The sequence below is a fragment of the Micromonospora sp. C28ISP2-4 genome (assembly GCF_030519385.1).
GTDB classification, from domain to species: domain Bacteria; phylum Actinomycetota; class Actinomycetes; order Mycobacteriales; family Micromonosporaceae; genus Micromonospora; species Micromonospora tulbaghiae.
Genome location: NZ_JAUMKG010000001.1, coordinates 114,642 through 228,889, shown reverse-complemented (window position 1 = coordinate 228,889; position 114,248 = coordinate 114,642). Strand labels below are relative to the sequence as shown.

The window sequence follows — 114,248 nt, the reverse complement described above, 5'->3', positions numbered from 1 at the left end:
GAGCGCGCGCCGGACGTGGTGAACCTGCCGCTGGACGCCGCCGCCGCGCGGTTCTTCCCGCGCCGGGACGCCACCGCCGACGAGACCCGGGTGCTGTCCCACGGCGGGCCACTGGCGCCGGCCGGGATCGCCGGGCCGTACGCGGTCTTCGACCCGGCGGGCGGGCTGATCGCTATCGTCAGCGAGCGGGACGGTCGGGCCCGCGCGGAGATCGTGCTCGCCCCGGCCTGAACGGCGCGCGGGCGGACAGGGGGAGGAACGGCATGCAGCGGTGGCGGGGGTACGAGGCGGCGCCCGGCGGCTGGGGACGCTCGGTGGTCACCATCGGCGTCTTCGACGGCGTGCACCGGGGGCACCAGGCCACCATCGGGCACGCCGTGGCGCGGGCCCGGGAGCTGGGCGTCAAGTCGGTGGTGGTGACGTTCGACCCCCACCCGGCCGAGGTGGTACGCCCCGGCTCGCACCCGGCGGTGCTCACCGAGCCGGCCCGCAAGGCCGAACTGATCGAGGCGCTCGGCGTGGACGTGCTCTGTGTCGTGCCGTTCACAGTCGAGTTCTCCCGGCTGCCACCCGAGGCGTTCGTGCACGACGTGCTGGTCGCGCACCTGCACGCCGCGCTGGTGGTGGTCGGCGACAACTTCCGCTTCGGGCACCGGGCCGCGGGTGACGTGCCGCTGCTGGAGCGGCTGGGCCGTACCTTCGGCTTCGCCGTCGAAGGAGCCCCGCTGGTCGCCGAGGCGGGGACCGTCTTCTCCTCCACGTACATCAGGTCCTGCGTCGACGCGGGCGACGTGGGCGCGGCGGCCGCGGCGCTCGGCCGCCCGCACCGGGTCGAGGGCGTGGTGGTCCGCGGCGACCAGCGCGGACGTGAGCTGGGTTACCCCACCGCCAACCTGCTGACCCACAGGTACGCGGCGGTGCCGGCCGACGGGGTCTACGCGGCCCGCCTGGTGCGCCGCGACGGTGAGCCGCTGGCGGCGGCGGTGTCGATCGGCACCAACCCGACGTTCTCCGGCCGGGAGCGGCGGGTGGAGGCGTACGCGCTGGACTTCACCGGCGACCTGTACGGCGAGCGGCTGGCCCTGGACTTCGTGGCGCACCTGCGTGAGCAGCGGACATACGACGCGATTGAACCGCTGGTGGCCCAGATCGCCGAGGACGTGGAGCGCACCCGCCGGGCAGTGCTCTGACCCGCGCGTGGCCACCTTGACCGGCCGTCCGGCCCGGGGGCTGGTAGGCTGACGAAGACGTCGGCTGACCGACGGGGGCCTCGCGTGCCTGCACGACGCCGCGGGTGCGAGGAACCGGTCCGTTGCACCGGTCACCACGACCGCTCCGGACCTCATCGAATGACCCACGAAACAGGGAGAACATGGCGCTCGACCAGGAAGCCAAGGCCAAGATCCGCCAGGAGTACGCGACCGCCGAGGGCGACACCGGCTCGCCCGAGGTGCAGGTCGCGGTCCTGACCAAGCGGATCGCTGAGCTCACCGAGCACCTGAAGGTGCACAAGCACGACCACCACAGCCGCCGTGGGCTGCTGCTGCTGGTCGGCCGGCGCCGCCGGCTGCTGAACTACGTCCAGAAGAAGGACATCAACCGCTACCGGTCGCTCATCGAGCGGCTCGGCCTGCGCCGATGACCTGACGGGGGAGTGGCCGCCTGGCTGCTCCCCCGTTGCAGTACCACCGAAGAACCCGGCCGCGCGACACCCGAAGAGGGAGCCGGTCAGCACCGGTCTCCGGTAGTGGCCCCCGGGAACCCCGGCACGACGCCGGCCACCCCGGGCGCTTCGATCGAAGACCGGCCGCCTGAGCAGTTCCCGTGTCGTCGGCCGACGACGCGAAGGAGCACCACAGCACATGACCGAGACCAACCTCGGCACCGAATCCCGCACCGCGGTGATCGACAACGGGGCCTTCGGCACCCGTGAGATCACCTTCTCCACCGGCCGCCTGGCCCGCCAGGCCGCCGGCTCCGTCGTCGCCCAGCTCGGCGAGACGGTCGTCCTCTCCGCCACCACCGCCGGAAAGCAGCCGCGCGAGTCGTTCGACTTCTTCCCGCTGACCGTGGACGTCGAGGAGCGGATGTACGCCGCGGGCCGCATCCCCGGCTCGTTCTTCCGCCGTGAGGGCCGGCCCAGCGAGGACGCCATCCTCACCTGCCGGCTGATCGACCGGCCGCTGCGCCCGTCGTTCGTGAAGGGCCTGCGCAACGAGGTCCAGGTCGTCGAGACCGTCCTGGCGCTCGACCCGCAGCACCCGTACGACGTGGTGGCGATCAACGCCGCCTCGATGTCGACCAAGCTCTCCGGCCTGCCGTTCTCCGGCCCGATCGGCGCCACCCGGGTCGCGCACGTCGACGGCCAGTGGGTCGCCTTCCCGACCCTGGAGGAGCTGGAGCGGGCCACCTTCGACATGGTCGTGGCCGGCCGCACCCTGGCCGACGGCGAGGTCGCGATCATGATGGTCGAGGCCGAGGCCACCCCGAACGCGGTGACCCTGATCTCGGGCGGCGCGACCGCGCCGACCGAGGAGATCGTGGCCAGCGGCCTGGAGGCCGCCAAGCCGGCCATCCGCGAGCTGTGCCGGGCGCAGAGCGAGCTGGCCGAGGTGGCCGCCAAGCCGGTCGCCGAGTTCCCGATCTTCCTGGATTACCAGGACGACGCGTACGACGCGGTGGCCGAGGTGGCCCGCGCCGACGTCGCCGAGGCGCTGAAGATCGCCGGCAAGGCCGACCGCGAGGAGGCCCTGGACCGCATCAAGGCCAAGGTCGCCGAGGAGCTGACCGGCCGGTTCGAGGGCCGCGAGAAGGAGCTCTCCGCCGCGTTCCGTTCGCTGACCAAGTCCGAGGTCCGCAACCGGGTGCTGCGCGAGCAGGTCCGCATCGACGGCCGCGGCCCGCGTGACATCCGTCCGCTGACCGCCGAGGTCGGCGTGCTGCCGCGGGTGCACGGCTCGGCGCTGTTCGAGCGCGGCGAGACCCAGATCCTGGGCGTCACCACGCTGAACATGCTGCGCATGGAGCAGATGGTGGACACGCTGTCCCCGGAGAACCGCAAGCGCTACATGCACAACTACAACTTCCCGCCGTACTCGACCGGTGAGACCGGCCGGGTCGGCTCGCCGAAGCGGCGCGAGATCGGCCACGGCGCGCTCGCCGAGCGGGCGCTGATCCCGGTGCTGCCCTCGCGTGAGGAGTTCCCGTACGCCATCCGGCAGGTCTCCGAGGCGCTCGGCTCCAACGGCTCCACCTCGATGGGTTCGGTCTGCGCCTCGACGCTGGGTCTGCTCTCGGCCGGTGTGCCGCTGAAGGCGCCGGTCGCCGGCATCGCCATGGGCCTCATCTCCGACGAGGTCGACGGCAAGACCCAGTACGTGACGCTGACCGACATCCTCGGCGCCGAGGACGCGTTCGGCGACATGGACTTCAAGGTCGCCGGCACCCGTGACTTCGTCACCGCGCTCCAGCTCGACACCAAGCTGGACGGCATCCCGTCGGACGTGCTGGCCGCCGCGCTCCAGCAGGCGCACGAGGCCCGGCAGACCATCCTCGACGTGATGCAGCGGGCCATCGAGGCGCCGGCCGAGATGTCGGACTACGCGCCGCGGGTGACCACCGTCAAGATCCCGGTCGACAAGATCGGCATGGTGATCGGCCCGAAGGGCCAGACCATCAACGCGATCCAGGACGAGACCGGCGCCGAGATCTCCATCGAGGACGATGGCACGATCTACGTCGGCGCGACCAACGGGCCGGCGGCCCAGGCCGCTGTGGACCGGATCAACGGGATCGCCAACCCGACGCTGCCCAAGGTCGGGGAGCGGTTCCTCGGCACCGTGGTGAAGACCGCCGCGTTCGGCGCCTTCATCTCGCTGCTGCCGGGCCGTGACGGCCTGCTGCACATCTCCAAGGTGGGCGACGGCAAGCGGGTCGAGAAGGTCGAGGACTTCCTCAACGTCGGCGACAAGGTCGAGGTCGAGATCGCCGACATCGACGCCCGCGGCAAGATCTACCTGGACAAGATCCGCCCGGAGGGCGCCGAGGCGCCGGCCGAGGGCGGGGCCGGCGGCGGCGACCGTCCGTCGGGCCGGGACCGCGGCGGCGACCGCGGCCCGCGTGACCGGGGTGACCGCGAGCGCCGTTCCGAGGGTGGCGAGCGCCGTTCCGAGGGCGGCGAGCGCCGTTCCGAGGGCGGCGAGCGCCGTTCCGAGGGCGGCGAGGGCGGCGGCGAGTCCCGTCCGCGCCGCCGGACCCGGCACAGCTGATCCACCGACCGGCCCGGGTGACGTCCGCGTCGCCCGGGCCGGCCCACGGCTCCAGATCGCCTGCGCGAACTGGAGCCGTCGTACGTCCCGCCGTTCCTCGTCATCCGGAGAGCAGGTTCTCGTGAGTTCGTCAGTCGCCTCGACGGGACGGGGGGTGGCGTCGACCGGCTCGGCGGCCCGCGCGGTCACCCGGACGCTCAGCGACGACCCGCTCGGCGGCACCGTCCGCCGTACCGTGCTGCCCAGCGGGCTGCGGGTGCTCACCGAGGCGATCCCGGCGATGCGCAGCGTGTCGTTCGGCATCTGGGTGGCGGTCGGGTCGCGCGACGAGACCGGCTCGCAGGCCGGCGCCGCGCACTTCCTGGAGCACCTGCTGTTCAAGGGCACCAACAAGCGCAGCGCGCTGGAGATCTCGGCGCAGATCGAGGCCGTGGGCGGCGAGACCAACGCCTTCACCACGAAGGAATACACCTGCTACTACGCGCGGGTGCTGGACGAGGACCTGCCGCTGGCCATCGACGTCATGTGCGACCTGGTCGCCGACTCGGTGCTGGCCCCCGCCGACGTCGAGACCGAACGCGGTGTCATCCTCGAAGAGATCGCCATGCACGACGACGAGCCCGGCGACGAGGTGCACGACCTGTTCGCCCGCGCCGTCTACGGCGACCACCCGCTGGGCCGGCTCATCTCCGGCACTGAGGAGACGGTCACGCCGATGACCCGGCGGCAGATCCAGGGCTTCTACCGCCGCCGCTACACGGCGCCGCAGATCGTGATCGCCGCCGCCGGGAACCTCGACCACGCCGCCGTGGTCAAGCTGGTCCGGCAGGCGCTGCGCGGCACCCCGCTGGACACCGACCCGGCGTCGCCGGCCCCGCACCGCCGGGCCACCCCGACGGTACGCACCAAACCGGCCACCACGCTCGTCGAGCCGAAGGAGACCGAGCAGGCGCACGTCATCCTCGGCTGCCCGGCGATCGACCGCACCGACGACCGGCGGTTCGCCCTCGGCGTGCTGAACAACGTGCTCGGCGGCGGCATGTCCAGCCGGCTGTTCCAGGAGATCCGGGAGCAGCGCGGCCTGGCGTACTCGGTCTACTCCTACGCCAGCCAGTACGCCGACAGCGGCGTCTTCGCCGTCTACGCCGGCTGCGCGCCGGGCAAGGTGGACGAGGTGCTGGCCCTGACCCGCGCGGAGCTGGCGCGGGTCGCCGCCGAGGGGATCACCGAGGCCGAGCTGGCCCGGGGCAAGGGGATGAGCAAGGGCTCGTTCGTGCTCGGGCTGGAGGACACCGGCTCGCGGATGAGCCGGCTCGCCAAGGGCGAGCTGCTCTACGGCAACCTGATGCCGGTGGACGACCTGCTGTCCCGGGTGGACGCGGTGACGCTGGCGGATGTGAACGCGCTCGCCGCCGAGCTGCTCGGCCGGCCCATGTCGCTGGCCGTGGTCGGCCCGTTCGACTCCGGCAGCTTCGAAGTCACAGGCTGAGCGGTTCCGAGCGTTGAGCGCCGTACCGGTCCGCCGGACCGCGCGCCCGGCGCTGGGATAGGTTGTGGCCCGTGACTGAGCAGCAGAACGCGGCGTCCCGGGTCGGTGTGCTGGGCGCCCGGGGCCGGATGGGCATGGAGGTCTGCAAGGCGGTCGACTCCGCCGCCGACCTGGAGCTGGTCGCGGCCGTCGACCAGGGCGACGACCTGGACGCGGTGGCGCAGGCGGGCGCCGGGGTGGTCGTCGACTTCACCACCCCCGACGCGGTCATGGACAACCTGCGCTGGTGCGTCGAGAACGGCGTACACGCGGTGGTCGGCACCACCGGTTTCACCGAGCAGCGGCTCGCCGAGGTGCGGGGCTGGCTCGCCGACCGGCCCGGCGTGGGCGTGGTGATCGCCCCCAACTTCGGCATCGGCGCGGTGCTGATGATGCAGTTCGCGGCGCGCGCCGCCCGGTACTTCGAGTCGGTGGAGATCGTCGAGCAGCACCACCCGCGCAAGCTGGACGCGCCGAGCGGCACCGCCACCCACACCGCCCGGCTGATCGCCGCCGCCCGCGCCGACGCCGGCCTGGGGCCCGCGCCGGACGCCACCCGCGACGAGGTGCCCGGCGCCCGCGGCGCCGACATCGACGGGGTACGCGTGCACGCGGTGCGCGCCACCGGCCTGGTCGCCCACCAGGAGGTGCTGTTCGGCACCACCGGTGAGACGCTCACCATCCGGCACGACTCGTACGACCGGGTGTCGTTCATGCCCGGCGTGCTGCTCGCGGTCCGGGAGGTGGGTCGCCGGCCCGGTCTCACCGTCGGCCTGGACGCCCTGCTCGACTGACCGCCGTGCCGCCGGCCCGCCGCCGGAAACCTTTTTGCCTGGTCGGCGGCGGGACCTAGGCTGCCTTCATGATCGATTCCGGGCACTCCGACCGCACCGGCCGCCGCGTGACGCTGCGGCCGGTGGACGACAACTGGCGGGCCGTGGCGGACGTCGCGCCGCGCGACGACCAGCGTGCCTTCGTGGCCGCGCTGGCCGCCCGCTACCTGCTTCTCACCGAGCGCTCGGACGTCTGGAACTCCCTCGCGGTCTACGCCGACGAGACGGTCGTCGGACACGTCATGTGGGGCGTGGACGACGACGGGTCGCGCTGGATCGGCGGCATGGTGATCGACGCCGCCGAGCAGGGCCGGGGTCTGGGCCGCGCCACCGTGCGGACGCTCACCGACTGGCTCGCCGAGGCGGCCGCGCCGATCCGCCTCAGCTACCACCCCGACAACAAGCCCGCCGCCGCCCTCTACACGTCCCTGAACTTCCACCCCACGGGCGCGATGGAGGACGACGAACTGGTAGCCGAACTGCGCCCCCCAGCCTGACCGCCCACCCCGGGGCCCCGCCGGTTGATCATGAAGTTGGCGGGGTTTTCGATCTCCCTGGCTGCCGCCAACTTCATGATCGACCGCGTCAGGGCGAGGGCGAGGGCGGGGGCGGGGGAGGGCAGCGGGGTGGGGTGGCGGTCCTGCCCCGTGCCGGGACCGCCGGCCCACCCCCACGAGAGGGTGGACCGGCGGCCGGGCGGGAACTCATCGGTCGGCTGAAGGGTTTTCCTCTGCGGTCTCCGGGACCGCCACGTGGAGGCGGATCTGGGGGACCAGCATGTCGTCCACGTCCAGCGCGCGGGCCGCGCCGTCCGGCTCCCAGCCGGTCGAGCCGAGGAACTTCCGGGTCGCCGCGTCGGCGTCGAACGCCCACGCCACCGCCCGGGTCAGACCGTCGGCGCGCCAGTGGTCGACAGCCGCGGCGAGCAGCCGGCTGCCGTGCCCGCGCCGCCCCCACCGGGGCTCGACCAGCAGGTCCGTCACCGCGGCGACGCCCGGGCCGAGCGCCTCGGCCGGCTCGTCGGGAGCGAGCGCGTCGGCATCGGCCGGACCGGAGGCGACGAACCCCACCAGATAGGATTGCGCCGCCTGTTCGACGGCGACCAGCACCCGGTGCGCGCCCGAGGGCGGCTCCTGCACCGCCGCGTCCCACCGCCGCGCGAGGTACGCCTCGTCGAGGTTGTCGAGCACGTGCCGTGGCAGGATCCGGCGGTACGCGACCCGCCAGGTCGCGAGCTGGATGCGTGCGATCTCGCCGGCGTCCTCGGGACGCGCGGGCCGGACGTAGCCTGCAGCCATGGCACGTGAGCCTACGCAGGGCGAGGAGGGTGACGGTGGCGCAGGGTGCCGCGCGGACGATCACGCAGGTCGTCGCCGTGGTGGCGCTCGCCGCGGCGGTCACCGTGTTCCTCTCCGTGGCGGCGGTGCGGCACGGCTTCTTCGACCTGCAGGTCTACTACGGCGCGCTGACGTACTGGGCGCGTGACGGCGGGGAGATCTACGACTTCCTGCGCCCCGGCACGCAGTACGGCTTCACCTACCCGCCGTTCGCCGCGCTGGTGATGCTGCCGATGGCGTACCTGCCGTGGAGCGCAGCGATCGTGGTGAGCGTGACCGCGACGGTGCTGGCGAGCGCCGTGGTGATCTGGCGGCTGCTGGATCCGGTGGCGCGCCGGTCCGGCTGGACCCGCTGGTTCGCGCTCGCGGTCGCGCTCTGCCTGGCCGCCGCGTACGAGCCGATGCGTGAGACGGTCAACTTCGGCCAGGTCAACATGCTGCTGCTGTTCCTGGTGGCGGTGGACCTGCTGTGGCTGCTGCCGGCGCGCAGCCGCTGGGCGGGCGTGGGCATCGGCCTGGCCACCGCGATCAAGCTGACGCCCGGCATCTTCATCGTCTACCTGCTGGTCACCGGCCGCTGGCGGGCCGCCCTGACCACAGTCGGCACCGCCGCCGTCGCCACGCTCGTGGCCGCCGGTCTCTTCCCCGACGCCTCCCGGGAGTTCTGGACCGAGGCGCTGTGGAACACCGACCGGGTCGGTGAGCTGGCGTTCGTCTCCAACCAGTCGCTGCGCGGGGTGGTGGCCCGGCTCGACCCGCAGCACCCGAGCACGATCGCCTGGCTGGTGCTCGTACTCCTGACGCTCGTGGTGTGGGCGTGGCGTTCCCGGGCGGCGGTGGCCGCCGGCGACGAGGCCACCGGCCTGGCCCTCACCGGTGCGGTGATGTGCCTGGTCAGCCCCGTGACCTGGGTGCACCACCTGGTCTGGCTGCTGCCCGGGCTGATCCTGCTCGTCGACAACGGCATGGCGGCGCCCGCCCGTAGCCGGCGACGCCGTCTGCTGCTGGCCGCCGCGCTTATCGGGTACGCGCTGCTGTGCAGCCGGATCGTCTGGTCCTGGGAGAAGGACTTCACCGGCGTGGACGGGTTCCTCGGCAGCAACACGTACGTGTGGATCAGCCTCGCGTTGCTGCTCGGGCTGCCGATCCGCCGCTGGGCCACGCCGGCCGGCGGCGAGCGGCCCGGCGGCGACGTCCCGGCCGGGTCAGCCTCCGGCGGTGTACCGCAGCTCGCGGAGCAGGATCGGGGCGCGGCCACCATGCAGCGGCACCGGGTAGGTGGACTCCTCCCCGTCCGGTAGGTGCCCGGCCCGCTCGTAGAAGCGGCGGGCCCGCGCGTTGTCGGCGAGCACCCAGAGCCGGTAGGTGGCCCAGCCCCGTTCGGCCAGGCCCTCGCGGGCCGCCGCGAGCAGCGTCCGGGCGGCCCCCGAGCCCCAGTGCGTCGGCTCCAGGTAGATCGCCACCAACTCGCCGTGCGCCGGGTCGAGGTCGCCGCGGTCCTGGTTGTTCCGGTACGGCCCGAACGTGGTGAACCCGACGATCGTGCCGCCGTCCTCGGCGACGAGCGTGGTGAACGGGTGCTCCGGGTCGGCGGTGCCGAGGTCGCGGCGGCGCTGCGCCCAGGCGCGGGGGTTCAGCCGGCTCAGCACCTCCGCGGGCATGATCCCGGCGTAGCCGGCCTGCCAGCCGTGGACGTGCACCCGGGCGACCGCCTCGGCGTCGTCAGGTTCCTCCCGGCGAATGGTGAGCACCTGTCCGTTCTATGCCCCGGCGGGCGATCGGTCCAGCCGCCGCTCCCGGTGTCGTACCGCTGGATTACTGTCGCCGACGATGGCCGTACCGGAATCGCTCTCCCTCGCCCAGGCCCGCCGGATCGCCCTGGCCGCCCAGGGCTTCGCCGACCCGGCGCCCACCGGCGTGCCCACCCGGCGGCACCTGCGCCGGGTGCTCGACCGGGTCGGGCTGATCCAGATGGACTCGGTGAACGTGCTCCAGCGGGCGCACTACCTGCCGCTCTACAGCCGGCTCGGGCCGTACCCGACCGCGCTGCTGGACACCGCCGCCTACCGCCGCCCGCGTGAGCTGTTCGAATACTGGGCGCACGAGGCGTCGCTGGTGCCGGTGGGGCTGCACCCCGCGTTGCGCTGGCGGATGGCCAAGGCCCGGGACGAGTCCTGGGGCGGGATGCGCCGGATCGCCGAGGAACAGCCCGAACTGGTCGCCTGGGTCCGTGACGAGGTGGCCGCCCGAGGCCCGCTGACCGCAGCCGAGATCGAGCACGACGCACCACGGGAGACCGGCAACTGGGGCTGGAACTGGTCGGCCGTGAAGCGGGCCCTGGAGTTCCTGTTCTGGGCCGGCGAGGTCACCGCCGCCGACCGCACCAACTCGTTCGCCCGCCGCTACGACCTGCCCGAGCGGGTGCTCCCGGCCGCCGTGCTGGACGCCCCCACCCCGAGCGACGCCGAGGCGCACCGGTCGCTCGTGTCGATCGCCGCCCGCTGCCTCGGCGTGGCCGCCGAACCGGAGCTGCGCGACTACTTCCGGCTGCCGGTCGCCGGGGCGCGGCGGGCGGTGGCCGAGCTGGTCGAGGCGGGCGAGCTGACCCCGGTCACGGTCCAGGGCTGGCGGCACCCCGCCTACCTGCACGCGGACGCCCGGCTGCCCCGCTGGGTACGCGGGAACACGCTGGTCAGCCCGTTCGACCCGCTGGTCTGGGAACGGGCGCGCACCGAGCGGCTGTTCGGCTTCGCCTACCGGATCGAGATCTACGTGCCGGCGCCCCAGCGGGTGTACGGCTACTACGTGCTGCCGTTCCGCCAGGGCGAGCGCTTCACCGCCCGGGTCGACCTGAAGGCCGACCGGAAGGCCGGGGTGCTGCTGGTGCCCGCCGCCTGGGTCGAGCCGGGCGCCGACCCGGGGGAGACCGCCGTGGCGCTCGCCGCCGAGCTGTACCGGCTGGCCGGCTGGCTCGGCCTGGACGCGGTCGCCCCGCCCGCGGCCGGCGACCTGGCGGGGTCGCTGGCCGCCGCGCTGGTGGGTGTGGCCGGTGTACGGTGAGCGCGTGACGAGCGTTGACCGGCCTGCCACCGCGCCCGACCCGCACCCCGAGCCGGACCCGCACGGGCACGCGCAGCCGGAGTCCGGGCCGCAGGGCGAGGCGCACGCTTACGCGTACGCCGGGCAGCCCTCGCACGCCGAGGCGCACGCGCACGCCGGTCCGCATGCACCCGCCGGAGCGCCCGGAGCGCCGTGGCCGGGGGGTCACCCGGCGGCGTACCAGCCGGTCGAGGCCGACCGGTTCACCCGGATGGTGATGCGCCTGCACGCCCGCGCCCCGCGCTGGGCGGTGCCGCTGGCCGCGCTCGGCTGCGTCGGCATCGGCATCGCGTACGCGCTGATCAGCGACCCGACCCGCAGCGACCCGGACGCCGCGCCGACCTGCCTGCTCAAGCTGACGACCGGGCTGGACTGTCCGGGCTGCGGCGGCACCCGCGCGCTCTGGTACGTGCTGCACGGCGACCTGCCCGCCGCCGCCCGGCACCACTTCCTGTTCGTCTTCGCGCTACCGTTCCTGACCTGGCTCTTCGTTGCCTGGGCCGGCAACCGGGCGTTCGGCTGGAAGCTGCCCGAGATCCAGTTCAGCCCCAAGGTCATCGGCATGTTCCTGGCCGCCTGGGGGGTCTTCTCGGTGGTCCGCAACCTGCCCTGGGCCCCCTTCACCTCGCTCTACGTCTGACCGGGGCCGGGGCCCTCCGCGAGATCTCGGACACCTGGGCGGAGCGCCCGCCGGTCGGCCGCGTGCCCGATTTCCACGGCGACGGCGGGGCCACTACAGTCGCAGGAATGCCGGAGATGGTTCAGCCCCAGGTCAAGTTGATCGCGTGGACCCAGTTCCAGGCGCCCGAAGAGGTGCCCTGGTCCACCGACGCCGACGGCGGGCAGGCGCTCGCCGAGTTCGCCGGCCGGGCCTGCTACCAGAGCTGGAAGAAGCCGAACCCGGCCACCGCCACCAACGCCGGTTACCTGGCGCACATCCTGGAGGTCGGCCACCTGAGCGTGCTGGAGCACGGCTCGGTGAGCTTCTACTTCAGCGGCGTCTCCCGCTCGTTCACGCACGAGCTGATCCGGCACCGGCACTTCTCCTACTCGCAGCTCTCCCAGCGCTACGTGCCCGAGCGGGACGCGGCGATGGTCGAGCCGTCGGTGATCGCCGACGACCCGGAGCTGCACAAGAAGTTCGTCGAGGCCACCGACGCGGCGGTGCGGGCGTACACCGAGTTGCTGGAGGGGCTGGAGTCCCGCTTCACCGACGAGCCCAACCCGACGCTGCGCCGCAAGCAGGCCCGCCAGGCGGCCCGGGCGGTGCTGCCGAACGCCACCGAGACGCGGATCGTGGTGACCGGTAACTACCGGGCCTGGCGGCACTTCGTGAAGATGCGCGCCACCGAGCACGCCGACGTGGAGATCCGCGAGCTGGCCGTGGAGTGCCTGCGGCAGCTCAAGGGTGTCGCGCCGAACGTCTTCGCCGACTTCGAGATCTCCACCCTGCCCGACGGCACCGAGGTGGCGGCGTCGCCGCACGCGGAGTGACTCGTCGCCCTTCGCCGCCGGGCCACCGGCGGCCGTCCGCTAGGTTGTGAGCATGACGCACGACCACTCCGCCGCCCCGAGCCGGGGCGCGTCGCGCCCGTTCGGGCGAGTGATGACGGCCATGGTGACCCCGTTCACGCCGGACGGCGGCCTGGACCTCGACGGCGCCGCCCGGCTCGCCGAATATCTCGTCGACCAGCAGGGCAACGACGCGCTGGTGCTCAACGGCACCACCGGCGAGTCCCCGACCACCACGGAGGCGGAGAAGGAGTCGCTGATCCGTGCCGTGGTCGAGGCGGTCGGCGACCGGGCCCGGATCGTCGCCGGTGTGGGCACCAACGACACCCGGCACACGGTCGAGCTGGCGGCGCAGGCCGAGAAGGCCGGCGCGCACGGCCTCCTGGTGGTCACGCCGTACTACAACAAGCCGCCGCAGGCCGGGCTGCTGCGTCACTTCACCACCGTCGCGGACGCCACCGGCCTGCCGGTCATGCTCTACGACATCCCGCACCGCGCGGGCGTGGCGATCGCCACCGAGACGCTGGTGAAGCTGGCCGAGCACGGCCGGATCGTCGCGGTGAAGGACGCCAAGGGCGACCTGTTCGCCACCGCTGAGGTGCTCAGCCGCACCGACCTGGCCTACTACAGCGGCGAGGACGCGCTCACCCTGCCGATGCTGTCGGTCGGCGCGGTCGGCGTGGTCGGCACCTCCACCCACTTCACCGGCGCGCTGACCAAGCAGATGATCGAGGCGTTCGAGGCGGGCGACAACGCCCGGGCGCTCGCCCTGCACCGGCAGTTGCTGCCGCTCTACACCGGCATCTTCCGCACCCAGGGCACGATCCTGGTCAAGGCCGGCCTGGGGGCGCAGGGCCGCCCGGCCGGTCCGGTGCGGCCGCCGCTCGTCGACGCCACCGGTGACGAACTGGCCCAGCTGCGCGCCGACTGCGCCGCGGCGGGCCTGCCCCTGCCCGAATGAATCAACGACACGACGGACGCCGCGCGACGGCGTCGCAGAATGAGGTGACGCGTGACCGAGGCGCACATCGAGGGTGAGCTGCCCCCGCCGCTGCCCGAGGGCGGCCTGCGGATCATCCCGCTCGGCGGACTCGGCGCCATCGGCCGGAACATGACCGTCTTCGAGTACGACGGCAAGCTGCTCATCGTCGACTGCGGGGTGCTGTTCCCCGACGTCGAGCAGCCGGGCGTGGACCTGATCCTGCCCGACTTCGCCCCGATCCTGGACCGGCTGGCCGACGTGCAGGCGATCGTGCTCACGCACGGCCACGAGGACCACATCGGCGCGGTGCCGTACCTGCTCGCGCACAAGCCGGACATTCCGCTCGTCGGTTCCCAGTTCACGCTCGCGCTCGTCGAGGCGAAACTGGCCGAGCGGCGGATCCAGCCGTACACGCTGACCGTGCGGGAGGGCGGCCGGGAACGGCTGGGCCCGTTCGAGTGCGAGTTCTTCGCGGTGAACCACTCGATCCCGGACGCGCTGGCGGTGGCCATCCGTACCCCGGCCGGCCTGGTGCTGCACACCGGCGACTTCAAGATGGATCAGCTTCCGCTCGACGGTCGGATCACCGACCTGGCCGGGTTCGCCCGGCTCGGCGCCGAGGGCGTCGACCTGCTGCTGTCCGACTCGACGAACGCGGAGATCCCCGGCTTCGTCACGCCGGAGAAGGAGATCGGCCCGGTCCTCGACTCGATCTTCGCGAAGGCAAAGGGGCGGATCATCGTCGCCTCGTTCGCCTCGCACGTACACCGGGTGCAGCAGGTCTTCGACTCGGCCGTCGAGCACGGCCGCAAGGTGGCGCTGATCGGCCGGTCCATGGTCCGCAACATGGGCATCGCCCGCGACCTGGGCCTGCTCAACATCCCGCCCGGCCTGGTGGTCGGGATCGAGGAGGCCACCAACCTGCCGCCCGAGCAGATCGTGCTGATGTCCACCGGTTCGCAGGGCGAGCCGATGAGCGCGCTGGGCCGGATGGCCAGCGGCGACCACCGGCACATCACCATCGCGCCGGGCGACACGGTGGTGCTGGCGTCCTCGCTGGTACCGGGCAACGAGACCTCGGTCTACCGGGTGATCAACCGGCTGGCCCGGGCCGGCGCCGTGGTGGTGCACAAGGACGTGGCGAAGGTGCACGTCTCCGGCCACGCCCCGGCCGGCGAGCTGCTCTACCTGCTCAACGTCGTACGCCCGAGCAACCTGATGCCGGTGCACGGCGAGTGGCGGCACCTGCGGGCGCACGCCCGGCTCGGCATCGAGTCCGGCGTCGCGCCGGACCGGGTCGTGATCTGCGAGGACGGCGACGTGGTCGACCTGGTCGAGGGTCGCGCCAGCCTGGTCGGGCGGGTCAAGAGCCGGTACGTCTACGTCGACGGTCTCGCCGTCGGCGACGTCAGCGAGTCGCTGCTGACCGAGCGCCGGATCCTCGGCGACGGCGGTTTCATCGCCGCGACAGTCGTCGTCGACTCGGTCACCGGCAAGGTGGTCGCCGGGCCGACCGTCTCGGCGAAGGGCTTCTCCGAGGACCCGGAGGCGTTCAACCCGGTGGTCCCGCTGGTCACCGAGGCGCTGAACCGGGCCGCCGCGGACGGCATCACCGACCCGCACCAGCTCCAGCAGATCGTCCGCCGCACGGTCGGCCGCTGGGTCAACGACGCGTACCGTCGCCGGCCCATGATCGTCCCGACAGTCGTCGAGGTCTGACCCCGACCGCCGCCGCGCGCCGGTCCACCCTCAGGGGTGGGCCGGCGCCGTCGCTTTCCGGGTACGCCCCGACACGGCGCGTCAAAACGTGGTGACAGTACTCATCCGATCGGCGTCCGTCTCCGTACCTCCCGACGGCCGGCGTGCCCCTGCGCCGGTCGGGAGGAGCGTGGCGGATGGACCGCAGACGGATGACAGCCATCGGCGTACTGGTGGCGGCGGCCGGGTTGACGGCGGCGGTGACCGTACCGTCGTTCGCCGGTGAGGAACCCCGGCGGGCCGCACCGGCGGCCGACGGCGTCGCCCCGGAGGTCCTGGAGGCGATGGGCCGCGACCTCGCGCTGACCCGCGACCAGGCGGTGAAGCGGCTGCGGACCGAGCGGTGGGCGGCGGGCACCGTCACCCGGCTGCGCGGCGAACTCGGCGCCGGTTACGGCGGCAGCTGGCTCAGCGCGGACGGCGCCACGCTCACCGTGGCGGTGGCCGACGCGGCCGGCGAGGCGCGGGTACGGGCGGCGGGCGCGGTCCCGAAGCGGGTCGCCCGGGGCGTCGCCGAGCTGGACGCGGTGAAGAACCGGCTGGACGCGGCGGGTGCCGACGCCAGTCCGGACGTCGCCGGCTGGTACGTCGACGTGGCGGACAACGCGGTGGTCGTGATCGCCCGGCCGGGCGCGGAGGCCGACGGCCGCCGGTTCGCCGCCGCCGCGGGGTCGAAGTCCGCGATGGTCCGGGTGCGGACCGCCGACGAGGCCCCGCGTCCGCTGTTCGACGTGCGGGGCGGCGACGCGTACCTGATCAACAACGCCGGCCGCTGCTCGGTCGGCTTCTCCGTGGTCGGCGGGTTCGTCACAGCCGGGCACTGCGGCCGGCCGGGGGACCGCACCACCGGCGCCAACCGGGTCGCCCAGGGCACGTTCGCGGCCTCCTCGTTCCCCGGCGACGACTGGGCGTTCGTGCGGGTCAACGCGGACTGGACGCCGCAGGGCGTGGTGACCGACTTCGCCGACGGCGGCACGGTGGCGGTGAACGGCTCCACCGAGGCGCCGGTCGGCGCGTCGATCTGCCGGTCCGGCTCCACCACCGGCACCCGCTGCGGCCTGATCCAGGCGAAGAACGCCACAGTCAACTACCCGCAGGGCACTGTCACCGGGCTGACCCGCACGAACGTCTGCGCCGAGCCGGGTGACTCCGGTGGCGCGTGGCTCTCCGGCGACCAGGCGCAGGGCGTCACCTCGGGCGGCTCCGGCGACTGCACCCGGGGCGGCACCACGTTCTTCCAGCCCGTCAACGAGATCCTCCAGCGCAACAACCTGACGCTGGTGACCGCCGGCGACCAGCCCGCGCCCACGCAGCCTCCGGCCGGCGGCGGCGAGACCACGCCGCCGGTGACCGCCGAGCCCACCCCGCCCGCAGACGACACCGACTGCTCCGGGCAGGTCAGCCGGACCGGCCGGATCGCCGCCGGACGGACCCAGGTCCAGCCGGACGGGCGCTTCTTCCGGGTGCCCGACGGCACCCAGGAGGCGTGCCTGTCCGCGCCGGACGGCGCCTGGGTGGTGCTGGAGCTGCAACGCTTCACCGGCGGCGCGTTCCGCACCGTGGCCCGCGCGGCCAGCGCCGACGGCACGGCCCGGCTGACCGCCGAGACCCCGGCGGGCGCCTACCGGTACCGCGTCGTCGGGTTGTCCGGCTCCGGCGAGTACACGCTGGCGTTCTCCGCCCGCTGACCGCCGCACCCGGACCGCGGCCCCCGACCACCACCGCCCGGTGGCCGGGGGCCGCGCCATGTCCGCGCCACGGCAGGTCGGTGCGGCGCTCAGGGCAGCGCGGCGACCGCTTCGGCGTACGCGGCACCGGTGCGGACCGCGGCGGCCACCAGCACCGCGAGCTGCGCCGGGGCCACCCCGCAGGACAGGTCGGTGGACACGCCCGCGGCCAGCACCAGCGTCCCGTCGCCGGGTTCGTGCACATAGGCGGCGGGCAGCAGCCGGTCGTGGTTCCAGGCGTTGCAGAACGCGTACGCCTCGGCGCGCCGGCCGGCCGGCAGCCGCCGCTGCGCCACCACCCGGGCGTGCAGCACGTCGCCCCGGCGCCCGAGCAGGCGGAACTGGATCGTGGCCTCGCCCCACCGCCCGGCGAGTGTGCCGTCCGGCTCACGCGTGTACGGCTCGCCCCGGGCGTCGAGCGCGGCGGCGAGCAGCGCCCTGTCCAGCGGTGCCGGTTCCTCCGGCCCGGGCAGCAGGGGTTCGGCCGGATCGGCTTCCGGCTCCGCGTCGAACTCGGTCTCGGCAGCGAGCGACACCGGCGCGGCGAGCGGCCGTTCGGCCAGCCAGGAGGCGATCCGGCCGGACTGGTGCCCGGTGCCGTTGCGGGCGTCGAAGCTGCCGGCGAGCGCCGTCGCCAGCGCCTGCAACTGCGTACCGAGCGTCGCCACGTCCACCTCGGCGGCGGGCCGGGAACCGTGCCCGGGGCGGTGGATGCGCCGCCCGCCCAGCCCGGCCTCGGTGGCCAGGCCGCACAGCAGCGCGCCCGCCGCGGCGAACTCCATCGCGGAGAGGTCGTCGGCCGGGCGGTCCAGCTCGGGCAGTTGCTCGGTCAGGATCTCCAGCCCGCGATGCAGGTAGCCGCCCAGCGCGCAGAAGCGCAGGTGCGCGGCGAGCAGCGGGAACGCGGTCCGCTCGCCGCGGTGCCGGCGGTACGCGCGTACGTGCGCCCGGGCCGCCCGCGTCACCGCGCCGGTACGCAGCCACGGCAGCAGCCCCACCGCGAGCGCCCGCTCGGGCTGGTCGGTGCAGGCGGTCGCCCCGGCCTCGGCCGCCTGCCGCTCGCCGCGCCGGGTCGGTGCCGCCTGCGGCTCGACCCAGCCGGTCAGCGCCGGCGCCAGCGCCGCCAGGGCCGCTTCCGGCTCGCCCCAGCCGGCCAGCAGGTCGGCCCGCCGTGCCGGGGCGCACCCCGGGCAGCCGGCCACCGGGTCCGTCGCGTCCGCGGCCGACCAGCGCTCGTACGCGCGCCGGGCGGCCGGCTCGTCGCCGAGGTGGTCGGCGAGGCGGCAGCGCAGCTCCGCCACCGGCGCGGCGTCCTCGCCCAGCTCCGCGGCGAGCGCGTCCAACAGGGACCGGGCCTGGTCCAGACCCACCCGTGGCGTGCCGAACGACGCCTCCACCGCCTGCCGCTGGTGCCGGCGCAACCGGGTCAGCTCGTCGGGGCGGGCGTCCAGCAGGCCGGGGTGCCGGGCCAGCGTGCCCCGCATCCGCCGGACCGGTTCCACCGCGCGCCACCGCTCACCCCGGTGCAGGTACGCCTCGACCAGCGCGAACCGTGCCGACAGGGCGGTACGCGGATCGCCGGTGGCGTCCGCCCGGGACGCGATCCGCTCCAGCTCGGCGCAGCGCTCCGCGCCGTCGGGCCGGTCCCGGGCGTCGGCCAGCGCGGCGGCCAGCCCCCTGTCGCGTGCTGTGGTCACGGGAGCGTCCCGCCGGCCAGCTCGTCGACGGCGGCGGCGAGCTGGCACCCGGTGGTCACCCCACAGTCGACGAGCCGGTCGAGCTGGTGCGGAGTCACCCCGCGTTCCAGGTCGGTGGTGACCTCGCCGCACACCTGGGCCGAGCCGTCGTCGGCGACGTGCACGTACGCCTTCGGCCAGAGCCGGTCGTGGTTCCACGTGTTGCAGAAGGCGTGCAGCTCGGGCACGCGCTCGATGCCGAAGTGGTGCGCGACGACTGTGCGTACCTGGAGCAGCTCACCGGCCGCGCCCCGGCGATGGAACCAGATCAGGTTCCGTTCCCAGCGGCCCACCAGCGCGCCGTCGGGTTCCTCGGCCACCGCGTACCCCCGGTGGCCGAGCACGGCGGCGATCAGCTCGCCGGTCAGCGGGCGCAGTTCCTGCGGGTGTCCGGCCAGCGGGCCGTCCGGACCGTCCTCGATCTCCGGCGACGCCATCGGGCATCCCTTCTGAGGCGAATAACACAAACGACGGTCCGACCCGTGCTGCGACGCGCGGACACGACCCGGAAAAGCGGCGATCCACCGGGTGCCGCCGTTACCGTGACTCTATGGCGGGCCGTACCTCTCAGGCGAGCCGGCGGCGCGGCGCGTCGCCGCGTGGCACCACGAACAACCGCGCCCGGCAACCGGCGAAGAAGGCGGCGGCGCGGAAACCGGCGCGGCGGCGCCCGGCCCCCGGGCCGAGCCCGGCCGCGTTCGTCGGCCGGGCCGTTGGTGCCGTCTGGATGGGACTGGCCCACTCGGTGGGCTGGGCGTTCCGGGCGGCCGGGCGGCAGGCCGCGTCCACCCGGGAACTGGATCCGGAGCACCGCCGCGACGGCGGCGGGCTGCTCCTGTTCGGCCTGGCCATCCTCAGCGCGGTGGGCATCTGGGGCGGCGGCGCCGGGCCGGTGGGCCGGCACCTGGCCGACACCGTGCGCCTGTTCATCGGCGCCATCTCGATAATCCTTCCGGTGCTGTTCATGGTCGGCGCGTGGCGGCTGATGCGGAGCCCGGCCGACCCGGAGCACCGCGGTCGCGGCCTGGTCGGCTGGGGCTCGATGATGCTGGCCACCGCCGCGATGCTGCACATCGGGCAGAACCCGGTCGACGAGGTCCAGCGTGACTTCGCCGGCGGCCTGATCGGCGCGGGCGTGGGCGACCTGCTGAAGTCGGCGGTGACCGCGTGGGTGGCCATGCCGCTGCTGCTCCTGCTGCTGGTGTTCGGCCTGCTGGTGGTCACCGCGACGCCGATCAACAAGATCCCGGAGCGGCTCGGCCTGCGCGCCGACCCGGCCGGGCCGGACGTCGACGAGGAGTTCGCCGAGGACGAGGCCCCGGCGAAACCGGCCCGCAGGCGCCCGGCGAAGCGGATGCCACCGCCGCTGGAGCCGCTGGACCCGGACGACGAGCTGGCCGGCGTCGACCTCCAGGAAACCCTGGTGCTGCCGCGCAAGCCGCCGAAGGTGCCGGCGAACCGCAAGCCGGTCGAGCCGCCGGAGCACTCGCCGCTGCCCACCCGCGCCGAGCAACTCGCGCTCACCGGGCTGGCCGGCGACTACACGCTGCCGCCGGCGAACCTGCTCGGCAGCGGCGCCAAGCCGAAGAGCCGGAGCAAGGCCAACGACGAGGTGATCGCCGCGCTCACCGGCGTCTTCGAGCAGTTCGACGTGGACGCCGCCGTCACCGGCTTCACCCGCGGCCCGACAGTCACCCGGTACGAGGTGGAGCTGGGCCCGGGCGTCAAGGTCGAGCGGATCACCCAGCTCTCCCGCAACATCGCGTACGCGGTGAAGTCGCCGGACGTCCGCATCCTCAGCCCGATCCCGGGCAAGAGCGCGGTCGGTGTGGAGATCCCGAACACCGACCCGGAGAACGTGTCGCTCGGCGACGTGCTGCGCTCCCGCGAGGCGACGAGCGACCACCACCCGATGGTGGTGGCGCTCGGCAAGGACATCGAGGGCGGCTACGTGGTGGCCAACCTCGCGAAGATGCCGCACATCCTGATCGCGGGCGCCACCGGCGCGGGCAAGTCGTCCTGCCTCAACTCACTGCTGGTCTCCATCCTGACCCGGGCCACGCCGGACGAGGTGCGGCTGCTGCTGATCGACCCGAAGCGGGTCGAGATGACCGGCTACGAGGGCATCCCGCACCTGGTCACGCCGATCGTGACCAACCCGAAGAAGGCGGCCGACTCGCTGGAGTGGGTCGTCCGCGAGATGGACATGCGCTACGACGACCTCGCCGCCAACGGGGTCCGGCACATCGACGACTTCAACCGCAAGGTGCGCAACGGCGAGATCAAGGCGCCGCCGGGCAGTGAGCGGGAGATGCGGCCGTACCCGTACCTGCTGGTGATCGTGGACGAGCTGGCCGACCTGATGATGGTCGCGCCGCGCGACGTGGAGGACTCCATCGTCCGGATCACCCAGCTCGCCCGCGCCGCCGGCATCCACCTGGTCCTCGCCACCCAGCGGCCCTCGGTCGACGTGGTCACCGGCCTGATCAAGGCGAACGTGCCGTCCCGGCTCGCGTTCGCCACCTCCTCGCTCGCCGACTCCCGGGTCATTCTGGACCAGCCCGGCGCGGAGAAGCTGCTCGGCCGCGGCGACGGCCTGTTCCTGCCGATGGGCGCGTCGAAGCCGCAGCGCATCCAGGGCGCCTGGGTCACCGAGCGCGAGATCTCCGACGTGGTCAAGTTCTGCAAGGACCAGCGCGAGCCGGAGTTCCGCCCGGACGTGCTCGCCCCGGCGCAGGACAGCAAGAAGAAGATCGACGAGGACATCGGTGACGACCTGGACCTGCTCGTGCAGGCGGTCGAGCTGGTGGTCACCTCGCAGTTCGGGTCGACCTCGATGCTCCAGCGCAAGCTGCGGGTCGGCTTCGCCAAGGCGGGCCGGCTGATGGACCTGATGGAGACCCGGGGCGTGGTCGGCCCGTCCGAGGGCTCCAAGGCCCGCGACGTGCTGGTCAAGCCGGACGAGTTGGAGGAGGTCCTGGCCGGCCTGCGCGGCGGCGAGGACTGACGGCCCCGCAACTGACGACGGCGGCCCCCACCATCAGGTGGGTGGCCGCCGTCGGCGGTTCCGGGTCAGTTGATCAGCGCGGCGACGAGCACGGCACCGATCACCGCGCCGACCACGCTCGCGGCGGCGGCGTACCAGCCCAGCGGCTTGTCGCCGAGGACGGCGCCGACGATGCCGAGGATCAGGCCGAGGACGCCGAAGATCAGCGGGGACAGGAAGATCGCGAGGGCCGCGAAGACGAACGCGATGATCGTGCAGATCCGGGCGGCGTTGCTGCGCGGACGGGCGCTGGCGTGGATGTCGGCCATGGGGTCCTCCGTGATGATCGCTCTGTCGGTCAACGGGAGACCGGGTACCCCGGACGACGCATCGTCCAAACCGGATCCCTGCTCTTCAGGCGAACAGCTTCAGCCCGATCACGCCGGCCACCACCAGCAGCAGGCAGGCCACCCGCGGCAGGTTGACCGGTTCGCCGAGCGCGAGCATCCCGACCAGCGCGGTACCCACAGCGCCGATACCGACCCACACCGCGTAGCCGGTGCCGACCGGGATGTCGCGCAGCGCGTACGCCAGGCCGGCCATGCTGCCGACGAGCGTGACGGCGAAGACGAGGGAGGGGAGTGGACGGGTGAAGCCGGCGCTGCGGTCCAGCGCGATCGCCCACGCGGTCTCCAGGAGTCCGGAGATCACCAGCACGATCCAGGCCATGGGTATCACCTCTGACGGGCGGGCCCGGCGCGGGAGCGGGCCGGGCGACGGTCGGGTCACGCGGGGCGTCTTGGCCTGACCGGGTACGCCCACCACTCGTCCGGGACGGCCACGGGCCGTCGTGGCCGACGGTAGCACCGGGCGGGCCGGGCCGGCGGCGTGGTGAGAAAGGCCACCATGGGTGGAGTTGACGTCAACTTCAAGTTGCAGGATGGATGACATGACCCTGCTCTTCTCCGACGACGACGTCGCGGCCGCCGTGGACGCCCCGCTCACCGTCGCGGCCATGCGGGACGCGCTGCTGGCCGCGTACGCCGGGCGGCTCATCGCCCCGCCCCGGGCGTCAGCGCCGCTGGACGGGGGCCGGATGGTGCTCACCGCCGGGCACCTCACCGGGCAGTGGTACGGCTTCCGCTCGTACGACACGTTCGGCCACCCGGAGAGCGGTCAGCTCGTCGTGCTGCACGACGCGACCACCGGCGCGGTACGCGCCATCGCCGTCGGCGAGGAACTCGGCTCCCGGCGTACCGGAGGACTCGGTGGCGTGGCGGTGGACGCCCTGGCCCGCGCGGACGCCGCCACCCTCGGCGTGGTGGGGTCCGGCCGGCAGGCGTGGACCCAGGTCTGGGCCGCCGCGGCGGTCCGGCCGCTGCGCGAGGTGACCGTGTACAGCCGCTCGGCGGCCCGGCGGGAGGCGTTCGCCACACGCGTCCGCGCCGAGTTGGGCGTGGCGGCCCGCGCCGTCGGCTCGGCCGCCGCCGCGGTACGCGACCGGGACGTCGTGGTGCTCGCCACCACCAGCACCGTCCCGGTGCTCGACGCCGCCGACCTGGCCCCCGGCACCCACGTCAACACGGTCGGCTTCAAGCAGGTCGACCGGCACGAGTTCGGCACCGACCTGCTCGACGCCGCCGACCTGCTGGTCACCGACTCGCCCGGGCAGGCCACCGCGTATGTCCCGCCGATGCTCGCCGCCGTCGAGCCGTACGCCGGGCGGCTGCGCGACCTGGGCGCGGTGCTGGCCGGCGCGGTTCCCGGCCGGACCACCGCGGACCAGATCTCGGTCTTCTGCTCCACCGGCCTGGCCGGCACGGAGGTGTTCCTCCTCGACCGGCTGGCCCGGGTGTCCGTTCCCGCGCGCTGAACCGGCCGGACGGGTGCGCGGCGGTCCGGAACCGGCCCGGTACCCTCGGATGGTGTCTGCCTCCTCCTCCACCCCGCGATCCGACGGGCGCCGCGTCGCCCTGCTGACCCTCGGCTGCGCCCGTAACGAGGTCGACTCGGAGGAGCTGGCCGCCCGGCTGCACGCCGACGGATGGCAGGTCACCACCGACGGCGAGGGTGCCGACGTGGTGGTGGTGAACACCTGCGGGTTCGTCGAGAAGGCCAAGCAGGACTCGATCCAGACGCTGCTGGCCGCCGCCGACACCGGCGCCAAGGTCGTCGCCGCCGGGTGCATGGCCGAGCGGTACGGCCGTGAGCTGGCCGACAGTCTTCCCGAGGCGCAGGCGGTGCTGAGCTTCGACGACTACCCGGACATCGCCTCCCGCCTCGACTCGGTGCTGGCCGGCGAGGCGATCGGCGCGCACACCCCCCGTGACCGGCGGGAGCTGCTGCCGCTGACCCCGGTGAAGCGCCGCGACGCGGCGGTGTCGCTACCGGGGCACGGCATCCCGGCCCGGGTCGCCCCGGAGACCGACGAGCACACCCCGGCCCACCTGCGACAGGTGCTGCGGCACCGGCTCGACACCGGCCCGGTGGCCTCGCTGAAGCTCGCCAGCGGCTGCGACCGGCGGTGCGCGTTCTGCGCCATCCCGGCGTTCCGCGGCGCGTTCGTCTCGCGTACCCCGGACGAGCTGCTCGCCGAGGCCGAGTGGCTGGCCAAGACCGGCGTCCGGGAGCTGGTGCTGGTCAGCGAGAACTCCACCTCGTACGGCAAGGACCTGGGCGACCCCCGCGCGCTGGAGAAGCTGCTGCCGCAGCTCGCCGCGATCGACGGAATCGTGCGGGTACGCGCCAGCTACCTCCAGCCCGCCGAGACCCGGCCCGGCCTGGTCGAGGTGATCGCCACCACGCCGGGCGTGGCCGCGTACTTCGACCTGTCGTTCCAGCACTCCAGCGAGCCGGTGCTGCGCCGGATGCGGCGTTTCGGCTCCACCGACCGGTTCCTGGAGCTGCTGGCGTCGGCCCGGGAGCTGGCGCCGGACGCGGGCGCGCGCAGCAACTTCATCGTCGGCTTCCCCGGCGAGACGAAGCAGGACGTCGCCGAGCTGGTCCGGTTCCTCACCGAGGCGCGGCTGGACGCGATCGGCATGTTCGACTACAGCGACGAGGACGGCACCGAGGCCGCCGGCCTGACCGGCAAGGTCTCCGCCGCCACGATCAAGCGGCGGTACGACAAGCTCAGCGCGCTGGCCGACGAACTCTGCTCGCAGCGCGCCGAGGAGCGCCTCGGCGCGACTGTGGAGGTGCTCGTGGACTCGACCGCCGACGGCGTGGTGGAGGGGCGGGCCGCCCACCAGGCGCCCGAGGTCGACGGCTCGACCACGCTCGTCGCGCCCGTCGGCGGCGGCGTGGATCTGGCCGCGCTACGCCCCGGTGACCTGGTCCGGGCCACTGTGACGGCGACCGAGGGCGTGGACCTGGTCGCCGTACCGGATGAGATGATCTCGGCGGCGCCCGGCGCGGTACGGTGACGGCGGGCCCTGATGGAGCGGGGAAGCCACGTGGGGCGATGCGGGACATGACGGGAGCGGAGTCGACGGCGGCTGCCCCCGTACCGCTGCTCAACGCGGCGAACCTGCTCACCGGCGCGCGCCTGGTGCTGGTGCCGGTCTTCGTGGCCACCGTGATCGCCTCCGGCATGAGCCACGCGGGCTGGCGTACGGCCGCCTGCGTGATCTTCGTGGTGGCCTCCGCGACCGACCTGGTCGACGGCTGGATCGCCCGCCGGTACGAACTGGTCACCTCGCTGGGCAAGGTCGCCGACCCGATCGCCGACAAGGCGCTCACCGGCGCCGCCCTGGTGCTGCTCTCCGTCTACGACCGGCTGCCCTGGTGGGTGACTGTGGTCATCCTGGCCCGCGAGCTGGGCATCACAGTGCTGCGCTTCTGGGTGATCCGGCACGGGGTGATCGCGGCCAGCCGGGGCGGCAAGGTCAAGACGGCGCTGCAGGTCCTGGCCATCACCTGGTACCTCTGGCCGATGCCGGAGGCGTTCGCCGCCGTCGGGCCGTGGATCATGGGGGCGGCCGTGCTGGTCACCGTGGTCACCGGGTTCGACTACATCGCCCAGGCGTTGCGGCTGCGCCGCCCGGCCCGTTGAGCCGGTCGGCGGGTTCGTCGATCCGGGCTACGGGTCCGTTGATCCGGGCCGCGGGTCCGTTGATCCGGGCGGCGGACGAGTAAGCCGGCGTGGGGCGGGAAAAGGGGGCGGGCATGGACACCGACGCGAGAGACCACCGGCCCGCCGGCAGCCCGGCGGCCGCCGTGGTGCACCGGCTGCACGAGTGCGGCGAGACGCTGGCCACCGTCGAGTCGCTGACCGGCGGCCTGCTCGCCGCCGCGATCGTGGAGATCGCCGGGGTCAGCTCGATCTACCGGGGCGGCATGGTGGTCTACGCCACCGAACTCAAGGCGACGCTCGCCGGCGTACCGGAGGACCTGCTGGCCGACCGCGGCCCGGTCGACCCGGACGTGGCGGCCGCGCTGGCCGAGGGCGGACGGCAGCGGTGCGGCGCCGACTGGGGCCTGGCCACCACCGGTGTGGCCGGGCCGGAGCCGCAGGACGACAAGCCGGTCGGCCTGGTCTACGTGGCGGTCGCCGGCCCGGACGGCACGCAGGTGCGCCGGCTCGACCTCGACGGCGGTCGCGACCACATCCGCTCGGCCGCGGTGATCGAGGCGCTGCGCCTGCTCGCCGACCGCATCCAGCTCCCCGAGGGCGCCGACGCCGCCGAGGCGGCCGGGGCCGGTAGCCGGTGAGCCGGCGCGGCGCCGACACGAGCGGCGACGGGACCGCCGGACCGGCCGATCCGCCCGGATTGGGGAGGCGGGGAGGGATGTCGTCGTGGCGACCAACGGGTACGGTTGCGGGAAGGCTCCGGCGGTCGCCGTCGGCGCCGGAGCGGTCCGCCGCGTCCGGCCCGACGCGAACGGCCGGGGATGGTGGTCCCGTTCAGGGGGAGGTGCGATGGTCCTGCTACGCCGGGTGATCGGTGACGCGCTGCGGGCACGCAGGCAGGGGCAGCACCGCACCCTCCGCGAGGTCTCCTCCGCCGCGAACGTCAGCCTCGGCTACCTCTCCGAGATCGAACGCGGCCAGAAGGAACCGTCCAGCGAGCTGCTGGCCGCAATCTGCGACGCGCTCGGCGCCCGCCTGTCCGAGCTGCTGCGCGAGGTGAGCGACACAGTCGCCCTGGCCGAGCAGATGCCCGGCGTGCTGGTGCCGGTGGCCGACGACCCGGCCCCGGTGGCGCCGGCCGCCGTGCGCAAGGCCACCAACCGCGGTGTCCGGCAGGTCACCTCCGACGGCGGGGTCGCCGTCCAGGTCCGGCAGGACTCGCCGCTCAAGGCCACGCTGCGCAGCACCCGCGTACGCCCCGCCGAGCGGGATGTGGTCTGCGCCGCCTGACCCCGACCGCCGCGTCGTGGGCAGTGCTGGCGTTCGCGTCGTACTGTTGATCAGGAGCGTACGGGTGCCGGAGTGGCGTCCGGCTGGGACGATGTAGGCGCGACGCTACTGAGGGGACGAGGCGGAGATGGCGAACCCGTTCGTCAAGGGTTGGAAGTACCTGATGGCGCTCTTCGGCGCGAAGATCGACGAGCACGCCGATCCGAAGGTGCAGATCCAGCAGGCCGTCGAGGAGGCGCAGCGCCAGCACCAGGCGCTGGTGCAGCAGGCGGCAGCGGTGATCGGCAACCAGCGTCAGCTGGAGATGAAGCTGTCCCGGCAGATGACCGAGGTGGAACAGCTCCAGGGCAACGCGCGGCAGGCCCTGGCGGTGGCCGACCAGGCCCGGGGCCGGGGTGACGAGGCCGAGGCCGGGCGCTACGAGCAGACGGCCCAGATGCTGGCGACCCAACTGGTCTCCGCGGAGCAGGCGCTGGAAGACCTCAAGACGCTGCACGACCAGGCGCTCGGCGCGGCCGCACAGGCCCGCAAGGCGGTCGAGAACAACTCGATGATCCTCCAGCAGAAGCTGGCCGAGCGCACCAAGCTGCTCAGCCAGCTGGAGCAGGCCAAGATGCAGGAGAGCGTGGCCCGCTCGCTGGAGTCGATGTCGTCGCTCACCGCGCCCGCCAACACCCCCTCGCTGGACGAGGTGCGCGACCGGATCGAACGGCGCTACGCCACCGCGATGGGCCGGGCCGAACTGGCCGGCAACTCGGTCGAGGGCCGGATGCTGGAGATTCAGAAGGCCACGCTCGACTCGGCCGGATCGGCGAGACTGGAGCAGATCCGGTCGAGCATGGCCGGCGAGCAGCTCGGCAGCCGCTCCGAGACCCCCGCCGTGGGGCAGCCGGCCGACCCGGCCGCCGCCGCCCGGCTCGACGAGATCCGAGCCAGCATGAGCCGGGAACGCGGCACCGGGGAGACCACTACCGGCTGACGGAGGGGCGGACACGATGGCGGACGAACGGGCCCGGCACTTCCGGCGGCTGCGCAGGCTGCGCAACTCGGCGCGGCGGTGGAGCGTGCTGGCCGGAGGGCTCGGCGGCGCCGCCGCGGTGCTGACCCCGTACGCCGGACTCGGTCTGGCGGACGCGGCCTGGGCCGGCGCCGCGGGCAGCGCGATCGCGGTGGCCGCCTGGCGCTGGGTCGATCACCGCGCGCTGGCCGCCGTCCCGCCGCCGCCCGCCCTGGACCCGGCCGAGGCCGCCGCCCGCTCCCGCGCCCGCCTGGTCGCCGCCGTCGAGCGGCTGCCCGTCGGGCCGGGCGTCGTGGCCGAGGTACGCCGGGTCCGCTCCCGCCTCGCGCTGCGCGGCACCGCCGCGGCCGAGCCGTGGGCCCGGCTGGACCGGGCCGCGCTCACCCTGGCCGGGCTGGCCGGGCGGCTCACCGGGCTGGCCGAGCCGGCGGTCCGGGAGGCGGCCGAGGCCGACCGGTCCCTGCGCGAGCTGGCGACCCGGGTGGCGGGCGTGGAACGCGCGGCGAAGCTGACCCCGCAGAGCCCGCTGAACGAGGTGCACGCCACGCTGGTGGCCCAGTTGGAGGACGGGGTGGCCGCGTACGAGCGGCTGGTGGTGGCCGCCGCCGGCTACGTGGCCGAGGACGCGCGGCCGAACACCGAACACCAGGCCGCCACACGGCTGACCGAGGCCACCGACCTGCTGCACGGCGTAGCCTCCGCCCTGGCCGAACTCCGCACCCCGCTGCGCGCCCCCTGAGAGTCCCCGCTGACTCGCCCGCCCGCCTGCGTTCCCCGGTTGATCAAGGAGTTCGTGTCCTCCCCAGGCCCGATTCCGGACACAAACCCCTTGATCGCCGACCTGAACGGGGAAGCCGGCCGAGGACGACCGACCCTGAGGGGGCGGGGGAGGGTTAGGTGGGGGTGGTTGTTGGGGCGGGAGGGGTCCAGGGGGAGGTGCCTACGACGTTTGTGGCTCTCACCCGGTAGTGGTACGTCACGCCTCGGGCCAGGCCCGTGTTCGTGAAGCCGCGGCCGGTCACGTGGAACGTCGCCGGTTCCCGGGTGAAGGCGACGTCGGTGGCGCGCTGCACGATGAACCCGGCGCCCGGCCCGGCCGGAGTCGGCGCCGACCAGCTCACCGTCACGGTCGCGGTGTCCGGCCCGGACACGCTCGCGGTGACGCTCACCCCGGTCGGCGCGACCGGCCGGGCGGGGGTGGTCACGGTGGCCACAGTCGACCAGGGGGAGGCGGCGCCCAGGTACGTCGTGCGTACCCGGTAGTAGTACGTGGTGTCCGGCGCGACCGCCGGGTCCACGTGGGACTCGCCCACCGCGATGGCAGTGGTGCCCGGGCCGCTGGTGAACGTCGGGTTGGTGGCCCGCTGCACGTCCACTCCGGTGGCGAAGGAGTGGTTGGCCCAGCGCAGCGCCACCCGCAGCGGCGCGGTCGGCGGCAGCACCGCGGTCAGCCGGGCCGGCCCGGCCAGGTGCACCGCGGCCGGTACGGCGTTGGACCAGGACGAGCAGCTCACCGCATTCTCGGCCCGGATCCGGTAGTGGTAGGTGACGCCGGGGGTGACTGTCGCGTCGGTGTAGCGGGTGGCGGTGGCGGCCACCGTGATCTCGGTCAGCCCGGCGGTGAAGGTGCTGTCGGTGGCGCGCTGCAGCCGGTGGCTGGTCGGTACGGGCCGGCTGCCGTTGCCGGTCCAGGTCAGCGCGATGGCGGGTAGCGCGGTGGCGCTGCCGGGCGCCGGGGCGGCGGTGAGCCCGGTCGGCGCCTTGGGTGCCACGCGCAGGACCAGCGGGCGGCTCATCCCCTGGTCGCGCAGTCCGGCCGAGCGGGTCTGCCAGCGGTACTCCCAGCCCAGGTTGACCAGCTGGTTGACCACGACAGCGGGGCGGCCGTCGACCGGGCTGACCGGGCCGGTGTCCAGCCGTGCGCCGGCCGGGCGGGTCGGGTCGAGCAGCCGTACGCTGTCGCCGATCTTGAACGGCAGGGCGGGTGGGACGGGACGCAGCGCCACCACGACGTCCTCCCGGGGGTTGACCCGGACGGTGTCCTTCCAGCCCAGCTCGCCCGGGTCCGGCGGGCGGACCGTGCCGTCCCAGCCGACCCGGTTGACCAGCTGCACGTCGCAGCCCTCGATGTGGACCGGGTGGGTACGCGGGGCGTCGCCGACGATCCGCCAGAGCTGCGTGCCGTCGCCGGGCGCGCCGACCGCCACGGCGGGGTCGGTGGCGTGCAGCACCTCGGTGGCCGGGTCGGCCGGTCCCAGCGGCAGGGTGGCCGGGGCGAGTGGCCCGGCGACCGGGTGGCCGACGCCGAGCCGTCCTACCGCGCGGCCGTGCCGGGCCTCGAACACCTGCCCGACCGACTTCACCGCCAGCGGCAACGTGACCGGGGCGGTCGCGCCGGCCGGGGTGAACGTGACCGAGGTGGCCCGCGCGGGAACGAGCGTCGGGCGTGGGGTGGAGGTGCCGATCGCGGCGTCGTACGCGGGTTGCGGCACGATCGGCGGCGGCTGGCTGCGGGCGTACGCCCCCGGCAGCCGCTCGGCGAGCCGACGTGTGTCGTACGGCTCGGCCGGGGTGCCGGTGACCCGGATCTGGAGCAGCGTGCGGGTGTTCGGGCCGTACCCGGGGCGGGTCGGCGGCAGGCCCCCGGCGGCGGTACGGTCCGGCGCGCCGGTGTGGTGGTCGTAGCGGCTGTCGAACCGGGGCAGCGGCGCGGGGCAGTCGTTGTAGAGGATGAGTGTGCTGCCCGGCGGCACCGTGGAGAAGTCCACCACCACGTCGGCCCGTTCGCCGGGGGCGAGCAGCAGCGCGTGCCCGTCCACGTTGAGCACCGTCGGGTCCTGCCTGTCGTACCGGTAGTCGACCGGCCGGTTGGGCAGCACCACGGGGGCGGGGAGCAGGCCGCCCTCGTTGCCGATCTGGATCATCTCGGGTCCGGCGGCGGCCGGGTCGGGCACGCCGCCGTCGCGCCCGTCCGCCGGCCAGTACGCGGGCCGGCCCGGCGCGCGTACCGCCTCGACCATGGGCACCTCACCGGCGTCCGGGTCGGCCGGCCCGCCGTCCTCCGCCCACATCGGCCCGTCCGAGGCGGCCCGGTAGAGCTGGAGGTTGAGCGCCCGGTCGGTGCAGGCGTTGAGGATCCGGAACCGGTACGCCCGCGGCGCCACCTCCAGGTACGGGTAGGCCACGCCGTTCACCAGCGGTGTGTCGCCGTACGCGTCGGGCACCGCCGACGGGTGCGGCACGCCCGGTACGAGCGGCGGCTCGTCCGGGTCGGTGTCGGGGTCGTGGTGCGGGTTCGGCACCGGGGCGACCCACGGGCTGGCGCCGCCGTCCGGGTCGTGGGTCCACGGCCCGTAGTCCCAGCGGCCGGTCGGGTTGGTGCCGGTGAGCCGGTACGGGTTCTGCCTCGGCTGGTAGACGTGCGGGTGCCAGAGGCTGCCCTTGGCGCCCCAGCGGTCGCGGTCCCAGGTGGGGTCCTGGGCGGCGAGCTGCGCGTCGTCCGGGACGAACGTCTTGTCCTCGATCACCAGCGGGAACTGGTCGGCGGGCAGCACGCCGTCGTCGACGAGTCGTTCCTCGGCCGGGTCGGTGAGCAGGTAGAGCGCGATCTGGCCGGAGTAGACGGTGAGCCGGGACAGGCCGAGCGTGTTGTCGTGCAGCCACATGAGCCGCCCGCTCTGCTCGTTCGGGAAGTACAGCGTGGTGGCGCCCGCGCCGGGCGGCGGCATGTCCGGTACCGGCGTCAGACCCACACCGGCCGGGTACGGCGTGATCTCACCGGCCGGGGTCACCCACTGCCACGGGTTGCCGGCGCTGATCCACCCGGTCTGCGCGCCGGACAGGTGCGGCACGGCGCGGTTCTGCGGGTACGGCGCGGGACCGTCGAGCGGCCCGGCCCCGGCGCCGTCGACGGTCTCGTCCACGGGTAGGAACAGCTCGCCGGCGCGTCCGGTGGGGAGCTGGTTGATGAACTTGATCCGCACCGGGCGGCCCCGGCGGGCCACGATCATCGGGCCGAGGTGCCAGGGGCGGCCGGGCGGGCTGACCGTGTTGTGCCCGGAGGCGTCGGTGCCCAGGTTGAGCTGGCGGTAGCCGCGCAGCCGGGTGGCCGGCAGGTCGCGGTGCAGGCGTTGCGCGTACTCCTGGAGGCCGATCTCGTAGTAGTCGCAGCCCGGCCAGGTGATGGTGTCGGGAACGGCGACGGGCAGGCGGGCGCCGAGCCCGGCAGTGGCCGGCTGCCCTGGTAGCGGCAGCGGGTCGACGAACTTGCGGATGCCGGTGCCGGGGACCGGGCGGCCGTCCGGGTCGAGCGTGGGCAGCGGACTGGCGGCGGTGTTCGGCACCGGGCCGAACAGGCGCGGGACGGCGGCCGGGTCCAGGCTGGCCGGCGCCGGGCCGCCGCCGGGTTCCTCGTCGCCGTTGCGAGCGGCCGGAACGGCGGGCGCGACGGAACCGGCCGGCGCGGTTTCCTCGGCGGTGACGGCGACGACGGCGGCGCGGTCCGGGCGTCCGGGCCGGCTGCGGCGGAACAGCACCATGGCTCTCCCCGGGGTCGGGGCGCGCCGGCCGACACCCCGGCGTGGCGGGCGTACGCGCTGCTGACGATCCGTGAGCGGTCCACCGCAGCATGCGACGTCGCAGGGGTGAGGCGGAAGTACCCAATCGTCCCTATCTCGGCCGATCTTGGGCGTTTCGTGGAAGTTCCACGCCGGGCTGGCAGACCGGGCACCAGTAGGTGACCCGTTCGCCCAGTTCCTCCTTGCGGATGGCGGTCCCGCAGCGGCGGCACGGCTGAGCCCGGCGGCCGTACACGTAGCTGGTGCCGCCCCGGTGCAGCACCCCGGTGGTACTCTGCGTCCAGCGGCCCCGGTTGGCCGCCAGCAGCCGCTGGGCCAGCGCGACAGTGCCGGGCAGGTCCGCCACCGCGCCGACCGGCGTCCACGGCGACACGCCGCGCAGGAACAGCACCTCGCACTTGTAGAGGTTGCCGACCCCGGCCAGGTTGCGCTGGTCGAGCAGCGCCTCGCCGATGGTGCGGTCCGGGTCGGCGGCGAGCCGGCGGACCGCCTCCTCCGCGTCCCAGTCCGGGCCGAGCAGGTCCGGGCCGAGGTGGCCGACGAGTGACTCCTCGTCGGCGGTCGGCACCAGCGACAGCTCGTGCAGGTGGTAGCCGACGGCGACCGCGGCGGGGGAGCGCAGCACCACCCGGATCAGGTGTGCCGGCCGGGCGGTCCAGCGTTCGCCCGGGGCGTACGCCCGCCAGGCGCCGTCCATCCGCAGGTGCGAGTGCAGCGTCCAGGGCTTGTCGTCGGTGCCGGTCAGACGCAACAGCAGATGCTTGCCGCGGCTGACCGACTCGCGCACGGTCCAGCCGGTCAGGTCGGTGGCGGCGAGTTGTGGCACGCGGAAGTCGGACCCGGTGAGCCGGGCCCCGGCCAGAGCGCGTTGCAGGACGCGCGCGGTGTTCCAGACGGTGTCGCCTTCGGGCACCCCGCCATTGTCCCCCACCGAATGGAATTCGCATGTGTCGCCATTTGTACTGAGGTTCCACTTGATCTGCGGAAACGCAACGATCAGGGGGTTCTGAGGAGAATGCTGATGGCACATCTACGACGTCGTACCGTCGTCGCCCTGACCGTCCTGCTCACAGTGGCCGCCGGACTGCCCGGTACGCCCGCGTCGGCCGCGCCCCCGCCCACCACCCAACCGTCCCGCGCCACCGCGCCCGGGCCCGAACGCTGGTCCGTCGAACTCGCCGTGGCCGGCGGCGACGACGTCAACGTCGCCTGGCGGTCCGGCCGCCTGCGGCTGGCCGACCCACGGCCCACCGCCCGCACCCGCCCGGCCGCCGTCGCCGGACCGGTCGCCGAGGGCATCCTGCTCTCCGCGCCGCGCGCTCTCGACCGACCCGCGACCCGGGTACGCGCACAGCTCACCGCCCGCACCGGCGGCGGGGGTACGGCGGTGGCCCAGGTGCGCGGCTGGCGTGCCCGCGGCTGGACCGAGTGGCGCGACGCCACCGAGGCGGTCTTCGACGCACCGGTCAGCCGGGTCCAGGCACGCGTCGTGCTGACCGCAAGCGACAGCGCGTCGGTGGCCACTGTCACCGGCCTGGCCCTCGCCGCGGACCGGGTCGCCACCACGGCGGTCCAGCCGGCCGCCGCGCTCAAGTACCGGGTGTACGCGACCCGCATCGGCCTGGTCGGCGGCACCACCGCCAACGGGCACACAGTGCGGACGCGGGACCACTTCGCGGCGCTGCCCACCCGGCGCGGCCTGTCCCCGCGCGGCACCGGCGACTACACCGTCAAGGTGTGCACCACGAGCGGCAGCCGGTGCGAGTACGCCCCGGTCTGGGACGTCGGCCCGTGGAACACCCGGGACGACTGGTGGAACCCGGCATCGGTCCGGGAGAACTGGAAGGACCTGCCGCGCGGGAGGCCGGAGGCGCAGGCTGCCTACCAGGACAACTACAACGGCGGGCGGGACCAGTTCGGCCGTACCGTGCGTAACCCGGCCGGGCTGGACCTGGCCGACGGGACGTTCTGGGACGGGCTGCGGCTCACCGACAACGCGTGGGTGGACGTGACGCTGCTGTGGACCGCCGGCGGGGCGCGGGCCGTGGTCGGCTCCGGACCGCTGAACCTGCGCGCCGGGGCGAGCACCTCGTACGCGAGCCGGGGCCTCGCTGCCACGTACGCCCACGTGCCGGTGCAGTGCTACGTGACCGGACAGCGGATCGCCGGCACGTACCGCACGACGACGAGGTGGTACCGCCTGGTCGGCGGCAACTACGTCAGCCACGCGTACCTGTCCTCGATCTACGGCGGCACAGCCCCCCGCTGCTGACCCGCCCTCCCTCCTCCCTCCCTCCCTCCCCCCACCTCTCTTCCGCGATCTTGCAGTTTCGGCCCTCTCGCCGGGGCATTTGTCCCTTGTGCCGGGGCACCAACTGCAAGATCGCGGGGGAGGGCGGGGCGGGGTGGGTCAGGGGTGGGTGATTTTGATGAGTGCGCCTGGGGTGGCGTTCAGGGTGTCGGCGGCTCGGCCGGTGTTCACCGCCACGGCCACCAGGCCGGCGGAGTCGACGTAGACCACCAGGGTGCCGGGTTCGGCGTCGCCGAACGTGCGGCCGTGCACCGCCTCGTGGCCGTTCACCAGTACCCGGGACGGCAGGCCGTCGAGCAGCGCGCCCGGCGCGGCGAGCTGGACGTTGCCGAAGTGGTCCACGGTCAGCACCTCGGCGCTGAGGCAGCCGGGCTCTGCGCGTACCACCGGTTCCGGCAGCCGGACCAGCGCGCCCGGGTCCACGGCCGGTCCCGCCTCGGCCGGCGGCGCGCCGAGCGCCAGCCGGGCGGCCACCGGCGCGAACACGTCCCGCCCGTGGAACGTGCGGGACACGGCCGGGCCGAGCCAGTCCGGATTGGTCAGCTCCACCGCGGCGGTCACCCCGCCGAGCGCCTCCGCGGCCGGGATCAGCAGCCCGTTGTCCGGCCCCACGAGCAGCCCGCCGGGCGCGGCGAGCGCGATCCCGCGCCGCGCGGTGCCGACACCCGGGTCGACCACCGCCACGTGCACGCCCCACGGCAGGTACGGCACCGTCTGCGCGAGTACCGCCGCGCCCCGGCGTACGTCGGCGGGTGGGATCAGGTGCGTCACGTCGATCACCCGGACGGCCGGGGCGAGCCGGGCCAGCACCCCGTGGCAGGCCGCCACGAACCCGTCGGCCAGCCCGTAGTCGGTGGTCAGCGAGACACAGCTCGGACCGCCGGTCGGCCGCGTCCCGTCCGGTGTCGTGTGCCCCTGGCCCGCGGCGGCGGGACGGCGTTCGTCCGGGCCGCTCACCGGTGGTCCGCCGGGGTCAGGTGCCGGGCCAGGCGCAGTTCGTCGTGCAGCGGGATCCCGTCCGCGCCGACGTGCGGGATCGTCGGCTTGACCGCCCGCGCCCGGTCCACGGCGCCCGAGTCCACAGCGACGATCCGCAGCCCCCGGCGCTGGTAGAAGCGCAGCGCACCCAGGTTGTCGTTGGTGGTGACCAGCCAGATCCGGTCCGCCCCGGCAGCGGCGGCCACCTCCTCGGCGGCGGCCAGCAGGACGCTGCCCGCGCCGTTGCCGGGTGCCGACGCGGCCAGGCTCACCACTTCCAGCCCGTCGGCGTCGACCCGGTACACCAGCGCCCCGGCGAACACGCCTCCGCCGTCGACGGCGACCAGCGCGGGCAGGTCACGCAGGTCGTAGCGGGTGTCGTGGACCACCACGATCGGCCCGCCCCACTCCCGCTCGTGCAACGCCGTCAGCGCGGCGCGGTCCTCGTCGCGCGCCTGGCGTACCCGGATCGAGGCCACCTGCACACCCTACGTTCCCGCACCCGGGACCCCGGGTGGTCAGCCGCGCAGGCGCAGGCCACGCGGGGTGGCGCGGAAACCGGCGGCGGTCAGCGCGTCGCGCAGCGGGGACGCGTTCACGGCCTCGCCGTCGGCGCGTTCCACCGAGATGGCGCCGAGCGCACCGGAGTGCACCGCGTCGGCGAGCGCCTTACCGGCCGCGCCGAGCGTGTCGGTGTCGTCGGTGAACGACAGGATCGTCCGGCCGCCCCGCTCGACGTAGAGCACCAGGTCACCGCCGACGAGCACGACCAGCGCGCCCGCCTTGCGCCCGGCCCGGTGGCCGGTGGCCGGCGCCGCGCCGTCGCCGGAGTCGACCACGCGTTCCGGCCACGGCAGCGCCGCGCCGTACGGGTTCGCCGGATCGGTGGCCGCGAGCACGACAGTCGGCCCGCCCCGGCCCTGGGTGTCGTCGGCGAGCGCCCGGATCCGGTCCACCGCGCCGGGCACCGCGAACTGCGCCGCGCCGAGCCCCTCGACGAAGTAGCCGCGCCGCGCCGCCCCGCGTTCCTCCATCGCGGACAGCACCGGATAGACACCGGCGAAGCCGCCGGTGACCTGCTCGGCGACGACCGCGCCACGGGTCACCACGCCGTGCCGTTCCAGCAGCAGATCGGCCAGGGCGGCGGCCCGGCGGGTGGGGTCGGTGTCGCGTTCGGGCAGCCGCGACCAGCGACCGGCCATGGTGGGCGGGCCGCCCCGGCTGGGCAGCGCCACCCGGCCCGGCCGGCGGTAGCGGGTGCGCGGCGCCGACGGCCGGGACCGGTGCGCCCCACCCGCGCCGAGGGCGGCCCGCAGCGGTGCGAGCGTGTCGTTGGTGAGGTGACCGGCCCAGACCAGATCCCACACCGCGCCGGACAGGGCGGCGTCGTCGGTGGCGCCGACCCGGTCGGACAGCGAGCGGAAGAACAGCGCCTGCCCGTCGGCGAGTGCGTCGAGCACCGACTCGTGCAGCGGGGTCAGCGTCAGCGCCTCGTCCGGCGGTGGGAGCAGCAGCGGCGCGACGTCGGCGTACGCGAGCGTCACCCACCCGTCGCCGCCGGAGATCGCGCCCGCGCCGGCCCACACCACCTCGCCACCGGCGCACAGCTCGTCGAGCTGGGCGGGGGAGTAGTCGGCGACCCGGGCGGGCAGCACCAGGCGTTCCAGCGCGGACGCCGGCACACTCACGCCCTGCAACTGCTCGACGGCGGCGGCGACCGCCTCGACGCCCCTTGCCGACGAGCCGACCTGCTGCCAGCGGGGCAGGAACGCGGCGAGCGCGCGCGGCGGCACCGGTTCGATCTCGCGGCGCAGGGCCGCCAGGGAGCGGCGGCGCAGCAGGCGGAGCACCTCCGCGTCGCACCACTGGGTGCCCACGCTGTCCGGGGCGAACTCGCCGGACACCACCCGGCCGTTCCCGGCGAGCCGGCGCAGCGCCTGCTCCACCACGAAGACGCCGAGCCCGAACCGGGCCGCGCAGGTGGCCGCCGCGAACGGGCCGTGCGTGCGGGCGTAGCGGGCGACCAGGTCGGCGAGCGGATCGGCCACCGGCGCGAGGTAGGCCTCGGCGACCCCGACGGGCAGCGCCACCCCGAGCGCGTCGCGCAGCCGGGCGGCGTCCTCGACGACCACCCAGCGGTCCTCGCCGGCGATGCGGACCCGCAGCACCCGCCGCGCCGCCGCCAGCTCGTCGGTCCAGGACTCCGGCACGCCCCGCTCGGCCAGCTCGGCGCTGCTCAGGTCACCGACCACGCGCAGCAGTTCGACCACGTCCTCCGGGTCGCGTGGCCGCCGCTGGTCGGTGAGCCAGCGCAGTTGGCGTGCGGTCTCGGCGAGCACCTCCGGGTCGAGCAGTTCCCGCAGGTCGACCCGGCCGAGCAGCTCACCGAGCAGCCCGGAGTCGAGCGCCAGCGCGGCGGCCCGCCGCTCGGCCAGGGGGGCGTCGCCCTCGTAGAGGAACGCGCCGACGTACCCGAACAGCAGCGACCTCGCGAACGGCGACGGGCGCCCGGACTCCACCTCGACCAGGCGTACCTTGCGGGCGGCCAGGTCGCGCATCAGCTCGCCGAGGGCGGGCTGGTCGAAGACGTCCTGGAGGCACTCGCGGGCGGCCTCCAGCGTGACCGGGAAGTCGGCGTACTCGCGGGCCACGTCGAGAAGCTGCGCGGCGCGTTGGCGCTGCTGCCACAGCGGCTGCCGCCGCCGCGGATCACGGCGCGGCAGCAGCAGAGACCGCGCCGCGCACTCGCGGAACCGGGACGCGAACAGGGCCGACGTGCCCACCGACTCCTCGACGAGCTGGGCGATCTCGTCCGGCTCGAAGACGACCACGTCGGCGCCGGGCGGGGTTTCGGCGGTGTCCGGCAGGCGCACCACGATGCCGTCGTCGGAGGGCATGACTTGGGCGTCCACACCGTACCGCTCGGCCAGCCGGCGACCGATCGCCAGCGCCCACGGCCCGTTGACCCGGGCGCCGAGCACCGAGTGCACGGCGAGCCGCCAGTCGCCCAGCTCGTCGCGGAACCGTTCGACCACCACCGTCCGGTCGTCCGGCAGCGACCGGGTGGCCGCCTTCTGCTCGCGCAGGTAGTTCATCAGGTTGCCGGCGGCCCAGTCGTCGAGCCCGCCGGCCCGCAGCGCCGCGACCGCGTCGGCGTCGGACTGCCGCAGCAGCGCCCGGACCCGGGCGCCGATCGCCCGGCCCAGCTCGACCGGGCGGCCCAGCTGGTCGCCCTTCCAGAACGGCATCCGGGCGGCCTGCCCGGGCGCGGGGGAGACGAGCACCCGGTCGGGGGTGATCTCCTCGATGCGCCAGGACGACGAGCCGAGCAGGAACACGTCACCGACCCGCGACTCGTAGACCATCTCCTCGTCCAGCTCACCGACCCGCGCGGCCCGCTCGGCGCCGGCCAGGAACACGCCGAACAGGCCCCGGTCGGGGATGGTGCCGCCGCTGGTCACGGCGAGCCGCTGGGCGCCGGGCCGGCCGGTCAGCACGTCGGTGGCGCGGTCCCAGACCAGCCGGGGACGCAGCTCGGCGAACGCGGTCGACGGGTAGCGCCCGGAGAGCATGTCGAGCACCGCGTGCAGCGCCGAGTCGGGCAGCTCCGCGAACGGCGCCGCCCGGCGGACCAGCACCGCCAGGTCGCCGAGCCGCCACGGCTCCAGCGCCACCATCGCGACGATCTGCTGAGCCAGCACGTCGAGCGGGTTGCGCGGATAGTGCAGCTCCTCGATCGCCCCGGCGCCCATCCGCTCGGCCACCACGGTGCAGGAGAGCAGGTCGCCCCGGTGCTTCGGGAAGACGACGCCGCGCGAGACCGCGCCGACCTGGTGCCCGGCCCGCCCGACCCGTTGCAGCCCGGCCGCCACGCTCGGCGGCGCCTCGATCTGCACCACCAGGTCGACGGCGCCCATGTCGATGCCCAGCTCCAGGCTGGACGTGGCGACCACGGCGGGCAGCCGGCCGGACTTGAGCGCCTCCTCGATCTGCTTGCGCTCCTCCCGCGAGACGCTGCCGTGGTGCGCCCGCGCGATCACCGCCGGCGCCCCGGCCGCCGCGCCGGACTGCGCCATCACCTCGGCCGGCTGCCGCGGCGGTCCGACCGGGCCGCCGAACGCTGCCGCCCCCCGCCGTACCCGGCCCCCGTCGCCCGGCTCGCCGCCGGACACCGCGCCGGGCCCGCCGCCGTCGTCGAGCCCGGCCCCGTCGCCGGCCGGCGGGCCGTCGGCGCCGGGCAGCAGATCGGATACGCGCACCGGCTCCCCGCCCCGGGCCACGCGGCTGCCCTCCGGGGCGGACGCCGCCTCCAGCTCCTCGGCGGCCAGCTCGTTGAGGCGGGCGCAGAGGCGTTCGGCGCTGCGCCGGGAGTTGGTGAACACGATCGTGGACCGGTGCGCGCGGATCAGCGCGAACACGCGTTCCTCGACCGCCGGCCAGATCGACGGGCGGCGGGGTGAGAGGCCGCCCAGGTCGTCCTCCGGCGGCTCCTGCTCGTCGAGGCGGGTCATGTCCTCCACCGGGACCTGGACGCTGACCTCGATGGTCTTGTTCGCCGGCGGCTGCACCACGTCGACCGGGCGTGCGCCGCCCAGGAAGCGGGCGCACACGTCGATCGGCCGGACGGTGGCGGACAACCCGATCCGTTGGGCGGGACGCTCCAGCAGCGCGTCGAGCCGTTCCAGGGACAGCGCCAGGTGGGCGCCGCGCTTGGTGCCGGCGACCGCGTGCACCTCGTCGACGATCACCGTGTCGACGCCGCGCAGCGAGTCGCGGGCGGCGGAGGTGAGCAGAAGGAACAGCGACTCGGGCGTGGTGATGAGGATGTCCGGCGGGGTGCGGGCGAAGGCCCGGCGCTCGTCGGCCGGGGTGTCGCCGGTCCGCATGCCGACGGTGATGTCGGGCGGGACCAGGCCGAGCCGGGAGGCGGCCTGGCGGATGCCGGTGAGCGGGGCGCGCAGGTTGCGTTCCACGTCGACGGCGAGCGCCTTGAGCGGGCTGACGTAGAGCACCCGGCAGCGGCGCCGGGGATCGGCCGGCGGCGGCTCCTTGGCGAGCCGGTCGAGCGACCAGAGGAACGCCGCGAGCGTCTTGCCGGAGCCGGTCGGCGCGACGACGAGGGCGTTGCGTGCGGCTGCCACCGAGCGCCAGGCGCCCTCCTGGGCCGGAGTGGGCGCGGCGAACGCCGCGGTGAACCACTCCCGGGTCGCCGCGCCGAACTCCGCCAGCACACCGCCCGAGCGGGTCACCTCGCCCGACCGGGTCACCTCGCCCGACCGGGTCACCTCGCCCGACCGGGTCACCTCGCCCGATGGGGTCACCTCGTCCGCCACGGTCCCATCCTGCCGCGCCGGTGTGACATCCGGCCCGCCGCCGGAGCCGTTCCGTACCGCCTGCGGCAGTCCTCGAATGGAATGGGCGATTATTCCGTTAAGTCTTACTTAACTGCTTGCTTGTGGGCTGCAACATAAAGTAACTTCACTCGCGATGCGGCGTGGGGTGGAGGCGTGGATGACCGTCGAGGACCGAGGTCTGGGTTCCGGAACCGACGTGCTCATCCGCAAGGTCGACAGTCGCCTGGCCGCGCTCCGCGCCGCGCTGCACGGCCCCGATCTCGAACTGGCCGAGGAACTGGCCGCGCGGCTGCGCGAGATGATCCTGGCGACCGCCCGCTCCAGCGCCGCCGACCGAGCCCGCGTCCGGGCCGCCGTGCACTACTTCGTCCAGCGCCGGGAGAGCCGCGACGCCCGGCTGCCGCTGCGCTCCCTGGTCGCCGCCCAGCGCGCCGTCGACCGCGCCGCCCGCCAGCTGGCCACCCCCAACCCCACCCCCTGACCCCCCGCCGCACCCCGCCCTTCCGCCCTCCCGCCGCCCCGGTGATCAAGGAGTTCGTGTCCGGGAGCGCGCCCGATCCCGCCGCAAACTCCTTGATCACCGCCCGAGAGGCCGGGACGGCCGGGACGGCCGGGAAGGCCGGGAAGGCCGGGAAGGCCGGGAAGGCCGGGAAGGCCGGGAAGGCCGGGAAGGCCGGGAAGGCCGGGTGGAGGTAAGGGTGGGTTTTGGGGAAAACGGCCCGGTTCGGTGCCTCTGTGGCGTGTGATCGGTTGTGACACCAGCGTGTTCTGCGCGCTGTCACCTCGACCGGGAGTACGCGTGCTCGTCCTGCTGATCGTGCACCTGGTGGCGGCGCTGCTCGCCCCGCTGCTGGTCCGCCGGTGGGGTCCGCGCGCCTGCCTGCTGCTCGCGCTCGCCCCGGCCGCCACAGCGGTCTGGGCGGCGGCGCACACCGCTGCGGTACGCGACGGCGGCGAGGTCGTCGAGACGTACCCCTGGATCTCGCAGCTCCAGCTCGACGTGGCGCTGCGCGTCACCACGCTGTCCTGGCTGATGCTGCTGCTCGTCGGCGGCGTCGGCGCGCTGGTGCTGGTCTACTCCGCCCGCTACTTCCCGCCCGGGTCGGTCGGGCTGGCCCGGTTCGCCGCCGTCATGGTTGCCTTCGCCGGGGCGATGCTCGGCCTCGTCGTCTCCGACGACCTGCTGCTGCTCTACGTGTTCTGGGAACTGACCACCGTCTTCTCCTACCTGCTCATCGGGCACAGCACCGAGCGCCGCTCCAGCCGGTGGGCCGCCGCGCAGGCGCTCACGGTGACCACGCTGGGCGGGCTGGCCATGCTCGTCGGGTTCCTGCTGCTCGGCCACCACGCCGGGGGCTACCGGTGGTCGGATGTGGCCTCGGCGCCGCTGCCCGGCGGCGGGTACCTGACCGTCGCGGTGCTGCTCATCCTCGCCGGGGCGCTGGCGAAGTCCGCGGTGTTCCCGTTCAACGCCTGGCTGCCGGTGGCGATGGCCGCCCCGACGCCGGTGAGCGCGTACCTGCACGCGGCGGCGATGGTGAAGGCCGGCATCTTCCTCATCGGACTGCTCGGCCCGGTGCTCGCCCCGGTCGACGGATGGCGGCCGGTCACAGTGGTCGCCGGCCTGGTCACGCTCGTCATCGGCGGGTGGGCCGCACTGCGGCAGACCGACCTGAAGCTGCTGCTGGCGTACGGGACGGTCAGCCAGCTCGGCCTGCTCACAGTCGTGTTCGGCGCCGGCACTCCGAAGGCGGCGCTGGCCGGCGTGGCGATGCTGGCCGCACACGCCCTGTTCAAGGCGGCGCTGTTCCTGGTCGTCGGCATCCTCGACCACGAGGCCGGCACCCGTGACCTGCGTGAGCTGTCCGGGGTGGGACGGGCCGCGCCGGTGCTGGCCGTCGTCGCCGCGCTGGCCGCCGCCTCGATGGCCGGGGTGCCGCCGCTGCTCGGGTTCGTCGGGAAGGAGGCGGCGCTCGCCGCGTTCACCGGCGACCCACTGGTCCTGATCGTCCTGGTGGCCGGCAGCGCGCTCACCGTCGCGTACAGCATCCGGTTCCTCTGGGGCGCGTTCGGCACCCGGCCCGGTGTGCCGGACACCGAGCTGGCCCGGCCGCCCGCCGCGATGCTCGTACCCCCGTCGCTGCTCGCCGTGGCCGGGCTCGCCGCCGGTCCGGCCGCCGGGTGGCTGAGCGGCCTGTTCGAGCCGTACGCCGAGCTGTTCGGGCCGGTCGAGGAGCACCTGGCGCTCTGGCACGGACCCACGGCGGCGCTCGGCCTGTCCGCCCTCGTGCTGGCCGGCGGTGTGGTGCTGCACCTGGTCCGCGGCCCGCTGGCGCCCGCGCTGGCGCGGCTGCGCTCGCCGGTGAACGGCAACCAGGGGTACGAGTGGGTGACACACGGCTTCGACCGGCTCGCCATCGAGGTCACCGGCGCCACCCAGCGGGGCTCGCTGCCGCAGTACCTCGGCACCGTGCTGCTCGTGCTCGTGTTCGTGCCGGGCGGGGCGATGCTCGCCACCACGCCGTGGCGGGTCGACCTGGCGCCCTGGGACAACCCGGCCCAGCTCGTGGTCTGCGTGGTGATCGCGGTCGCCGCGCTGCTCGCGGTCGGCGCGCGCCGCCGGCTCACCGCGATGCTGCTCGTCGGCGTGACGGGCTACGGCACCGCGATGATGTTCGTCCTCTACGGCGCGCCGGACGTGGCGCTGACCCAGTTCCTCGTGGAGACCGCGACGATCGCGGTCTTCGTGCTGGTGCTGCGGCGGCTGCCGGAGCGCTTCTCGGCCCGCCCGCTGCGCCGCAGCCGCTGGGTCCGGCGCGGCATCGGGGTCGCCGCCGGCGTCGTGATGGCCGGCCTGGCGCTGGCCGCGGCCGGAGCGCGGCGGGCGCCGTCGATCTCCGCCGACTTCCCGGACCTGGCCCTGGCCGAGGGGTACGGCCGCAACGTCGTGAACGTGACGCTCGTCGACATCCGGGCGTGGGACACGATGGGGGAGATCTCAGTGCTCGTCGTGACCGCGACCGGCGTGGCCAGCCTGATCTACGAGCGTTCCCGCACCGGGCCGCGTCCCCGCCGTCCCCAGCCGGTAGCGGTGCGCGCCGGCGACCGGCGCACGGTGTGGCTGCGCGGCGGGCAGACGCTGCCGGAGCGGCGGCGCTCGATCGTGTTCGAGGTGGTCACCCGGCTGATCTTCCACACCGTCCTGGTCTTCTCGCTGTTCCTGCTCTTCTCCGGGCACAACGCCCCCGGCGGCGGCTTCTCCGGCGGGCTGGTCGCCGGCCTCGCGCTGGCCCTGCGCTACCTGGCCGGCGGCCGGTACGAGCTGGCCGAGGCGGCGCCGGTCGGGGCCGGCACGGTGCTCGGCGCGGGGCTGGGGATCTCGGTCGGCAGCGGCGTGCTCGGCCTGGCGCTCGCCGGCCAGGTGCTCCAGAGCGTGAAGGTCAACCTGTGGCTGCCGGTGGTCGGGGACTTCTACCTGGTCACGTCGCTGTTCTTCGACATCGGCGTCTATCTGGTGGTGGTCGGGCTGGTGCTGGACATCCTGCGCAGCCTGGGCGCCGAGGTGGACCGGCACGTGGAGGCCGCCGGCGAGGCGGGGCGAGGGTTGGTCGTCCAGCGGGAGAGTTCCTCATGACGCGGGGGGCGGCCGGGCCGACGCTGGTGCTGGTGCTGGCGGTCGGGGTGCTCGTCGCCGCCGGTGTGACGCTGCTGCTGGAACGCAGCCTGACCCGGATCCTGCTCGGCATCATCCTGCTCGGCAACGGGGTGAACCTGCTCATCCTGCTCGGCGGGCGGTCCGGCGCCGCCCCGCTCGTGGGCTCCACGTCGCAGGGCGAGATGAGCGACGCGCTGCCGCAGGCCATGGTGCTCACCGCCGTGGTGATCACCTTCGGGTTGACCGCGTTCCTGCTCGCCGTCGCCTACCGGAGCTGGTACACCAGCGGCGACGACGAGGTGCAGGACGACCTGGAGGACCGGCAGATCGTCCGGCTCGCCGAGAGCAACGAGGTGTCCACGGCGGACCTCGGCGGCGAGGGCCCGGACGACGACCCGGAGCAGGTGGATCCGGAGCCGGCCCGCCGGCGGTTGCGCCGGGACGGGGAGAAACCATGAGTGCCCTCGTTCCGCTTCCGGTGGTGGTGCCGCTGCTCGGCGCGGCACTCACCCTGCTGCTGTCCGGGCGGCCCCGGTTGCAGCGGTGGGTGAGCGTGCTCTGCCTGTCCAGCGTCCTGGTGGTGGCGGCGGTGCTGCTGGTGCAGGCGTACCGGTTCGGGCCGGTGGTGGTGCAGGTGGGCGGCTGGCCGACGCCGGTGGGCATCGTGCTGGTGGCGGACCAGCTGGCGGCGCTGATGGTGCTCGTCTCCTCGGCGGTGACGCTGTGCGTGCTGCTCTACTCGATCGGCCAGGGCCGGGGGGAGACCGGTGAGACCGCGCCGGTGAGCATCTTCCACCCCACGTACCTGGTGCTGACGGCGGGCGTGACGAACGCCTTCCTGGCCGGGGACCTGTTCAACCTGTTCGTCGGCTTCGAGATCCTGCTGGCCGCGAGCTTCGTGCTGATCACGCTGGGCGGCACCGAGGTGCGGTTGCGGACCGGATCGACGTACGTGGTGGTCAGCATCCTGTCGTCGCTGCTGTTCCTGTCCGCCGTGGGGCTGGTGTACGCGGCCACCGGCACGCTGAACATGGCGCAGCTCGCCGGCCGGCTGGACGCGCTGCCCTCGGGCGTACGCCTGACCCTGCAACTGACGCTGCTGCTCGCGTTCGGGATCAAGGCGGCGGTGTTCCCGCTGTCGGCGTGGCTGCCGGACAGCTACCCGACGGCGCCCGCCCCGGTGACTGCGGTCTTCGCGGGCCTGCTCACCAAGGTCGGCGTGTACGCGATCATCCGCACCGAGACGCTGCTGTTCCCCGGCGGGCAGGTCGCCACGCTGCTGATGGTGGTGGCCGGGCTGACCATGGTGGTCGGCATCCTCGGCGCGGTCGCCCAGTCGGACCTGAAGCGGCTGCTGTCGTTCACGCTGGTCAGCCACATCGGCTACATGATCTTCGGGGTGGCGCTGAGCAGCGTCGCCGGCCTGTCCGGGGCGATCTTCTACGTGGTGCACCACATCACCATCCAGACCACGCTGTTCCTGGTCGCCGGCCTGGTCGAGGAACGCGCGGGCAGCACCGATCTACGCCGTATCGGCGGCCTGGCCCGGATCGCCCCGATGCTCGGCGTGCTCTTCTTCGTCCCGGCGATGAACCTCGCCGGCATCCCGCCGTTCTCCGGGTTCCTCGGCAAGCTCGGCCTGCTCCAGGCCGGCGTGGCGGCCGGCGGCGCCCTGCCCGCCGTGCTGGTCGCGGCCGGCACGCTGACCAGCCTGCTCACGCTCTACGCCGCCTCCCGGGTGTGGAACATCGCGTTCTGGCGGGAGCCCCGGCTGGCCACCGCCACCCCACCGGCCCGGCTGCCCGGGCTGATGGTCGGGGCGACCACCGCCCTGGTGGCGCTCGGCGTGCTGTTCACGTTGCTGGCCGGGCCGCTGTTCCAGGTCACCGCGGACGCGGCCACCGACCTGCGCGAGCGCACCCCGTACGTGCGGGCGGTCCTGCCCCGGGACGCCCCGTGACCGACGACCTGCCCCCGGGCGCGGGCCCGACCGGCGAGCCCGCGGGCGTACCCCGGGCCGCGCCGGCACCGGACGCGCCGGCGCCGACGGTCGGCCGGGGTGGGCGGCGGCGGGACCAGGCGGTCGCGCTCGCCTGGCTGGTCGTCGCCTGGATGCTGCTGTGGGGCGACGTGTCCTGGGGCAACCTGGTCGCCGGCCTGGTGGTCGGCGTGGCCGTGCTGCTGTTCTTCCCGCTGCCGCCGGTCACGTTCGGCGGCCGGGTACGCCCCCGCGCGCTGCTCGTGTTCGCTGCCACGTTCGTCGTGGAGCTGATCAGCGCCAGCGTGCACGTGGCCGCCGTGGCGCTGCGCTTCGGCTACCGCCCGCGCGGCGCGATCATCGCGGTGCCGCTGCGCGTGCGCACCGATCTCAACCTGGCGCTCACCGCCGAGGTGATCTCGCTGGTGCCGGGCACGCTGATCCTCGACGTCGACCGGGTCGAGGGCGTGCTGTACGTGCACCTGCTCGACGTGCGCGCACCCGAGGACATCACCGCCAGCCGCGAGCGCGTACTCGCCGTCGAACGGCGCATCGTGCGCGCCATCGGATCACCCGACGAGGTACGCCGGCTCGACCTCGAACCCGTGGAACGGAGGAACCACCAGTGACAGTCCTGCTCGCCGTCGCGCTCACCGTGCTGCTCTCGGCCACCGCGCTGCTCGCCCTGGCCCGGATCTACCGCGGCCCGTCCCTGCTCGACCGGGTCGTCGGCGCCGACCTGCTGCTGTCGGCGATGCTCGCCGCGGTGGGGGCGGAGGCAGCGGTGAACCGGCACGCCACCACGCTGCCCGTCCTGGTGGTGCTCTCCCTGCTCGGCTTCATCGGGTCGGTGTCGCTGGTGCGCTTCGCGGTCCGGGCCGAGTCGTGAGTGCGGCCACCCTGGCCGACTGGGTGGGGGGATTCCTGCTGCTGGCCGGGGCGGCGCTGGCCCTGGTCGCCGGCATCGGGCTGGTGCGCTTCCCGGACGTCCTGGACCGGATGCACGCGGCCACCAAGCCCCAGGTGCTGGGCGTCCTGCTGCTGCTCGCAGGGCTGGCGCTGCGTCTGCGTACCCCCTCGGATCTGGGCATGCTGGTCCTGGTGGCGATCTTCCAGCTCTCCACCGCGCCGGTGGCCGCGCAGATGATCGGCCGGGCCGCGTACCGCTCCGGGCGGGTCGACCGCACGCTGCTGGACGCCGACGAACTGGCCGGACGCTGAACCGGACGTGCGGGAGGCTTCCCGGCACCCTCAGCGAACATCCAGCGACCCCCGATAAAATGGGCCGCATGATCGACTCTCCTGCCCCGGAGGGCAGCAGTAGCCGGCCGGGTCATACCCGGCGAATTCCCTCCCCGACGACCCCGGGAGCCCTGAACCTCCCGTGTTGATCCTCGTCGGTCTCCTTCTCATCACCGTTCTCACCGCCGCCACCGGTTACTTCGTGGCCCAGGAGTTCGGTTACGTCGCCGTGGACCGGGGCAAGCTCAAGCAGCTCGCCGACGGTGGCGACCGCGCCGCGGCCCGGGCCCTGGAGGTGACCGGGCGGCTCTCGTTCATGCTGTCCGGCGCGCAGCTCGGCATCACCGTGACCGCCCTGCTCGTCGGTTACGTCGCCGAGCCGTTCCTGGGCGCCGGGCTGGCCGACGTGCTCGGCCTGGCCGGGCTGTCCAGCGCGGTCACGCTGCCGCTGTCGGTGGCGCTCGCCCTGATCATCGCCACAGTGGTGCAGATGGTCCTGGGTGAGCTGGCCCCGAAGAACCTGGCCATCGCGCGGGCCGAACCGCTCGCCCGGGCGCTGTCCCGGTCCACCCTGATGTACCTGAAGATCGCCGGTCCGCTGATCACGCTGTTCGACCGGGCCGCCGTGCGGCTGCTCCGCCGGGTCGGCATCGAGCCGATCGAGGAGCTGCCCAGCGGCGCCACCCCGCAGGACCTGGAACAGATCATCGCCGAGTCCCGGGAGGAGGGGCATCTCGACGCCGAGATGTCCGACCTGCTGGACCGGGGTCTGGACTTCCGGGAGCTGACCGCCGGGGAGGCGATGGTGCCCCGCGTCGACGTGCACACCGTCCGGGCCGACGAGCCGGTCAGCCGGATCGTCGAGCTGCTGGACACCGGCCACTCCCGGTTCCCGGTCAGCGGCGCCGAGGGCGTCGACGACCTGATCGGCGTGGTCGGCATCGCCGACGTGCTCGGGGTGCCCCCGGCGCAGCGCGCGACCACCCGGGTCGACGCGGTGGCCGTACCCCCGTTGCTGGTGCCCGAGACGCTGCCGCTGCCGACGGTGCTGGACCGCCTGCGGTCCGGGCACCGGCAGCTCGCCTGCGTGGTCGACGAGTACGGCGGCTTCGCCGGCGTGATCACGCTGGAGGACCTCGCCGAGGAGCTGGTCGGGCCGATCCGCGACGAGGACGACCCGCCGGACCGCGCCGCCGCGCGGCAGGAGGACGGCTCCTGGGTGGTCCCGGCGCGCTGGCGCATCGACGAGGTCGCCGACAGCACCGGCATCGAACTGCCCGAGGCGCCCGAGTACGACACGCTCTCCGGTCTGGTGATGCGGGAGCTGGGCCGGGTGCCCGAGGTCGGTGACCGGCTGGAGATCCCCGTCGCCACGGACGGCGACGGGCCGGCCGGCGGCCCGCGGGTGCTGGTCGAGGTGCTGGCGGTGGACCGGCACGTGGCCGACTCGGTGCGGCTGCGGCCGACCGCCGACGTGTCCGGGGAGGGTGCCGCATGAGCCCCGGGTTCGCGTTGTTCTTCTCCGTGGTGCTGCTGGCGCTCAACGGGTTCTTCGTGGCCGCCGAGTTCGCGCTCGTGGCGGCCAAGCGGTACCGGCTGGAACAGTCGGCCGCGAGTGGCGGCCGGGCGGCCCGCGCGGCGCTGGACGGCGTCCGCGAGCTGAGCCTCATGCTGGCCGGCGCGCAGCTCGGCATCACGCTGTGCACGCTGGGTCTGGGCGCGCTGGCCGAACCGGCCATCGAGCACCTGCTCAGCCCGCTGCTGCACGCGGTCGGCCTGCCCGCCGCTGCCAGTCACGTGGTCGCGCTGGTGTTCGCGCTGTCGCTCGTGACGTTCCTGCACCTGGTGGTCGGCGAGATGGCCCCGAAGTCGTGGGCGATCACCGACGCGGAGCGTTCGGCGACGCTGCTGGCGCTGCCGTTCCGGGCGTTCGCCCGGATCGTCCGGCCGGTGCTCTCAGTGCTCAACGGGCTCGCGAACGCGATGCTGCGTTTGTTCGGGGTGCAGCAGCAGGACCAGCTGGCCCAGGTGCACGGCCCGGACGAGCTGCGCATCCTGCTGGAGCAGTCCCGGGAGCACGGGCTGCTCGGCGCCGAGCAGCACCAGTTGCTCAGCAGCATGCTGGAGCTCCAGGGCACCACAGTCGCCCAGGTGATGGAGCCGTTCGACCGGATCGTCACGGTGGGCCGGGGCGAGACCGCCGAGCGGATCGAGCACGTGTCCCGCGACAGCGGCCGCTCCCGGCTCGCGGTGGTCGACACCGGTGGCGAGGTGTGCGGCCTGGTGCACGTACGCGAGGCGGTACGCGCCGTCACCACCGGCCGCCCGGCGACCGCGGAGGAGTTGATGACCAACGCCTTCACGTTGCCGGCCGAGGCGTCGGTGACCGAGGCGGTGGCCGCGATGCGGGCGCAGCAGGCGCAGCTCGCGCTGGTGAGCAACGGCGGTGGGCCGACCCGGCCGATCGGTTTCGTCGCGCTGGAGGACCTCCTGGAGGAGGTCATCGGCGAGTTCGACGACGAGACCGACCCGGTGCCGCGAGGCCGCCGGATGCGCTGACCGTCATGATCCGTGCCGGCCCGGCCGAGGTGGGACACCACCTCGCCGGGCCGGCGTCCGTTCCGGCCGCGCATGGCCGGGCGGGCAGCGGGAAAGCCCCGGCATGCGGTTGACCGGCGTGTCGCGGGACTCCGCCTGGACCGGGCTGTCGGTGAGCACCACGGTGCCCAACCCGAGCACCCGGCCGGGCCTGCGCCTGCCGGGCCGGGTGACGCTCGCCGCCGGCGGCTCGGACGTGCCGGTCCGGCACATCCGGCTGGGGCTGGTGACCCAGGTCGAACCGGAGGACCCGGAGGCGCCGCGCCGCCTGGTGCAGTTCCAGACCTGGACGATCGCGGGACGGTTCGTGGTGCCGGCCGGGCGGCGGCGGGCAGTCGACTTCACCGTGCCGCTGCCCTGGGAGTCGCCGGTGACCACGTACGGCGGGGTGCCGTTGCTGAGCCTGCGTACCGGGCTGCGCACCGAGGTGTCGGTGGACCCGGAGGTCGACCAGGGCGCGATGGTGCCGGTGCTGATCCACCCGCTGCCCGCCCAGGAGCACGTGCTCGCCGCGCTGGACACACTCGGCTTCGCGATCCGGCAGGCCGGGCTGCGCGAGGGGCGGCTGCCGGGGGTGGAGCAGACGCTGCCGTTCCAGCAGTGGTACGGGTTCTGGGCCGCCCCGCTCTACGCCGGCCCGATGACCGAACTCGAAATGATCATGCTGACCGACTCGGCCGGCATGGAGGTGCTGCTCTGGGTGGACCGGCGGCTGTCCCTGGCCGGGATCACCCACCAGAGCATCAGCCGGTTCCGGGTCTGGCACGCCGGTGCCGACAAGCGCGACTGGGTGGCCACCGTGGACGGCTGGTTGCGACACGCCATCGACAGGCACGCGGCCGCCGCCGCGCACGCCGACTGGTCGGCCACGATCCGCGAGTCGGCGCACGTCAGCCGTCCCCCCGACCGTCCGGTCGCGCCTGGTTACGGGCTCGGGGGTACGGCCGGCGGCGCGGGCATCGGCGGTGGTGGCGGAGGCGGCGACGGCACGTGAGCGCGTGCGCGTGCGCGTGCGCGGGCGCCTGCGTGTGCGTTGTTAAGAAGGGGCCCTTCCTCTACCGGAGGCGTTAAGAAGGGGCCCTTCCTTACACGCTCAGCCGGCGGCGAGCTTGAGGCTGAAACCGAGGAACAGCACCGCGACCGCTGTGGTGCCGCTCGCGGCGAGCCGGCGGCGCTGCCGGAACTGGGCCGCCAGGTACGTGCCGGTGAAGATCAGCACGGTCAGGTAGATCGCGCTGGCGACCTGCGCGATCAGGCCGAGCAGCAGGAACGACAGCGCCGGCCAGGCGTACCCGGGTTCGACGAACTGGATGAAGAACGAGACGAAGAACAGGATCGCCTTCGGGTTGAGCAGGCTGATCACCAGCGCCCGCCGGAACGGTTCCCGCTGTTCGGCCGGCTCCACCTCGTCGATCAGGCGCGGCGTGGCCGGGTCGTTGCGGTCGCGCCAGCGCCGCCACGCGCCGCGCAGCATGGCCAGCCCCAGATACCCGAGGTACGCCGCGCCGGCGTACTTGATCACCAGGTAGAGCGGCGGGTACGCCTGGAGCAGCGAGGCCACCCCGGCGGCGGAGAGGACCATCAGCACCGCGTCGCCGACGAACACCCCGGCCGCGGCCCGGTAACCGGTGGCCACGCCCCGGCGGGCGGCGGTGGCGAGCACGAAGAGCGAGTTCGGCCCGGGCAGCAGCACGATCGCCACGGTGCCCAGCACGTACGTCCAGATGTCGGTGATCCCCAGCACGCCGGACATCATGACGCCGCGCCCGCGGTCGGGCGAAGCCTTTCCCGCAGGCTGACCTGTGCCTTCGGCCACTCCTGCGCGAGCATGGAGTACTGCACGGTGTCCCGCCAGGAGCCGTCGGCGCGCTGCTTGTGCTGCCGGAGCACGCCCTCCCGGCTCGCGCCGAGCCGTTCGATCGCCCGCTGGGAGCGTTCGTTGCGGATGTCGGTGTGCCAGACCACCCGGACCGCGTCCAGGTCGTCGAAGGCCCGGCCCAGCAGCAGCAGCTTCGCCTCGGTGTTCACGCCGGTACGCCACCACGGGCGGCCCAGCCAGGTGTAGCCGATCGCCAGCGACCGGCGGACCGGGTCGATCTCGTAGTAGGAGGTGGTGCCGATCACCGCGCCGGTGACGGCGCAGCGCTGTGCCCAGCACACCTGCTCGCCGCGTTCCTGCGCGTCCAGGTAGCCGGCGATCACCCGGCGCATCTCGGCGGCGTCGGCCGGCTGGGCGCCGCCCAGGTGCCGCCACACCTCCGGGTCGGCGGTGGTGGCGTACAGCTCGTCGGCGTGGGCGAGGTCGAGCGGCTCCAGCACCACGTGCTCGCCGCGCAGCACCGCCGGCTCGTGCCACGGCGAGCGGGCCGCCCGCAGGTACGCCGGCACCGGCGCGCTCACCCCGGGCGCGGGTTCGGGGCGGCCCGGCGTGAGCCGCAGCGGCACCACACCGGCCCAGTGCGGCAGCGCCTCGTCGGCGGGCTCGTCGTTGACGCCGCCGGTGCGCATCCGCACCGACACCTCACGCAGCGGCAGCGCCAGCACTGCGGTCTCGGCCAGCTCGCGCCGGTTCGGCGGCCGGCTGTCGGCGGACCGGCCGGCGGCCACCTTCTCCACCAGCGCGGTCATCACCGCCGCCTTCTCGCCGGGATCGTCGACCAGCCGGGCGGTGCCGTGCGCCACCACCGAGCGGTAGTTGGCGCTGTGGTGGAACTGGGAGCGGGCGTAGATCAGCCCGTCGAGGTGGGTGACGGCGACGCAGACCGGCAGCCCGGCCTCGCCCCGGGCGGCGAGCAGCGGCCGGCTGCCGGTGGACCCGTGCAGGTAGAGCGTGTCGCCGATGCGCACGTGCAGCGTCGGCAGGATGCGCGGCTCACCGTCTACTGTGAACGACAGCGCGCAGTGGTAGGCCTCGTCCAGCAGCGCGTGCGCGGTGGCCCGGTCGTAGTGCATCCGGTCGCGGGCGCGGCTGGCCGTGGTGCGGGCGGTCGGGGGGTACACGTGACATCCCACCTTCGTTCTAGTACAATCCTGGAACTGTGGCAGCACATTATCAGATCGCCGGGTCCACGTCGGCCGCGATTTCGGCAAGCGTCGAATCGGGCATCCGCACCGGTGACCTCGCCCCCGGCGACGCCCTGCCCGCCGTCCGCGCGCTCGCCGCCGACCTCGGCGTCAGCCCGGCCACCGTCGCGAAGGCGTACCAGGAACTGCGGCAACGCGGCCTGGTCGCGACCGCCGGCCGGCACGGCACCCGGGTGCGCCCCCGCCCGCCGGTCGCCGCCCGCCGCTCCGCGCTGCTGCCCCCGCCGCTGACCGGTGGCCGCGACCTCTCCGCCGGTCAGCCCGACCCCCGGCTGCTGCCCCCGCTCGGGCCGCACCTGGCTGCGCTCGCCGCCGAGATCGGGCCCCCCGGCGGGTACGCGACCGACGCCGTGCTGCCCGACCTGGCCACCCTGGCCCGGGAGCGGCTCGGCGCGGACGGGGTGCCGGCCGGCGAGCTGACGGTCACCGGCGGCGCGCTCGACGGCATCGAACGGCTGCTCGCCGCCCACCTGCGCCCCGGCGACGCGGTCGCGGTGGAGGACCCGGGCTGGGCCAACCTGCTCGACCTGATCGCCGCGCTCGGGCTGCGTACCGTCGGAGTGCCGGTGGACGACGAGGGCCCCACAGTCGGCGGCGTCCGGGCGGCGCTGGCCGCCGGGGTCCGGGCGCTCGTGGTGACCAGCCGGGCGCAGAACCCGACCGGCGCCGCAGTCTCCGCCGACCGGGCCGACGCGCTGCGGACGCTGCTCGCCGGCCGGGCCGACCTGCTGCTGATCGAGGACGACCACGCGGCCGAACTGGCCCGCGTACCCCTGCACCCGCTCGCCGGGGCGACGCCGGCCTGGGCCTTCGTCCGGTCGGTGAGCAAGCCCTACGGGCCCGACCTGCGCCTGGCGGTGCTGGCCGGCGACGAGGCCACAGTGGCGCGCGTGGCCGGGCGGGCCCGGGTCGGCGCCGGTTGGGTCTCCACGGTGCTGCAACGCCTGGTCGTGTCGCTCTGGCGTGACCCGGCAACGGCGGAACTGGTGCGGCGCGCGGCGGACAGCTACGACAGGCGGCGCGACGGGCTGGTGACCGCGCTCGCCGCGCGCGGGGTGGCCGCGCACGGGCGTACCGGGATCAACGTCTGGGTGCCGGTGCCCGACGAGACGGTGGCGGTCACGACGCTGCGCGACGCCGGGTGGTCGGTCGCCCCCGGCGGGCTCTACCGGATCGCCGCCGCCCCCGCCGTGCGCGTCTCGGTGAGCGCGCTGGACGAGGCCGACATCCCCGCGCTCGCCGACGCGCTCACCGCCGGAAGGAAGGGCCCCCTGTTAACGCAATCGGTATAGGAAGGGCCCCCTCTTGACACCTCCCGGCAGCGCGGCGGGCCGCTCGCGTGCGCGCCGCCCGACGGGGTAGAACGATCGGCATGGCCGAGACCGAGAGCGCCCCCGGAGCACAGGAGTTCATCCCGCCGTCGGCGGACACCATCGACGAGCTGCGCGCCGCGGCGGGCGACTGCCGGGGCTGCGAGCTGTACCGCGACGCCACCCAGACCGTCTTCGGCCGCGGCGACGAGCACGCGCGCGTGGTCTTCGTCGGCGAGCAGCCGGGCGACATCGAGGACCAGAAGGGACTGCCGTTCGTCGGACCGGCCGGGCGGCTGCTCCGCAAGGCCGTCGACGACGCCGCGCTCGACCCGGCCCAGATCTACCTGACGAACGCCGTCAAGCACTTCCGGTTCGAGCTGCGCGGCAAGCGGCGCATCCACCAGACCCCGGACCGGGTGCACGTCACCGCCTGCCGCCCCTGGCTGGTCGCCGAGTTCGCCCGGCTGCGCCCGGAGATCGTGGTGGTGCTCGGCGCGACCGCCGCCAAGGCGCTGCTCGGCCCGTCGTTCCGGGTGACGAAGCAGCGCGGTGAGCTGCTGCCGTGGCCCGCCGCCGCGCAGCACCCGGAGGACTTCGAGCGGGTGCCGGTGGACCGGGCCGGCGCGGTCGCCGACGCCCCGGCGGCCCGGCTGCTCGCCACCATCCACCCGTCCGCGGTGCTGCGTGCCGACAACCAGGACGTCGCGTACGAGGGCCTGGTCGCCGACCTGAAGGTGGCCGCCAAGGCGCTGCGCTGACTCAGGAGCGCTGCTGCCAGGTGCAGAGGCAGACGCGGTTGCCGTCCGGGTCGGCGAGCACCCAGAAGCTCGGCGCCTCCGCGTCGCTGACCAGCGTGCCGCCGGCCGCCAGCGCTGCGGCGATGCGCGCGTCCACCTCGGCCGGGTCGACCCACACGTCCGGGTGCCACCGCTGCCGGGGCTCGTCCCGGCCGGAACGCTGGAACCAGACCGTCGGCAGCACGCCGTCCGGGTCGCGTACCTCGTCGTCGTCCGGGCCCCGGCCGTCCGGCGACCGCCAGGCCAGGACCGCCCGCCAGAACGGCAGCACCGCCGCGTGCTCCGGGGTGTCCAGCGCGAGTTCCAGGCGGGCCAGCCCGGCCGCCGACAGGGTCAGCCCGGCGTCGGCGGCCAGCGCCGAGATCGTCCGGGCCAGCCGCAGGTCACGCCCTGTCACGCCGCCCGCGTCGTGCGACCACAGCCGCACGTCCACGTGGGTGTAGCGCAGGTCCAGGTCCGGATGATGATCGACCCGCTCGGCCTCCGCGCCCACCGCGGCCACCAGCGCCAGTCCGGCCGCGAAATCGGGGGTACGGATGCGCGTCTGCAACGCCCCCAGCAGGTACGTCCACCCGTCCAGCCCGGCCTCGGCCACCTGTTTCCCCGTGAGTGTGCTCATCCGGCCATCCTGGCGTGCTTGCCGCCCGCCCGCCACCGTCCGCAGGGCGAGCACGGATCGACACGCAGGGATACGATCCGCGCATGGCCGACTCCCGACCTCGTGTGTCGCTGTTCCGGTTCGGCGCTCCAGGGCCGTACGTGGCGTCCATGGTGTTCACCGGACTCGGCTGGCTGCCGATCCGGCTCTGGGAGGAGCGCGACGGGTCCGTGCAGGTCGCGGTGCTCCGGGCCGGTCTGGCCGCGGTGATCTGGGGGTTCGCGTTCTTCTTCCTGGTGGCTCGGGGAAGGCCGCGCGCAGCCGAGGCGGAACGGGCCGCCGCCTGGGCGGTCACCGAGACCGCGCTGCGCCGGGGCGAGCCGCCCGCCGACGAGGCGGGGCGCGCGGCGGTGGCGGACAACCTGCCCGCGGTACGCCGGGGAGCGCTGTTCGGGGCGGCCGGTGGCGTCGTGCTGCTCGTCCCGCTGATCGTGCTCGCGATCCGTGCCGGGTGGGAGGCCGCCGCCGTCGGGTTCGGGATCGTCCTGGTCGCGGTGCTGGCCGAAGCCGTGCGTACCGGCCGTCGGGAGCGTCGGCTGCGAGCGGCGCTCACCCCTGTCCAGGGCGGGTGAGCGGTGCCAGACTGGCCGCCATGGAGCAGCATCTCTACGAGCCCGTCCACGACGAGTTCCGTGACCTGTGCCGCCGGTTCCTGACCCGGGAGGCGGTGCCGCACCACGAACGCTGGGAGGCCGACGGGATCGTCGACCGGCAGGTGTGGCGGGCCGCCGGGGCGGCCGGGCTGCTCGGCCCCGACGTCGACCCGGAATACGGCGGCGGCGGGCAGCGCGACTTCCGGTTCAACGCGGTGCTCGACGAGGAGATCGTCGCGTCCGGGTGCTCCGGACTCGGGTTCGGGCTGCACAACGACGTGGTGGCGCCGTACCTGACCGAGCTGACCACCGGCGACCAGCGCAAGCGGTGGCTGCCGGGCTTCTGCTCCGGCGACCTGGTCACCGCCATCGCGATGAGCGAGCCGGGCGCGGGCAGCGACCTGGCTGGTATCCGCACCACGGCGGTGCGCGACGGCGACAGCCTGGTCCTCAACGGGCAGAAGACGTTCATCACCAACGGTGAGATGGCCGACCTCGTGGTCGTGGTGGTCAAGACCGCGCCGGACCAGGGCGCGCACGGGGTGAGCCTGGTCGTGGTGGAGAGCGGCACACCGGGCTTCAGCCGGGGCCGCCGCCTCGCCAAGGTCGGGTTGAAGGCGAACGACACCGCCGAGCTGTTCTTCGACGACTGCCGGGTGCCGGCGGAGAACCTGATCGGCACCGAGAACCACGGCTTCTACCACCTGATGGCCAACCTGCCCCGGGAACGGCTGAGCATCGCCGTCACAGCGGTGGCGGCCTGCGAGAAGCTGCTCGCGCTCACCATCGAGTACGCCCGCTCCCGGGAGGCGTTCGGCCGGCCGATCGGCCGGTTCCAGCACAACCGGTTCCTGCTGGCCGAGCTGGACACCGAGGTCACCATCGCGCGGACGTTCGTCAACCACTGCGTCGCCGAGTTCAACGCGGGCCGCCTGTCGGTGACCGACGCGGCGAAGGCCAAGTGGTGGACCACCGAACTGCAGACCAGGGTGGCCGACCGGTGCGTGCAGCTGCACGGCGGCTACGGCTTCATGGCGGAGTACCCGGTGGCGAAGGCGTGGCTGGACAGCCGGGTGCAGACCATCTACGGCGGCACCACCGAGATCATGAAGGAGATCATCGGCCGGGGCCTCGGCCTGTAGCGAAACCGGGTTGCCGGTCGGACGGCCCGGCGCGGGAGGATGAGGGCATCCGTCCTCACCAGGAGCGCGTATGTCCACCGACCTGACCGCGCCGGCCCCGCCCCGGCCCGACGTCGCCGGCATCCAGCGGCGTACCGTCCGGCTGCTGTTCCTCACCCAGATCATCGGCGGCATCGGCGTCACCATCGGCATCTCGGTCGGCGCGCTGCTCGCCGCCCGGGTGGCCGGCACCGCCCTGGCCGGGCTGGCGCAGAGCGCCGGTGTGGTCGGCGCCGCGCTGCTCGCCATCCCCGTCACCCGGCTCATGGCCGCCCGTGGCCGCCGGCCGGGGCTGGTCCTCGCGTACGTCGTGGGTGCGGTCGGCGGCGTGCTGGTGGTGGTCGCCACCGTGACGCGCCTGGTGCCGCTGCTCTTCGTCGGCATGCTGCTGTTCGGCGGCGGCACGGCGGCCAACCTCCAGGCCCGCTACACGGCTGTGGACCTGGCCGAGCCGCAGCGCCGGGGGCGGCAGCTCTCGCTGGTGGTGTGGGCGACCACCATCGGCGCGGTGGCCGCGCCGAACTTCGCCGCGCTCGCCGACGAGACGACCCGGGGCTGGGGCCTGCCGGCGCTGGCCGGCCCGTTCGCCTTCAGCGCCGTCGCGTTCACGCTCACCGCCGTCGTACTCCTGGTCCTGCTGCGGCCGGATCCGCTGCTCACCGCGCGCCGGCTGACGGCGGCCGAGCCGGCGGCGGGCGCCGCACCGGCGGTCACCCGCCGCGGTGGCATGGTCGCCGCGTGGCGCACGGTACGCGGGCGGCCGGCCGCCCGCCTCGGTATCGCCGCTGTCGCGGTGGGGCACCTGGTGATGGTCGCGGTGATGTCGATGACCCCGGTGCACCTCGGCGAGTGGCACTCCGACGCGGACGTGCTGCCCGTGGTCGGCCTGGTGCTGAGCCTGCACATCGCGGGCATGTACGCGCTGTCGCCGGTGGTGGGATGGCTCACCGACCGGTTCGGCCGGCGGCCGGTGATCCTCGGCGGGGTGGCGCTGCTGCTGGCCGCGTGCGCGGTGTCCGGTACCGCCGGGCACAGCACGCCGCTGCTGTCGGTGGGGCTGACGCTGCTCGGGCTGGGCTGGTCGGGCACGATGGTGGCGGGCTCGACGCTGCTGTCGGAGTCGGTGCCCACCGCCGACCGGCCCGGCGTGCAGGGCCTGTCCGACCTGCTCATGGGCCTGGCCGGGGCGGGCGCGGCGGCGGCGAGCGGGTTCGTCATGCGAGCGGTGGGGTACCCGACGCTCACCCTGCTGTCGGCGATCGCGGTGGTGCCGCTGGTGGCGCTGGCGTTGCGCCGTACCGGCACTGCACCACTCGACGAGGAGGACTGAACACGTGCGGCTGACCGACTTCTGGACGCGGCTGGAGGAGGCGTTCGGCCCGGGGTACGCGGCCAGCATCGCCAGCGACCAGGTGCTGTCCCAGCTCGGCGGGCGGACCATCGAGCAGGCCCTCGCCTCCGGTGAGGAAACGCACGTGGTGTGGCGTGCAGTGGTCGCCGCGTATCCCGACCGGGTGCCCGCCCGACTACGCTGAGCAGCCTTTTCGTCGATCCCGCGTGTCGCTTGCCCAGTCGTACACCTGTTCGGCTATTGTCCACAGCGGGGTGCTCGTCCACAGCTCACGGCCCGTCGGCTGGTTTTCTGTCGGACCCAGCGCCTAGCGTGTCCCGCGTGACGCGAAGCTCAGGAAAGACGCCGGCGAAGGCAGGGGTGGCAACGATGGCAGCAGGGCCTGACCGGGAGAAGGCGCTCGACCTTGCTCTCGCTCAGATCGACAAGCAGTTCGGCAAGGGTTCGGTGATGCGGCTGGGGGAGCGGCCAGTCGTGCAGACGGCTGTCATCCCGACCGGCTCCATCGCGCTCGACGTGGCGCTCGGCGTGGGCGGTCTGCCCCGCGGCCGGGTGGTCGAGATCTACGGTCCGGAGTCCAGCGGTAAGACCACCGTCGCCCTGCACGCGGTGGCGAACGCCCAGCGCGCCGGCGGCATCGCCGCGTTCATCGACGCCGAGCACGCGCTCGACCCGGAGTACGCACGGGCCCTCGGCGTCGACACCGACGCCCTGCTGGTCTCCCAGCCGGACACCGGCGAGCAGGCGCTGGAGATCGCGGACATGCTGGTCCGCTCCGGCGCGATCGACATCATCGTGATCGACTCGGTGGCGGCCCTGGTGCCGCGCGCCGAGATCGAGGGCGAGATGGGCGACAGCCACGTCGGTCTCCAGGCCCGGCTGATGAGCCAGGCGCTGCGGAAGATCACCGGTGTGCTCAACAACACCGGCACCACCGCGATCTTCATCAACCAGCTCCGCGAGAAGATCGGCGTGATGTTCGGCAGCCCGGAGACCACCACCGGTGGTCGGGCGCTGAAGTTCTACGCCTCGGTCCGGCTCGACGTGCGCCGCATCGAGAGCCTCAAGGACGGCACCGACGTGGTCGGTAACCGCACCCGGGTCAAGGTCGTGAAGAACAAGGTCGCCGCGCCGTTCAAGCAGGCCGAGTTCGACATCATGTACGGCAAGGGCATCTCCCGCGAGGGCTCGCTGATCGACGTCGGCGTGGAACAGGCGATCATCCGCAAGTCCGGCGCCTGGTACACCTACGACGGTGACCAGCTCGGCCAGGGCAAGGAGAAGGCCCGCGAGTTCCTCCGCGAGAACCCGGACGTCGCGGCCGAGATCGAGAAGAAGATCCTGGAGAAGCTCGGCGTCGGCACCGCTGGTGCGGGCGACGCCGCCGGTGGCCCGGAACTGCCGCCGGTCGACTTCTGATCCGCTGACCGGTGGCAGGACGACGCGCCCGTACGGGCCGGGGCTGGGATGCCGGCCCACCCCGTACGGGCGACGCCACAGGTACGCCCCGGTCTCGCCGGGGACGCCGTGATCGCGCGGCGGAGCCCGATGCAGGGGAGGCTCCGGCTCCGCCGCGCGACGAGGCCGAGGTGGCCCGGGAGATCTGCCTGCGGCAGCTCGCGGTGCGTCCGCGCACCCGGGCCGAGCTGGCCGGCGCGCTGGCCCGGCGCGGCATCTCCGAGGAGGTCGCCGAGCAGGTCCTCGACCGGTACGACGAGGTGGGCATCGTCGACGACGCCGCCTTCGCGCGTGCCTGGGTGAGCAGCCGGCACAACGGCCGCGGGCTGGCCCGTCGGGCGCTCGCCAACGAGCTGCGTCAGCGCGGCGTCGACGGCGAGGTGGCGGGCGCGGCCCTGGACGGGCTGGACGAGGAGACCGAGGCGCAGACCGCTCGCGCCCTGGTGGAGCGCAAGCTGCGCAGCACCCGGGGTGAGCCGGACGCGGTGTTCCGGCGCCTGGTCGGCATGCTGGCGCGCAAGGGCTACCCGGCCGGGGTGGCGATCCGGGCGGTGAAGGACGCGCTGGCCGCGCAGAGCGCCGAGGCGGCCGAGTTCGCCGAGCACATCGACGCCGACGCGATGGCCGACGCCGAGAACGACCTCGACTCCCGCCGGCTCGACTGACCGACCGGCGGCCGGTGTCGCGGCCGCCGTCCCGAGGGGAGGCCAAACCCGTGCTGAAGGCGTGTCTCAACGGCACACGACGGCGGGACGAGCACCCCGCCGTGCCGCTCACCCCGGCCGAACTGGCCGCCGACGCGGTGCGCTGCGCGACCGCCGGGGTGGCAGCCGTGCACGTGCACCCGCGCGACGACGGCGGCGTCGAGTCGCTCGACCCGGCCGTGATCGCCGCGGCGGTCACCGCCATCCGGGCCGCCCGTCCCGGCCTGCCGGTCGGCGTGAGCACCGGCGCCTGGATCGTCCCCGACCCGGCCGCGCGGGTCGCCGCCGTCCGCGCCTGGACGGTGCTGCCCGACTTCGCCTCGGTCAACGCCCACGAACCCGGAGCGGCCGAGGTCGCCGCCGCCCTGCACGAGCGCGGCGTGATGGTCGAGGCCGGTCTGTGGGCGCCGGCGGCGGTCGACGTCTGGCGCCGCTGGTCCGCGCCGACCGGGCGGATCCTCGTCGAGTGCATGGCCGAGCAGGTCGAGACGGCGCTCGCCGACGCGGCGGCGATCCTCGCCGCGCTGCCCGGCGAGCACCCGCCGGTGCTGCTGCACGGCGAGGGGCCGGCCACCTGGCCGGTGTACGCCGTGGCGGTCCGGCGTGGCCTGCACACCCGCATCGGCCTGGAGGACACGCTGCTGCTGCCCGACGGCACCCAGGCCCCCGACAACGCCACCCTGTGACCACGGCCTCGCCGCCCGCTGACCCACCCCGGCCCACCCCGCCCGCCCCGCCCGGCCCGCCCGCCTCGCTCCGTTGATCACGAAGTTGACGGCACTTCCCGTCCGTTGCCCAGGCCAACTTCATGATCGAGCCCGTCAACCTCATGATCGTGCGGGGTGGGGGCGGGCGGCGTCGATGGGGGAGGGGGCCTGAGCAGGCCGGGAGCGGCGGGACGCGGCGCTGAGGGGCGGGGTTTGTCCGGGCCTGTCCGGCATCTGATCACCGCTGAGTGACGCCGCAACTTCTCTCCGTCCGGGTGGTTTGATCATGACTCCTTGACCGAACGGCCCCTCGCGACCTAGCCTCGCCATACAGGCTCACTTTGCCCGACCAGCGCAGGCTAAGCGCACAACATAGATCTCGTAACAGAACAGCATCACTTTGGCCAGCTACACCGGCCCTTGACGGGCGCTCCGGAGACCCCGGAGCCTCCGACAACTGCAACCGGCCCGCCAGCGGTGCCCCTCAGGGGACACCGCCGACGGAAAGCTGCCCACAGCCAGCCGCTCCGGTCGGGCGTCCAGAGCCGCAGGCGCGTGTCCTTCGCGCGTGTCCTGCGGCGCCGACGTTCAGGGGGAGGCGGCCATGGCAGGGCGGCACAGGTTCACCGGCGGTCTGCCACACGGCCCCGACCCTTCCTCGGCGAGCGTGCCCGCGCACCGGTGCGGAGCGATGCGATGAGCGCCTTCGACGTCGTCCTCCTTCTGGTCGTGCTGCTGCTGGTCGTGGTGGTGGTCGGCGCCGTTCTGTTCGGCGTGCGTACCCTCAAGCGGCTCAGCCTGGCACCCGCGCCGGAGGACCCGGCCTTCATCGCGGAGAAGGACCGGCAGGAGCAGTCCCTCGCGGCGTTGCGGACGGCCGCCGACGAGGTGAACAGCACCATCGACGTGGCGAAGTCCGCGGCCGCGGCGGCGCGGGCCGAGGCGGCCGCCGCCAAGGCGGAGGCCAAGGCGGCGCGGGCCGAGGCGCGGCGGGTGCTCGACGACGCCCGCGCCGAGGCGGACACGGTGCTGGAGCGGGCGCACAAGCAGGCCGAGGCGGACGCCGAGCAGTTGCGCGCCACCGCGCGGCGCAGCGGCGAGCGGGAGGTGGCGGTGCTGGCCGCCACCACTCGGGAGCAGGCGGCCGAGGTGGAACGGCGCGCCGCCCGGATGGACGAGCGGGAGCGGCTGCACACCGAGGAGGTGGAGCGGCTGGCCGAGCGGGAGCGGCAGCTCACCGCCGCCACCGCGGCGCTCGCCGCCCGGGAGGCCGCCCTGGCCGAGCGCGAGCGGACGCTGACCGAGGTGGAGGAGCAGCGCCGCCGGGAGCTGGAGCGGGTAGCCGGCCTGACCGCCGACGCGGCGCGCGCCGAGCTGGTCGAGTCGATCGAGGGGCAGGCGAAGCGGGAGGCCGCGCTGCTGGTCCGGGAGATCGAGGCGGACGCCCGGGGCAGCGCCGAGCAGCGCGCCCGCAACATCGTGGTGGACGCCATCCAGCGGGTGGCCAGCGAGCAGACCGCGGAGAGCGTGGTCAGCGTGCTGCACCTGCCCGGCGACGAGATGAAGGGGCGCATCATCGGCCGGGAGGGGCGCAACATCCGCGCCTTCGAGTCGGTCACCGGCGTCAACCTGATCATCGACGACACCCCCGAGGCGGTGCTGCTGTCGTGCTTCGACCCGGTACGCCGGGAGGTCGGCCGGGTCACGCTGGAGAAGCTGGTGCTCGACGGCCGGATCCACCCGCACCGGATCGAGGAGGTCTACGACCTCGCCCGGCAGGAAGTGGAGGAGCTGTGCCTCCGGGCCGCCGAGGACGCGCTGGTCGAGGTCGGCATCACCGAGATCCACCCGGAGCTGGTCACGCTGCTGGGCCGGTTGCGCTACCGCACCTCGTACGGGCAGAACGTGCTCAAGCACCTGGTGGAGACCGCGCACATCGCCGGGGTGATGGCCGCCGAGCTGCGGCTGGACGTGCCGACGATCAAGCGGTGCGCGTTCCTGCACGACATCGGCAAGGCGCTCACCCACGAGGTGGAGGGCAGCCACGCGATCATCGGGGCGGACGTGGCCCGCAAGTACGGCGAGAGCGAGGACGTGGTGCACGCCATCGAGGCGCACCACAACGAGGTGCCGCCGCAGACCATCGAGGCGGTGCTGACCCAGGCGTCGGACGCCTGCTCGGGCGGGCGGCCGGGCGCGCGGCGGGAGAGCCTTGAGGCGTACGTCAAGCGGCTGGAGCGGATCGAGGAGATCGCGGCCGGCAAGCTGGGCGTGGAGAAGGTCTTCGCGATGCAGGCGGGCCGGGAGATCCGGGTGATGGTCAAGCCGGACGACGTGGACGACATCGGCGCGGCGGTGCTGGCCCGGGACGTGGCCAAGCAGATCGAGGAGGAGCTGACCTACCCGGGTCAGATCCGGGTGACTGTGGTGCGCGAGTCCCGGGTCACCGAGATCGCCCGCTGAGCAGCGGTAGGAAGGAGAACGGGCGGGTGGGGGAGAACCCCACCCGCCCGTTCCGTGTCCGTCGGACGACGTCAGCTCACAGCGGCGTGACGCCGGTGCCGCCGTCGGTCTGCGTCGCCGGCAGCGGCTTGGCCGCGGTGCGCGGCAGCCGGGTCAGCCGCTTCTGCAGCCACCAGGCCAGCACCGACAGCAGGCCGCAGATGGCGATGTAGATGGCGGCGACGATGAGGTACGTCGGCACGTACGGCAGGCCGAACGCCAGCCGGCCGCCGATCTGCTTGCCCACGAACAGCAGTTCCGGGTACGTGATGATGAAGCCGAGCGCGGTGTCCTTGAGCAGGACGACGAGCTGGCTCACGATCGCCGGGAGCATCGACCGGAACGCCTGCGGCAGCAGGATCAGCCGCAGCACCTGGTTCTTGCGCATGCCGATGGCGTACGCGCCCTCGGACTGCCCGTACGGCACGGCGTTGATGCCGGCGCGGAAGATCTCCGCCAGCACCGAGCCGTTGTAGAGCGTCAACCCGATGACCAGCGCCCAGAACTTGTCGATCGGCCAGCCGTACTGCAGCGGCACGTAGTAGCCGAAGAAGATCAGGATCAGCAGCGGGATGGCCCGGAACAGCTCCACCACGAACGTGGCCGGAGCGCGGAACAGCCACTTGTCGCTGAGCCGGGCGCTGGCGAAGAACGCGCCGAACAGCAGCGCCAGCAAGGTGGCGACGGCGGCGGCCTTGAGCGTGGCCCAGAGACCGTTCAGCAGTTCCCGCTGCACGGCCGCGTACTGGAACTGCTCCCACTTGCGGGCCTCGAACTGGCCGGTCTGGTCGAACTTGTAGATCACGAACGCGATCAGCGCGACGATCGCGGCGATCGAGACGATGCCCAGGATCCGGTTGCGCCTGCGGGCCTTCGGGCCGGGAATGTCGTAGAGGACGCTGCTGCTGCTCACCGGGCCACCGCCCACTTGCGCTCGAGGAACCGCTGGAGCACCACCAGCGGGAGGATCAGAACGAGGAAGCCGATCGCGATCCAGGTGAGCACGACGAACTGGGGCTCACCCCGTTCGGCCATGTAGGCCGGGATGGCGCCCGCTTCCAGCACGGAGAAGCCGGCGGCGATCGTGGTGTTCTTCAGCATGGCGATGAGAACGCTCATCAGCGGTGGGACCATCGCCCGGAGCGCCTGCGGCAGCACGATCAGCGTCAGCACCTGGGCGAACGTCATGCCCAGCGCCCGCGCCGCCTCGGCCTGCCCGGTGGCGACCGTGTTGACGCCGGAGCGGACCACCTCGCAGATGAACGCCGAGGTGTAGGCGATCAGCGCGATGCAGGCGCTGTTGAAGTAGTCGATGTTGACGTCCAGCTTCGGCACCGCGAAGACGAGGAACGCGAACACCAGCGTCAGCGGCGTGTTGCGGACCAGGTTGACGTAGGTGGCGCCGAACGCCCGCAGGGCGGGGACCGGGGACACCCGCATCGCGCCGAGCAGCATGCCGAGGACGAGACTGCCGACGCCGGCGATCAGGAACAGCTTGACGGTGTTGTAGAACCCCTCGCGGAACAGGCTCGCGTTGTCCGTCAGGACGCGGAAGAACTCGCCCATACCTCGCTCTCACTCTCTCCAGACGGGACCGGGCGGGGAGGAGGACCTCCCCGCCCGGTCCGACGTCGGTGCGGACCGTCAGTACCGCTCGAGCTGCGGCGCAGTGGCCGGCGAGCCGGACTTGCCGAGCGTGCCGTCGTAGATCTTCTTCCAGGTGCCGTCGGTGAACGCCGCCTCGATCTGGTCGTTCACGTAGTCACGCAGCGCCTTGTCGTCCTTCGGCAGGCCGATGCCGTACTTCTCGGTGCTGAACGGCTGGCCGACGACCTTGAGCTCGTCCGGGTTCTGCGCGGCGTAGCCCTTGAGGATGGCGTCGTCGGTGGTCACCGCGTCGACCTTCTTGTCGAGCAGCTGCGAGACGCACTCCGAGTAGGTCTTGAACTCGACGATGTTCTCGGCCTCGGTCAGACCCTCGTCGCGGACCTTCTGGATCGGCGTGGAGCCGGTGGCCGAGCAGACCTTCTTGCCCTTGAGCGTGTCCTTGCCGGTGATCGACGACTCGTCCTTGCGGACCAGCAGGTCCTGGCCGGCGACGAAGTACGGGCCGGCGAAGGAGACGTCGTTCTTGCGCTTGTCGGTGATCGAGTAGGTGCCGACGTAGTAGTCGATCTCGCCACCCTTGATCGCGGTCTCCCGGTTGGCGGAGGCGATCTCCTTGTACTCGATCTTCGCCGGGTCGACGCCGAGCTTGCTGGCGACGTACTGGGCGATCTCGATGTCGAAGCCGCAGCGCTTGCCCTGGGCGTCCTTGTAGCCGAGGTTCGGCTGGTCGAACTTGACGCCGATGACGACCTTGCCGGCCGACTTGATCTTCTCGAAGGCCGGGCTGCCGGCGACGTTGGCGTCCGTCTTCGGGGTGAAGGTCACGCCCGAGCTGCTGCAGCTGTCGCCCTGCGCTCCACCGCTGGCGTTGCCGCCGCCGCTGGGAGCGGGGTCCCCCTCCTTGCCGCAGGCGGCCGCGGACAGGGCGAGCGAGGCCATCATGGCCACCGCCGCCACGCGCTTGTAACGCATACTCATCTCCTTCTTCAACGGAGTCGACGGGGCGACTCCACTACGGACGCTCAGTGGGTGAGGATCTTGGAGAGGAAGTCCTTGGCCCGCTCGCTGCGCGGGTTCGCGAAGAACTCGGCCGGCGGCGCGTCCTCGACCAGCTTGCCGTCGGCCATGAAGATGACCCGGTTGGCCGCGTGCCGGGCGAAGCCCATCTCGTGGGTCACCACGACCATGGTCATGCCGTCGCGGGCCAGCGACGTCATCACGTCCAGCACCTCGCCGACCATCTCCGGGTCCAGCGCGCTGGTCGGCTCGTCGAACAGCATCGCCTTGGGCTGCATCGCCAGCGCGCGGGCGATCGCCGCCCGCTGCTGCTGACCGCCGGAGAGCTGCGCCGGGTACTTGTCCGCCTGGTTGGCGATGCCGACGCGGTCCAGCAGGGCCAGGCCGCGCTCACGGGCGGCGGCCGGCTTCTCCTTGCGGACCTTGACCGGCCCCAGCGCGACGTTCTCCAGGATGGTCTTGTGCGCGAAGAGGTTGAACGACTGGAACACCATGCCGACCTCGCTGCGCAGCTTGGCCAGGGGCTTGCCCTCGGCCGGCAGCGGCTGCCCGTCGAAGGTGATGGTGCCGGAGTCGATCGGCTCCAGTCGGTTGATGGTGCGGCAGAGCGTCGACTTGCCGGAGCCGGACGGGCCGATGACCACGACCACCTCGCCCCGGTCGACGGAGAGGGACACGTCGTCGAGCACGTGCAGCGGCCCGAACCACTTGTTGACCCCGTCGAGCACGATCAGCGGGTCGCCCGTCGTCACGTCGTCCACCGTCCCTGTCGTCCATGGCGGAATTCGGGGGTCGGTCGACCCCCGGTTGGGCAACTGTAGGCGGGGTGATGTGGCAGGACGCAACTCAGATGGTCACGGAGCGGTAACACCGGTCACGGGCGTACCGTCCCGTCCGAATTTCGTCACTCGCGGGTGGGCCGAGTGGCGCCGTCGCCGCAGGCCCGAGATCATGAGGGGATGACCGACGCGATCCGGCTGACCGACTACGCCCGCGGTGGCGGTTGCGCCTGCAAGATCCCACCCGGCGAGCTGGAGGCGATGGTCGCCGGTCTCGGCGCCACCGGCGGCTCGGCCGATCTGCTGGTCGGCCTGGAGAACGGCGACGACGCCGCGGTGGTCCGGCTGGACGAGCGTACGGGCCTGGTGAGCACCGCCGACTTCTTCACCCCGGTGGTCGACGACGCCTACGACTGGGGCCGCATCGCCGCCGCCAACGCGCTCTCCGACGTGTACGCGATGGGCGGCACTCCACTCGTCGCGCTCAACCTGCTCTGCTGGCCCCGCGGGGTGCTGCCGCCGGAGATGGCCCGCGAGGTGCTGCGCGGCGGTCTGGACGTGGCCCGGGAGGCGAACTGCCACCTGGCCGGCGGGCACAGCGTGGACGACGACAGCCCGAAGTACGGCCTGGCGGTCACCGGCCTGGTCCGGCCGGAGGAGCTGATCACGCTCGACGCCGGGCGAGTGGGGCTGCCGCTGTCGCTGACCAAGCCGCTCGGCGTGGGCGTGCTCAACACCCGGCACAAGCAGACCGGGCAGCGCTTCCCGGAGGCGGTCGAGTCGATGGCCCGGCTCAACCGGGACGCGGCCCTCGCGGCGGTGGCCGCGGGCATCCGCTGCGGCACCGACGTGACCGGCTTCGGCCTGCTCGGGCACGCCTCGAAGTTGGCCCGCGCGAGCCGCCTGACGGTGGCGATCGACGCGGCTGCGGTGCCGTACCTGCCGGGTGCGCGGGAGGCGCTGCGCGACGGGTACGTCAGCGGTGGCACCCGGCGCAACCTGGACTGGGTCACCCCGTGGACCGACTTCGGCGGCGCCGACGAGGGGGAGCGGCTGCTGCTCGCCGACGCGCAGACCTCCGGCGGCCTGCTGGTCGCCGGCGAGGTGCCGGGCGGCACGGTGATCGGCGAGCTGCTGCCTGCCTCGGAGCACCTGATCCGGGTGCGCTGAGCCTCGATTCGCGGCGCGGCCGGGCCGTCGCCGCGGCACCGTACCCGATAAACTGTCATCTTCCAGCTACTCTGGGCAACGTCGCCCGAGGGAATTTTGCCCGGAATGGTCACAGACCGGTAACTTGCGCCCGGCTGAGGTCAAATGCACCCCACCATCGTCATTGAGGCCCGATCCGGAGGCCGGTGGAACGAGCGCAGCGAGGAGGCGGCATGACCGAGCTGTGGAACTGGAGAATCGACGGCGGCGAGCCGGTGGAGGTCTACCCGGCACTGGCCGAGGCCCTCGGCCGGGTGGTGATGCCCATGGCCGTCGCCGACCCGGTCCGGCTCCCCGCGTACGCGGTGGTCTGCGACGTGTGGGAGGCGCCCGGGCTGTACGGCACAGTGGTCGACTGTTACGGCGTGCCCGAGAGCCTGTCCGAGCTGCCCGCGCTGGCGGCGCTGGCCCGGCTGCTGGGCCGCAACTGCCTGATGCGTGACGACACGCTCGACGCCGGCCGGCACCTGCTTGTCGCGCCGGACGGCACGATCCGGCCGGTGCACTTCGACGTGGCCGACACCGACGACGGTGAGGTGCTCAGTCACCACCGGCTCTGCACGGTCGCCGACGCCCGCTGCCGGGGTTGGTCGCAGTGCCACCGCTCCCGCTGGGCCCCCGACACGGTCGCCCCGGCGCTCGCCGCCGCCTGAGCGCGGGCGCCGGCGGGCGCCCGTGACAGGTGCTCGCCGCCGTGTCCCTGCCGGCGGCGAGCGGAGACGGCCCCGGGCTCAGCCCCGGGCCGCCTGCTGCTGCCCCCGCACCACGAGCTGGTCGAGCAGCGTCGCGGTGGCGGCGGCCACGGCGTCCACAGCGGCGTCGAACGCGGCCGCGTTGTGCGCCGCCGGGGTACGGAATCCGGAGATCTTCCGGACGTACTGCAACGCGGCGGCTCGGATGTCCTCCTCGGTCACCACCGGGACGTACGGCTCACGCAGGGTCTTGATGCTCCGGCACACGGCTCCTCCTCGTTCGATCCGATCGGCTCCACCCGGATACGCTGTCCGGGTCATGACTACCGCAGCCGCGGGCAGCCCGCGCACCTACCAGGTGCGTACGTACGGCTGCCAGATGAACGTGCACGACTCCGAGCGCATCTCCGGCCTCCTCGAGGATGCCGGTTACGTGCGTGCCGCCGAGGCCGACGATCAGCCCGACGTGGTGGTGTTCAACACCTGCGCCGTCCGGGAGAACGCCGACAACCGGCTCTACGGCAATCTGGGTCATCTGCGCCCCGTGAAGGCCAAGCACCCCGGGATGCAGATCGCCGTCGGCGGCTGCCTGGCCCAGAAGGACCGGGGCGACATCGTCCGCAAGGCGCCCTGGGTGGACGTCGTCTTCGGCACGCACAACATCGGCTCGCTGCCGGCGCTGCTGGACCGGGCGCGGCACAACGCGGCGGCCGAGGTGGAGATCCTGGAGTCGCTGGAGGTCTTCCCCTCCACGCTGCCGACCCGGCGCGAGTCGACGTACGCCGGGTGGGTCTCGATCTCCGTCGGCTGCAACAACACGTGCACGTTCTGCATCGTGCCCTCCCTGCGCGGCAAGGAGAAGGACCGCCGCCCCGGCGACATCCTCTCCGAGGTCCGCGCGCTGGTCGACTCCGGCGTGCTGGAGGTGACGCTGCTCGGGCAGAACGTCAACTCCTACGGCGTCGAGTTCGGCGACCGGTACGCCTTCGGCAAGCTGCTGCGCGCCTGCGGCGACATCGACGGGCTGGAGCGGGTGCGGTTCACCAGCCCGCACCCGAAGGACTTCACCGACGACGTGATCGCCGCGATGGCCGAGACGCCGAACGTCTGCCACTCGCTGCACATGCCGTTGCAGTCCGGCTCCGACGACGTGCTGCGGGCGATGCGCCGCTCGTACCGGTCGGAGCGTTACCTGGGGATCATCTCCAAGGTCCGGGCGGCGATGCCGGACGCGGCGATCACCACCGACATCATCGTCGGCTTCCCCGGCGAGACCGAGGCCGACTTCGTCCGCACGCTCGACGTGGTACGGGAGGCGCGGTTCTCCTCGGCGTTCACGTTCCAGTACTCCAAGCGCCCCGGCACCCCCGCCGCGACCATGGACGGGCAGCTGCCCAAGCAGGTCGTGCAGGAGCGGTACGAGCGGCTGATCGCCTGCGTCGAGGAGATCACCTGGGCGGAGAACAAGAAGCTGGTCGGCGAGACCGTCGAGGTGCTGGTGGCTGTCGGCGAGGGCCGCAAGGACGAGCGCACCGGCCGGATGTCCGGCCGGGCCCGCGACGGCCGGCTCGTGCACTTCGCCACCGGTGAGCTGGCCGGGCAGATCCGCCCCGGCGACATCGTGCACACAGTCGTCACGTACGCCGCCCCGCACCATCTGAACGCCGACGGCGCGCCGCTGGCGCACCGGCGCACCCGGGCCGGGGACGCGGCCGAGGCGGGACAGGTTCCGCGTACCCCCGGGGTGCTGCTCGGCCTGCCGACGATCGGCGCACCGGCCCCGTCACCGGCCCCCATCGGCGGCTGCGCCGCCCACTGACCGCCCGCGTGTAAGGAAGGGCCCCCTTTTAACACTCGGTGTTAAAAGGGGGGCCCTTCCTCTACCGCAGGCGTTAATAAGGGGCCCTTCCTTACACCCTCAGCAGGCGGTGCCGTTGAGCTTCACGCTGCCCGGGGTCGCGGCGGTGCCGTTGGCGGTGAAGCCGACGGTGACCGACGCGCCCGGCGCCAGCGACGATGCCCAGGCCGGCGCGGCAGCCGTGACGGTGGTGCCGGACTGCGTGACGGTGGCGTTCCAGCCGCTCGCCAGCGTCACCCCGGACGGCCAGGTCCAGGTGGCCGACCACGGGTTCACCGCGGCGGTGCCGGTGTTCTTGACCGTCAGCTCACCCTGGAAGCCGCCCGCCCAGGAGTTGATCTGCTTGTAGGTGGCGGTGCAGCCGCCGGTGACGGGCGGCGGCGGGGTGGTCGGCGCCGGCGAGGTGTTCGGCGTGCCGGTCGGGGACGGGCTGGTGGTGCCGCCACCACCGGTCGGCGGGATCAGGTACGGCGTGAGGATGTCCTGTTTCGGCTGGTTGATCGTGGTCCAGTCGTCGTTGGCGATGCCGCCGGTGTCACCGGAGTTCGGGTTCCACGACCAGTACGTGAACGACATGCCGTTCACGCCGGTGCCGGTGTACGCCATCAGGTTCTGCAGCCAGACCTTGTCCTTCGGGTCCTGGAGCGTGCTGCCGAACTCGCCCATCATGATCGGCGCGATGTTCTGCTTGTAGAGGTAGCCCCAGTACTTGTCCCAGATGGCCGGCATGTTCGCCGGGTACGACGGGTCGTCGAACCAGGCCTGCCGGTAGACCGACGTGGCGTACTCGTGCGGCGAGTAGACCAGCCGGTTCGCCACGTTCAGCCGGACCGGGAACTGCCCGGCCTTGGACAGGTTGCCGCCCCACCAGCCGCAGTCCTCGTCGTTGCTGGGGTCGTTGTCCCAGACGTTCGACAGGCCGCCGCTCGGGCAGCTCACCCCCTCCACGAAGATCAGCCAGTTGGGCTGCACGCCGAGGATCGCGTTGCCGGCCCGCTCGGCGGCCAGCCGCCAGTCCCGGGCGGTGTCGCCGCAGCCCCAGCAGGCGCCGGTGGCGGCCGGGTTGGTGCCTTCGGCGTGCGGCTCGTTGTGCAGGTCCGCGCCGATCACAGTGGTGTTGCCGGCGTACCGCTGGGCCAGCATCTTCCAGTCGTTGATCCAGGTCGCCTCGGAGACCGTCGAGGTGTACCAGAGCGGCGACTGCCCGGCCGACGTGGGCCGGTGCCGGTCCAGGATGACCCGCATCCCCTTGCTGCCCGCGTAGTCGATGACCTTGTCGAGGATCTGCAGCGGCGACAGCCCGATCAGGTCCGGGTTGACGAAGTCGTTGATGCCGGTCGCGGTCGCGCCGGACTTGAGCGCGTCGTTCGAGTACGGGATGCGCAGCGTGTTGTAGCCCAGCCGGGCCATCGTGTCGAGCTGCGAGCGCCACGGGTTGCTCGACCAGAGGCCGTGGAACGTCTTGTTGTCGGTCTCCATCCCGAACCAGTTGATGCCGGTCAGCCGGACTGTCGCGCCCGTACTGTCGACGATCTTGTTGCCGCTGGTGTGCAGGTAGCCGGTGCCGGTGCCACCGGCCGCCGCGGCGGCCGGCGCGGTGGAGACGGCGGCGGCGACGAGAACGCCGGCCGCGGCTGTGGCGAGCGCCGTCAGGGCGCCGCCGAGGGCGGTGCGTCGGTGCATGGAAGCTCCACTTCGGATGCCCGCGCCGCACGGGCGCCGCGGGCGGCAGGACCAGGAGGATCGGCCCGCTCCTCATCGAGTACGCGCGACAGCGCGCGCCGGGCCGGTCACGTGGACGGCCACCCGCGGGAATGCGCACCGGCGATCGTCGACGGCGCGGATCAGCCGTCGATGCCCTCGTGTCGGTGCCGGAACCAGGCTCCGCCGCTCATTCTGATCAGCCCACCTCGATGCGTCAACCCGGCCCGGACGCAGGTGAGCCCCCGGCCGACCCGGCCGGGGGCTCACCCGATTGTCCGTCCGCCGGCCTGCCCGGCCGGGGCGCTCGGCGTCAGCCGGCCTGCTCGGCGAGCTGGAGGAACTGCCGCTTCGAGGCGAGCGCCTGCTCGGCCTCCTTGATCCGGCGGGCGTCACCGGCGGCCTGGGCCCGGGCCAGCCGGTCCTCGGCCTCGGCGACCTGGGCGCGCATCTGCGCCAGCAGCGGGTTGTCCTCCTTGGAGGTGCGCCGCCACGCCGAGTCCATCACCTCGCGGACCTTGTCGTCCACGGCCCGCAGCCGGCGCTCCAGCCCGGCGGCGGCCTCGCGGGGCACCCGGCCGGCCTCGTGCCACTGCGCCTGGATCTCCCGCAGCTTCGCCTGGGCGCCCTTCGGGTCGCCGTCGACGTCGAGCGCCTCGGCCTCGGCCAGCAGCGCCTGCTTGCGCTCCAGGTTGGCGCGCTGCTCGTTGTCGCGCGCCGAGAAGACCTCGCTGCGGCGGGTGAAGAACTCGTCCTGCGCGGCGCGGAACCGTTCCCAGAGCTTCTGCTCGGCCTCCTTGGCGGCGCGCGGCGCGGCCTTCCACTGGGCCATCAGGTCCTTGAGCTGACCGGCGGTGACGCCCCAGTCGGTGGAGTCCTTGAGCTTCTCCGCCTCGGCGACCAGCTCCTCCTTGACCGTCTGCGCCTGCTTGCGCTGCTGGTCCAGGGAAGCGAAGTGGGCGCCCCGGCGGCGGGTGAAGCCGTCCCGCGCGGCGGCGAACCGCTTCCACAGCTCACCGTCGGTCTTCTTGTCGACGCCGCGGATGGTCTTCCACTCGTCGAGGATCTCCTTGAGCCGGTCGCCGGCGGTCTTCCAGCCGGTCGACTCGGCGGCCAGCTTCTCGGCCTCCTCGACCAGGGCGGTCTTGCGTGCCAGCGCCTCGCCCCGGGCGGCCTCGCGGGCGGCCTTGGCCTCGCCGGCCTTCTCCTCGGCGACGGTGGCCAGCTTGTCCAGGCGGGCGGCCAGGGCGTCGATGTCACCGACGACGTGCGCCTCGGCCAGCGACCCACGGATCCGGCGGATCGTGGTGAGGGAGTGGCCGGCATCGGCCGCGCCCGAGTTGAGCCGCGCCTCGGTCAGGTCGACCTCGGTCACCAGGTCGGCGTAGCGCCGGGCGAAGTGGGCGAGCCCTTCCTCCGGTGCCCCTGCCTGCCAGGATCCGACCACCCGCTCGCCCTCGGCGGTCTTGACGTAGACGGTGCCGTCCTCGTCGACCCGTCCGAAGGCAGTCCAGTCGCTCATGTGCCCATCCTCGTTCTCCCGGCGTCGAGGGGACAGCCCCCTCGTTCGCCGCCACGGCGCAGCAAACTTTCTCCCGGCATTGTCACAGGTCCGCCCCCGTCCGTGTCGAGCGCCTGTCGCCGACCGTGACCATACGGTGTTGTACGCCCCCGATGACCGGATCGGCGCGGGGACGCACCGGGGATCGGCGATAGGTTTGGGGCGTGCCCCTGGTCGCCGCCGCCGTCTGCCCCCACCCGCCGCTCATCGTGCCCGAGCTGGCCGGCGCCGCCGCGCCAGAGCTGGACGACCTGCGCGCCGCCGCCGACGCCGCTGTCGCCCGGCTGCTCGCCGCCGAGCCGGAAGCGATTCTGCTCGTCGGCGGCGGGCCGGAGACGGTCCGGTTCAACGCCGCCGAACACGGTTCGCTGCGGCCGTACGGGCTGGACCGGTACGTGCGGCTCTGGAAGGTCAACTGCGCCGGCGGGGACCGCCTTCCGTTGAGCCTGACCATCGGCGCCTGGCTGCTGAACCGCTCCGGCACCGAGCTGCCCCGGCTGGCCCGCTCGGTGGCGCACGACGCCACACCGGCGGAGTGCGCGGCGTTCGGCGCGAGCCTGATTCTCGACGACGATCCGCGGGTCGCGCTGCTCGTGCTCGGCGACGGGTCCGCCTGCCGGGGCGTCAAGGCGCCGGGGTACGACGACCCGCGCGCCGAGGCGTACGACGAGGGGGTCGCCGCGGCCCTGGCCGGCGCGGACGCCGACGCCCTGCGCGGCCTGGACCCGGAGCTGTCGGCGCAGCTGCGGGCCGCCGGGCGGGCGCCGTGGCAGGTGCTCGCAGGCGCGGTCGGCGCGGCGGGCGGCGACTGGCGCGGCGAGCTGAGCCACCACAGCGCCCCCTACGGCGTTGCCTACTTCGTGGCGAACTGGGAGCGGGCGTGACAGTCGTGGCGGTGGTCGGGCCGACCGCGGCCGGGAAGTCGGCACTGAGCATCGCGCTGGCGCACGCGCTCGACGGCGAGGTGGTGAACGCCGACTCGATGCAGCTCTACCGGGGCATGGACATCGGCACCGCCAAGCTGACGCCGGCCGAGCGCGAGGGCGTGCCGCACCACCTGCTGGACATCTGGCCGGTGACCGAGCCGGCCAGCGTCGCCGAATATCAGACGCTGGCCCGCGCGGCCGTCGACGACATCCTGGCCCGGGGCCGGGTGCCGCTGCTGGTGGGCGGCTCCGGGCTGTACGTGCGGGCGGTGCTGGAGAAGTTCGAGTTCCCCGGCACCGACCCGGCGCTGCGGGAGCGGCTGGAGGCGGAACTCGCGGCAGTGGGCCCCCTGCCGCTGCACGCGCGGCTGGCGAAGGCCGACCCGGGCGCGGCGGCGAGCATCCTGCCCACGAACGGGCGGCGGATCGTGCGGGCGCTGGAGGTGATCGAGCTGACCGGCGCGCCGTTCACCGCGTCGCTGCCGTCGCCCACGCCGTACTACCCGTCCGTGCAGCTCGGCGTCGACCTGGACACGCCGCTCCTGGACGAGCGGATCGCGCTGCGGGTGGACCGGATGTGGGCCGACGGCCTGGTCGACGAGGTGCGGGCGCTGGTCGGCGAAGGGCTGCCCGAGGGGCGGACGGCGAGCCGGGCGCTCGGCTACCAGCAGGTGCTGCGGTTCCTGGCCGGGGAGCTGACCGAGACGCAGGCGTACGAGGAGACGATCCGCGCCACCCGCCGGTTCGTGCGGCGGCAGCGCTCCTGGTTCCGGCGTGACCCGCGTGTCCACTGGCTGGACTCGGCGTCGCCCGCGTTTCTCGACACTGCCCTGCGGGTGGTCGCCGAGCATCGGCGATGATGGGGGCGTGGAGTTCACAAAGGGTCACGGCACCGGCAACGACTTCGTCATCCTGCCCGACCCGGACGGCGCCCTCGACCTGACGCCCGGCCTGGTCGCCGCGCTCTGCGACAGGCGGCGCGGCCTCGGCGGCGACGGCGTGCTGCGCGTCGTACGGGCCGCCAAGCACCCCGAGGGCGTCGCGTACGCGGGCGAGGCCGAGTGGTTCATGGACTACTGGAACTCCGACGGCTCGTTCGCCGAGATGTGCGGCAACGGGGCCCGCGTGTTCGTCCGCTACCTGCTGGACCGTTCGCTGGCCGCCCCGTCGGGCGGGACGCTGCCGATCGCCACCCGCGCCGGTCTGGTGCGGGCCCGCGTCGAGGGCGCGGACGTGGCGGTCGAGATGCGCCGCCCCCGGCTGTACGACACGGCCACCGCCACGCTCGGCGGGCTGACGCTGCCCGGCACCGCGGTGGACGTCGGCAACCCGCACCTGGTGTGCGCGCTGCCCCTCGCGCTGGAGCTGACCGGGCTGGACCTCACCCGCGCGCCCGAGGTCGACGCCTCGACGTTCCCGTCCGGGGTGAACGTCGAGTTCACCACGCCGGGCGAGCCGGTCGCCGGCACCGACGGGCACGTGCTGATGCGGGTCTACGAGCGCGGCTCGGCCGAGACGCTGTCCTGCGGTACCGGCGCGTGCGCGGTGGCGGCGGTGGCGTTGCGCGACGCCGGCCTGGACACCGGCACGGTGACTGTCGACGTCCCCGGCGGGCGTCTGACGGTCACCGTGACCGCCGATTCGTGCTGGCTCTCCGGCCCGGCGGTCCTGGTGGCGACCGGCACCCTCACGCCCGCAGCCCTGCACCCGTAGCCCTGCCCCGCCCCGCCCCGTGATGATCAACACCAGGTCGCCGAAGTGGTGGTGTCGCCGAGCCGCTGATGCCGCCACTTCCGCGAACTGGTGTTGATCAAGGGCGGTGATGCCGCCACTTCGGGGAAGTGGAGTCGGTCAGGCCGCGGGTGGGGCCTTGTGCCCGACGCGCCGGCCTCCGGAGGGTTGCTACTGGCGATCTTGGAAGATTCGGGCCCCCATGAGGGCCGTTTCCTTCCAAGATCTCGTGCGCATCCGCGCGCGCTCCGGCCAGCTCAGGGGGTGGCGCTGGCGTTGGCGGCGATCTCGGGGAGGTCGGCCGGACCCGGGTCGGCCGCCGGGGCCGGCGTCGCGGCCGGGTTCTGGGCGGCGGCGCGCACCGCGGCGGCCACCGCCGGAGCGACCCGGGAGTCGAAGACGCTGGGCACGATCACCGTCGGGTTGATCTTGTCCTCACCCACCACGTCCGCGATGGCCCGCGCGGCGGCGAGCGCCATCTCCTCGGTGAACTCCTCGGCGTGCGCGTCGAGCATGCCGCGGAACACGCCGGGGAAGGCGAGCACGTTGTTGATCTGGTTCGGCTGGTCCGAGCGGCCGGTGGCGACCACCGCGGCGTACTTGCGCGCCTCCCGCGGGTCCACCTCGGGGTCGGGGTTGGCGAGCGCGAAGACGATCGCGTCCTTCGCCATCTGGGCCACGTCCTCGCCGGTGAGCAGGTTCGGCGCGCTCACGCCGATGAACACGTCCGCGCCGCGTACCGCCCCGGCCAGGTCACCGGAGTAGTTCTCCTTGTTCGTGTTCTCGGCCAGCCACTGCCACGCCGGGTTGAGGTCCGGCAGTCCGCGGTGCAGGGCGCCCTGGCGGTCGTACGCGATGATGTCGCCCACGCCCTGACGCAGCAGCAGCTTCATGATCGCGGTGCCGGCCGCGCCGGCGCCGGAGACCACGACCCGGACGTCCGCGAGCTGCTTGCCCACGACGCGCAGCGCGTTCGTCAGCGCGGCCAGCACGCAGATCGCGGTGCCGTGCTGGTCGTCGTGGAAGACCGGGATGTCCAGCGCCTCGCGCAGCCGGGCCTCGATCTCGAAGCAGCGCGGCGCGGCGATGTCCTCCAGGTTGATCCCGCCGTACGCGGGCGCGATCGCCTTGACGATCGCCACGATCTCGTCGGTGTCCTGGGTGTCCAGCACGACCGGCCAGGCGTCCACCCCGCCGAAGCGCTTGAACAGCGCGGCCTTGCCCTCCATCACCGGCAGCGAGGCGGCCGGCCCGAGGTTGCCCAGGCCGAGCACGGCGGTGCCGTCGCTCACCACGGCGACGGTGTTGCGCTTGATGGTGAGCCGGCGGGCGTCGGCCGGGTTCTCCGCGATCGCCATGCAGACCCGGGCCACGCCCGGTGTGTACGCGCGGGACAGCTCGTCGCGGGTGCGCAGCGCGACCTTCGGGGTGACCTCGATCTTGCCGCCGAGGTGCAGCAGGAACGTGCGGTCGGAGACCTTGCGCACGTCCACCCCGTCGAGTGCGGTGAGCGCGTCGACGACCTGGTCGGCGTGGCCGGCGTCGGCGGTGTCGCAGGTGAGGTCGACGATCACGTTCGTGGGGTCCGAGTCGACCACGTCCAGCGCGGTGACGATGGCCCCGGCCTCGCCGGCGGCGGTGGTGAGCCGGCCGATGGAGGAGGCGTCGGCGGGTACCGCGATCCGGATGGTGATGGAGAATCCGGCACTCGGCAGTCGTGTGTTGGCCACGAGAAACTCCTCCGTCGGCGCTGAGCGGCTCGACTGGCATTTCTACTCGCCCGCCCTGCTCGCCCGGCATCCGCCCCCGCTACCAGTGGGTAGCGTCGCGGGCATAACACGCGTGCGCCCGGCGTTGTCACATGTCAGGATTGCTGTCACGCGCCGAAAATTCTCGGCGTTGCACGTAACGGACAGGAGACGCAGTTTGCGCGAGCAGGAGACCTTCCATCCCTACGAGGACGACGAGCTCGACGCCACCACCGGTGAGTACGAGCTGTCGGAGCGGCAGGCGCTGCGGCGGGTCCCCGGCCTCTCCACCGAACTCACCGACATCACCGAGGTCGAATACCGCCAGCTCCGGCTGGAGCGGGTCGTCCTGGTGGGGGTCTGGACCGAGGGCACGCAGACCGATGCCGACAACAGCCTCACCGAGCTGGCGGCGCTGGCTGAGACGGCCGGCTCGCAGGTGCTCGAAGGGCTGATCCAGCGCCGGCACCGGCCCGACCCGGCCACGTACATCGGCCGGGGCAAGGTCGACGACCTGGGCGCGGTGGTGCTCGCCACCGGCGCCGACACGATCATCTGCGACGGTGAGCTGTCGCCGTCGCAGCTGCGCAACCTGGAGCAGCGCACCAAGGTCAAGGTGGTCGACCGGACCGCCCTGATCCTCGACATCTTCGCCCAGCACGCCAAGAGCAAGGAGGGCAAGGCGCAGGTCGAGCTGGCCCAGCTCGAATACCTGCTGCCGCGCCTGCGCGGCTGGGGCGAGACGCTGTCCCGGCAGACCGGTGGTAGCGGTCGCGGCGGTGGCGCCGGCGGCGGCGTGGGCCTGCGTGGTCCCGGTGAGACCAAGCTGGAGACCGACCGGCGGCGGATCCGCCACCGCATCGCGCGGCTGCGCCGCGAGATCAAGAGCATGGCGACGGTACGCCAGACCAAGCGCGCCCGGCGCACCCGTAACGCCGTGCCCGCGGTGGCGATCGCCGGCTACACGAACGCCGGCAAGTCCAGCCTGCTCAACCGCCTGACCGGTGCGGGCGTGCTGGTGGAGAACGCGCTGTTCGCCACGCTGGACCCCACCACCCGCCGTGCCACCACGTCCGACGGGCGGCTCTACACGCTGTCCGACACGGTCGGGTTCGTCCGGCACCTGCCGCACCAGATCGTCGAGGCGTTCCGCTCGACGCTGGAGGAGGTCGCCGACGCCGACCTGGTCGTGCACGTGGTCGACGGCACCCACCCGGACCCGGAGGAGCAGGTCCGGGCGGTACGCGAGGTGCTCGCCGAGGTGGGCGCCGACCGGCTGCCGGAACTGCTGGTGGTGAACAAGACCGACGCCACCGACGAGGAGACGATGCTGCGGCTCAAGCGGCTCTGGCCGGACGCGGTCTTCGTCTCCGCCCACAGCGGGCGCGGGATCGACGAGATGCGCGAGACCGTCGAGCGGCGGCTGCCCCGGCCGGCCGTCGAGGTGCGTGCGGTGCTCCCGTACGACCGGGGTGACCTGGTCGCCCGGGTGCACCGGCAGGGTGAGGTGCTCAGCACCGCGCACCTGCCCGAGGGCACGCTGCTGCACGTGCGGGTCAACGAAGGGCTGGCCGCGGAGCTTGCGCCGTACCGGGCGGGTGACCGGCTGACCAGCGACGAGCGGGTGGGCGCCGGGCGGTGAGCCGTCCGGCGTCACCCGCCGGAAACCCGCGCCGTGCGACACTGAGCGTCATGCGGCACGTTGTCTCCTCGGTCACGCTCGCGCTCGGCCTGGTCGGCGCGGTCGTGGCGCCGGCCGGGCCGGCCCCGGCGGCTCCCGCCGCGGCCCCCGTGCTGGCCGCGGCTCCCAAGAAGAAGTGCACGGTCGAGGACAACCGCCTCCGCGAGCTGTCCGGCCTGGTGGCCACCAGCAACGGGTACGTCGTGATCAACGACGGCACGGAGGACGCCAGCCGCAAGCGGGTCTTCTACCTGGACGCCAAGTGCAATGTCGACAATGAGGTCCGGTACTCCGGTGACGGGCCCTTCGACACCGAGGACCTGGCGCTCGGGCCGGACCGCAAGACGCTCTGGATCGCCGACACCGGCGACAACGTGGAGAAGAAGACCCGCCGGGAGCGGGTAGCGGTGTGGACGATGCCGCTGAGCGGCTCGAAGCAGCCGGTGCTGCACCGGCTCAGCTACCCGGGCAAGGAGCCGCACGACGCGGAGGCCCTGCTCGTCGGCGACGACAACATGCCGCTGGTGATCACGAAGGAACTCTCCGGCAAGTCGGAGATCTACACCCCGACGGTGAAGCTGAAGGCGAGCGGCGACACCGAGGCGATCCCGATGAAGAAGGTCGGCGAGGTCACGCTGCCGAAGACCAGCACCGAGAACAAGCTCGGCTCACCCGGGCGGGCGCTCGTCACCGGAGCCGCCCGCTCACCCGACGGCAGCAAGGTCGTCCTGCGCACGTACGCCGACGCGTTCGAGTTCGACGTGACCGGCGGCGACATCGTCAAGGCGATCACCACCGGCAAGCCCCGGGTCACCCCGCTCGCCGACCCGTTCGGCGAGGCGATCTCCTACACGCCGGACGGCAAGTTGTTCGTCACCGTCTCCGACGGCGGCACGCTCGACGAGTCGGACCCGATCGACATCCTCAGCTACACCCCGTCGACCACCGGCGCCGAGGCGCTTCCCAACGGTGGCAAGGCCGACACCAAACCGGCCGCCCAGAAGTCGTGGCTCGAAGGGCTCTCGCTCGACGAGATCACGTACCTGATCGCGGCCGTCGGGGTGCTCGGCGCGCTCCTGGTCGGCGCGGGCGTCTTCGGCATCCTGCGGGCGCGGCGCAAGCCGGCGCCGCGGGCGCCCGCCGACGAGCCCGAGCGCAGCGGCGAGTTCCCGGTGAACAACGGCTTCCCGTCGGGCGAGCGGCCGGACACGCCGCGCGGAGGTGTCTACGGCGGCGGTCAGGGCGGCGTCTACGGCGGCGCGGCCAACGGCGACCGCCCGGCGTCCGGCGGTGTCTACGGCGGTGGCCGGCCGGGCGGCGGGGTGTACGGCGGCGGCCCCCAGGACGGTGGCCGTGGTCAGAGCGGTGGCCGTCCTCCGGGCGGAGCGCGCCCGCAGGGTGGCGGCGGTGTCTACGGCGGCGGCGGTGCCCCGGCCGGCGGCGGAGCGCGCGGTGGCGGCGTCTACGGCGGCGGAGGCCAGGGCGGACCGGGCGGCGGCCAGGGTGGTCCCGGCCGTGGCGGCCCGGGTGGCGGCCAGGGCAGTCCGGGCCGTGGCGGCCCGGGTGGCGGGCCGGGCGGGGCCGGATACCGCGGGCAGCCGAACGGCGGCGGGCCGCGGGGGGACGGCGGCCGAGCCGAGCCGCCGCGCCGCGGCCAGGAGCCGCGTGGCGGGCGCCGCGACGGTTACGACGACCAGGGCCGGTACGGCCCGGTGTCCGGCGGTGGCCGGGAGTACCGCGGCGACCGCTACTGAGACCACACGACGAAGGGGTGACCGGCCACCGGTCACCCCTTCGTCGTGTGCTGTCGGTCAGATGCGGCGCAGCACCGCCACCACACGACCCATGATGGTGGCGTCGTCGCCGGGGATCGGGTCGAAGGCCGGGTTCTGCGGCATCAGCCAGACGTGCCCGTCGCGGCGCCGGTAGGTCTTCACGGTCGCCTCCCCGTCGAGCATGGCGGCCACGATGTCGCCGACCTCGGCGTTCGGCTGCTGCCGGACGACCACCCAGTCGCCGTCGCAAATCGCCGCGTCGAGCATCGAGTCGCCCTTGACCTGGAGCATGAAGACCTCGCCCTCGCCGACCAGCTCGCGGGGGAGGGGGAAGATGTCCTCCACCGCCTGCTCGGCCAGGATCGGCCCACCGGCGGCGATACGGCCCAGCATCGGCACGTACGCCGGTGCGGGCCGCTGCGCGCGGGCCGCCTCGTCGTCCGCCTCGCCCGGCGCGCGGACGTCGACGGCGCGCGGGCGGTTCGGGTCGCGGCGCAGGAAGCCCTTCTTCTCCAGCTCCTTGAGCTGGTAGGCGACGCTGGACGGGGACACCAGCCCGACTGCCTCGCCGATCTCGCGCACGCTCGGCGGGTAGCCGTGGCGCTCGACCCAGTTTCGGATGAACTCCAGGATCCGCCGCTGCCTGGCGGTCAGGTCGACTGTCGCCGGGTCGGGGAAGCTGCTCACCACCGGGGTGACCGGACGCACCGCCGCGGGGGCGGTGCGGCTGCGGGCGGTGCGGGGGCGACGGGTCGCCGGAGGACCCGCCCCGTCGTTCGGCTGCGGGTTCTTCTGCCGGCTGGCCCGGTCCTCGGTCACGTCCGTCCCTCCCTGGTCGGCGCTGGGGTGCCTCGTCGGCTCGTGGTGCGTGTGGTCTGACCGTATAGGTGAGATCGGCCATTTTCAAACATCTGTACGACCTGCTGTCGGCGTGTCGCGCCGAATTCCTGGATTTCCGAACTGGTGTTCTGATAGAAGGGTACGCCGCTCGAACGGATGTTCTATCCCGGCGGGCCCGTGACTAGCACGGGAGGCCGTCCGTTGGGCTCCTCGGCGACGTCGCGCCGGGCGTGATCCTGACGACTCGCCGGACACGCCCGTCAACTTGACCTCGCTTGGGGTTCGGCATACGGTCGACCCCTAGATGTAGTAGTCACACGGGCGTAAGTTGCCTACAGGTTGGGTTCAACTACCGAACGCACTCCCGCACCGCGCACTCGGCGACGGTCATCCGACGATGGCCCCGCCGTGTCGACGCGTGCCCGGGAACCGGTAGGTGTGCCCGCGATCGACTCAGGAGGTCGGGCGAATGCGGTGTCCGTACTGCCGGCACGCCGACTCCCGCGTCGTCGACTCGCGGGAGGCCGACGACGGCCAGCTCATCCGGCGGCGACGGTCCTGCCCGGAGTGCGGCAAGCGGTTCACCACAGTCGAGGAGGCCGTGCTCGCGGTGGTCAAGCGCAGCGGGGTGACCGAGCCGTTCAGCCGTACGAAGATCATCGGTGGGGTGCGCAAGGCGTGCCAGGGGCGGCCGGTCGACGACGACTCGATCGCGCTGCTGGCACAGAAGGTCGAGGAGACCGTACGGGCCAAGGGGGCGGCCGAGATCCCCAGCCACGAGGTGGGTTTGGCCATCCTCGGCCCGTTACGTGACCTCGACGAAGTGGCCTACATGCGGTTCGCCAGCGTCTACCGGTCCTTCGACTCGCTCGCCGACTTCGAGCGCGAGATCGAGACGCTGCGGGCCGCCGCGCGCGCCCGGGAGGGCGCCGGTGCCGGTGCGGCGGACGCCGCCGGCGCGATCAGCTGACATTTTCGGGTTTCTGACAGTTACACGAGGCGCGGTGGGTGACCGTGCCGACGAGGGGGGCGAGGGCGTGACGACCAGCAAGTCACGGAACAAGGCCGGGGCAGGGCTGAAGATCGAGCGCGTCTGGACGACCGAGGGGGTGCATCCCTACGACGAGGTCGCCTGGGAGCGCCGCGACGTCGTCATGACGAACTGGCGGGACGGCTCGATCAACTTCGAGCAGCGCGGGGTGGAGTTCCCCGAGTCCTGGTCGGTGAACGCGGCGAACATCGTGACCACCAAGTACTTCCGGGGCGCGGTGGGGACCCCGGAGCGGGAGTGGTCGCTGCGGCAGCTGATCGACCGGGTGGTCGACACCTACCGCACCGCCGGTGAGGAGTACGGCTACTTCGCCACCCCGGCCGACGCCGAGGTGTTCGCGCACGAGCTGACCTGGATGCTGCTGCACCAGGTGTTCAGCTTCAACTCGCCGGTGTGGTTCAACGTCGGCACGCCGTCGCCGCAGCAGGTCAGCGCCTGCTTCATCCTGTCGGTCGACGACTCGATGGACTCCATCCTCGACTGGTACAAGGAGGAGGGGCGGATCTTCCAGGGCGGCTCGGGCGCCGGGGTCAACCTGTCCCGCATCCGCTCCTCGAAGGAGCTGCTCTCCTCCGGCGGCACCGCCTCCGGCCCGGTCAGCTTCATGCGCGGCGCGGACGCCTCCGCCGGCACCATCAAGTCCGGTGGCGCCACCCGGCGCGCGGCCAAGATGGTCATCCTCGACGTGGACCACCCGGACATCGAGGAGTTCGTGGCGACCAAGGCGCGCGAGGAGGACAAGATCCGCGCGCTGCGCGACGCCGGGTTCGACATGGACCTGGGCGGCGCCGACATCGTCAGCGTGCAGTACCAGAACGCCAACAACTCGGTCCGCGTCTCGGACGAGTTCATGTCCGCCGTGGAGAACGGCGGCGGCTTCGACCTGCGTGGCCGGCTCGACGGGCAGACCATCGAGACGATCGACGCGAAGAAGCTGTTCCGCACCATCTCCCAGGCCGCGTGGGAGTGCGCCGACCCGGGCCTGCAGTACGACGACACCATCAACGACTGGCACACCTGCCCGGAGACCGGGCGGATCACCGCGTCGAACCCGTGCTCGGAGTACCTGCACCTGGACAACTCCTCGTGCAACCTGGCCTCGCTGAACCTGATGAAGTTCCTCCGCGCCGACGGCGGCTTCGATGTGGAGAAGTTCGTCAAGTCGGTCGAGTTCGTCATCACCGCGATGGACATCTCGATCTGCTTCGCCGACTTCCCGACCGAGAAGATCGGTGAGACCACCCGCGCCTACCGGCAGCTCGGCATCGGGTACGCCAACCTGGGCGCGCTGCTGATGGCCTCCGGCCTGCCGTACGACTCGGAGCAGGGCCGGGAGGTGTCCGCCGCGATCACCTCGCTGATGACCGGCACCGCCTACCGCCGTTCCGCCGAGCTGGCCGGCATCGTCGGCCCGTACGACGGCTACGCCCGTAACGCCGAGCCGCACAAGCGGGTCATGCGCAAGCACGCCGCCGCCAACGACGCGATCAAGCCGACCGGCACCGTGGCCACCGCCGTGCAGCGCGAGGCCACCAAGCAGTGGACGCTCGGCAACAAGCTCGGTGACAAGCACGGCTGGCGCAACTCGCAGGCCAGCGTGCTTGCCCCGACCGGCACCATCGGCCTGATGATGGACTGCGACACCACAGGTGTCGAGCCGGACCTGGCACTGGTGAAGTTCAAGAAGCTGGTCGGCGGCGGCTCGATGCAGATCGTCAACCAGACCGTGCCGCGCGCCCTGCGCAGCCTCGGCTACCCCGAGGAGCAGGTCGAGGCGATCGTCGAGCACATCGCCGACCACGGCCACGTGGTGGACGCCCCGGGCCTGAAGCCGGAGCACTACCCGGTCTTCGACTGCGCCATGGGCGAGCGCTCGATCGCGCCGATGGGCCACGTGCGGATGATGGCGGCCGTCCAGCCGTTCATCTCCGGCGCCATCTCCAAGACGGTGAACATGCCGGAGCAGGCCACCGTCGAGGACATCGAGAAGATCTACTTCGAGGGCTGGAAGCTCGGCCTGAAGGCGCTGGCGATCTACCGGGACAACTGCAAGGTCGGCCAGCCGCTGTCGGCGGCGAAGAAGAAGGACGCCAAGGCGGACACGGCCGCCGTCGCGCAGGCCGCGCCGGAGAAGGTCGTGGAGAAGGTCGTCGAGTACCGCCCGGTGCGCAAGCGGCTGCCGAAGAAGCGCCCGTCGGAGACCATCTCGTTCTCGGTCGGCGGCGCGGAGGGCTACCTCACCGCCTCGTCCTACCCGGACGACGGCCTCGGCGAGGTCTTCCTCAAGATGTCGAAGCAGGGCTCGACCCTGGCCGGCGTGATGGACGCCTTCTCGGTGGCCATCTCCATCGGTCTCCAGTACGGCGTCCCGCTGGAGACGTACGTCAGCAAGTTCACGAACATGCGCTTCGAGCCGGCCGGTATGACCGACGACCCGGACGTGCGCATGGCCGCCTCGGTGATGGACTACATCTTCCGTCGCCTGGCGCTGGACTTCCTGCCGTACGACCGCCGCGCCGAGCTGGGCATCTTCACCGCCAAGGAGCGGGCCGCCCAGCTCGCGGCCGAGGCGGAGGCGGAGGCGAGCGGTGCGGACCTCACCGCGATGGCCGCCTCCGCCCCGGTCGAGGCGCCCGAGCCGAAGACCGGCCCGATCGCGCAGCCGGCGCAGGAGGTGGCGGACGCCGCAGCCGTGAAGCCCGCGCCGTCTGTGGGTTCCAGCACCGAACTGCTGGAGGCCGTGATCGGCAAGGCCGCGGACGCGCCGCTCTGCTTCACCTGCGGCACGAAGATGCGGCCCGCCGGTAGCTGCTACGTCTGCGAGGGCTGCGGCTCCACCAGCGGCTGCAGCTGACACCTGAGTCGCATCTGCTGCGACAGCGACCGCCCGACCCGCTGGAGGGTCGGGCGGTCGCTGTCGCAGGGGTGTGGTGTCGTCTGACGGGGCCGGTACGCCGACGAGGCGCACGAGCCGGCGTGTCGTCGATCGTCAGACGGACGGGTCCCAGGCGATGAGCTGGTCGAAGATGCGGCGGTCGCCGTGCAGCTCCAGCTTCGGGGAATCCGGCGTCATGCGGCCGTAGAAGAACAGGACCAGGTCACTGGCAGTGCCCCGGGCGGAGACGTCGGCCGTGTCCGAGTCCTCGCCGGCGGCCGGCTCGCCGAGGCGGCTGGCCCGTGCGCCGTCGCCGGACAGCCGAAGGCGCCACGAGCGGCCCTCGGTGGCGTGGTATTCGACGACGGCGGGTTCGTGCGGCCAGGCGACATCCGTCGAGCAGAGGGTGAACTGGCAGTCGTCGAAAGCGTCGAGGGCGACCTCGTCCGGCAGCGGCTCCGGGTTCCCCACGGCGAGCTGAGCGTCGTAGGTGTGCACCGCGATCTCGGCGACCTGGCGCCGACCCCATGCACCGGACGTTTCCGGTGACTGCGAATCACCCCACCACGTCCAGCACCGGCGGTCCGGGCCGGCCTCGCGAAGCGCGCTCGTCAGCCGCTCGACGGACTCGCTCCACCAGGCCAGGAGCGCCTCGCGTTCCCGAGGCGCACCCGTGCCGTCGTCCCACGCGGACTTGTCCGGGGGAACGTCGGCCGGCCCCGCGGCGACGATGGCGGCCGACCGGCGGCGGCCCATGCCCAGGTGCTGTACGAGATCGAACAGCGTCCACTCCGGACAGCTCGGCACCGGCGCGTCGAGGCTGGGCGCCGCAGCGACAGCGGCGTGGAAGGCAGTCGACCGGTCGTCGATCAGCCGCAGGTGATCGGAAAACGTGAGGATTGTGCGCACCCGGGCTTTCTATCAGTGTTCTTCGACGAACGGACAGCGGTTTTAACAGCTCACGCGGCGGGCGGTGCCGGCGGTCATACCTCACCGCGTACGCGAGCTGGAATGCTCGGGCGATGAGCACTACCGACATCTATCGGGTCTTCGCCGAGCGTGAGACGCGCGGTGTGTCCCCGGCGTACGAGCGGTTGTCGCGGGCGGTGGCCGGTGACCCGGAGCTGCTCGCCCTGCTCGACACGCTGCCGCCGGCGAAGCGTCAGCCGAACCTGCTGTTCGGGGTGGTGCGGCTGCGCGGCGGGCCGGTGGACGACCCGGCGGCGTTCCGCGCGTACGTGATGGCGCACTGGCCGGACGTCGCGGCGCAGATGCGGGTCCGGGCGACGCAGACGAACGAGGCGGGGCGCTGCGCGGTGCTGCTGCCGGTGCTCGCCGCGTTGCCGCAGCCGCTGGCGTTGCTGGAGGTCGGCGCGTCCGCCGGGCTGTGCCTCTACCCCGACCGGTACGCCTACCGCTACGGCGGGCATCGGCTCGGCGACGGGGAGCCGGTGCTCGACTGTGACCTGACGGGCACCTATCCGCCGCAGCGGCGCCCGGAGGTGGTGTGGCGGGCGGGTCTGGACGTGAACCCGCTCGACGTCACCGATCCGGCCGACGTGGCGTGGCTGGACGCGCTGATCTGGCCGGAACACCGGCACCGCCGGGAACGGCTGCGCGCCGCGGCGGCGGTAGCGGCGGCCGATCCGCCGCTGCTGGTACGCGGTGACCTGGTCGACGACCTGCCGGCGCTGGCGGCGCAGGCCCCGGCCGGGGCGACGCTCGTGGTGTTCCACAGTTCGGTGCTCTACCAGGTGCCGCCGGAACGCCGCGCGGCCTTCACCGCGCTGGTACGCACGCTGCCCGGCCACTGGATCGCCAACGAGGACCCCTCGGTGCTGCCCCACGCCGACCTGCCCGTGCCGCCCGCCCAAGGCTTCCACAACGTCCTGGCCCTGGACGGCCACCCGCTCGCCTGGACGACGGGCCACGGCCAGTCCCTAACCTGGTTCGGCTGACCACCCCGCACGCCCTGCTCCCGGCGATCATGAAGTTGGCGGCGAGACACGCCGACGCCACGGCCGCCAACTTCATGATCGACGAAGGGTGGGGTCGGGCGAGGGCGGGTGGGTCGGGCTAGGGCGGGTGGGCGTTGACTAGGGTCGGCGGGCGTGACCGAACCTGCCTGGCTGGTCGAGACGCGTGCCGCCTACGACACAGTCGCCGAGGACTACGCGCGGCTGCTGCCCGACGTCGTGGAGCCGCCGCTGGACCGGGCCCTGCTCACCGCGTTCGCCGAGACGGTCAGGCCGGGCCGGCCCGTGCTGGAGGTGGGCTGCGGCACCGGCCGCGTCACTGCCCACCTGCACCGGCTCGGCCTCGACATCAGCGGCGTCGACCTCTCGCCCGGCATGGTGGCGGTGGCCCGCCGCGCGTACCCGGACCTGCGCTTCGAGGTCGGGTCGCTGACCGAGCTGGCCGTGCCGGACGGATCGCTGGCCGGGCTGGTGTCCTGGTACTCAGTCATCCACCTGCCACCGGAGCTGCTGCCCGAGGTGTTCGCCGGTTTCCGCCGGGTGCTCGTCCCGGGCGGTCACCTGCTGCTCGCGGTGAAGGCCGGCGACCGGCTCGACCGACGGGAGCAGGCATACGGCCACTCCGTCGCCTTCGACGTCTACTGGCTGTCCCCGGATCGGCTGGTCGCGCAGCTCACGGCGGCCGGGTTCGCGGTGTCGGCGACGACGGTCCGCGCGCCGGTCGGCGGGGAGCGGCAGTCCCAGGCGTTCCTGCTCGCGCAGCGTCCGGCCGACTGAACTCTCCGGCACCACTCGCCGCAGCCGACACCCGATCTGCACCCCTCGTGAGGACGGGGCAGCGAAGAGTGGTCGTCCTGGCTAGGGTTGACGATCTCGGCGGAGGGAGACGTCATGCGCGCCCGGTTGCTCCTCGCGTCGATGCTGCCCTTGCTCTGGGGCGGTGTCGTCGGCTGGTGGACCCCGCGCGGGCCCGGCACCGTGGGCCTGGCACTCACCTCTGTCGCGGTGAGCCTCGCCGTCGGGCTGGCCGCACTGCGCGAGGCCGACCGCAGCCAGTACGCCGACACCGTGGCCTGGGCCCGTCGCACCGGACGGACGGCGCTCGCGGACCGGATGACCGCGCAGGGTCCGCCGCCCTACCGCGACGTCTGGGCGTACGAGCCGTTGCTGGCCAACGAGGCCGGGGCCTTCCCTGTCGACCGGGAAGGCGCGAGCGAGGACGAGACCGGGACCGTCGGCAACCTGGGCGTCTCCGAATACAGCCTGCTGGAGAAGGTGCACCTGTTCGGGTTCCTGGACGGCTGGGACGTGCTCTACCCCCGGTTGCAGGAGATCGACTTCCGGCGTGACGTGCGGCAGCTCGCCGTGCCGGCGTACTTCGTGGACGGCGCGCAGGAGGTGCCGGGCCGGCTGCGCCTGTTCGACGAGTGGTACGCGCAGCTCCAGGCACCGGGCAAGGACCACCTGGTGATCCCGCGTGCCGGGCACCGTTCGATGTTCGAGCGGCCCGAGGCGTTCGTGCCGTACCTGGAACGCCTCGGGACCGGCGGCGGCCCGGGCGGCAACTAGGGCGGCAGGGCGTCCGTAGACTTCAGCGGTGCGTGACGAGCTGGCGGGACGGCCCCTTACCGAACCGCACCCGTCGCGGCTGTCGCCGGACCACCCGGGGCGGGAACGCATCCTCGCCGCGCACACCGCCGCCCTGGCCGCCGGGGAGGCCGGCTACCTGGACCCGGAGACCGGGCTGTTCGTGCTCAGCGCGGGCTTCCTTGCGCGGCGCGGCACGTGCTGCGGGCGAGGGTGTCGGCACTGTCCGTACGTGGCCGATTAGGGGGCTTCCGTCCCCGCTGGGGCACCCCGTACGGTGTCCGACGGAACTCCGGCGGGCCGGACCCGCCGCCGACCGCGGAGGTCTCCCGTGCGTGCCCGTATCTGGCTGGCCGTTCCGGCCGTCCTGCTCGCCGCCGGCTGCGCCGAGGAGGCGCCGACCGAGACCGGCCCGCCCGCCCCGCCGCCGCCGGTCCCGGTCGCGGCGGCGTCCTCGGGCGGGGCGTGCCGGCTGCTCGACTTCGCGGTGATCGCCGAGCACACCGGCGGCACGTTCGACGTGGCGGCGGCCACCGAGCGGGGTGACACCCACACGTGCGTGGTCCGCGCGGCCGGGGCGGTGCTGCCGGAGCTGACGCTGTCGGTGACCGAGACGTCGATCGACGCGGCCACGTTCGCCCTGGACGTGCAGCCGAGCGGCGCGGCGAAGATCAGCAAGCTGGGCAAGGCCGCCTACCGGCGCACGCTGCCCAAGACGGCGAAATCCGGCCCGGCGGCCGAGGTCGGCTGGCTGGCCACCGAGGGGCGGCTCGCCACCCTGCGCTGGACCGCCCCGGCCGGCACCGCGAAGGCGGAGGCGGACAAGACGGCCGGCAAGCTGGTCACGCTGGCCAAGGTGATCGACACCAGACAGCTCTGACCGAAGGTCGCCAAAGCAGCTCTGACCGGAGGTCGCCAACCAGCTCTGACCGAAGGTCGGGTCAGCGGGCCGCGACGAACACCCGGGACGCCACCTCGCGGGGGAGCCGTACGCGGTCACCGGAGCGGTCGATGGAGACGGCGTCGCGTTCCTGCGCCACAGTCACCGTCGCGCCCGGGTCGACGCCGGCGGCGTGCAACTGCCGGAGCACGTCCGAGTCGGTCTGCACGCTCTCGCAGATCCGCCGCACCACGACCGGGCCGGACAGGCCGGGGAAGGCCAGGTTGCGCTCGCCCTCGACGGCGTCGGCAAGCGTCTGGCCCGGGTCGCCCAGCTCGGCCAGGCCCGGGATCGGGTTGCCGTACGGCGAGCGGGTCGGGCGGTTGAGCAGGTCGAAGACCCGCTTCTCCACCGCGTCGCTCATCACGTGCTCCCACCGGCAGGCCTCTTCGTGGGCCTCCTCGTAGGGCATCCCGATCACGTTCACCAGCAGCAACTCGGCCAGCCGGTGCTTGCGCATCACCGACACGGCGGTGTTGCGCCCCTGCGGCGTGAGAGTCAGGTGCCGGTCGCCCTCGACCGTGAGCAGGCCGTCGCGCTCCATGCGGGCGACGGTCTGGCTGACGGTCGGACCACTCTGCTTCAGCCGCTCGGCGATGCGGGCACGAAGCGGCGGCACCCCCTCCTCCTCGAGTTCGAGGATGGTGCGCAGGTACATCTCGGTGGTGTCAACAAGGTCGTGCTTCACGTCTGCGGCCTCCTGGGCTCCGATGGTACCCGCTCCCACCGACCATCGACGCAGGCGAAGCCGGAGGTGGCGGGCCGAATGGTGTTGACTGGGCCGCATGCCCGCCACCGCAGACCTGCTGGTCGAGCCCGACCGGCTCGCCGCCGAACTCGATCACGCCGACCCGCCGACCCTGCTCGACGTCCGCTGGCGGCTGACCGGCCCGCCCGGACGCGACGACTACACCGCCGGCCACCTGCCCGGCGCCGTCTTCGTCGACCTGGACACGGAGCTGTGCGGGCCGCCCGGCGCCGCCGGCCGGCACCCGCTTCCGGACCCGGCGGCACTGCAGGCCGCGCTGCGGGCCGCCGGCGTCCGCGCTGGTCATCCCGTTGTGGTGTACGACGGCGGCGACGGCATGTCCGCCGCCCGCGCCTGGTGGACGCTGCGCTGGGCCGGGCACCGGCTGGTGCGGGTGCTGCACGGCGGCTTCCCGGCCTGGACGGCTGCCGGGCTGCCGGTCGACACGAGCGTGCCCGCACCGGTCCCGGGCGACGTCACCGTGGCGCCCGGCGCGTTGCCGGTGCTGGACGCCGCCGCTGCCGCCCGGCTCGCCGCCGCCGGACCCGGCGTGCTGATCGACGTACGGGCCGCGCCGCGCTACCGGGGCGAGCACGAGCCGGTCGACCCGGTCGCCGGTCACGTGCCGGGCGCTGTCAACCTGCCCGCCCCGGAGTACGTCACGCAGGGCCGGTTCCCCGGCACCGAGGCGCTGCGGGAGCGGTTCGCCGCCGCCGGGGTGGACACGGACGCGCCCGTCGGTGCGTACTGCGGCTCCGGGGTGACCGCCGCGCAGGCGGTGCTCGCGTTGCATCTGGCCGGTCGTCCGGACGCCGCGTTGTACGTCGGCTCGTGGAGCGAGTGGGTGGCCGACCCGGACCGTCCGGTCGCGACCGGCGGACCGTCCGGCCGGTGAGCGTACGACTGGTGGGCGCGCCCCGGGCCACGTGCGACGATGGCCGCATGGCCGACGACACGGTGGTGGTGTGGGACGAGGGTCTCCTCGCCTACGACATGGGCGACCATCCCCTCGACCCGGTCCGGGTCGAGCTGACCATGGCGCTCGCCCGCGAGTTGGGTGTGCTGGACCGGCCCGGCGTGCGGCTGGTCAAGCCCGAGCCGGCCGACGACGCGCTGCTCACCCGCGTACACGATCCGGCCTACCTGGACGCGGTCCGGTCCGCGCCGCGCGATCCGCTGTTCGCCGGTTTCGGTCTGGGCACGTCGGACAATCCGGTCTTCGACGGGATGCACGAGTCGAGCGCGCTGATCGCCGGCGCCACGACGGCCGCCGCCGAGGCGGTGTGGCGCGGCGAGGCCCGCCGCGCGGTGAGCGTGGCCGGCGGGCTGCACCACGCGATGCCCGCCCGGGCCGCCGGGTTCTGCGTCTACAACGACCCGGCCGTGGCCATCGCGCGGCTGCTCGACCTCGGCGCGCAGCGGATCGCGTACGTGGACGTGGACGTGCACCACGGCGACGGCGTGCAGGAGATCTTCTACCGCGACCCGCGGGTGCTCACGATCAGCCTGCACGAGACGCCGCTCGCGCTGTTCCCCGGCACCGGGTTCCCGGACGAGACCGGCGGCCCGGGCGCGGAGGGCACAGCCGTGAACGTGCCGCTGCCACCGGGGGTGGGCGACGCCGGCTGGCAGCGGGCGTTCCACGCGATCGTGCCGTCGGTGCTGCGGGCGTTCCGGCCGCAGGTGCTGGTCACCCAGTGCGGCGCCGACGGGCACCGCAAGGATCCGCTGGCCGACCTGCACCTCTCCGTGGACGGGCAGCGGGCCACCTACCGCGCGCTGCGGGCGCTCGCCGACGAGCTGTGCGACGGCCGCTGGGTCGCCACCGGCGGCGGCGGGTACGCGCTCGTCGAGGTGGTGCCCCGGGCCTGGACGCACCTGCTGGCGGTCGCCACCGGAGAGCCGGTCGACCCGGCCACGCTGACCCCGCCGGGCTGGCGGGATCTGGCCGCGCGGCGGCGACCCGGGCACGAGGTGCCGTTGCGGATGACCGACGACGTGGACCCGTCGTACCAGCCGTGGCAGCCCAGCGGCGAGCCGAACGCGGTGGACCGGGCCGTCGCGGCCACCCGCAAGGCGGTCTTCCCGCTGCTCGGGCTCGATCCGCACGACCCGCGCGACTGAGCCGGCGGCAGGGGAGGACCGACCGGTGACCACCGTCGAACAACCGGTGGACGTGCTGCTCAGCGACGGCACTACCGTCCAGCTGCGACAGATCCGTCCGGAGGACGCGCCCGAGATCGTGGCCATGCACGGCCGTTTCTCCGAGCGCACCCGATACCTGCGCTACTTCTCGCCGTACCCGCGTATCCCGGAACGCGACCTGAAGCGCTTCGTCAACGTCGACCACCGCGACCGGGAGGCGTTCGTGGTGCTGGCCGGCGAGCGGATCGTCGCCGTCGGCCGGTACGAGCGGCTCGGCCCCGCCTCGCCCGAGGCGGAGGTGGCGTTCGTGGTCGAGGACGCCTACCAGGGCCGGGGCATCGGGTCGGTGCTGCTGGAACATCTGGCCGACGCGGCCGGACGCAACGGCATCGTGCACTTCGTCGCCGAGGTGCTTCCCGCCAACGGGGCGATGCTGCGGGTCTTCGCCGACTTCGGCTACCAGGTCCAGCGCCAGTACGCCGACGGCGTGGTGCACCTGAGCTTCCCCATCGCGCCCACCGAGGCGACGCTCGAGGTGCAGCGCGGCCGGGAACACCGCACCGAGGCGCGGTCGATCGCCCGGCTGCTCGCGCCGCGCGGCATCGCCGTGTACGGCGCCAGCACCACCGGCCAGGGCGTCGGCGCGGCGCTGCTCGGGCACCTGCGCGACGCCGGCTTCGCCGGGGCGATAGTGCCGGTGCACCCGAGCGCGGCGACGGTGGCGGGGCTGCCCGCGTACCCGTCGGCGGCCGACGCCGGCCAGGACATCGACCTGGCCGTGGTGGCGGTCCCGCCGGACGCGGTGACCGACGTGGTGCGCGACGCCGCCCGCGCGGGCGCGCACGGCCTCGTGGTGATCTCGGCCGGGTTCGCCGAGTCCGGCCCGGCCGGCGCGGCGGCGCAGCGCGCGCTGGTCCGCGCCGCGCACCTGGCCGGCATGCGGGTGGTCGGCCCGAACTGCCTCGGCGTCGCCAACACCGACCCGGCGGTACGCCTCAACGCCACGCTCGCCCCGGTGCTGCCCGCGGCGGGCCGGGTCGGCGTGTTCAGCCAGTCCGGCGCGTTCGGGGTGGCGCTGCTGGCCGAGGCGTCCCGGCGCGGGCTCGGCCTGTCCAGCTTCGTCTCGGCCGGCAACCGGGCCGACGTGTCCGGCAACGACCTGTTGCAGTACTGGCAGGACGACCCGGCCACCGACGTCATCACGCTCTACCTGGAGACGTTCGGCAACCCGCGCAAGTTCGCCCGGCTGGCCCGGCGCATCGGGCGCCGCAAGCCGGTGGTGGCGCTCGCCTCGCTGGCCCGGCCGCCGGGCGTGGGGGAGGCGCCCGCGCTGGACGCGGCGGCGGTGAGCGCGCTGTTCGCCCAGTCCGGGGTGATCCGGGTCGACACCGTGTCCGAGCTGCTCGACGTGGGCGTGCTGCTGGCCCACCAGCCGCTGCCGGCCGGGCGCCGGGTGGCGGTGGTGGGCAACTCGTCGGCGCTGACCGGGCTGGCCGCGACCGCCTGCGCGGCCCAGGGACTGACGGTCGCCGACGGCTACCCGCGGGACGTCGGGCCGAGCGCCGGGGCCGCCGCGTACGCCGCCGCGCTCGGCGAGACCGTGGCCGACGAGCGGGTGGACGCCGTGGTGGCGGTGTTCGCGCCGCCGTTGCCGGGCCAGCTCGCCGATCCGGTGGCCGACTTCGCGGCGGCGCTGCCCGACGCGCGGGTCACCGGCAAGCCGGTGGTGGCGACGTTCCTGGCCGGGCTGGTGCCGGCCGGTGTACCGGCGTACCCGAGCGTGGAGGAGGCGGTGCGCGCGCTGGGCCGGGTGACCGCGTACGCGGACTGGCTGCGCCGGCCCGCCGGTGTGCTGCCGGAACTGACCGACGTGGACCGCGCGGCGGGGCACGCCGCGCTGCGGCCGGACGGTGCCGACTCGGCGGCGTTGCTGCGCGCGTACGGGATCGACGTGGTGGACTCGGTGCCGGCCCGCTCGGCCGAGGAAGCGGCGGCGGTGGGGGAGCGGCTCGGCTGGCCGGTGGCGCTCAAGGCCGCCGCCCCCGGGCTGCGGCACCGCCTCGACCTCGGCGCGGTACGCCTCGACCTGGCCGACGCCGCCGCGCTGCGCCGCGCGTACGCCGAGATGGCGCCGGTGTTCGGCGCGGAGGTGCTGGTCCAGCCGATGGTCGCGCCGGGTGTGGCGTGCGTGGTGGAGCTGGTGGAGGATCCGGCGTTCGGGCCGGTGGTCGGGTTCGGGCTGGGTGGCGTGGCGACCGAGCTGCTGGGCGACCGGGCCTGGCGCGCGGTTCCGCTCACCGACCGGGACGCCGCCGAGCTGGTCGACGAGCCCCGGGCGGCGCCGCTGCTGCGCGGGCACCGGGGCGCCGCGCCGGTGGACCGGGCGGCCCTGGTCGACCTGCTGGTGCGGGTCGGCCGCCTCGCCGACGAGCAGCCCCGGGTGCGGTCGCTCACGCTCAACCCGGTGCTGGTCCGGCCGGACGGCATCTCGGTGCTGCACGCCACTGTGCGTACCGGCGCGGAATCCCCGCGCCCCGACACGGGCCCCCGGCGGTTGTAAGGAAGGGCCCCTTATTAACGCCTCCGGTAGAGAAGGGGCCCCTTCTTAACAGCGCTCGCCCGGCGCGCGCCGCAGCGCCCCGCGCACAGCGCCCGGCGCGCGCCGCAGCGCTCGCACAGCGCGCGCCGCAGCGCTCAGCCGCGCGCGGAGATCTGCTGCACCGCCCACTCGTTGCCGTCCGGGTCGCGGAAGAACACGAAGCCGACGTTGTCCAGCGGGTGCGGCACCGGGCGCGGGTTCTGCCCCATCACCTGGATCTCGCTCACCTCGACGCCCCGCTCGACCAGTTCGGCGTGCGCCCGTTCCAGGTCGGGCACGACGAGTTGCAGGCCCTTGAGTGAGCCCGGCGGCATCTCCGGTACGACGCCCCGGCCGAGGACGATCGAGCACCCGGAGCCCGGGGGAGTGAGTTGCACGATCCGCCCCGCGCCGCCCAGATCGGTGTCGTGGTCGACGGCGAAGCCGAGCCGCTGCGCGTAGAACTCCTTGGCCCGGTCCAGGTCGGAGACCGGTACCACCACCACTTCCAGCGTCCAGTTCACCGCCCCAGGGTGGTCGCTCGAGGCGGCCACATCAAGCGCGACAGGCCCCGGCGAACCGCCGGGGCCTGTCGGGGGCAGGGTGGATCAGCAGGCGTACGCCTCCAGCCGGTTCGCCCGCTCCGGGTCGCGCAGCTTGAGCAGCGTGACCTTCTCGATCTGCCGGATCCGCTCCCGGGACAGGCCGAACTCGCGGCCCACCTCGTCCAGCGTGCGCTGCCGGCCGTCGTCCAGGCCGAAGCGCAGCCGGATCACCGCCTGCTCCCGCTGGGACAGCGTGGCCAGCACGATCCGGACCTCGTTGCGCAGCTCACCGTTGGTGGCGGCGTCGCCGGGCTCGGCGCGCGGGTCCACAGCGGCGACGAAGTCGCCGAGCGCGCTCTCGCCGTCCTCGCCGACCGCCTGGTCCAGGCTGACCGGCTCCCGGTCGTAGGAGATCAGTTCGATCACCTGGAACTCGGGGATCTCCAGCGCCACGGCCACCTCGCTCACGGTGGGCTCGCGGCCCAGCGTCACCGACAGCTCGCGGCGTACCCGGACCATCCGGTTGACCTGCTCGACCATGTGCACCGGGATGCGGATGGTGCGGGCCTGGTCGGCCATGGCGCGGGTGATGGCCTGGCGGATCCACCAGGTGGCGTAGGTGGAGAACTTGTAGCCCTTTGTGTAGTCGAACTTCTCGACGGCGCGGATGAGGCCGAGGTTGCCTTCCTGGATGAGGTCGAGGAAGGCCATGCCGCGGCCGGTGTAGCGCTTGGCGATGCTCACCACCAGCCGGAGGTTCGCCTCCAGCAGGTGGTCCTTGGCGGCGCGGCCCTCGGCCGCGATCAGCGCCAGGTCCGCGCGCAGCTCGGCGGAGACGGGGGTGCAGGTGGCCAGCTTCTCCTCGGCGAAGAGGCCGGCCTCGATCCGCTTGCTCAGCTCGACCTCCTGGGCCGCGGTGAGCAGCTTGGTGCGGCCGATGCCGTTCAGGTACGCCCGGACCAGGTCGGTGGAGACGCCGCGCTCGTCGGTGGCGTCGAGGTCCGTGAGGGTGACGTCCATGTCCTGGTGCTCGATCATCTGCTGGGTCATCTCTGTTCTCCCCGTGTCCGACGTGCCTACCGGTCCCGTGCCGCCCACGCGGTGGTGGCCGATGACAAACAGCTTGGCGGTCGGGGCGTGAGACGGGAGTGAGGCGATCGGGGACCCGACAGGAATCCTCGGGGGAATCCTGCGTCCGCTTGCCCGGCGTGGTTACCGTGCCACCGACCGGCCGTCGGGGCCGGCCCGGCACTGATGATCGGAGAACGTGGTGGTCTTCAAGCGGCTCATGCAGGCGATGGGTGTGGGCGGACCGTCGGTGGAGACGGTGCTGGCCAACCCGAACTGTCGCCCGGGTGGCGTTCTGGAGGGCCGGATCCAGGTGGTCGGCGGTGACCACCCGGTGGACGTGAGCTACGTCGCGCTCGGTCTGGTCACGCGGGTCGAGGTGGAGAGCTCCGATTCGGAGTACGACGTCAACCAGGAGTTCGGCCGGGCCCAGATGACCGGTCCGTTCCGGCTGGAGCCGGGGCAGCGTCACGACGTGCCGTTCCGCTTCCAGGTGCCCTGGGAGACCCCGCTGACCGACCTGTACGGCCAGCACCTGCACGGCATGACGATGGGTCTGCGTACCGAGCTGGAGGTGGCGCGGGCGGTGGACAAGGGCGACATGGACGCCGTGTCGGTGCACCCGCTGCCCGCCCACGAGCGGCTGCTGGAGGCCCTGCTACGGCTGGGCTTCCGCTTCGCCCGCGCCGACGTCGAGCGCGGGCACATCTACGGCCTGCACCAGCAGTTGCCCTTCTACCAGGAGATCGAGTTCTACCCGGCGCCGCAGTACGCGGGCGCGATGAACCAGCTGGAGGTCACGTTCGTGACCGATCCGCGCCAGGTCCACGTGGTGCTGGAGCTGGACAAGCGGGGTGGCCTGTTCACCGAGGGCCGCGACGCGTTCGGCCGGTTCACAGTGGACCACGCGACGGCGGACCGCACCGACTGGGCCGCCCAGCTCGACGGCTGGCTGCGTCAGTCGCTGTCCCGCCGGGGGCTGTTCTTCTGATCCTCCTCAGAGGTCGAGCACGAGGGTCCGGGGACCGACGTTCACGCTCTCCACCAGCATGTGGGCGCGGAAACGGCCGGTCTCCACCTTCGCGCCCCGGGCGCGCAACTGCTCGACCACGGCGTCCACCAGGGGTTCGGCCACCTCGGCGGGAGCGGCGGCGGTCCAGCTCGGTCGCCGGCCCTTGCGGGCGTCGCCGTAGAGCGTGAACTGGCTGACCACGAGCAGCGGCGCCCCGACGTCGGCGGCGCTGCGCTCGTCGTCGAGGATGCGTAGCTCGTGCAGCTTGCGCGCCATCGTTGCGGCCACCTGCGGGGTGTCGGTGTGGGTGACGCCGAGCAGCACCAGCAGCCCGTCGGCGATCTCGCCGGTCACCTCGTCGTCGACTGTCACCCGGGCCCGGCCGACGGTCTGCACCACGGCCCGCATCAGTCGGTCACCGGCTCGACGATGCCGCGCTCGACCAGGTGCGTCACGATCGGCCCGGCCGCCTCGGCCAGCTCGTCCGGGGCCACGTCGTGCGCGGCGGCCAGCAGGGCGAGCTGGTCGCGCAGCGGCAGCCGGCCGTCGGCGCCGCCGACCAGGGCGAGCACCAGCGGGTCGATCTCCTCCGACCAGCGCAGGCCGCGCGGCATGGCCAGGACCTGCCGGTCGACAGCCCAGCCCTCGTCGCCCATGGTGGCCTCCTGCCGCAGCTGGAGGCCCTCGGCGGCGCGGTAGCGGGCGGCGAGCAGGCCCTCGGTGTCCCGGGCGCGCAGCCAGTCCTGCCGGGCGAACCACTCGCCGATCCGGTCGCCCAGCGGCGGCTCGACCCGCTGGCGCAGGTCCTCCACCCGCACGATCGGCTGCTCGTGCCCGGAGCGGCGCAGCGAGACGATGCCGAAGCCGATCGCCTCCACCTTGTGCGCGTCGAACCAGTCCAGCCAGGCCGCCATCCGCTGCGGGTCGGCGCTCTCGCCGACGTCGGTCAGCCACAGGTTCACGTACGCCATCGGGTCGGCCACCTCGCGCTGGATCACCCAGGCGTCCAGGCCGGTGCCGGTGAACCAGCCGGTGACCCGCTCGGCCCAGTCCTCGCCGGTGACGTGCACCCAGTTCGCCAGGTACTGCATGGTGCCGCCCTCGGTGAGCAGGTCCGGCGCGGCGGCGGCCAGCTCCGCGCCGATCGCGTCGCCCACCCGCCCGGAGTCCCGGTAGACGTGCGTGGTGGTGCCCGGCCCGACCACGAACGGCGGGTTGCTGACCACCAGGTCGAAGCGGCGTCCGGCCACCGGGGCGACCATGTCGCCGCGCAGCAGCTCCCAGTCCTGCCCGTTGAGGGCGGCGGTGGTGGCGGCGAAACGCAGCGCCCGCTCGGAGACGTCGGTGGCGGTGACCCGCCGGGCGTGGGTGCCCAGGTGCAGCGCCTGCACGCCGGAGCCGGTGCCGAGGTCGAGCGCGGTGTCCACGACCGGGCGGACCGCCGCCGAGATCAGCGTCTGGGTGGCGCCGCCGATGCCCAGCACGTGCTCGGCGTCCAGCGGCCGTCCGGGCCGGGCGCTGGCGGGCACGTCGGCGAGCACCCACCAGTCGTCGCCGTAGGGTTCCAGGTCGACCCCGGCGCGCAGGCCGTCGCCGTGCCGCTCGACGATGCCCCCGGCCAGCGCCTCGTCCAGCGCCAGCGGAGCGAGCGCGTCGGCGACCGCCGCCTCCGGCTCGGTCTGGTCGCAGATGAAGACCCGGATCAGCGTGGCCAGCCGGTCCCGGTCCTCGGTGGCGCGCAGCGCGGCCCGGTAGTCGTTGCGGGCCACCGCCCCGGTGCCCTGCGGGCCGAGGCGGTCGGCGATCCCGTTGGCGGTGAAGCGGGCGAGCGTCAGCGCGGTGCGCAGCGCGTCGACCCCGGCGGGGGAGAGCAGCATGTCGTGACGGTCCACGTGCTCATCCTGCCTCGGGCGCGCTCCGGTGTGGCGCGGCACCCGCCGAATCCATAACGCCGACCGTATCTATCGGCAACTATCTCTTTCATGTTTATCGATCTCTGGCTAGCATTCCTGCCAACATCCGTCGATGGGGCGATCCGGCCACGAACCGGGCCGCCCGGTAGGGAGCCAGACGATGCCCGACGTGTCCCTTCCCCGGCGGCGCGCGCTGCGTGCGCTCGCCGTCACGGCCGCCGCCGCGGCCTTCGCCGCCGCCGCCTCCACGCCCGCTCTCGCCGCGCCCACCGGTGAGATCCGGTACGCCGGCGCCGCCGACGCCGTCAGCGGCAGCTACGTGGTCGTGCTCAAGGGCGACGCGGTCGGCACCGCGAACACCCTCGCCGCCCGTACCGCCGTACCGGACCGGGCCGCCGGCCTGGCCAAGCGCTACGGCGGCAACGTCGGCACGGTGTGGAGCGCCGCTCTCACCGGCTACAGCGCGAAGATGACGCCCGCCCAGGCCCGCCGGCTCGCCGCCGACCCGGCCGTCGCGTACGTCGAGCAGGACCGCGTCATGACCACCCAGGGCACCCAGACCGGCGCCACCTGGGGCCTGGACCGGATCGACCAGCGCAACCTGCCGCTGAACAGCACCTACACCTACCCGAACACCGCCAGCAACGTGCGCGCCTACATCATCGACACGGGCATCCGCACCACGCACAGCGACTTCGGCGGCCGGGCCACCTGGGGCACCAACACGGTGGACACCAACAACACCGACTGCAACGGCCACGGCACGCACGTCGCCGGCACTGTCGGTGGCACCAAGTACGGCGTGGCCAAGGGCGTGCGCCTGGTGGCCGTGAAGGTGCTCAACTGCTCCGGCAGCGGCACCACCGCGGGCGTGATCAGCGGCGTCAACTGGGTCACCTCGAACGCCGTGAAGCCGGCCGTGGCCAACATGAGCCTCGGCGGCGGCGCCAGCAGCACGCTGGACAACGCGGTGGCCAACTCGATCAACTCCGGCATCACGTACGCGCTCGCGGCCGGCAACTCCAGCGCCAACGCGTGCAACTCGTCGCCGGCCCGGGTCGCCTCGGCGATCACGGTGGGCGCCACCACCAGCACCGACGCTCGCGCCTCGTACTCGAACTACGGCTCCTGCGTGGACATCTTCGCGCCGGGCTCGTCGATCACCTCGGCGTGGCGGACCAGCGACACCGCCACCAATTCGATCAGCGGCACCTCGATGGCGTCCCCGCACGTGGCCGGCGCGGCGGCGCTCGTGCTGTCCGCGAACACCTCCTACACCCCGGCTCAGGTGGCCAGCTACCTGACCAGCAACGCCACCACCGGCAAGGTGACCAGCCCGGGCTCGGGCTCGCCGAACCGGCTGCTCTTCGTCGTCAACTGACGACACGGGTGACCTGACCACACCGTGAGCCGCGGCCCGGTGGACCTCGCAGGGGTCCGCCGGGCCGCGTCACGTCGTCGGGGAGTCGCCGCCCGCGAACGGCGGGCGGGGCGGCACTATGGTCCCCATGACGCTGTCACTGCCCATCGACCCGCAGGCGAACAAACTGCTGGCGCGCAGTCCGCTGGCCCTGCTCCTCGGCATGGTGCTGGACCAGCAGGTGCCGATGGAGAAGGCGTTCTCCTCCCCGTACGTGCTGGCGCAGCGGCTCGGTCACGAGCCCGACGCCGCGGAACTGGCCGGGTACGACCCGGAGGCGCTCGTGGAGATCTTCGCCCGGCCGCCCGCGCTGCACCGGTTCCCCAAGGCGATGGCGGCCCGCGTGCAGGAGGTGTGCCGGGCGCTCGTCGAGCGCTACGACGGTGACCCGGCCCGGCTCTGGTCCGACGTGACAGACGGCCGGGAACTGCTGCGCCGGGTGGGTGAGCTGCCCGGGTTCGGCCGGCAGAAGGCGCAGATCTTCGTCGCGCTGCTCGGCAAGCGGTTCGGGATCACCCCGGACGGCTGGCGCGAGGCGGCCGGCGACTACGGCGACGCGGACGCCCACCGGTCGGTGGCGGACGTGACCGATCCGGAGTCGCTGCGCCGGGTACGCGAGTTCAAGCAGCGGATGAAGGCGGCGGCGAAGGCCGCGAAGGGCTGATCGGCCCTCCACCACCGCAACCGGTCCGCCGCCCCTGTCGTTTGTTGCCAGGACGGGGGACGGGAGACCGACGATGACCGAGCAGCGGGGTGGGGCGCTGCTGCGTACCGCGTCCAGTGCCGGGCGGGCCACGTTCCTGGAACTCTTCTTCGACCTGGTCTTCGTGTTCGCGCTGACCCGGGTGTCCCAGCGCCTGATCAACGGCGTCGACGGCTCCGCCGCGGCGGTGGCCGCCGACGTCGGCAAGACCCTGCTGCTGTTCCTGGTGCTCTGGCAGGTCTGGACGATCACCACCTGGGTCACCAGCCGCTACGAGCCGGAGCGCGTGGTCCTCCAGGTCGTGGTGGCCGGGACCATGTTCGGCAGCCTGGTGCTGGGAGTGACGCTGCCGCGCGCCCTGGAGGAGCGGGCGCTGCCGTTCGCGCTCGCGTACGTGGCGGTGATGGTCGGCCGGCCACTGCTGATCGCGGCGGCGTTGCGCGGGCACCCGCGGCGCCTGGTCCCGCTGCGGCTGGTCGCCTGGGCGGTGGCCAGCGCCCCGCTGTGGATCGCCGGCGCGCTGCTGCCCGGCCCTCGCCTGGCGCTGTGGGTCGTGGCGATTGCGGTGGACCACCTCGGCACGTTCCTGGGCTGGCCGCTGCCGTGGATCGGGGCGTCCCGCATCCGGCAGTGGCTCGTCGCGGGGGAGCACCTGGCCGAGCGCTACCAGCAGATCTTCCTCATCGCGCTCGGTGAGTCGATCCTGGTGATCGGCGTGACCTACAGCGGGGAGGAGTTCTCCGGCGAGGGGGCCGTCGCGTTCGCGATCTCGTTCGTGATCACAGCGTTGCTCTGGCGCATCTACTTCTACCGGGCCGGTCACCTGCTGGCGGAGGCGCTGCGGATGGCCGGCACGCCGGGGCGGCTGGCCGAGTCGGCGGCGCAGACCCACCTGTTCATGGTGCTCGGGGTGATCGGCTCCGCGGTCGGCTACGAGCTGGTCATCACCCACCCGTACGACACCGCTCAGCCGAACTGGCTGGTCTTCGTGGTGGGCGGCCCGGCTCTGTTCCTGGCCGCCCGCTCCCGGTTCGAGTACGAGATCTTCGGCCGGGTGTCCCGCCCCCGGCTGGCCGGGCTGCTGGTCCTGGTGCTGCTCCTGCCCGCCCTGGCGGCGGTGCCGGCGATGATCGCGCTCGGCGCGGTGGCTCTCGTGCTGGCGCTCGTCGCGTTCGCCGACGCCCGCCGGGCCTGGGGCCGCCCGCTGGAGCCCTCCGCCTCGCCGATCGGGCGGGAGAGACTCGGCGAGGCCGGCCCCGAGGCGTGAGCGGTCAGGCGGCGGTCGGGCGGGACAGCGACGCCAGCGCGCGGCGTACGTCGGCCAGCGAGACGGTTGCCGAGTCGTCCAGGTCGGCCAGGCCCGCCTCGATCCACTGCCGCATCAGGGTGGTCACCCCGATGCCGCGTGCGTCGGCGGCGGCGCGGACCCGCTCGTACGTCTCCAGCGGGAGCCGCACCGACCGGCTGACCATCGGCACGTCGGTGTCGGGGGTGGGCAGCTGCGCCGGTGACGTGTCGTCGATCAGGTCGGCGAGCGCGTCGTCTCCGGCGTGGAACCGCTTGGTCGCCTCGTCACGGTGCATCGTGACCGCCTCCTCGTCGGCGTGATTTCCGCACCGCCTCGTCGTAGCGCTTGGCCTCGACGTCGCTCAGCTCGCGGGCGGAGAGGATGTCCCAGTCGTTGTCGGTGCCGTCGGCCTCGGCCAGCAGCACGGCGAGCCGCCGGCCCCGGTGGTCGGTGGCGTAGACCACCATGACGTCGTCCCCGAGGTGGCGGATGACCCGGCGCTTGCTGTGCAGGGCCTCCCAGACTTCCCCGGGTGTGACGTCGTAGACCCGCAGGTTCGCCAGCGCCTCGTCGGTGAAGCTGAACCGGTTGGCCACGGGCGAAGCGTACCACGCGCGTAACACGCGCCGGGCTGTCACGATTTTCGCCGATCATCCGTCCGGAGTGACAGGATGGCCCTATCCCCTCGTAGGAGGTCCGTGGTGAAGCGTCAGGCGTACCAGCCGATACTGATCACCGACGCCCCGCGCAGCCAGGACGACCAGCTCAGCAGCCGGCAGAAGCGTTACGTGCTGATGATGGCCATCCGGGTCGCGTGTCTGGTGGCCGGCGCGATCCTGGTCGGCGTGAAGGCCCCGCTGCCCTGGCTCTGGCTGCCGCTGTGCGCGCTCGGCATGGTGCTCGTGCCGTGGCTGGCGGTGCTGCTGGCGAACGACCGGCCGCCCAAGGAGGAGCACCGCCTGGCGAACCGGTTCCAGAACCAGCGCCGCGAGGAGCCCGCGCCCACCGCTCTCACCGCCGGGGAGAACCCGCACAAGGTCATCGACGCCGAGCCCTGACCGGCCCGGGCGGCGTACCGCCCGGACCGGCCACCGGCGTCAGGGCGCCGGGCGTGCGCCCACAGTCGTCACGGCTAGCGCGCCCAGGTCACCGGCGCGGGCCAGCGCGGCACGCGGGTCGGCACCGGCCAGCCACGCGGTGAGCAGCCCGGCCGCGAACGCGTCCCCGGCACCGGTCACGTCCACCACGTCCACCCCGGGCGCGGGCGCGAACTCCACCACACCGCCGCGCTCCACCCACACCGCGCCCGCCGCGCCGCGCTTGACCACCACCCGGTGCGCCACCGCTGTCAGCGCCCGCGCCTGCGCTGCCGGGTCCAGCCCGCCGGCCAGCACCGTCGCCTCGTCCGTGTTGACCAGCAGCAGGTCGACGTCGCGTACCCAGGTCAGGAACGCCCCGCCGACGCGCCGCAGCGGCGCCGCGGACGCCGCGTCGACGCTGACGGTCAGCCCGCGCTCGCGGGCCGTGGCCAGCGCGCGCAGGCCGGCGCCGCGCGACCCGACGTCAAGCAGGGTGTACGCGGACAGGTGCAGATGCCCGGCGTCGGGCGCGGCGGCCAGCGCCGCCTCCACGTGCCCGGCGGTCAGCCGCAGGTTCGCGCCCCGCTGGCTGATCATCGTGCGCTCCCCGTCGTGGGCGAGCACGATGACGGTGCCGGTCGGGTAGCCCTCGTGCCGCTCCACCGCGCAGTCGACGCCGATCCGGGTCAGCTCGGCCACCCGCTCCCGGCCGGTCTCGTCGTCGCCGACGGCGGCGACGAGCGTCACCGCCGCGCCCTGCCCGGCGAGCCAGGCCGCGGTGTTCGCCGCCTGCCCGCCGCCGCTGAACCGGATCCCGGCCGCGGTGTCCGAGCCGGTGGCGAGCGGCCCGGACAGCACCGCGAGCACGTCGGTGATCACGTCGCCGACGACGACGATGCGCGGCGTCCCGCTCATGAGGTGGTCGCCGCGGCGACCGCGATCCGGGCTGCGAGGTCGGCGTTGCGCAGGATGATCCGGACGTTCACGGCCAGGCTCGCGCCCTCGGTCGCGGCGTGGAAGTGCGACAGCAGGAACGGGGTGACCGCCTTGCCGGTGATGCCCTCGCGGGCCAGCGCCGCCAGCCCTTCGGCGAGCGTGCGGTCGTGCAGCGCCGGGTCGAGCTGCTCGTCGGCGGGCAGCGGGTTGGCCACCACCAGCCCGCCGTGGTGCACGCCGTGCGCCGCGCGGGCGGCCAGCACGTCCGCCACCTGCTCCGGCGACTCGACCGACCAGTCCAGGTCGAAGCCCGCGTCGGTGAGGTAGAAGCCGGGGAAGCGGCGGGTGCGGTAGCCGACCACGCCCACTCCGAGCGTCTCCAGCCGCTCCAGCGTGGCGCCCACGTCGAGGATCGACTTCACCCCGGCGCAGACCACGGCGATCGGCGTCCGGGCCAGCGTGACCAGGTCGGCCGACTCGTCGAACGTCTGCGCCGCCTCGCGGTGCACGCCGCCGAGCCCGCCGGTGGCGAACACGCCGATCCCGGCCGCCGCCGCGACAGCGCTCGTGGCCGCGACGGTGGTGGCGCCGTCCGCTCCGGTCGCCGCCGCCGGGGCCAGGTCACGGACCGAGAGCTTGCTCACGCCGTCGACTGTGGCGAGCCGGGTGAGCTGGGCGTCGTCCAGCCCCACCCGCAGCTCGCCGGCGACCATGCCGATGGTGGCCGGCACCGCCCCCGCGTCCCGTACCGCCTGCTCGATCTCGCGCGCCACGCGCAGGTTGTCCGGCCGGGGCAGCCCGTGCGAGACGATCGTGCTCTCCAACGCCACGACCGGGCGGCCGTCCCGCAGGGCGTCGGCCACCTCACTACCGAGACTGATGTGAAAGTTGGTCACGTCGGTTACCGTACGGGCCGCTTCCGGCCGGGGCCCAGGTGGACCGGGGCGGACCGACCTGCAAAACTGGAACGCCGGAGGTGTAGTCGTGAGCACTGAGGTTCTCGAGCGTCCCGAGCTGAAGGACGCGGACACTGGTCCGGAGATGTTCCACTACGTCCGCAAGGAGAAGATCGCCGAGAGTGCCGTCATGGGCACCTACGTGGTCGCGCTCTGCGGCGAGACGTTCCCGGTCACCAAGGCGGCCAAGCCGGGCTCGCCGGTGTGCCCGAAGTGCAAGGAGATCTACGACTCGTACGCCGAGTGATCCCGGGCGGCTCCGCCGCCCCCGGACGTAACCTGCGGCGGTGACCACCTCCACCGCCCTTCTGCTCGCCGATCTGACCGGCGTGGCGGTCTTCGCCGCCTCCGGCGCCTCCGCGGCGGTGGCGAAACGGCTCGACCTGTTCGGGGTGGTCTTCGTCGGCGTGGTCGCCGCGCTCGGCGGCGGCATCGTCCGCGACGTGGTCGTCGACGAGGTTCCCCCGCTGGCGTTCGCCGACTGGCGCTACACCGCCACCGCCGCTGTCACCGCGGCGGCCGTGTTCTGGCTGCACCCCCAGTTCGCCCGGCTGCGCACCACGGTGCTGGTGCTCGACGCGGCAGGTCTGGCCCTGTTCACCGTGACCGGCACGCTCAAGGCACTCGACGCCGCGGTGCCGGCGGTCGGCGCCTGCATGATCGGCATGCTCACCGCCATCGGCGGCGGGCTCGGCCGGGACCTGCTCACCGGCGAGATCCCGGTGGTGCTGCGCCGGGAGATCTACGCCCTGGCCGCGCTCGCCGGCTCGATCACCACGGCGCTGTTGTCGGCGTGCGGACAGGCCACCGCCGTGCCGCTGACCGGCGCCGCCCTGCTCGTGTTCGGGCTGCGCCTGATCGCGCTGCGTCGCCGCTGGTCCGCCCCGGTGGCGACGCTGCGGCCGCCGCGCACCGGCACCCGGGGACCACTGCCCTGACCCGCCGTGCGCCGGGGTGGACGGATGTGACAGGCGTGGCGTCGAGTGGGGCGTACGGCCCGCGCTGGTTATGCTGAACCGGCCTTCGCGGCACCGGATGCGCGAGGGCGTTTTCATGGGCGGCGGCTCCCGTGGCCCCGGTCGGGCCCGCCGCCGTCCGCGGCGGAGAGGAGCTACGCGTGCCACCGCGGATGCCGGCGCTCGACACGTTCCCGCCCCTGCGCGCCTGGCAACGCAAGGCGCTCGTGGAATACCTCCGCCGCCGGACCGAGGACTTCACAGCGGTCGCCACGCCCGGCGCCGGTAAGACCACGTTCGCGCTGCGCATCGCCGCCGAGCTGCTCGCCGACGGCACCGTCGAGGCGGTCACAGTGGTCGCGCCGACCGAGCACCTGAAGACCCAGTGGGCGCAGGCCGCCGCCCGGGTCGGCATCCAGCTCGACGCCGCGTTCCGCAACGCCGACCTGCACTCCGCCGCCGACTTCCACGGCGCGGTCGTCACCTACGCCCAGGTGGGCATGGCGCCGCAGGTGCACCGGCGCCGCACCATGACCCGCCGCACGCTGGTCATCCTCGACGAGATCCACCACGCCGGCGACTCGCGTACCTGGGGCGACGGCGTGAAGGCGGCGTTCGAGCCCGCGGTACGCCGGCTGATGCTCACCGGTACGCCGTTCCGCTCCGACGACAACCCGATCCCGTTCGTCAGCTACGAGCGCGGCGGCGACGGGCTGCTGCGCTCCCGCGCCGACTCGGTCTACGGCTACTCCGACGCGCTGCGCGACGGCGTGGTCCGGCCCGTGCTGTTCCTGGCGTACTCGGGGGAGACCCGGTGGCGCACCAACGCCGGCGAGGAGCTGGCCGCCCGCCTCGGCGAGCCGATGACGCAGGACCTGATCGCTCAGGCGTGGCGTACCGCGCTGGACCCGGCCGGCGACTGGATGCCGCAGGTGCTGCGCGCCGCCGACGCCCGGCTGAGCGTGCTGCGCGCCAACGGCATGCCGGACGCGGGCGGCCTGGTCATCGCCAGCGACCAGCAGGTGGCCCGGTCGTACGCGAAGCTGCTGGAGCAGGTGACCGGTGAGAAGGCCGCCGTGGTGCTCTCCGACGACCAGGGCGCGTCCGCGCGGATCGCGACGTTCGCCGCCTCTCAGCAACGGTGGCTGGTCGCGGTGCGGATGGTGTCCGAGGGCGTCGACATCCCCCGGCTCGCCGTCGGGGTGTACGCGACGAGTGCCAGCACCCCGCTGTACTTCGCGCAGGCGATCGGCCGGTTCGTCCGGGCCCGCCGCTCCGGCGAGACCGCGTCGGTGTTCCTGCCCAGCGTGCCGCATCTGCTCGGGCTCGCCAGCGAGATGGAGGCCGAGCGGGACCACGTGCTCGGCAAGCCGAAGGAGCGCGAGGGCTTCGACGACGACCTGCTGGAGCGCGCCCAGCGCGACGACGGCGCGAGCGGGGAGCTGGAGAAGCGTTTCGCCGCGCTCTCCGCTACCGCCGAGCTCGACCAGGTGATCTTCGACGGCGCGTCCTTCGGCACCGCCGCCCAGGCCGGCACGCCGGAGGAGGAGGAATACCTGGGCCTGCCCGGGTTGCTCACCGCCGACCAGGTCTCGCTGCTGCTGACCAAGCGGCAGGCCGAACAGCTGGCCGCGCAGAAGCGCCGGGCGGCCCAGCGGACCGCTGAGCCGGCCGCTGCGGCCCCGGCGGCGGCGCCCCCACCGATGAGTGCCGCCCAGCGCCGGGTGGCGCTACGGCGGCAGCTGAACGCCCTGGTGGCCGCCCGGCACCACCACACCGGCCAGCCGCACGGCAAGATCCACGCCGAGCTGCGCCGGATCTGCGGCGGCCCGCCCAGCGCACAGGCCACGATCGAGCAGCTCGAGGAGCGCATCGCCACCGTGCAGACCCTGTAAGGAAGGGCCCCCTGTTAACGCCTCAGGTAGTGCAGGGGCCCCTTCTTAACACCGGTCACCGCACACGGCACCCACACGAAAAACCGGCCGGAGGCTCCCCTTGCGGGTGCCTCCGGCCGGTCATGTCGGGTTATGGACTTCCTGTCGGACCTCAGTTCGCCATCAGATCGGCGCCACGCCAGCTGAACTCCGGGTCCGACGCGTAGCGCACGGTGATCTTCACGAGATCCTCCGCGTACTTGTTCGCGTGGTGCCCACAGAACACCAGCTCGCTCCCACCCGCCAGAGTGATCCGGAGCTTGCCGGCAGCATTGCAGCGGTCGCACCGTTCATCGGCGGCCGGGGGGCTCACCGTCTCGGGCGGCGGCGTGAGGGTCGGGGTCATCGCCTTCCTCCTCTGGTCGTCACCGATGAACACTCTCTTCGGTTGCTCACCTATCGTGCAACACCCATCTCGGGCCCTGCCTTCCCTGTGTGCCCGCGGGGGACCGAGGTCACACCTGGCGTGGAGGACAGTGTGCCGTGCACCAAGGGTGCCACGTCAACGATCACAAACAGGCAACCGACCGATCACCAAAGAGTGTTGTACGGCTGGTGATCAAACCGGCACGATTTGTTGACGTGCGCGGTCAGTCCAGGTAATCGCGGAGCACCTGGGAACGCGAGGGGTGCCGCAACTTGGACATGGTCTTGGATTCGATCTGCCGGATGCGTTCCCGGGTCACGCCGTACACCTGGCCGATCTCGTCCAGAGTGCGCGGCTGGCCGTCGGTGAGGCCGAAACGCAGCCGCACCACGCCCGCCTCACGCTCGGACAGCGTCTGAAGGACCTGCTGGAGCTGGTCCTGCAGCAGCGAGAACGACACCGCGTCGACCGCGACGACCGCCTCGGAGTCCTCGATGAAGTCGCCGAGCTGGCTGTCACCCTCGTCGCCGATGGTCTGGTCGAGCGAGATGGGCTCCCGGGCGTACTGCTGGATCTCCAGCACCTTCTCCGGTGTGATGTCCATCTCCTTGGCCAGCTCCTCCGGGGTGGGCTCGCGGCCCAGGTCCTGGAGCAGCTCACGCTGGATCCGGCCGAGCTTGTTGATCACCTCGACCATGTGCACCGGGATGCGGATGGTGCGGGCCTGGTCGGCCATGGCGCGGGTGATGGCCTGGCGGATCCACCAGGTGGCGTAGGTGGAGAACTTGTAGCCCTTTGTGTAGTCGAACTTCTCGACGGCGCGGATGAGGCCGAGGTTGCCTTCCTGGATGAGGTCGAGGAAGGCCATGCCGCGGCCGGTGTAGCGCTTGGCCAGCGAGACCACCAGGCGGAGGTTGGCCTCCAGGAGGTGGTTCTTGGCCCGCTCGCCGTCCCGGGAGATCCACATCAGGTCGCGCTGGAGGTCGCGGACCAGCTTCTCCTCGCCCTCGTCGGCGGCGCGCAGCCGCTCGGCGGCGTAGAGGCCGGCCTCGATCCGCTTGGCCAGCTCGACCTCTTGCTCGGCGTTGAGCAGCGGCACCTTGCCGATCTGCTTCAGGTACGCCCGCACGGAGTCGGCGGAGGCGGTCAGCTCGGCGTCCCGGCGCGCCTGCTTGAGCGCCTCGGACTCCTCGTCGTCCCACTCGAAGTCGTTGTCGGTGGCGGAGCTGGCCGCGTCGGCCTCGGCGGCCTGGGTCAGCTCGGCCGGCTCCTCGACCACCACGTCCTCGATCTCGGCGGCCAGCTCCTCCGGGTCGATCTCGCCGTCGGGGCCCTCGGCCTTGCCACCGGCCTTGGCCGGCTTGGCCGCGGCGGTCTTCGCCGCCACCGTGGCCTTGGTGGCGCGGGTCGCCTTGGTGGCCTTCGCCGGGGCCGCGGCCTTGGCCACGTCGGCGGTGGTGGCCTTGCGCGCGGTCGCCTTCCGGGGGGCCGGGGCGGGCGACTCGTCGGCGGCGGGCGCCTGCTTCGGGGCGGGCGCGGCGGCCTTCTTGGTGGTCTTGGCGGTGGTGGCGCGCGACGCCGGGGTGGCGGACCGGGCGGCGGCGACGCGGCGGCGGGTGCTCGCCGAGCCGTCCACCACCACCGTCACGCCCGCCTCGGAGAGCGCGCGGAGGATCTTCTTGGCCTGGGCCGGGGTCACCTCAGCGGACTCGACGGTGCGCGCGAGCTGGGCCGACGTGAGCTGGCCGCCGGCGCTCTGCGCGTGGGCGATCAGGGTGTCGGTGAGCGAGCGAACGTCGGCGCCGGTCTGGCGGGGATCTGTCACGAAGACCTTCCGGAGGCGAAAGAGCGAGCACGG

Annotated in this window: 104 protein-coding genes and 1 riboswitch (1 of these 105 only partly in view); of the genes, 69 read left to right on the top strand and 35 right to left on the bottom strand. The window is 73.5% G+C overall.

What is annotated here, in order from left to right; translation table 11 throughout:
• From truB to Q3W68_RS01010, 7 genes are all read left to right on the top strand, one after another.
• Positions 1–231: the final stretch of a tRNA pseudouridine(55) synthase TruB gene (gene truB / locus Q3W68_RS01040; RefSeq protein ID WP_302903673.1), read on the top strand. The gene continues 654 nt to the left of window position 1, outside the view; the window shows 231 of its 885 coding nt (coding positions 655–885); the start codon falls outside the window, past its left edge; its stop codon occupies positions 229–231.
• A gap of 32 nt (positions 232–263) precedes the next feature.
• Complete coding sequence (locus tag Q3W68_RS01035; protein ID WP_018785906.1) at positions 264–1,190, top strand: bifunctional riboflavin kinase/FAD synthetase; 927 nt, start codon at positions 264–266, stop codon at positions 1,188–1,190.
• Positions 1,191–1,372: 182 nt separating this feature from the next.
• Positions 1,373–1,642 carry a 30S ribosomal protein S15 gene (rpsO, locus tag Q3W68_RS01030; protein WP_013284678.1) on the top strand — a complete coding sequence of 90 codons (270 nt, stop codon included), beginning with the start codon at positions 1,373–1,375 and terminating at the stop codon, positions 1,640–1,642.
• Between the two features lie 220 nt (positions 1,643–1,862).
• Positions 1,863–4,268: a polyribonucleotide nucleotidyltransferase gene (locus Q3W68_RS01025; RefSeq protein ID WP_302903672.1), complete on the top strand. Its 2,406-nt coding sequence runs from the start codon at positions 1,863–1,865 to the stop codon at positions 4,266–4,268.
• 121 nt (positions 4,269–4,389) lie between these two features.
• Positions 4,390–5,757 (top strand): pitrilysin family protein, encoded by a 1,368-nt coding sequence (locus Q3W68_RS01020; RefSeq protein WP_302903671.1) that lies wholly within the window; start codon positions 4,390–4,392, stop codon positions 5,755–5,757.
• A 71-nt stretch (positions 5,758–5,828) separates the two neighbouring features.
• Positions 5,829–6,590, top strand: a complete 762-nt coding sequence (gene dapB / locus Q3W68_RS01015; protein ID WP_302903670.1) for a 4-hydroxy-tetrahydrodipicolinate reductase — start codon at positions 5,829–5,831, stop codon at positions 6,588–6,590.
• Between the two features lie 68 nt (positions 6,591–6,658).
• Positions 6,659–7,126, top strand: a complete 468-nt coding sequence (locus Q3W68_RS01010) for a GNAT family N-acetyltransferase (RefSeq protein WP_302903669.1) — start codon at positions 6,659–6,661, stop codon at positions 7,124–7,126.
• A 207-nt stretch (positions 7,127–7,333) separates the two neighbouring features.
• Here the strand turns inward: Q3W68_RS01010 and Q3W68_RS01005 are convergent, their stop codons facing one another.
• Positions 7,334–7,927 (bottom strand): GNAT family N-acetyltransferase, encoded by a 594-nt coding sequence (locus Q3W68_RS01005; protein WP_302903668.1) that lies wholly within the window; start codon positions 7,925–7,927, stop codon positions 7,334–7,336.
• Positions 7,928–7,962: 35 nt separating this feature from the next.
• Here Q3W68_RS01005 and Q3W68_RS01000 point away from each other — a divergent pair, with 35 nt between their 5' ends.
• A complete protein-coding gene (locus Q3W68_RS01000; protein ID WP_302903667.1) occupies positions 7,963–9,267 on the top strand; it encodes a glycosyltransferase family 87 protein in 1,305 nt (434 codons plus the stop codon).
• Here Q3W68_RS01000 and Q3W68_RS00995 read toward each other — a convergent pair.
• Positions 9,172–9,717, bottom strand: coding sequence for a GNAT family N-acetyltransferase (locus Q3W68_RS00995; RefSeq protein WP_302903666.1), 546 nt, complete (start codon positions 9,715–9,717; stop codon positions 9,172–9,174). The two genes, Q3W68_RS01000 and Q3W68_RS00995, sit on opposite strands and share 96 nt — an antisense overlap.
• Positions 9,718–9,796: 79 nt before the next feature.
• Between Q3W68_RS00995 and Q3W68_RS00990 the strand changes: the two genes are divergently transcribed.
• The 6 genes from Q3W68_RS00990 (at position 9,797) to Q3W68_RS00965 (ending at position 17,005) form a co-directional block, all read left to right on the top strand.
• A complete protein-coding gene (locus Q3W68_RS00990; protein WP_302903665.1) occupies positions 9,797–11,026 on the top strand; it encodes a winged helix-turn-helix domain-containing protein in 1,230 nt (409 codons plus the stop codon).
• Positions 11,016–11,705, top strand: coding sequence for a DUF2752 domain-containing protein (locus tag Q3W68_RS00985; RefSeq protein ID WP_302903664.1), 690 nt, complete (start codon positions 11,016–11,018; stop codon positions 11,703–11,705). Before Q3W68_RS00990 ends, Q3W68_RS00985 begins: the two co-directional genes overlap by 11 nt.
• A 116-nt stretch (positions 11,706–11,821) precedes the next feature.
• Complete coding sequence (gene thyX / locus Q3W68_RS00980; protein WP_194799842.1) at positions 11,822–12,559, top strand: FAD-dependent thymidylate synthase; 738 nt, start codon at positions 11,822–11,824, stop codon at positions 12,557–12,559.
• A 52-nt stretch (positions 12,560–12,611) separates the two neighbouring features.
• Positions 12,612–13,538, top strand: a complete 927-nt coding sequence (dapA, locus tag Q3W68_RS00975) for a 4-hydroxy-tetrahydrodipicolinate synthase (protein WP_302903663.1) — start codon at positions 12,612–12,614, stop codon at positions 13,536–13,538.
• A 51-nt stretch (positions 13,539–13,589) separates the two neighbouring features.
• Positions 13,590–15,278 carry a ribonuclease J gene (locus tag Q3W68_RS00970; protein ID WP_302903662.1) on the top strand — a complete coding sequence of 563 codons (1,689 nt, stop codon included), beginning with the start codon at positions 13,590–13,592 and terminating at the stop codon, positions 15,276–15,278.
• 176 nt (positions 15,279–15,454) lie between these two features.
• Positions 15,455–17,005: a S1 family peptidase gene (locus Q3W68_RS00965; protein WP_302903661.1), complete on the top strand. Its 1,551-nt coding sequence runs from the start codon at positions 15,455–15,457 to the stop codon at positions 17,003–17,005.
• A gap of 89 nt (positions 17,006–17,094) precedes the next feature.
• Here the strand turns inward: Q3W68_RS00965 and Q3W68_RS00960 are convergent, their stop codons facing one another.
• Together Q3W68_RS00960 and Q3W68_RS00955 are read right to left on the bottom strand one after the other, a co-directional pair.
• The gene (locus Q3W68_RS00960; protein ID WP_302903660.1) at positions 17,095–18,741 is read right to left on the bottom strand and encodes a YbjN domain-containing protein; all 1,647 of its coding nucleotides are present in this window, start codon (positions 18,739–18,741) and stop codon (positions 17,095–17,097) included.
• Complete coding sequence (locus Q3W68_RS00955) at positions 18,738–19,217, bottom strand: YbjN domain-containing protein (RefSeq protein WP_302903659.1); 480 nt, start codon at positions 19,215–19,217, stop codon at positions 18,738–18,740. Before Q3W68_RS00955 ends, Q3W68_RS00960 begins: the two co-directional genes overlap by 4 nt.
• 113 nt (positions 19,218–19,330) lie before the next feature.
• Here Q3W68_RS00955 and Q3W68_RS00950 point away from each other — a divergent pair, with 113 nt between their 5' ends.
• Positions 19,331–21,787 carry a DNA translocase FtsK gene (locus tag Q3W68_RS00950; RefSeq protein ID WP_302903658.1) on the top strand — a complete coding sequence of 819 codons (2,457 nt, stop codon included), beginning with the start codon at positions 19,331–19,333 and terminating at the stop codon, positions 21,785–21,787.
• A 65-nt stretch (positions 21,788–21,852) separates the two neighbouring features.
• Here the strand turns inward: Q3W68_RS00950 and Q3W68_RS00945 are convergent, their stop codons facing one another.
• Both Q3W68_RS00945 and Q3W68_RS00940 read right to left on the bottom strand, forming a co-directional pair.
• The gene (locus tag Q3W68_RS00945) at positions 21,853–22,095 is read right to left on the bottom strand and encodes a hypothetical protein (protein ID WP_302903657.1); all 243 of its coding nucleotides are present in this window, start codon (positions 22,093–22,095) and stop codon (positions 21,853–21,855) included.
• A gap of 85 nt (positions 22,096–22,180) precedes the next feature.
• Complete coding sequence (locus Q3W68_RS00940; protein WP_302903656.1) at positions 22,181–22,495, bottom strand: multidrug efflux SMR transporter; 315 nt, start codon at positions 22,493–22,495, stop codon at positions 22,181–22,183.
• A gap of 59 nt (positions 22,496–22,554) precedes the next feature.
• Positions 22,555–22,619, bottom strand: a riboswitch (guanidine-III (ykkC-III) riboswitch).
• A 96-nt stretch (positions 22,620–22,715) separates the two neighbouring features.
• On the opposite strand from Q3W68_RS00940, the gene Q3W68_RS00935 reads away from it, so the two are divergent.
• From Q3W68_RS00935 to Q3W68_RS00905, 7 genes are all read left to right on the top strand, one after another.
• Positions 22,716–23,639, top strand: coding sequence for an ornithine cyclodeaminase family protein (locus Q3W68_RS00935; RefSeq protein ID WP_302903655.1), 924 nt, complete (start codon positions 22,716–22,718; stop codon positions 23,637–23,639).
• Between the two features lie 49 nt (positions 23,640–23,688).
• Positions 23,689–25,191 (top strand): 30S ribosomal protein S12 methylthiotransferase RimO, encoded by a 1,503-nt coding sequence (rimO, locus tag Q3W68_RS00930; RefSeq protein WP_302903654.1) that lies wholly within the window; start codon positions 23,689–23,691, stop codon positions 25,189–25,191.
• Between the two features lie 47 nt (positions 25,192–25,238).
• Positions 25,239–25,820, top strand: coding sequence for a CDP-diacylglycerol--glycerol-3-phosphate 3-phosphatidyltransferase (gene pgsA, locus Q3W68_RS00925; RefSeq protein WP_302903653.1), 582 nt, complete (start codon positions 25,239–25,241; stop codon positions 25,818–25,820).
• A 113-nt stretch (positions 25,821–25,933) separates the two neighbouring features.
• The gene (locus Q3W68_RS00920; RefSeq protein WP_302903652.1) at positions 25,934–26,479 is read left to right on the top strand and encodes a CinA family protein; all 546 of its coding nucleotides are present in this window, start codon (positions 25,934–25,936) and stop codon (positions 26,477–26,479) included.
• A gap of 208 nt (positions 26,480–26,687) precedes the next feature.
• On the top strand, positions 26,688–27,128 hold the full coding sequence (locus Q3W68_RS00915) for a helix-turn-helix domain-containing protein (protein ID WP_302903651.1): 441 nt from the start codon (positions 26,688–26,690) through the stop codon (positions 27,126–27,128).
• 127 nt (positions 27,129–27,255) lie between these two features.
• On the top strand, positions 27,256–28,107 hold the full coding sequence (locus Q3W68_RS00910) for a PspA/IM30 family protein (protein ID WP_013284702.1): 852 nt from the start codon (positions 27,256–27,258) through the stop codon (positions 28,105–28,107).
• Positions 28,108–28,123: 16 nt separating this feature from the next.
• Positions 28,124–28,885 (top strand): hypothetical protein, encoded by a 762-nt coding sequence (locus Q3W68_RS00905; RefSeq protein ID WP_302903650.1) that lies wholly within the window; start codon positions 28,124–28,126, stop codon positions 28,883–28,885.
• A 154-nt stretch (positions 28,886–29,039) separates the two neighbouring features.
• On the opposite strand, the gene Q3W68_RS00900 is transcribed toward Q3W68_RS00905, so the two are convergent.
• Together Q3W68_RS00900 and Q3W68_RS00895 are read right to left on the bottom strand one after the other, a co-directional pair.
• On the bottom strand, positions 29,040–32,684 hold the full coding sequence (locus Q3W68_RS00900; protein WP_302903649.1) for a fibronectin type III domain-containing protein: 3,645 nt from the start codon (positions 32,682–32,684) through the stop codon (positions 29,040–29,042).
• Positions 32,685–32,814: 130 nt separating this feature from the next.
• Positions 32,815–33,636, bottom strand: coding sequence for a DNA-formamidopyrimidine glycosylase family protein (locus Q3W68_RS00895; protein ID WP_302903648.1), 822 nt, complete (start codon positions 33,634–33,636; stop codon positions 32,815–32,817).
• Positions 33,637–33,744: 108 nt separating this feature from the next.
• On the opposite strand from Q3W68_RS00895, the gene Q3W68_RS00890 reads away from it, so the two are divergent.
• Positions 33,745–34,995 carry a hypothetical protein gene (locus Q3W68_RS00890; protein WP_302903647.1) on the top strand — a complete coding sequence of 417 codons (1,251 nt, stop codon included), beginning with the start codon at positions 33,745–33,747 and terminating at the stop codon, positions 34,993–34,995.
• A gap of 138 nt (positions 34,996–35,133) precedes the next feature.
• Here the strand turns inward: Q3W68_RS00890 and Q3W68_RS00885 are convergent, their stop codons facing one another.
• From Q3W68_RS00885 to Q3W68_RS00875, 3 genes are all read right to left on the bottom strand, one after another.
• The gene (locus tag Q3W68_RS00885) at positions 35,134–35,895 is read right to left on the bottom strand and encodes an S-adenosyl-l-methionine hydroxide adenosyltransferase family protein (protein WP_302904923.1); all 762 of its coding nucleotides are present in this window, start codon (positions 35,893–35,895) and stop codon (positions 35,134–35,136) included.
• A gap of 92 nt (positions 35,896–35,987) precedes the next feature.
• Positions 35,988–36,491: a GNAT family N-acetyltransferase gene (locus Q3W68_RS00880; protein ID WP_302903646.1), complete on the bottom strand. Its 504-nt coding sequence runs from the start codon at positions 36,489–36,491 to the stop codon at positions 35,988–35,990.
• A 39-nt stretch (positions 36,492–36,530) separates the two neighbouring features.
• Positions 36,531–41,279 carry a DEAD/DEAH box helicase gene (locus tag Q3W68_RS00875; protein WP_302904922.1) on the bottom strand — a complete coding sequence of 1,583 codons (4,749 nt, stop codon included), beginning with the start codon at positions 41,277–41,279 and terminating at the stop codon, positions 36,531–36,533.
• Between the two features lie 244 nt (positions 41,280–41,523).
• Here Q3W68_RS00875 and Q3W68_RS00870 point away from each other — a divergent pair, with 244 nt between their 5' ends.
• The 10 genes from Q3W68_RS00870 (at position 41,524) to Q3W68_RS00825 (ending at position 51,833) form a co-directional block, all read left to right on the top strand.
• Positions 41,524–41,847, top strand: a complete 324-nt coding sequence (locus Q3W68_RS00870; protein ID WP_030269802.1) for a hypothetical protein — start codon at positions 41,524–41,526, stop codon at positions 41,845–41,847.
• A gap of 318 nt (positions 41,848–42,165) precedes the next feature.
• Positions 42,166–45,000: a Na+/H+ antiporter subunit A gene (locus Q3W68_RS00865; protein ID WP_302903645.1), complete on the top strand. Its 2,835-nt coding sequence runs from the start codon at positions 42,166–42,168 to the stop codon at positions 44,998–45,000.
• A complete protein-coding gene (locus Q3W68_RS00860; protein WP_302903644.1) occupies positions 44,997–45,479 on the top strand; it encodes a Na(+)/H(+) antiporter subunit C in 483 nt (160 codons plus the stop codon). The genes Q3W68_RS00865 and Q3W68_RS00860 overlap by 4 nt, the downstream gene beginning before the upstream one ends.
• Positions 45,476–46,981 (top strand): Na+/H+ antiporter subunit D, encoded by a 1,506-nt coding sequence (locus tag Q3W68_RS00855; RefSeq protein WP_302903643.1) that lies wholly within the window; start codon positions 45,476–45,478, stop codon positions 46,979–46,981. The genes Q3W68_RS00860 and Q3W68_RS00855 overlap by 4 nt, the downstream gene beginning before the upstream one ends.
• Positions 46,978–47,628 (top strand): Na+/H+ antiporter subunit E, encoded by a 651-nt coding sequence (locus Q3W68_RS00850; protein WP_302903642.1) that lies wholly within the window; start codon positions 46,978–46,980, stop codon positions 47,626–47,628. The genes Q3W68_RS00855 and Q3W68_RS00850 overlap by 4 nt, the downstream gene beginning before the upstream one ends.
• Positions 47,625–47,888 carry a monovalent cation/H+ antiporter complex subunit F gene (locus tag Q3W68_RS00845; RefSeq protein WP_120571077.1) on the top strand — a complete coding sequence of 88 codons (264 nt, stop codon included), beginning with the start codon at positions 47,625–47,627 and terminating at the stop codon, positions 47,886–47,888. Before Q3W68_RS00850 ends, Q3W68_RS00845 begins: the two co-directional genes overlap by 4 nt.
• Positions 47,885–48,220: a monovalent cation/H(+) antiporter subunit G gene (gene mnhG / locus Q3W68_RS00840; protein ID WP_120571076.1), complete on the top strand. Its 336-nt coding sequence runs from the start codon at positions 47,885–47,887 to the stop codon at positions 48,218–48,220. The genes Q3W68_RS00845 and mnhG overlap by 4 nt, the downstream gene beginning before the upstream one ends.
• 163 nt (positions 48,221–48,383) lie before the next feature.
• Positions 48,384–49,739, top strand: a complete 1,356-nt coding sequence (locus Q3W68_RS00835; RefSeq protein ID WP_302903641.1) for a hemolysin family protein — start codon at positions 48,384–48,386, stop codon at positions 49,737–49,739.
• On the top strand, positions 49,736–50,800 hold the full coding sequence (locus tag Q3W68_RS00830) for a hemolysin family protein (protein ID WP_302903640.1): 1,065 nt from the start codon (positions 49,736–49,738) through the stop codon (positions 50,798–50,800). The genes Q3W68_RS00835 and Q3W68_RS00830 overlap by 4 nt, the downstream gene beginning before the upstream one ends.
• 103 nt (positions 50,801–50,903) lie before the next feature.
• Positions 50,904–51,833, top strand: coding sequence for a sporulation protein (locus tag Q3W68_RS00825; protein ID WP_302903639.1), 930 nt, complete (start codon positions 50,904–50,906; stop codon positions 51,831–51,833).
• A gap of 99 nt (positions 51,834–51,932) precedes the next feature.
• Here the strand turns inward: Q3W68_RS00825 and leuE are convergent, their stop codons facing one another.
• Together leuE and Q3W68_RS00815 are read right to left on the bottom strand one after the other, a co-directional pair.
• Positions 51,933–52,595, bottom strand: coding sequence for a leucine efflux protein LeuE (gene leuE, locus Q3W68_RS00820; RefSeq protein WP_302903638.1), 663 nt, complete (start codon positions 52,593–52,595; stop codon positions 51,933–51,935).
• A complete protein-coding gene (locus Q3W68_RS00815; RefSeq protein WP_302903637.1) occupies positions 52,592–53,839 on the bottom strand; it encodes a bifunctional pyridoxamine 5'-phosphate oxidase family protein/GNAT family N-acetyltransferase in 1,248 nt (415 codons plus the stop codon). The genes leuE and Q3W68_RS00815 overlap by 4 nt, the downstream gene beginning before the upstream one ends.
• 38 nt (positions 53,840–53,877) lie before the next feature.
• On the opposite strand from Q3W68_RS00815, the gene Q3W68_RS00810 reads away from it, so the two are divergent.
• Positions 53,878–55,215 carry an aminotransferase class I/II-fold pyridoxal phosphate-dependent enzyme gene (locus tag Q3W68_RS00810; protein ID WP_302903636.1) on the top strand — a complete coding sequence of 446 codons (1,338 nt, stop codon included), beginning with the start codon at positions 53,878–53,880 and terminating at the stop codon, positions 55,213–55,215.
• 80 nt (positions 55,216–55,295) lie between these two features.
• The gene (locus Q3W68_RS00805; RefSeq protein WP_302903635.1) at positions 55,296–55,994 is read left to right on the top strand and encodes a UdgX family uracil-DNA binding protein; all 699 of its coding nucleotides are present in this window, start codon (positions 55,296–55,298) and stop codon (positions 55,992–55,994) included.
• Between the two features lies 1 nt (position 55,995).
• Here the strand turns inward: Q3W68_RS00805 and Q3W68_RS00800 are convergent, their stop codons facing one another.
• Complete coding sequence (locus Q3W68_RS00800; RefSeq protein WP_302903634.1) at positions 55,996–56,652, bottom strand: 4a-hydroxytetrahydrobiopterin dehydratase; 657 nt, start codon at positions 56,650–56,652, stop codon at positions 55,996–55,998.
• 83 nt (positions 56,653–56,735) lie between these two features.
• Between Q3W68_RS00800 and Q3W68_RS00795 the strand changes: the two genes are divergently transcribed.
• From Q3W68_RS00795 to rny, 8 genes are all read left to right on the top strand, one after another.
• Positions 56,736–57,263, top strand: coding sequence for a hypothetical protein (locus Q3W68_RS00795; RefSeq protein ID WP_302903633.1), 528 nt, complete (start codon positions 56,736–56,738; stop codon positions 57,261–57,263).
• Positions 57,264–57,283: 20 nt separating this feature from the next.
• Complete coding sequence (locus tag Q3W68_RS00790; RefSeq protein WP_302903632.1) at positions 57,284–58,426, top strand: acyl-CoA dehydrogenase family protein; 1,143 nt, start codon at positions 57,284–57,286, stop codon at positions 58,424–58,426.
• Between the two features lie 70 nt (positions 58,427–58,496).
• Positions 58,497–59,795, top strand: coding sequence for an MFS transporter (locus Q3W68_RS00785; protein ID WP_302903631.1), 1,299 nt, complete (start codon positions 58,497–58,499; stop codon positions 59,793–59,795).
• Between the two features lie 4 nt (positions 59,796–59,799).
• On the top strand, positions 59,800–60,000 hold the full coding sequence (locus Q3W68_RS00780; RefSeq protein WP_302903630.1) for a DUF3046 domain-containing protein: 201 nt from the start codon (positions 59,800–59,802) through the stop codon (positions 59,998–60,000).
• A gap of 185 nt (positions 60,001–60,185) precedes the next feature.
• Positions 60,186–61,235, top strand: coding sequence for a recombinase RecA (gene recA, locus Q3W68_RS00775; RefSeq protein ID WP_302903629.1), 1,050 nt, complete (start codon positions 60,186–60,188; stop codon positions 61,233–61,235).
• Between the two features lie 11 nt (positions 61,236–61,246).
• Complete coding sequence (locus tag Q3W68_RS00770) at positions 61,247–61,939, top strand: regulatory protein RecX (RefSeq protein WP_302903628.1); 693 nt, start codon at positions 61,247–61,249, stop codon at positions 61,937–61,939.
• Positions 61,940–61,989: 50 nt separating this feature from the next.
• Positions 61,990–62,664, top strand: a complete 675-nt coding sequence (locus tag Q3W68_RS00765) for a 3-keto-5-aminohexanoate cleavage protein (RefSeq protein WP_302903627.1) — start codon at positions 61,990–61,992, stop codon at positions 62,662–62,664.
• A 717-nt stretch (positions 62,665–63,381) separates the two neighbouring features.
• Positions 63,382–65,148, top strand: coding sequence for a ribonuclease Y (gene rny, locus Q3W68_RS00760; RefSeq protein ID WP_135238908.1), 1,767 nt, complete (start codon positions 63,382–63,384; stop codon positions 65,146–65,148).
• Positions 65,149–65,224: 76 nt separating this feature from the next.
• On the opposite strand, the gene Q3W68_RS00755 is transcribed toward rny, so the two are convergent.
• The 4 genes from Q3W68_RS00755 to Q3W68_RS00740 all read right to left on the bottom strand — a co-directional run bounded on the left by Q3W68_RS00755 (position 65,225) and on the right by Q3W68_RS00740 (position 68,573).
• Positions 65,225–66,100 (bottom strand): amino acid ABC transporter permease, encoded by an 876-nt coding sequence (locus tag Q3W68_RS00755; protein ID WP_302903626.1) that lies wholly within the window; start codon positions 66,098–66,100, stop codon positions 65,225–65,227.
• A complete protein-coding gene (locus Q3W68_RS00750) occupies positions 66,097–66,753 on the bottom strand; it encodes an amino acid ABC transporter permease (protein WP_302903625.1) in 657 nt (218 codons plus the stop codon). Before Q3W68_RS00750 ends, Q3W68_RS00755 begins: the two co-directional genes overlap by 4 nt.
• Positions 66,754–66,831: 78 nt before the next feature.
• On the bottom strand, positions 66,832–67,767 hold the full coding sequence (locus Q3W68_RS00745; RefSeq protein ID WP_302903624.1) for a glutamate ABC transporter substrate-binding protein: 936 nt from the start codon (positions 67,765–67,767) through the stop codon (positions 66,832–66,834).
• A 50-nt stretch (positions 67,768–67,817) separates the two neighbouring features.
• A complete protein-coding gene (locus Q3W68_RS00740) occupies positions 67,818–68,573 on the bottom strand; it encodes an amino acid ABC transporter ATP-binding protein (protein WP_120571055.1) in 756 nt (251 codons plus the stop codon).
• Positions 68,574–68,771: 198 nt separating this feature from the next.
• Here Q3W68_RS00740 and selD point away from each other — a divergent pair, with 198 nt between their 5' ends.
• Complete coding sequence (selD, locus tag Q3W68_RS00735) at positions 68,772–69,761, top strand: selenide, water dikinase SelD (RefSeq protein ID WP_302903623.1); 990 nt, start codon at positions 68,772–68,774, stop codon at positions 69,759–69,761.
• Positions 69,762–69,973: 212 nt separating this feature from the next.
• Positions 69,974–70,453 (top strand): hypothetical protein, encoded by a 480-nt coding sequence (locus tag Q3W68_RS00730; protein ID WP_302903622.1) that lies wholly within the window; start codon positions 69,974–69,976, stop codon positions 70,451–70,453.
• 78 nt (positions 70,454–70,531) lie between these two features.
• Here Q3W68_RS00730 and Q3W68_RS00725 read toward each other — a convergent pair whose 3' ends face one another.
• Positions 70,532–70,759: a DUF2277 family protein gene (locus Q3W68_RS00725; RefSeq protein ID WP_018785974.1), complete on the bottom strand. Its 228-nt coding sequence runs from the start codon at positions 70,757–70,759 to the stop codon at positions 70,532–70,534.
• 52 nt (positions 70,760–70,811) lie between these two features.
• Between Q3W68_RS00725 and miaB the strand changes: the two genes are divergently transcribed.
• Entirely contained in the window at positions 70,812–72,311 is a 1,500-nt protein-coding gene (miaB, locus tag Q3W68_RS00720) for a tRNA (N6-isopentenyl adenosine(37)-C2)-methylthiotransferase MiaB (protein WP_302903621.1), read from the top strand.
• Positions 72,312–72,410: 99 nt separating this feature from the next.
• Here miaB and Q3W68_RS00715 read toward each other — a convergent pair whose 3' ends face one another.
• On the bottom strand, positions 72,411–74,033 hold the full coding sequence (locus Q3W68_RS00715) for a cellulase family glycosylhydrolase (protein ID WP_302903620.1): 1,623 nt from the start codon (positions 74,031–74,033) through the stop codon (positions 72,411–72,413).
• A 331-nt stretch (positions 74,034–74,364) separates the two neighbouring features.
• Positions 74,365–75,573, bottom strand: a complete 1,209-nt coding sequence (locus Q3W68_RS00710) for a DUF349 domain-containing protein (RefSeq protein ID WP_128138216.1) — start codon at positions 75,571–75,573, stop codon at positions 74,365–74,367.
• Positions 75,574–75,776: 203 nt separating this feature from the next.
• Here Q3W68_RS00710 and Q3W68_RS00705 point away from each other — a divergent pair, with 203 nt between their 5' ends.
• From Q3W68_RS00705 to dapF, 3 genes are read left to right on the top strand one after another with little or no spacing between them, the layout of a single operon-like run.
• On the top strand, positions 75,777–76,496 hold the full coding sequence (locus tag Q3W68_RS00705; RefSeq protein WP_302903619.1) for a hypothetical protein: 720 nt from the start codon (positions 75,777–75,779) through the stop codon (positions 76,494–76,496).
• Complete coding sequence (miaA, locus tag Q3W68_RS00700; RefSeq protein WP_302904921.1) at positions 76,481–77,398, top strand: tRNA (adenosine(37)-N6)-dimethylallyltransferase MiaA; 918 nt, start codon at positions 76,481–76,483, stop codon at positions 77,396–77,398. Before Q3W68_RS00705 ends, miaA begins: the two co-directional genes overlap by 16 nt.
• Before the next feature lie 7 nt (positions 77,399–77,405).
• Positions 77,406–78,251 carry a diaminopimelate epimerase gene (dapF, locus tag Q3W68_RS00695; protein ID WP_302903618.1) on the top strand — a complete coding sequence of 282 codons (846 nt, stop codon included), beginning with the start codon at positions 77,406–77,408 and terminating at the stop codon, positions 78,249–78,251.
• Between the two features lie 275 nt (positions 78,252–78,526).
• Here dapF and Q3W68_RS00690 read toward each other — a convergent pair whose 3' ends face one another.
• Complete coding sequence (locus Q3W68_RS00690) at positions 78,527–79,999, bottom strand: NAD-dependent malic enzyme (RefSeq protein ID WP_302903617.1); 1,473 nt, start codon at positions 79,997–79,999, stop codon at positions 78,527–78,529.
• Between the two features lie 196 nt (positions 80,000–80,195).
• On the opposite strand from Q3W68_RS00690, the gene hflX reads away from it, so the two are divergent.
• Positions 80,196–81,659, top strand: coding sequence for a GTPase HflX (gene hflX / locus Q3W68_RS00685; protein ID WP_302903616.1), 1,464 nt, complete (start codon positions 80,196–80,198; stop codon positions 81,657–81,659).
• 50 nt (positions 81,660–81,709) lie between these two features.
• Positions 81,710–83,452: a hypothetical protein gene (locus Q3W68_RS00680; protein WP_302903615.1), complete on the top strand. Its 1,743-nt coding sequence runs from the start codon at positions 81,710–81,712 to the stop codon at positions 83,450–83,452.
• A gap of 57 nt (positions 83,453–83,509) precedes the next feature.
• Here Q3W68_RS00680 and lexA read toward each other — a convergent pair whose 3' ends face one another.
• Positions 83,510–84,292 (bottom strand): transcriptional repressor LexA, encoded by a 783-nt coding sequence (gene lexA / locus Q3W68_RS00675; RefSeq protein WP_013284750.1) that lies wholly within the window; start codon positions 84,290–84,292, stop codon positions 83,510–83,512.
• 490 nt (positions 84,293–84,782) lie between these two features.
• Between lexA and nrdR the strand changes: the two genes are divergently transcribed.
• Complete coding sequence (nrdR, locus tag Q3W68_RS00670) at positions 84,783–85,283, top strand: transcriptional regulator NrdR (RefSeq protein ID WP_013284751.1); 501 nt, start codon at positions 84,783–84,785, stop codon at positions 85,281–85,283.
• Between the two features lie 34 nt (positions 85,284–85,317).
• Positions 85,318–88,218, top strand: coding sequence for a vitamin B12-dependent ribonucleotide reductase (locus Q3W68_RS00665; protein ID WP_302903614.1), 2,901 nt, complete (start codon positions 85,318–85,320; stop codon positions 88,216–88,218).
• Between the two features lie 135 nt (positions 88,219–88,353).
• Here the strand turns inward: Q3W68_RS00665 and Q3W68_RS00660 are convergent, their stop codons facing one another.
• On the bottom strand, positions 88,354–89,148 hold the full coding sequence (locus Q3W68_RS00660) for a maleylpyruvate isomerase N-terminal domain-containing protein (protein WP_302903613.1): 795 nt from the start codon (positions 89,146–89,148) through the stop codon (positions 88,354–88,356).
• Positions 89,149–89,261: 113 nt separating this feature from the next.
• Between Q3W68_RS00660 and Q3W68_RS00655 the strand changes: the two genes are divergently transcribed.
• The 5 genes from Q3W68_RS00655 (at position 89,262) to Q3W68_RS00635 (ending at position 92,682) form a co-directional block, all read left to right on the top strand.
• The gene (locus Q3W68_RS00655; protein ID WP_302903612.1) at positions 89,262–90,197 is read left to right on the top strand and encodes a DUF2332 domain-containing protein; all 936 of its coding nucleotides are present in this window, start codon (positions 89,262–89,264) and stop codon (positions 90,195–90,197) included.
• Positions 90,198–90,350: 153 nt separating this feature from the next.
• Positions 90,351–90,992 (top strand): class I SAM-dependent methyltransferase, encoded by a 642-nt coding sequence (locus Q3W68_RS00650; RefSeq protein ID WP_302903611.1) that lies wholly within the window; start codon positions 90,351–90,353, stop codon positions 90,990–90,992.
• Positions 90,993–91,106: 114 nt separating this feature from the next.
• Complete coding sequence (locus Q3W68_RS00645) at positions 91,107–91,784, top strand: alpha/beta fold hydrolase (protein WP_302903610.1); 678 nt, start codon at positions 91,107–91,109, stop codon at positions 91,782–91,784.
• Between the two features lie 28 nt (positions 91,785–91,812).
• The gene (locus tag Q3W68_RS00640) at positions 91,813–92,046 is read left to right on the top strand and encodes a DUF5522 domain-containing protein (protein ID WP_289256343.1); all 234 of its coding nucleotides are present in this window, start codon (positions 91,813–91,815) and stop codon (positions 92,044–92,046) included.
• A gap of 87 nt (positions 92,047–92,133) precedes the next feature.
• Positions 92,134–92,682 carry a hypothetical protein gene (locus Q3W68_RS00635; protein WP_302903609.1) on the top strand — a complete coding sequence of 183 codons (549 nt, stop codon included), beginning with the start codon at positions 92,134–92,136 and terminating at the stop codon, positions 92,680–92,682.
• Between the two features lie 61 nt (positions 92,683–92,743).
• On the opposite strand, the gene Q3W68_RS00630 is transcribed toward Q3W68_RS00635, so the two are convergent.
• A complete protein-coding gene (locus Q3W68_RS00630) occupies positions 92,744–93,430 on the bottom strand; it encodes a metal-dependent transcriptional regulator (RefSeq protein ID WP_030274585.1) in 687 nt (228 codons plus the stop codon).
• A gap of 97 nt (positions 93,431–93,527) precedes the next feature.
• Between Q3W68_RS00630 and Q3W68_RS00625 the strand changes: the two genes are divergently transcribed.
• The 3 genes from Q3W68_RS00625 to Q3W68_RS00615 are packed head-to-tail and all read left to right on the top strand — an operon-like array spanning position 93,528 to position 98,195.
• Complete coding sequence (locus tag Q3W68_RS00625; protein WP_302903608.1) at positions 93,528–94,385, top strand: sulfurtransferase; 858 nt, start codon at positions 93,528–93,530, stop codon at positions 94,383–94,385.
• A gap of 47 nt (positions 94,386–94,432) precedes the next feature.
• The gene (locus Q3W68_RS00620; RefSeq protein ID WP_302903607.1) at positions 94,433–95,614 is read left to right on the top strand and encodes an acetoin utilization protein AcuC; all 1,182 of its coding nucleotides are present in this window, start codon (positions 94,433–94,435) and stop codon (positions 95,612–95,614) included.
• A 25-nt stretch (positions 95,615–95,639) separates the two neighbouring features.
• On the top strand, positions 95,640–98,195 hold the full coding sequence (locus tag Q3W68_RS00615; protein ID WP_302903606.1) for a bifunctional GNAT family N-acetyltransferase/acetate--CoA ligase family protein: 2,556 nt from the start codon (positions 95,640–95,642) through the stop codon (positions 98,193–98,195).
• 134 nt (positions 98,196–98,329) lie between these two features.
• Here the strand turns inward: Q3W68_RS00615 and Q3W68_RS00610 are convergent, their stop codons facing one another.
• Both Q3W68_RS00610 and sigB read right to left on the bottom strand, forming a co-directional pair.
• Positions 98,330–98,737, bottom strand: a complete 408-nt coding sequence (locus Q3W68_RS00610) for a VOC family protein (RefSeq protein WP_302903605.1) — start codon at positions 98,735–98,737, stop codon at positions 98,330–98,332.
• Positions 98,738–98,821: 84 nt separating this feature from the next.
• Entirely contained in the window at positions 98,822–99,808 is a 987-nt protein-coding gene (sigB, locus tag Q3W68_RS00605) for an RNA polymerase sigma factor SigB (RefSeq protein ID WP_120571035.1), read from the bottom strand.
• A 220-nt stretch (positions 99,809–100,028) separates the two neighbouring features.
• Between sigB and Q3W68_RS00600 the strand changes: the two genes are divergently transcribed.
• Positions 100,029–100,817, top strand: coding sequence for a sporulation protein (locus tag Q3W68_RS00600; protein WP_302904920.1), 789 nt, complete (start codon positions 100,029–100,031; stop codon positions 100,815–100,817).
• A 6-nt stretch (positions 100,818–100,823) separates the two neighbouring features.
• Here the strand turns inward: Q3W68_RS00600 and dtd are convergent, their stop codons facing one another.
• A complete protein-coding gene (gene dtd, locus Q3W68_RS00595; protein WP_013474500.1) occupies positions 100,824–101,246 on the bottom strand; it encodes a D-aminoacyl-tRNA deacylase in 423 nt (140 codons plus the stop codon).
• The gene (locus Q3W68_RS00590; protein WP_302903604.1) at positions 101,246–102,730 is read right to left on the bottom strand and encodes a methyltransferase; all 1,485 of its coding nucleotides are present in this window, start codon (positions 102,728–102,730) and stop codon (positions 101,246–101,248) included. Before Q3W68_RS00590 ends, dtd begins: the two co-directional genes overlap by 1 nt.
• Positions 102,731–102,911: 181 nt before the next feature.
• On the opposite strand from Q3W68_RS00590, the gene Q3W68_RS00585 reads away from it, so the two are divergent.
• From Q3W68_RS00585 to Q3W68_RS00575, 3 genes are all read left to right on the top strand, one after another.
• Positions 102,912–104,132, top strand: a complete 1,221-nt coding sequence (locus tag Q3W68_RS00585) for a S8 family peptidase (RefSeq protein ID WP_302903603.1) — start codon at positions 102,912–102,914, stop codon at positions 104,130–104,132.
• Between the two features lie 118 nt (positions 104,133–104,250).
• The gene (locus Q3W68_RS00580; RefSeq protein ID WP_302903602.1) at positions 104,251–104,835 is read left to right on the top strand and encodes an HhH-GPD-type base excision DNA repair protein; all 585 of its coding nucleotides are present in this window, start codon (positions 104,251–104,253) and stop codon (positions 104,833–104,835) included.
• Positions 104,836–104,908: 73 nt separating this feature from the next.
• Complete coding sequence (locus Q3W68_RS00575) at positions 104,909–106,141, top strand: low temperature requirement protein A (RefSeq protein ID WP_302903601.1); 1,233 nt, start codon at positions 104,909–104,911, stop codon at positions 106,139–106,141.
• 4 nt (positions 106,142–106,145) lie between these two features.
• On the opposite strand, the gene Q3W68_RS00570 is transcribed toward Q3W68_RS00575, so the two are convergent.
• Both Q3W68_RS00570 and Q3W68_RS00565 read right to left on the bottom strand, forming a co-directional pair.
• On the bottom strand, positions 106,146–106,457 hold the full coding sequence (locus tag Q3W68_RS00570) for a hypothetical protein (protein ID WP_302903600.1): 312 nt from the start codon (positions 106,455–106,457) through the stop codon (positions 106,146–106,148).
• Complete coding sequence (locus tag Q3W68_RS00565; RefSeq protein ID WP_302903599.1) at positions 106,447–106,758, bottom strand: hypothetical protein; 312 nt, start codon at positions 106,756–106,758, stop codon at positions 106,447–106,449. The genes Q3W68_RS00570 and Q3W68_RS00565 overlap by 11 nt, the downstream gene beginning before the upstream one ends.
• 105 nt (positions 106,759–106,863) lie before the next feature.
• Between Q3W68_RS00565 and Q3W68_RS00560 the strand changes: the two genes are divergently transcribed.
• Positions 106,864–107,220, top strand: a complete 357-nt coding sequence (locus Q3W68_RS00560) for a DUF3099 domain-containing protein (protein WP_302904919.1) — start codon at positions 106,864–106,866, stop codon at positions 107,218–107,220.
• Positions 107,221–107,259: 39 nt separating this feature from the next.
• On the opposite strand, the gene Q3W68_RS00555 is transcribed toward Q3W68_RS00560, so the two are convergent.
• Together Q3W68_RS00555 and Q3W68_RS00550 are read right to left on the bottom strand one after the other, a co-directional pair.
• A complete protein-coding gene (locus Q3W68_RS00555; protein ID WP_302903598.1) occupies positions 107,260–108,156 on the bottom strand; it encodes a carbohydrate kinase family protein in 897 nt (298 codons plus the stop codon).
• Positions 108,153–109,073 carry a pseudouridine-5'-phosphate glycosidase gene (locus Q3W68_RS00550; RefSeq protein WP_302903597.1) on the bottom strand — a complete coding sequence of 307 codons (921 nt, stop codon included), beginning with the start codon at positions 109,071–109,073 and terminating at the stop codon, positions 108,153–108,155. Before Q3W68_RS00550 ends, Q3W68_RS00555 begins: the two co-directional genes overlap by 4 nt.
• A gap of 88 nt (positions 109,074–109,161) precedes the next feature.
• Between Q3W68_RS00550 and Q3W68_RS00545 the strand changes: the two genes are divergently transcribed.
• The 3 genes from Q3W68_RS00545 (at position 109,162) to Q3W68_RS00535 (ending at position 111,984) form a co-directional block, all read left to right on the top strand.
• Positions 109,162–109,380 carry a DUF3039 domain-containing protein gene (locus Q3W68_RS00545; RefSeq protein WP_013284783.1) on the top strand — a complete coding sequence of 73 codons (219 nt, stop codon included), beginning with the start codon at positions 109,162–109,164 and terminating at the stop codon, positions 109,378–109,380.
• 40 nt (positions 109,381–109,420) lie between these two features.
• Positions 109,421–110,071 (top strand): trimeric intracellular cation channel family protein, encoded by a 651-nt coding sequence (locus Q3W68_RS00540; RefSeq protein WP_302903596.1) that lies wholly within the window; start codon positions 109,421–109,423, stop codon positions 110,069–110,071.
• Between the two features lie 191 nt (positions 110,072–110,262).
• The gene (locus tag Q3W68_RS00535) at positions 110,263–111,984 is read left to right on the top strand and encodes a DEAD/DEAH box helicase (protein ID WP_302904918.1); all 1,722 of its coding nucleotides are present in this window, start codon (positions 110,263–110,265) and stop codon (positions 111,982–111,984) included.
• A 151-nt stretch (positions 111,985–112,135) separates the two neighbouring features.
• Here Q3W68_RS00535 and Q3W68_RS00530 read toward each other — a convergent pair whose 3' ends face one another.
• Both Q3W68_RS00530 and Q3W68_RS00525 read right to left on the bottom strand, forming a co-directional pair.
• Positions 112,136–112,369, bottom strand: coding sequence for a hypothetical protein (locus Q3W68_RS00530; protein WP_013284786.1), 234 nt, complete (start codon positions 112,367–112,369; stop codon positions 112,136–112,138).
• Between the two features lie 244 nt (positions 112,370–112,613).
• The gene (locus tag Q3W68_RS00525) at positions 112,614–114,215 is read right to left on the bottom strand and encodes an RNA polymerase sigma factor (RefSeq protein WP_121684303.1); all 1,602 of its coding nucleotides are present in this window, start codon (positions 114,213–114,215) and stop codon (positions 112,614–112,616) included.
• Positions 114,216–114,248 lie beyond the last annotated feature (33 nt).

Bases quoted from the DNA above. Each gene is read 5' to 3' on its own strand.
- Q3W68_RS01035 (WP_018785906.1), top strand. From the start codon at position 264: ATGCAGCGGTGGCGGGGGTACGAGGCGGCGCCCGGCGGCTGGGGACGC.
- rpsO (WP_013284678.1), top strand. From the start codon at position 1,373: ATGGCGCTCGACCAGGAAGCCAAGGCCAAGATCCGCCAGGAGTACGCG.
- Q3W68_RS01025 (WP_302903672.1), top strand. From the start codon at position 1,863: ATGACCGAGACCAACCTCGGCACCGAATCCCGCACCGCGGTGATCGAC.
- Q3W68_RS01010 (WP_302903669.1), top strand. From the start codon at position 6,659: ATGATCGATTCCGGGCACTCCGACCGCACCGGCCGCCGCGTGACGCTG.
- Q3W68_RS01005 (WP_302903668.1), bottom strand. From the start codon at position 7,927: ATGGCTGCAGGCTACGTCCGGCCCGCGCGTCCCGAGGACGCCGGCGAG.
- Q3W68_RS00990 (WP_302903665.1), top strand. From the start codon at position 9,797: ATGGCCGTACCGGAATCGCTCTCCCTCGCCCAGGCCCGCCGGATCGCC.
- thyX (WP_194799842.1), top strand. From the start codon at position 11,822: ATGGTTCAGCCCCAGGTCAAGTTGATCGCGTGGACCCAGTTCCAGGCG.
- dapA (WP_302903663.1), top strand. From the start codon at position 12,612: ATGACGCACGACCACTCCGCCGCCCCGAGCCGGGGCGCGTCGCGCCCG.
- Q3W68_RS00965 (WP_302903661.1), top strand. From the start codon at position 15,455: ATGGACCGCAGACGGATGACAGCCATCGGCGTACTGGTGGCGGCGGCC.
- Q3W68_RS00955 (WP_302903659.1), bottom strand. From the start codon at position 19,217: ATGGCGTCGCCGGAGATCGAGGACGGTCCGGACGGCCCGCTGGCCGGA.
- Q3W68_RS00950 (WP_302903658.1), top strand. From the start codon at position 19,331: ATGGCGGGCCGTACCTCTCAGGCGAGCCGGCGGCGCGGCGCGTCGCCG.
- Q3W68_RS00945 (WP_302903657.1), bottom strand. From the start codon at position 22,095: ATGGCCGACATCCACGCCAGCGCCCGTCCGCGCAGCAACGCCGCCCGG.
- Q3W68_RS00940 (WP_302903656.1), bottom strand. From the start codon at position 22,495: ATGGCCTGGATCGTGCTGGTGATCTCCGGACTCCTGGAGACCGCGTGG.
- Q3W68_RS00935 (WP_302903655.1), top strand. From the start codon at position 22,716: ATGACCCTGCTCTTCTCCGACGACGACGTCGCGGCCGCCGTGGACGCC.
- rimO (WP_302903654.1), top strand. From the start codon at position 23,689: ATGGTGTCTGCCTCCTCCTCCACCCCGCGATCCGACGGGCGCCGCGTC.
- pgsA (WP_302903653.1), top strand. From the start codon at position 25,239: ATGACGGGAGCGGAGTCGACGGCGGCTGCCCCCGTACCGCTGCTCAAC.
- Q3W68_RS00920 (WP_302903652.1), top strand. From the start codon at position 25,934: ATGGACACCGACGCGAGAGACCACCGGCCCGCCGGCAGCCCGGCGGCC.
- Q3W68_RS00915 (WP_302903651.1), top strand. From the start codon at position 26,688: ATGGTCCTGCTACGCCGGGTGATCGGTGACGCGCTGCGGGCACGCAGG.
- Q3W68_RS00910 (WP_013284702.1), top strand. From the start codon at position 27,256: ATGGCGAACCCGTTCGTCAAGGGTTGGAAGTACCTGATGGCGCTCTTC.
- Q3W68_RS00905 (WP_302903650.1), top strand. From the start codon at position 28,124: ATGGCGGACGAACGGGCCCGGCACTTCCGGCGGCTGCGCAGGCTGCGC.
- Q3W68_RS00900 (WP_302903649.1), bottom strand. From the start codon at position 32,684: ATGGTGCTGTTCCGCCGCAGCCGGCCCGGACGCCCGGACCGCGCCGCC.
- Q3W68_RS00890 (WP_302903647.1), top strand. From the start codon at position 33,745: ATGGCACATCTACGACGTCGTACCGTCGTCGCCCTGACCGTCCTGCTC.
- Q3W68_RS00870 (WP_030269802.1), top strand. From the start codon at position 41,524: ATGACCGTCGAGGACCGAGGTCTGGGTTCCGGAACCGACGTGCTCATC.
- Q3W68_RS00860 (WP_302903644.1), top strand. From the start codon at position 44,997: ATGACGCGGGGGGCGGCCGGGCCGACGCTGGTGCTGGTGCTGGCGGTC.
- Q3W68_RS00855 (WP_302903643.1), top strand. From the start codon at position 45,476: ATGAGTGCCCTCGTTCCGCTTCCGGTGGTGGTGCCGCTGCTCGGCGCG.
- Q3W68_RS00830 (WP_302903640.1), top strand. From the start codon at position 49,736: ATGAGCCCCGGGTTCGCGTTGTTCTTCTCCGTGGTGCTGCTGGCGCTC.
- Q3W68_RS00825 (WP_302903639.1), top strand. From the start codon at position 50,904: ATGCGGTTGACCGGCGTGTCGCGGGACTCCGCCTGGACCGGGCTGTCG.
- leuE (WP_302903638.1), bottom strand. From the start codon at position 52,595: ATGATGTCCGGCGTGCTGGGGATCACCGACATCTGGACGTACGTGCTG.
- Q3W68_RS00805 (WP_302903635.1), top strand. From the start codon at position 55,296: ATGGCCGAGACCGAGAGCGCCCCCGGAGCACAGGAGTTCATCCCGCCG.
- Q3W68_RS00800 (WP_302903634.1), bottom strand. From the start codon at position 56,652: ATGAGCACACTCACGGGGAAACAGGTGGCCGAGGCCGGGCTGGACGGG.
- Q3W68_RS00795 (WP_302903633.1), top strand. From the start codon at position 56,736: ATGGCCGACTCCCGACCTCGTGTGTCGCTGTTCCGGTTCGGCGCTCCA.
- Q3W68_RS00790 (WP_302903632.1), top strand. From the start codon at position 57,284: ATGGAGCAGCATCTCTACGAGCCCGTCCACGACGAGTTCCGTGACCTG.
- Q3W68_RS00785 (WP_302903631.1), top strand. From the start codon at position 58,497: ATGTCCACCGACCTGACCGCGCCGGCCCCGCCCCGGCCCGACGTCGCC.
- recA (WP_302903629.1), top strand. From the start codon at position 60,186: ATGGCAGCAGGGCCTGACCGGGAGAAGGCGCTCGACCTTGCTCTCGCT.
- rny (WP_135238908.1), top strand. From the start codon at position 63,382: ATGAGCGCCTTCGACGTCGTCCTCCTTCTGGTCGTGCTGCTGCTGGTC.
- Q3W68_RS00750 (WP_302903625.1), bottom strand. From the start codon at position 66,753: ATGGGCGAGTTCTTCCGCGTCCTGACGGACAACGCGAGCCTGTTCCGC.
- Q3W68_RS00745 (WP_302903624.1), bottom strand. From the start codon at position 67,767: ATGCGTTACAAGCGCGTGGCGGCGGTGGCCATGATGGCCTCGCTCGCC.
- selD (WP_302903623.1), top strand. From the start codon at position 68,772: ATGACCGACGCGATCCGGCTGACCGACTACGCCCGCGGTGGCGGTTGC.
- Q3W68_RS00730 (WP_302903622.1), top strand. From the start codon at position 69,974: ATGACCGAGCTGTGGAACTGGAGAATCGACGGCGGCGAGCCGGTGGAG.
- miaB (WP_302903621.1), top strand. From the start codon at position 70,812: ATGACTACCGCAGCCGCGGGCAGCCCGCGCACCTACCAGGTGCGTACG.
- Q3W68_RS00715 (WP_302903620.1), bottom strand. From the start codon at position 74,033: ATGCACCGACGCACCGCCCTCGGCGGCGCCCTGACGGCGCTCGCCACA.
- Q3W68_RS00710 (WP_128138216.1), bottom strand. From the start codon at position 75,573: ATGAGCGACTGGACTGCCTTCGGACGGGTCGACGAGGACGGCACCGTC.
- Q3W68_RS00680 (WP_302903615.1), top strand. From the start codon at position 81,710: ATGCGGCACGTTGTCTCCTCGGTCACGCTCGCGCTCGGCCTGGTCGGC.
- nrdR (WP_013284751.1), top strand. From the start codon at position 84,783: ATGCGGTGTCCGTACTGCCGGCACGCCGACTCCCGCGTCGTCGACTCG.
- Q3W68_RS00655 (WP_302903612.1), top strand. From the start codon at position 89,262: ATGAGCACTACCGACATCTATCGGGTCTTCGCCGAGCGTGAGACGCGC.
- Q3W68_RS00645 (WP_302903610.1), top strand. From the start codon at position 91,107: ATGCGCGCCCGGTTGCTCCTCGCGTCGATGCTGCCCTTGCTCTGGGGC.
- Q3W68_RS00625 (WP_302903608.1), top strand. From the start codon at position 93,528: ATGCCCGCCACCGCAGACCTGCTGGTCGAGCCCGACCGGCTCGCCGCC.
- Q3W68_RS00620 (WP_302903607.1), top strand. From the start codon at position 94,433: ATGGCCGACGACACGGTGGTGGTGTGGGACGAGGGTCTCCTCGCCTAC.
- sigB (WP_120571035.1), bottom strand. From the start codon at position 99,808: ATGACCCAGCAGATGATCGAGCACCAGGACATGGACGTCACCCTCACG.
- dtd (WP_013474500.1), bottom strand. From the start codon at position 101,246: ATGCGGGCCGTGGTGCAGACCGTCGGCCGGGCCCGGGTGACAGTCGAC.
- Q3W68_RS00585 (WP_302903603.1), top strand. From the start codon at position 102,912: ATGCCCGACGTGTCCCTTCCCCGGCGGCGCGCGCTGCGTGCGCTCGCC.
- Q3W68_RS00580 (WP_302903602.1), top strand. From the start codon at position 104,251: ATGGTCCCCATGACGCTGTCACTGCCCATCGACCCGCAGGCGAACAAA.
- Q3W68_RS00575 (WP_302903601.1), top strand. From the start codon at position 104,909: ATGACCGAGCAGCGGGGTGGGGCGCTGCTGCGTACCGCGTCCAGTGCC.
- Q3W68_RS00570 (WP_302903600.1), bottom strand. From the start codon at position 106,457: ATGCACCGTGACGAGGCGACCAAGCGGTTCCACGCCGGAGACGACGCG.
- Q3W68_RS00555 (WP_302903598.1), bottom strand. From the start codon at position 108,156: ATGAGCGGGACGCCGCGCATCGTCGTCGTCGGCGACGTGATCACCGAC.
- Q3W68_RS00535 (WP_302904918.1), top strand. From the start codon at position 110,263: ATGCCGGCGCTCGACACGTTCCCGCCCCTGCGCGCCTGGCAACGCAAG.
- Q3W68_RS00530 (WP_013284786.1), bottom strand. From the start codon at position 112,369: ATGACCCCGACCCTCACGCCGCCGCCCGAGACGGTGAGCCCCCCGGCC.